General features: G+C 69.6%; 104 protein-coding genes, 1 tRNA gene, 1 other RNA gene and 1 pseudogene (2 of these 107 running past the window's edge). 42 read left to right on the forward strand and 65 right to left on the reverse strand.

Going from position 1 to position 113305, the window contains the following annotated elements; translation table 11 throughout:
* The 13 genes from ACXYX3_RS15585 to ACXYX3_RS15645 form a co-directional block, all read right to left on the reverse strand.
* Nucleotides 1-284 carry the 5' end (the start) of a cell division protein FtsQ/DivIB gene (locus ACXYX3_RS15585; protein WP_458608129.1) on the reverse strand. It extends 592 nt beyond the left edge of the window, so only the first 284 of its 876 coding nucleotides appear in the window; its start codon is at nt 282-284; the stop codon falls past the left edge of the window.
* Nucleotides 281-1693 carry a UDP-N-acetylmuramate--L-alanine ligase gene (gene murC, locus ACXYX3_RS15590; protein ID WP_458608130.1) on the reverse strand — a complete coding sequence of 471 codons (1413 nt, stop codon included), beginning with the start codon at nt 1691-1693 and terminating at the stop codon, nt 281-283. The genes ACXYX3_RS15585 and murC overlap by 4 nt, the downstream gene beginning before the upstream one ends.
* Entirely contained in the window at nt 1690-2754 is a 1065-nt protein-coding gene (gene murG, locus ACXYX3_RS15595; RefSeq protein ID WP_458612104.1) for an undecaprenyldiphospho-muramoylpentapeptide beta-N-acetylglucosaminyltransferase, read from the reverse strand. The genes murC and murG overlap by 4 nt, the downstream gene beginning before the upstream one ends.
* 56 nt (nt 2755-2810) lie before the next feature.
* Complete coding sequence (ftsW, locus tag ACXYX3_RS15600; RefSeq protein WP_458608131.1) at nt 2811-4361, reverse strand: putative lipid II flippase FtsW; 1551 nt, start codon at nt 4359-4361, stop codon at nt 2811-2813.
* Between the two features lie 10 nt (nt 4362-4371).
* A complete protein-coding gene (murD, locus tag ACXYX3_RS15605; RefSeq protein ID WP_458608132.1) occupies nt 4372-5814 on the reverse strand; it encodes a UDP-N-acetylmuramoyl-L-alanine--D-glutamate ligase in 1443 nt (480 codons plus the stop codon).
* 1 nt (nt 5815) lies between these two features.
* On the reverse strand, nt 5816-6895 hold the full coding sequence (gene mraY, locus ACXYX3_RS15610; protein WP_241207666.1) for a phospho-N-acetylmuramoyl-pentapeptide-transferase: 1080 nt from the start codon (nt 6893-6895) through the stop codon (nt 5816-5818).
* Nucleotides 6892-8376, reverse strand: coding sequence for a UDP-N-acetylmuramoyl-tripeptide--D-alanyl-D-alanine ligase (locus ACXYX3_RS15615; protein ID WP_458608133.1), 1485 nt, complete (start codon nt 8374-8376; stop codon nt 6892-6894). The genes mraY and ACXYX3_RS15615 overlap by 4 nt, the downstream gene beginning before the upstream one ends.
* Nucleotides 8373-9932, reverse strand: a complete 1560-nt coding sequence (locus ACXYX3_RS15620; RefSeq protein ID WP_458608134.1) for a UDP-N-acetylmuramoyl-L-alanyl-D-glutamate--2,6-diaminopimelate ligase — start codon at nt 9930-9932, stop codon at nt 8373-8375. Before ACXYX3_RS15620 ends, ACXYX3_RS15615 begins: the two co-directional genes overlap by 4 nt.
* A 52-nt stretch (nt 9933-9984) precedes the next feature.
* Nucleotides 9985-11928: a peptidoglycan D,D-transpeptidase FtsI family protein gene (locus ACXYX3_RS15625; RefSeq protein ID WP_458608135.1), complete on the reverse strand. Its 1944-nt coding sequence runs from the start codon at nt 11926-11928 to the stop codon at nt 9985-9987.
* Complete coding sequence (gene ftsL, locus ACXYX3_RS15630) at nt 11925-12908, reverse strand: cell division protein FtsL (protein WP_458608136.1); 984 nt, start codon at nt 12906-12908, stop codon at nt 11925-11927. The genes ACXYX3_RS15625 and ftsL overlap by 4 nt, the downstream gene beginning before the upstream one ends.
* Nucleotides 12905-14011, reverse strand: a complete 1107-nt coding sequence (gene rsmH / locus ACXYX3_RS15635) for a 16S rRNA (cytosine(1402)-N(4))-methyltransferase RsmH (protein WP_241207661.1) — start codon at nt 14009-14011, stop codon at nt 12905-12907. The genes ftsL and rsmH overlap by 4 nt, the downstream gene beginning before the upstream one ends.
* Nucleotides 13986-14420, reverse strand: coding sequence for a division/cell wall cluster transcriptional repressor MraZ (locus tag ACXYX3_RS15640; RefSeq protein ID WP_241207660.1), 435 nt, complete (start codon nt 14418-14420; stop codon nt 13986-13988). The genes rsmH and ACXYX3_RS15640 overlap by 26 nt, the downstream gene beginning before the upstream one ends.
* Before the next feature lie 292 nt (nt 14421-14712).
* Nucleotides 14713-15129, reverse strand: coding sequence for a DUF3040 domain-containing protein (locus ACXYX3_RS15645; RefSeq protein ID WP_241207659.1), 417 nt, complete (start codon nt 15127-15129; stop codon nt 14713-14715).
* Between the two features lie 228 nt (nt 15130-15357).
* On the opposite strand from ACXYX3_RS15645, the gene ACXYX3_RS15650 reads away from it, so the two are divergent.
* The 4 genes from ACXYX3_RS15650 to ACXYX3_RS15665 all read left to right on the forward strand — a co-directional run bounded on the left by ACXYX3_RS15650 (nt 15358) and on the right by ACXYX3_RS15665 (nt 19373).
* A complete protein-coding gene (locus tag ACXYX3_RS15650; RefSeq protein WP_241207658.1) occupies nt 15358-15945 on the forward strand; it encodes a GNAT family N-acetyltransferase in 588 nt (195 codons plus the stop codon).
* A gap of 79 nt (nt 15946-16024) precedes the next feature.
* Nucleotides 16025-16672: an LppM family (lipo)protein gene (locus ACXYX3_RS15655; RefSeq protein ID WP_458608137.1), complete on the forward strand. Its 648-nt coding sequence runs from the start codon at nt 16025-16027 to the stop codon at nt 16670-16672.
* 38 nt (nt 16673-16710) lie between these two features.
* Nucleotides 16711-17811, forward strand: coding sequence for a bifunctional (2E,6E)-farnesyl/geranyl diphosphate synthase (gene idsA2, locus ACXYX3_RS15660; RefSeq protein ID WP_241207656.1), 1101 nt, complete (start codon nt 16711-16713; stop codon nt 17809-17811).
* A gap of 2 nt (nt 17812-17813) precedes the next feature.
* Entirely contained in the window at nt 17814-19373 is a 1560-nt protein-coding gene (locus tag ACXYX3_RS15665; RefSeq protein ID WP_458608138.1) for an alpha-(1->6)-mannopyranosyltransferase A, read from the forward strand.
* Here ACXYX3_RS15665 and ACXYX3_RS15670 read toward each other — a convergent pair.
* Nucleotides 19294-19698, reverse strand: a complete 405-nt coding sequence (locus tag ACXYX3_RS15670) for an Rv2175c family DNA-binding protein (protein WP_241207654.1) — start codon at nt 19696-19698, stop codon at nt 19294-19296. The two genes, ACXYX3_RS15665 and ACXYX3_RS15670, sit on opposite strands and share 80 nt — an antisense overlap.
* Before the next feature lie 72 nt (nt 19699-19770).
* Here ACXYX3_RS15670 and ACXYX3_RS15675 point away from each other — a divergent pair, with 72 nt between their 5' ends.
* Nucleotides 19771-20979 carry a protein kinase domain-containing protein gene (locus tag ACXYX3_RS15675; RefSeq protein ID WP_241207653.1) on the forward strand — a complete coding sequence of 403 codons (1209 nt, stop codon included), beginning with the start codon at nt 19771-19773 and terminating at the stop codon, nt 20977-20979.
* Here ACXYX3_RS15675 and ACXYX3_RS15680 read toward each other — a convergent pair.
* Genes ACXYX3_RS15680 through ACXYX3_RS15690 form a run of 3 tightly spaced genes read right to left on the reverse strand, consistent with a single transcriptional unit; the run spans nt 20976 to nt 23745 of the window.
* Nucleotides 20976-22364 (reverse strand): class II 3-deoxy-7-phosphoheptulonate synthase, encoded by a 1389-nt coding sequence (locus ACXYX3_RS15680; protein WP_458608139.1) that lies wholly within the window; start codon nt 22362-22364, stop codon nt 20976-20978. The two genes, ACXYX3_RS15675 and ACXYX3_RS15680, sit on opposite strands and share 4 nt — an antisense overlap.
* Before the next feature lie 20 nt (nt 22365-22384).
* Nucleotides 22385-22873 carry a polyadenylate-specific 3'-exoribonuclease AS gene (locus ACXYX3_RS15685; RefSeq protein WP_241207651.1) on the reverse strand — a complete coding sequence of 163 codons (489 nt, stop codon included), beginning with the start codon at nt 22871-22873 and terminating at the stop codon, nt 22385-22387.
* A complete protein-coding gene (locus tag ACXYX3_RS15690; protein WP_458608140.1) occupies nt 22873-23745 on the reverse strand; it encodes a hypothetical protein in 873 nt (290 codons plus the stop codon). Before ACXYX3_RS15690 ends, ACXYX3_RS15685 begins: the two co-directional genes overlap by 1 nt.
* A 96-nt stretch (nt 23746-23841) precedes the next feature.
* Here ACXYX3_RS15690 and ACXYX3_RS15695 point away from each other — a divergent pair, with 96 nt between their 5' ends.
* Nucleotides 23842-25107, forward strand: coding sequence for a glycosyltransferase 87 family protein (locus ACXYX3_RS15695; RefSeq protein ID WP_458608141.1), 1266 nt, complete (start codon nt 23842-23844; stop codon nt 25105-25107).
* A 12-nt stretch (nt 25108-25119) separates the two neighbouring features.
* Here the strand turns inward: ACXYX3_RS15695 and ACXYX3_RS15700 are convergent, their stop codons facing one another.
* The 6 genes from ACXYX3_RS15700 to ACXYX3_RS15725 form a co-directional block, all read right to left on the reverse strand.
* Nucleotides 25120-26034 (reverse strand): hypothetical protein, encoded by a 915-nt coding sequence (locus tag ACXYX3_RS15700; protein ID WP_458608142.1) that lies wholly within the window; start codon nt 26032-26034, stop codon nt 25120-25122.
* A 116-nt stretch (nt 26035-26150) separates the two neighbouring features.
* Nucleotides 26151-26876 (reverse strand): lysophospholipid acyltransferase family protein, encoded by a 726-nt coding sequence (locus ACXYX3_RS15705; RefSeq protein WP_458608143.1) that lies wholly within the window; start codon nt 26874-26876, stop codon nt 26151-26153.
* A 77-nt stretch (nt 26877-26953) separates the two neighbouring features.
* On the reverse strand, nt 26954-27322 hold the full coding sequence (locus ACXYX3_RS15710; protein WP_458608144.1) for a hypothetical protein: 369 nt from the start codon (nt 27320-27322) through the stop codon (nt 26954-26956).
* A complete protein-coding gene (locus ACXYX3_RS15715) occupies nt 27319-28596 on the reverse strand; it encodes an ArsA family ATPase (protein ID WP_458612105.1) in 1278 nt (425 codons plus the stop codon). Before ACXYX3_RS15715 ends, ACXYX3_RS15710 begins: the two co-directional genes overlap by 4 nt.
* Complete coding sequence (locus ACXYX3_RS15720) at nt 28589-29026, reverse strand: SRPBCC family protein (protein WP_241207645.1); 438 nt, start codon at nt 29024-29026, stop codon at nt 28589-28591. Before ACXYX3_RS15720 ends, ACXYX3_RS15715 begins: the two co-directional genes overlap by 8 nt.
* Nucleotides 29027-29125: 99 nt before the next feature.
* Nucleotides 29126-29515: a polyketide cyclase / dehydrase and lipid transport gene (locus tag ACXYX3_RS15725; RefSeq protein WP_241207644.1), complete on the reverse strand. Its 390-nt coding sequence runs from the start codon at nt 29513-29515 to the stop codon at nt 29126-29128.
* Between the two features lie 94 nt (nt 29516-29609).
* On the opposite strand from ACXYX3_RS15725, the gene ACXYX3_RS15730 reads away from it, so the two are divergent.
* Entirely contained in the window at nt 29610-31409 is a 1800-nt protein-coding gene (locus ACXYX3_RS15730; protein WP_458608145.1) for an AMP-dependent synthetase/ligase, read from the forward strand.
* Here ACXYX3_RS15730 and ACXYX3_RS15735 read toward each other — a convergent pair.
* From ACXYX3_RS15735 to ACXYX3_RS15750, 4 genes are all read right to left on the reverse strand, one after another.
* Nucleotides 31406-32551 (reverse strand): glycosyltransferase family 4 protein, encoded by a 1146-nt coding sequence (locus ACXYX3_RS15735; RefSeq protein WP_458608146.1) that lies wholly within the window; start codon nt 32549-32551, stop codon nt 31406-31408. The genes ACXYX3_RS15730 and ACXYX3_RS15735 overlap by 4 nt on opposite strands.
* Nucleotides 32548-33366: a peptidase gene (locus ACXYX3_RS15740; RefSeq protein ID WP_458608147.1), complete on the reverse strand. Its 819-nt coding sequence runs from the start codon at nt 33364-33366 to the stop codon at nt 32548-32550. The genes ACXYX3_RS15735 and ACXYX3_RS15740 overlap by 4 nt, the downstream gene beginning before the upstream one ends.
* Nucleotides 33335-34477, reverse strand: a complete 1143-nt coding sequence (gene ripC / locus ACXYX3_RS15745) for a peptidoglycan hydrolase RipC (RefSeq protein ID WP_458608148.1) — start codon at nt 34475-34477, stop codon at nt 33335-33337. Before ripC ends, ACXYX3_RS15740 begins: the two co-directional genes overlap by 32 nt.
* Before the next feature lie 152 nt (nt 34478-34629).
* Nucleotides 34630-34899: a hypothetical protein gene (locus ACXYX3_RS15750; RefSeq protein ID WP_458608149.1), complete on the reverse strand. Its 270-nt coding sequence runs from the start codon at nt 34897-34899 to the stop codon at nt 34630-34632.
* A 115-nt stretch (nt 34900-35014) separates the two neighbouring features.
* Between ACXYX3_RS15750 and ACXYX3_RS15755 the strand changes: the two are divergent.
* Nucleotides 35015-36817 (forward strand): annotated as a pseudogene (locus tag ACXYX3_RS15755) (DEDD exonuclease domain-containing protein); the annotation flags it as partial.
* Here the strand turns inward: ACXYX3_RS15755 and trpD are convergent.
* Nucleotides 36755-37837 (reverse strand): anthranilate phosphoribosyltransferase, encoded by a 1083-nt coding sequence (trpD, locus tag ACXYX3_RS15760; protein WP_458608150.1) that lies wholly within the window; start codon nt 37835-37837, stop codon nt 36755-36757. The pseudogene ACXYX3_RS15755 and the gene trpD overlap by 63 nt on opposite strands.
* Nucleotides 37838-37905: 68 nt before the next feature.
* Between trpD and ctaE the strand changes: the two genes are divergently transcribed.
* From ctaE to qcrB, 4 genes are read left to right on the forward strand one after another with little or no spacing between them, the layout of a single operon-like run.
* Nucleotides 37906-38517 (forward strand): aa3-type cytochrome oxidase subunit III, encoded by a 612-nt coding sequence (ctaE, locus tag ACXYX3_RS15765; protein WP_241205789.1) that lies wholly within the window; start codon nt 37906-37908, stop codon nt 38515-38517.
* A 47-nt stretch (nt 38518-38564) separates the two neighbouring features.
* Nucleotides 38565-39377 (forward strand): cytochrome bc1 complex diheme cytochrome c subunit, encoded by an 813-nt coding sequence (gene qcrC, locus ACXYX3_RS15770; RefSeq protein WP_458608151.1) that lies wholly within the window; start codon nt 38565-38567, stop codon nt 39375-39377.
* On the forward strand, nt 39374-40582 hold the full coding sequence (qcrA, locus tag ACXYX3_RS15775) for a cytochrome bc1 complex Rieske iron-sulfur subunit (protein ID WP_458608152.1): 1209 nt from the start codon (nt 39374-39376) through the stop codon (nt 40580-40582). The genes qcrC and qcrA overlap by 4 nt, the downstream gene beginning before the upstream one ends.
* A complete protein-coding gene (gene qcrB, locus ACXYX3_RS15780) occupies nt 40579-42276 on the forward strand; it encodes a cytochrome bc1 complex cytochrome b subunit (protein WP_458608153.1) in 1698 nt (565 codons plus the stop codon). The genes qcrA and qcrB overlap by 4 nt, the downstream gene beginning before the upstream one ends.
* Nucleotides 42277-42331: 55 nt before the next feature.
* Here the strand turns inward: qcrB and ACXYX3_RS15785 are convergent, their stop codons facing one another.
* The 4 genes from ACXYX3_RS15785 to ctaC all read right to left on the reverse strand — a co-directional run bounded on the left by ACXYX3_RS15785 (nt 42332) and on the right by ctaC (nt 45516).
* The gene (locus ACXYX3_RS15785; protein ID WP_458608154.1) at nt 42332-42955 is read right to left on the reverse strand and encodes a DUF2561 family protein; all 624 of its coding nucleotides are present in this window, start codon (nt 42953-42955) and stop codon (nt 42332-42334) included.
* A gap of 5 nt (nt 42956-42960) precedes the next feature.
* Entirely contained in the window at nt 42961-43827 is an 867-nt protein-coding gene (locus tag ACXYX3_RS15790; protein WP_241205794.1) for an MmpS family transport accessory protein, read from the reverse strand.
* A gap of 178 nt (nt 43828-44005) precedes the next feature.
* Nucleotides 44006-44425: a cytochrome c oxidase subunit 4 gene (locus tag ACXYX3_RS15795; RefSeq protein ID WP_221359466.1), complete on the reverse strand. Its 420-nt coding sequence runs from the start codon at nt 44423-44425 to the stop codon at nt 44006-44008.
* Nucleotides 44426-44433: 8 nt separating this feature from the next.
* Nucleotides 44434-45516 carry an aa3-type cytochrome oxidase subunit II gene (gene ctaC, locus ACXYX3_RS15800; RefSeq protein ID WP_458612106.1) on the reverse strand — a complete coding sequence of 361 codons (1083 nt, stop codon included), beginning with the start codon at nt 45514-45516 and terminating at the stop codon, nt 44434-44436.
* Between the two features lie 89 nt (nt 45517-45605).
* Here ctaC and asnB point away from each other — a divergent pair, with 89 nt between their 5' ends.
* Nucleotides 45606-47537 carry an asparagine synthase (glutamine-hydrolyzing) gene (gene asnB, locus ACXYX3_RS15805; RefSeq protein WP_458608155.1) on the forward strand — a complete coding sequence of 644 codons (1932 nt, stop codon included), beginning with the start codon at nt 45606-45608 and terminating at the stop codon, nt 47535-47537.
* Here the strand turns inward: asnB and ACXYX3_RS15810 are convergent.
* A complete protein-coding gene (locus ACXYX3_RS15810) occupies nt 47534-48508 on the reverse strand; it encodes a carbohydrate kinase family protein (protein WP_241205795.1) in 975 nt (324 codons plus the stop codon). The genes asnB and ACXYX3_RS15810 overlap by 4 nt on opposite strands.
* Nucleotides 48509-48684: 176 nt before the next feature.
* Between ACXYX3_RS15810 and ACXYX3_RS15815 the strand changes: the two genes are divergently transcribed.
* The gene (locus tag ACXYX3_RS15815) at nt 48685-49341 is read left to right on the forward strand and encodes an Rv0361 family membrane protein (protein ID WP_241205796.1); all 657 of its coding nucleotides are present in this window, start codon (nt 48685-48687) and stop codon (nt 49339-49341) included.
* A gap of 1 nt (nt 49342) precedes the next feature.
* Here the strand turns inward: ACXYX3_RS15815 and ACXYX3_RS15820 are convergent, their stop codons facing one another.
* Together ACXYX3_RS15820 and ACXYX3_RS15825 are read right to left on the reverse strand one after the other, a co-directional pair.
* Nucleotides 49343-49720: a HesB/IscA family protein gene (locus tag ACXYX3_RS15820; protein WP_241205797.1), complete on the reverse strand. Its 378-nt coding sequence runs from the start codon at nt 49718-49720 to the stop codon at nt 49343-49345.
* Nucleotides 49721-49810: 90 nt separating this feature from the next.
* Nucleotides 49811-50896: a glycerate kinase family protein gene (locus ACXYX3_RS15825; RefSeq protein WP_458608156.1), complete on the reverse strand. Its 1086-nt coding sequence runs from the start codon at nt 50894-50896 to the stop codon at nt 49811-49813.
* An 80-nt stretch (nt 50897-50976) separates the two neighbouring features.
* Here ACXYX3_RS15825 and ACXYX3_RS15830 point away from each other — a divergent pair, with 80 nt between their 5' ends.
* Genes ACXYX3_RS15830 through ACXYX3_RS15840 form a run of 3 tightly spaced genes read left to right on the forward strand, consistent with a single transcriptional unit; the run spans nt 50977 to nt 53434 of the window.
* Nucleotides 50977-51648, forward strand: coding sequence for a DUF3043 domain-containing protein (locus tag ACXYX3_RS15830; protein ID WP_241205799.1), 672 nt, complete (start codon nt 50977-50979; stop codon nt 51646-51648).
* A gap of 8 nt (nt 51649-51656) precedes the next feature.
* A complete protein-coding gene (cobT, locus tag ACXYX3_RS15835; RefSeq protein WP_458608157.1) occupies nt 51657-52700 on the forward strand; it encodes a nicotinate-nucleotide--dimethylbenzimidazole phosphoribosyltransferase in 1044 nt (347 codons plus the stop codon).
* Nucleotides 52701-52702: 2 nt separating this feature from the next.
* A complete protein-coding gene (locus ACXYX3_RS15840) occupies nt 52703-53434 on the forward strand; it encodes an adenosylcobinamide-GDP ribazoletransferase (RefSeq protein ID WP_458608158.1) in 732 nt (243 codons plus the stop codon).
* Here the strand turns inward: ACXYX3_RS15840 and ACXYX3_RS15845 are convergent.
* Entirely contained in the window at nt 53431-54534 is a 1104-nt protein-coding gene (locus ACXYX3_RS15845; protein WP_458608159.1) for a branched-chain amino acid aminotransferase, read from the reverse strand. The genes ACXYX3_RS15840 and ACXYX3_RS15845 overlap by 4 nt on opposite strands.
* 32 nt (nt 54535-54566) lie before the next feature.
* Nucleotides 54567-55676: a glycine cleavage system aminomethyltransferase GcvT gene (gene gcvT / locus ACXYX3_RS15850; RefSeq protein ID WP_458608160.1), complete on the reverse strand. Its 1110-nt coding sequence runs from the start codon at nt 55674-55676 to the stop codon at nt 54567-54569.
* Between the two features lie 28 nt (nt 55677-55704).
* Between gcvT and ACXYX3_RS15855 the strand changes: the two genes are divergently transcribed.
* Complete coding sequence (locus ACXYX3_RS15855) at nt 55705-57225, forward strand: leucyl aminopeptidase (RefSeq protein WP_241205804.1); 1521 nt, start codon at nt 55705-55707, stop codon at nt 57223-57225.
* A gap of 5 nt (nt 57226-57230) precedes the next feature.
* Here ACXYX3_RS15855 and ACXYX3_RS15860 read toward each other — a convergent pair whose 3' ends face one another.
* Together ACXYX3_RS15860 and ACXYX3_RS15865 are read right to left on the reverse strand one after the other, a co-directional pair.
* On the reverse strand, nt 57231-58586 hold the full coding sequence (locus ACXYX3_RS15860; RefSeq protein ID WP_458612107.1) for an SDR family oxidoreductase: 1356 nt from the start codon (nt 58584-58586) through the stop codon (nt 57231-57233).
* Nucleotides 58579-58929, reverse strand: a complete 351-nt coding sequence (locus ACXYX3_RS15865) for an oxidoreductase (protein WP_241205805.1) — start codon at nt 58927-58929, stop codon at nt 58579-58581. Before ACXYX3_RS15865 ends, ACXYX3_RS15860 begins: the two co-directional genes overlap by 8 nt.
* Before the next feature lie 166 nt (nt 58930-59095).
* Between ACXYX3_RS15865 and sucB the strand changes: the two genes are divergently transcribed.
* The 6 genes from sucB to ACXYX3_RS15895 all read left to right on the forward strand — a co-directional run bounded on the left by sucB (nt 59096) and on the right by ACXYX3_RS15895 (nt 66138).
* Nucleotides 59096-60886: a 2-oxoglutarate dehydrogenase, E2 component, dihydrolipoamide succinyltransferase gene (gene sucB / locus ACXYX3_RS15870; RefSeq protein WP_458608161.1), complete on the forward strand. Its 1791-nt coding sequence runs from the start codon at nt 59096-59098 to the stop codon at nt 60884-60886.
* A 12-nt stretch (nt 60887-60898) separates the two neighbouring features.
* The gene (locus ACXYX3_RS15875) at nt 60899-61810 is read left to right on the forward strand and encodes a TIGR01777 family oxidoreductase (RefSeq protein WP_458608162.1); all 912 of its coding nucleotides are present in this window, start codon (nt 60899-60901) and stop codon (nt 61808-61810) included.
* A gap of 10 nt (nt 61811-61820) precedes the next feature.
* A complete protein-coding gene (gene lipB, locus ACXYX3_RS15880) occupies nt 61821-62507 on the forward strand; it encodes a lipoyl(octanoyl) transferase LipB (protein WP_458608163.1) in 687 nt (228 codons plus the stop codon).
* Nucleotides 62504-63448, forward strand: coding sequence for a lipoyl synthase (lipA, locus tag ACXYX3_RS15885; RefSeq protein WP_241205809.1), 945 nt, complete (start codon nt 62504-62506; stop codon nt 63446-63448). The genes lipB and lipA overlap by 4 nt, the downstream gene beginning before the upstream one ends.
* A gap of 13 nt (nt 63449-63461) precedes the next feature.
* Complete coding sequence (locus ACXYX3_RS15890) at nt 63462-64217, forward strand: DUF4191 domain-containing protein (protein ID WP_458608164.1); 756 nt, start codon at nt 63462-63464, stop codon at nt 64215-64217.
* A gap of 82 nt (nt 64218-64299) precedes the next feature.
* The gene (locus ACXYX3_RS15895; protein ID WP_458608165.1) at nt 64300-66138 is read left to right on the forward strand and encodes an amidohydrolase; all 1839 of its coding nucleotides are present in this window, start codon (nt 64300-64302) and stop codon (nt 66136-66138) included.
* On the opposite strand, the gene ACXYX3_RS15900 is transcribed toward ACXYX3_RS15895, so the two are convergent.
* Entirely contained in the window at nt 66135-66599 is a 465-nt protein-coding gene (locus ACXYX3_RS15900) for an RDD family protein (RefSeq protein ID WP_458608166.1), read from the reverse strand. The genes ACXYX3_RS15895 and ACXYX3_RS15900 overlap by 4 nt on opposite strands.
* 147 nt (nt 66600-66746) lie before the next feature.
* Here ACXYX3_RS15900 and glnA (ACXYX3_RS15905) point away from each other — a divergent pair, with 147 nt between their 5' ends.
* Complete coding sequence (glnA, locus tag ACXYX3_RS15905) at nt 66747-68183, forward strand: type I glutamate--ammonia ligase (protein ID WP_241205813.1); 1437 nt, start codon at nt 66747-66749, stop codon at nt 68181-68183.
* Nucleotides 68184-68238: 55 nt separating this feature from the next.
* Here the strand turns inward: glnA (ACXYX3_RS15905) and ACXYX3_RS15910 are convergent, their stop codons facing one another.
* Nucleotides 68239-69087, reverse strand: a complete 849-nt coding sequence (locus ACXYX3_RS15910; protein WP_458608167.1) for a carbon-nitrogen hydrolase family protein — start codon at nt 69085-69087, stop codon at nt 68239-68241.
* Between the two features lie 66 nt (nt 69088-69153).
* Here ACXYX3_RS15910 and ACXYX3_RS15915 point away from each other — a divergent pair, with 66 nt between their 5' ends.
* The 4 genes from ACXYX3_RS15915 (at nt 69154) to ACXYX3_RS15930 (ending at nt 75514) form a co-directional block, all read left to right on the forward strand.
* Nucleotides 69154-70137: an NAD-dependent epimerase/dehydratase family protein gene (locus ACXYX3_RS15915; protein ID WP_458608168.1), complete on the forward strand. Its 984-nt coding sequence runs from the start codon at nt 69154-69156 to the stop codon at nt 70135-70137.
* A 95-nt stretch (nt 70138-70232) separates the two neighbouring features.
* Nucleotides 70233-72386: an MDR family MFS transporter gene (locus tag ACXYX3_RS15920; RefSeq protein ID WP_458612108.1), complete on the forward strand. Its 2154-nt coding sequence runs from the start codon at nt 70233-70235 to the stop codon at nt 72384-72386.
* 9 nt (nt 72387-72395) lie between these two features.
* Entirely contained in the window at nt 72396-72845 is a 450-nt protein-coding gene (locus ACXYX3_RS15925; RefSeq protein WP_458608169.1) for a DoxX family protein, read from the forward strand.
* A gap of 161 nt (nt 72846-73006) precedes the next feature.
* Nucleotides 73007-75514, forward strand: coding sequence for an Ig-like domain-containing protein (locus tag ACXYX3_RS15930; RefSeq protein WP_458608170.1), 2508 nt, complete (start codon nt 73007-73009; stop codon nt 75512-75514).
* On the opposite strand, the gene ACXYX3_RS15935 is transcribed toward ACXYX3_RS15930, so the two are convergent.
* From ACXYX3_RS15935 to ACXYX3_RS15970, 8 genes are all read right to left on the reverse strand, one after another.
* Complete coding sequence (locus ACXYX3_RS15935) at nt 75503-76363, reverse strand: TIGR03619 family F420-dependent LLM class oxidoreductase (RefSeq protein ID WP_241205818.1); 861 nt, start codon at nt 76361-76363, stop codon at nt 75503-75505. The genes ACXYX3_RS15930 and ACXYX3_RS15935 overlap by 12 nt on opposite strands.
* Nucleotides 76364-76371: 8 nt before the next feature.
* The gene (locus ACXYX3_RS15940) at nt 76372-77001 is read right to left on the reverse strand and encodes a PaaI family thioesterase (protein WP_241205819.1); all 630 of its coding nucleotides are present in this window, start codon (nt 76999-77001) and stop codon (nt 76372-76374) included.
* A gap of 58 nt (nt 77002-77059) precedes the next feature.
* Nucleotides 77060-80044: a bifunctional [glutamine synthetase] adenylyltransferase/[glutamine synthetase]-adenylyl-L-tyrosine phosphorylase gene (locus tag ACXYX3_RS15945; RefSeq protein ID WP_458608171.1), complete on the reverse strand. Its 2985-nt coding sequence runs from the start codon at nt 80042-80044 to the stop codon at nt 77060-77062.
* Between the two features lie 30 nt (nt 80045-80074).
* Complete coding sequence (glnA, locus tag ACXYX3_RS15950) at nt 80075-81415, reverse strand: type I glutamate--ammonia ligase (protein ID WP_241205821.1); 1341 nt, start codon at nt 81413-81415, stop codon at nt 80075-80077.
* Nucleotides 81416-81460: 45 nt separating this feature from the next.
* Nucleotides 81461-82930, reverse strand: a complete 1470-nt coding sequence (locus ACXYX3_RS15955; RefSeq protein WP_458608172.1) for an alpha/beta hydrolase — start codon at nt 82928-82930, stop codon at nt 81461-81463.
* 83 nt (nt 82931-83013) lie between these two features.
* A complete protein-coding gene (locus ACXYX3_RS15960; protein ID WP_458608173.1) occupies nt 83014-83463 on the reverse strand; it encodes a GNAT family N-acetyltransferase in 450 nt (149 codons plus the stop codon).
* Nucleotides 83457-84992: an alpha/beta hydrolase gene (locus ACXYX3_RS15965; protein WP_458608174.1), complete on the reverse strand. Its 1536-nt coding sequence runs from the start codon at nt 84990-84992 to the stop codon at nt 83457-83459. The genes ACXYX3_RS15960 and ACXYX3_RS15965 overlap by 7 nt, the downstream gene beginning before the upstream one ends.
* Nucleotides 84993-85048: 56 nt before the next feature.
* Entirely contained in the window at nt 85049-86455 is a 1407-nt protein-coding gene (locus ACXYX3_RS15970; protein WP_458608175.1) for a WS/DGAT/MGAT family O-acyltransferase, read from the reverse strand.
* A gap of 157 nt (nt 86456-86612) precedes the next feature.
* Between ACXYX3_RS15970 and panB the strand changes: the two genes are divergently transcribed.
* Nucleotides 86613-87455 carry a 3-methyl-2-oxobutanoate hydroxymethyltransferase gene (gene panB / locus ACXYX3_RS15975; RefSeq protein WP_241205826.1) on the forward strand — a complete coding sequence of 281 codons (843 nt, stop codon included), beginning with the start codon at nt 86613-86615 and terminating at the stop codon, nt 87453-87455.
* Here the strand turns inward: panB and ACXYX3_RS15980 are convergent, their stop codons facing one another.
* Nucleotides 87456-88235, reverse strand: coding sequence for an enoyl-CoA hydratase/isomerase family protein (locus tag ACXYX3_RS15980; RefSeq protein WP_458608176.1), 780 nt, complete (start codon nt 88233-88235; stop codon nt 87456-87458).
* Between the two features lie 25 nt (nt 88236-88260).
* A complete protein-coding gene (locus ACXYX3_RS15985) occupies nt 88261-90042 on the reverse strand; it encodes a fatty acyl-AMP ligase (RefSeq protein WP_458608177.1) in 1782 nt (593 codons plus the stop codon).
* 152 nt (nt 90043-90194) lie between these two features.
* Here ACXYX3_RS15985 and ACXYX3_RS15990 point away from each other — a divergent pair, with 152 nt between their 5' ends.
* Nucleotides 90195-91676: a CYTH and CHAD domain-containing protein gene (locus tag ACXYX3_RS15990; protein ID WP_458608178.1), complete on the forward strand. Its 1482-nt coding sequence runs from the start codon at nt 90195-90197 to the stop codon at nt 91674-91676.
* A gap of 8 nt (nt 91677-91684) precedes the next feature.
* Here the strand turns inward: ACXYX3_RS15990 and rnpB are convergent.
* The 4 genes from rnpB to ACXYX3_RS16010 all read right to left on the reverse strand — a co-directional run bounded on the left by rnpB (nt 91685) and on the right by ACXYX3_RS16010 (nt 95145).
* Nucleotides 91685-92115: RNase P RNA component class A (gene rnpB / locus ACXYX3_RS15995), an RNA gene on the reverse strand.
* A 62-nt stretch (nt 92116-92177) separates the two neighbouring features.
* Entirely contained in the window at nt 92178-93476 is a 1299-nt protein-coding gene (locus ACXYX3_RS16000; protein ID WP_458608179.1) for a 13E12 repeat family protein, read from the reverse strand.
* 125 nt (nt 93477-93601) lie between these two features.
* Nucleotides 93602-94231: a class I SAM-dependent methyltransferase gene (locus ACXYX3_RS16005; RefSeq protein ID WP_458608180.1), complete on the reverse strand. Its 630-nt coding sequence runs from the start codon at nt 94229-94231 to the stop codon at nt 93602-93604.
* Complete coding sequence (locus ACXYX3_RS16010; RefSeq protein ID WP_458608181.1) at nt 94228-95145, reverse strand: NAD(P)/FAD-dependent oxidoreductase; 918 nt, start codon at nt 95143-95145, stop codon at nt 94228-94230. Before ACXYX3_RS16010 ends, ACXYX3_RS16005 begins: the two co-directional genes overlap by 4 nt.
* Nucleotides 95146-95192: 47 nt before the next feature.
* Here ACXYX3_RS16010 and ACXYX3_RS16015 point away from each other — a divergent pair, with 47 nt between their 5' ends.
* Nucleotides 95193-95777 carry a helix-turn-helix domain-containing protein gene (locus ACXYX3_RS16015; RefSeq protein ID WP_458608182.1) on the forward strand — a complete coding sequence of 195 codons (585 nt, stop codon included), beginning with the start codon at nt 95193-95195 and terminating at the stop codon, nt 95775-95777.
* On the opposite strand, the gene ACXYX3_RS16020 is transcribed toward ACXYX3_RS16015, so the two are convergent.
* From ACXYX3_RS16020 to ACXYX3_RS16030, 3 genes are read right to left on the reverse strand one after another with little or no spacing between them, the layout of a single operon-like run.
* On the reverse strand, nt 95768-96829 hold the full coding sequence (locus ACXYX3_RS16020) for a bifunctional RNase H/acid phosphatase (RefSeq protein ID WP_458608183.1): 1062 nt from the start codon (nt 96827-96829) through the stop codon (nt 95768-95770). The two genes, ACXYX3_RS16015 and ACXYX3_RS16020, sit on opposite strands and share 10 nt — an antisense overlap.
* Nucleotides 96826-97563 (reverse strand): zinc ribbon domain-containing protein, encoded by a 738-nt coding sequence (locus ACXYX3_RS16025; protein ID WP_458608184.1) that lies wholly within the window; start codon nt 97561-97563, stop codon nt 96826-96828. The genes ACXYX3_RS16020 and ACXYX3_RS16025 overlap by 4 nt, the downstream gene beginning before the upstream one ends.
* Entirely contained in the window at nt 97553-98683 is a 1131-nt protein-coding gene (locus ACXYX3_RS16030) for a Nif3-like dinuclear metal center hexameric protein (RefSeq protein ID WP_458608185.1), read from the reverse strand. The genes ACXYX3_RS16025 and ACXYX3_RS16030 overlap by 11 nt, the downstream gene beginning before the upstream one ends.
* A gap of 70 nt (nt 98684-98753) precedes the next feature.
* On the opposite strand from ACXYX3_RS16030, the gene ACXYX3_RS16035 reads away from it, so the two are divergent.
* From ACXYX3_RS16035 to ACXYX3_RS16045, 3 genes are read left to right on the forward strand one after another with little or no spacing between them, the layout of a single operon-like run.
* Complete coding sequence (locus ACXYX3_RS16035; protein WP_458608186.1) at nt 98754-99449, forward strand: HAD-IA family hydrolase; 696 nt, start codon at nt 98754-98756, stop codon at nt 99447-99449.
* The gene (locus ACXYX3_RS16040) at nt 99442-99936 is read left to right on the forward strand and encodes a low molecular weight protein-tyrosine-phosphatase (protein ID WP_458608187.1); all 495 of its coding nucleotides are present in this window, start codon (nt 99442-99444) and stop codon (nt 99934-99936) included. Before ACXYX3_RS16035 ends, ACXYX3_RS16040 begins: the two co-directional genes overlap by 8 nt.
* A 3-nt stretch (nt 99937-99939) precedes the next feature.
* Nucleotides 99940-100746 carry an SURF1 family cytochrome oxidase biogenesis protein gene (locus ACXYX3_RS16045; protein WP_458608188.1) on the forward strand — a complete coding sequence of 269 codons (807 nt, stop codon included), beginning with the start codon at nt 99940-99942 and terminating at the stop codon, nt 100744-100746.
* On the opposite strand, the gene ACXYX3_RS16050 is transcribed toward ACXYX3_RS16045, so the two are convergent.
* Nucleotides 100700-101668 carry a cobalamin biosynthesis protein gene (locus tag ACXYX3_RS16050; RefSeq protein ID WP_458608189.1) on the reverse strand — a complete coding sequence of 323 codons (969 nt, stop codon included), beginning with the start codon at nt 101666-101668 and terminating at the stop codon, nt 100700-100702. The two genes, ACXYX3_RS16045 and ACXYX3_RS16050, sit on opposite strands and share 47 nt — an antisense overlap.
* A gap of 36 nt (nt 101669-101704) precedes the next feature.
* On the opposite strand from ACXYX3_RS16050, the gene ACXYX3_RS16055 reads away from it, so the two are divergent.
* Nucleotides 101705-103414, forward strand: coding sequence for an amidohydrolase (locus ACXYX3_RS16055; RefSeq protein WP_458608190.1), 1710 nt, complete (start codon nt 101705-101707; stop codon nt 103412-103414).
* Between the two features lie 2 nt (nt 103415-103416).
* Here the strand turns inward: ACXYX3_RS16055 and ACXYX3_RS16060 are convergent, their stop codons facing one another.
* Complete coding sequence (locus tag ACXYX3_RS16060) at nt 103417-104313, reverse strand: SDR family oxidoreductase (RefSeq protein WP_458608191.1); 897 nt, start codon at nt 104311-104313, stop codon at nt 103417-103419.
* Between the two features lie 100 nt (nt 104314-104413).
* The gene (locus ACXYX3_RS16065) at nt 104414-104569 is read right to left on the reverse strand and encodes a hypothetical protein (protein ID WP_458608192.1); all 156 of its coding nucleotides are present in this window, start codon (nt 104567-104569) and stop codon (nt 104414-104416) included.
* Here ACXYX3_RS16065 and ACXYX3_RS16070 point away from each other — a divergent pair.
* Nucleotides 104495-105022 carry a TetR/AcrR family transcriptional regulator gene (locus ACXYX3_RS16070; protein ID WP_458612109.1) on the forward strand — a complete coding sequence of 176 codons (528 nt, stop codon included), beginning with the start codon at nt 104495-104497 and terminating at the stop codon, nt 105020-105022. The genes ACXYX3_RS16065 and ACXYX3_RS16070 overlap by 75 nt on opposite strands.
* Here ACXYX3_RS16070 and ACXYX3_RS16075 read toward each other — a convergent pair.
* The 4 genes from ACXYX3_RS16075 to ACXYX3_RS16090 all read right to left on the reverse strand — a co-directional run bounded on the left by ACXYX3_RS16075 (nt 104982) and on the right by ACXYX3_RS16090 (nt 106710).
* Nucleotides 104982-105053: transfer RNA gene (locus ACXYX3_RS16075), tRNA-Val, on the reverse strand. The genes ACXYX3_RS16070 and ACXYX3_RS16075 overlap by 41 nt on opposite strands.
* A gap of 48 nt (nt 105054-105101) precedes the next feature.
* On the reverse strand, nt 105102-105563 hold the full coding sequence (locus ACXYX3_RS16080; protein ID WP_458608193.1) for a peroxiredoxin: 462 nt from the start codon (nt 105561-105563) through the stop codon (nt 105102-105104).
* A gap of 28 nt (nt 105564-105591) precedes the next feature.
* Complete coding sequence (locus tag ACXYX3_RS16085; RefSeq protein ID WP_458608194.1) at nt 105592-106017, reverse strand: DUF3052 domain-containing protein; 426 nt, start codon at nt 106015-106017, stop codon at nt 105592-105594.
* 114 nt (nt 106018-106131) lie between these two features.
* Nucleotides 106132-106710, reverse strand: a complete 579-nt coding sequence (locus ACXYX3_RS16090; protein WP_458608195.1) for a hypothetical protein — start codon at nt 106708-106710, stop codon at nt 106132-106134.
* Between the two features lie 176 nt (nt 106711-106886).
* Between ACXYX3_RS16090 and aceE the strand changes: the two genes are divergently transcribed.
* The 5 genes from aceE to kasA all read left to right on the forward strand — a co-directional run.
* Nucleotides 106887-109676: a pyruvate dehydrogenase (acetyl-transferring), homodimeric type gene (gene aceE / locus ACXYX3_RS16095; RefSeq protein WP_458608196.1), complete on the forward strand. Its 2790-nt coding sequence runs from the start codon at nt 106887-106889 to the stop codon at nt 109674-109676.
* A gap of 40 nt (nt 109677-109716) precedes the next feature.
* Complete coding sequence (locus ACXYX3_RS16100; protein ID WP_458608197.1) at nt 109717-111006, forward strand: PucR family transcriptional regulator; 1290 nt, start codon at nt 109717-109719, stop codon at nt 111004-111006.
* Nucleotides 111007-111149: 143 nt separating this feature from the next.
* On the forward strand, nt 111150-112073 hold the full coding sequence (locus ACXYX3_RS16105; protein WP_458612110.1) for an ACP S-malonyltransferase: 924 nt from the start codon (nt 111150-111152) through the stop codon (nt 112071-112073).
* Between the two features lie 63 nt (nt 112074-112136).
* Nucleotides 112137-112433 (forward strand): meromycolate extension acyl carrier protein AcpM, encoded by a 297-nt coding sequence (gene acpM, locus ACXYX3_RS16110; RefSeq protein WP_043410381.1) that lies wholly within the window; start codon nt 112137-112139, stop codon nt 112431-112433.
* Nucleotides 112430-113305, forward strand: the 5' portion of a protein-coding gene (gene kasA, locus ACXYX3_RS16115; RefSeq protein WP_241205848.1) for a 3-oxoacyl-ACP synthase KasA. It continues 375 nt past the right edge of the window; 876 of the gene's 1251 nt are visible here — the first part of the coding sequence; its start codon is at nt 112430-112432; its stop codon lies beyond the right edge, outside the window. Before acpM ends, kasA begins: the two co-directional genes overlap by 4 nt.

Consider the following 113305-nt stretch of genomic DNA (forward strand, 5'->3'; position numbering starts at 1 on the left):
AGCAGCAGGCCGATGCCGACGACCACGACGGCCGTCACCGCGGTCCACAGCAGCACCTTCAGCCCGCGCACCGTGCCCCGACCCAGCGTCGCCGTATCGGCCGAGCGCGCGACGAGCGTGCGCCGTTTCGCCTCGCGGCGGGCCGTCTCGATGGCGGTGGCCCGCGCCTGCGCAGCGCGCCTCTCTTCCCGCTCGCGCCGGGCGCGCCGCCGAGGCCCCTCGACGTCGACGGGTTCGGGCGTGTCCGGCTCGGTATCGGGCTCGCCGTCGGTCGGCTCGGTCATCGCAGCTGGGCCAGGATCTCGTTACCCAACAACGTGACATCGCCCGCACCCATGGTCACCACGACGTCTCCGGGCTGCGCCGCCGCCGCCACGGTTGCCGCGACGGTGGAGAAATCGGGCAGGTATCGCACCGGTACGCGGACGTGTTCGGCGACCGTCGCGCCGCTGACACCGGCCAGCGGTTGCTCCCGTGCGGCATAGACGTCGAGCACGAACACCTCGTCGGCCAAGCTCAACGCTTCGCCGAACTCGCGTGCGAATGTGGCTGTGCGCGAATACAAGTGCGGCTGGAACACCACCACTGAGCGGCCACCGGTCTCGTCCACCAGCGCGCGCACCGCGGTCAGCGCGGCCGTGACCTTGGTCGGATGGTGGGCGTAGTCGTCGAAGACGCGCACCCCGGCCGCGGTACCCACCAACTCGAAACGCCTACGCACGCCTTCGAATTCTGCGAGCGCGTCGAGGACATCGTCGGGTGAGGCGCCCACTTGTGTGGCGGCCAGCAGTGCGGCCAGCGCGTTGAGCGCCATGTGCCGTCCGGGGACGGACAGCCGCATGGTGCGCGGGCTGCTCTCCCCCGCCAGCGCCACCGTGGCCACCGCGCCGGTGCCGCGCTGCCGCCAGTCCAGCAGTGCACCGGCCAGGCCGTCGTGAGTTCCAGACCCGTAGCGCAGCACTCGGATGCCCAGTGCCGCAGTGCGTTCGGCGAAAGCCGCCGCACCGGGATCGTCGGTGCACACCACCACGGCTCCCCCGGGGCGCAACCGCTCGGCGAATGCGTCGAACACCGCGACGTAGGCCTCTTCGGACCCGAAGAAGTCCAGGTGATCGGCCTCGATGTTGGTGACCACCGCGACGTCGGGCCGGTACTGCACCAGCGAGCCGTCGCTCTCATCGGCCTCGGCCACGAAATAGGCGCCGCTGCCGTGGTGGGCGTTGGTGCCGGGCTCACCGAGGTCACCGCCGACGGCGAACGACGGGTCGAATCCACAGTGCTGCAACGCCACGATGAGCATCGAGGTCGTCGTGGTCTTGCCGGCCGTGCCGGTCACCATCAGCGTCGTGTCCTCGGCCATCAACTCGGCCAGTACGGCCGGCCGCAGGATGACCGGAATCCCGCGCCGGCGTGCCTCGACCAACTCCGGGTTGGTCTTCGGGATCGCGGCGTGCGTGGTGACCACCGCGGTCGGTCCGCCGGGCAGCATGTCCAGCGCCGACGCGTCGTGACCGATGCGGACCTGCGCGCCGCGCGCCCTCAGCGCGTGCACCGCCCGCGACTCCTTGGCGTCCGACCCGGACACCTGGCCGCCGCGGTCGAGCAGAATGCGCGCGATACCCGACATTCCGGCGCCGCCGATGCCGACCATGTGCACCCGCTGCAGCTCGGCGGGCAATGCCGCGGTGCTCATCCTCGAACCCGCCCGCTGTGCGCCAGAGCCACCTCGAGCGCCACCTCGGCCACCCGACGCGCCGCGTCGGGATGTCCGGCCAGCTTCGCCGCGGCCGTCATCGCGGCCAGGCGGGCCCGGTCGGTCAGCAGCCCGGCGACCGTGGTGGCGACGAGGTCGGGGGTGAGGTCGCGATCCTCGACCAGCAGTCCCCCGCCGGCGGTCACGACCGGCAGCGCGTTGAGCCGCTGCTCGCCGTTGCCGATCGGCAACGGTACGTACACCGCGGGCAGGCCGACGGCGCTCACTTCCGCCACCGTCATCGCACCGGAGCGGCAGATCGCCAGATCGGCGGCCGCATAGGCCAGATCCATGCGGTCCAGGTACGGCACCGCCAGGTACGGCGGATCGCCGGGCGCCGGGGTCCGCAGATGCACCGTGTTCTTGGGCCCGTGTGCGTGCAGCACCGCGATGCCCTGCCGCGCAAGGGCTTCCGCGGCCCCCGCCACCGCGCGGTTCAACGACTGGGCGCCCTGGGAGCCGCCGAAGACCAGCAGCACCGTGTCGTCGTCGGCGAAGCCGAAGAACGCGCGTGCCTCCGCCCGCAGGGCGGCACGGTCCAGCGCCGTGATCGTGTCGCGGACCGGCACGCCGACGACCTCGACCGGACCCAACCCCGGGTCGGGCACCGCGGCGAGGACACGGGCGGCCGAACGGACCCCCACCCGGTTCGCCCAGCCGGCGCTGGCGTTGGCCTCGTGCACGACGACCGGGACGCGCCGGCCCGGACGTACGCTGCGCGCCGCCAGGTAGGCCGGGACCGCGACGTAGCCGCCGAAGCCGATGACGACGTCGGCCGCGACATCGTCGAAGATCGCCCGCGTCTGCCGGACCGCCTGGCGCACCCGCAGCGGCAGCCTCGCCAGATCCGCCGATGGTTTACGGGGCAACGGAACGGGGGTGATCAGCTCCAGGCGGTAGCCACGCTCGGGCACCAGCCGGGTCTCCAAGCCGCGGGCCGTGCCCAACGCGGTGATCCGCACGCTCGCATCGAGCGCGGTGAGCGCATCGGCAACGGCCATCGCGGGTTCGACGTGACCGGCGGTGCCGCCGCCGGCGAGAACCACGGAGATACCGCTCACCCGTGACGTTGACCTTCCAGTGTGCGAGCCCGTCGGCCCTGATTGCGCTGGCCAGCACCATAACCGACGGGTGGGGTGGCCGAGCGCACCGGGCGCTTGGCCGATCGCGACCGCGCAGCTTTCGCGGGCGTGGAGCCGGGCTTGGTGGCCTGCCGGGCGCTGCGGCCCGAGCGGGTCTTCAGGCGGTCACGCAGCGCCTCGGTGCGGGTGGGCACGTAGGGGGCGGGCAGCGGCAGACGCAAGAGCCGGTTGACCCGGTCGTCGCGGCCGGCGCGCAGCGCGGCGACGGCCTGCGGTTCGTGGCGCGCGGCGTTGGCCATGATGCCGATCATCAACAGCGTCGTGGCCGTGGACGTGCCTCCGGCGGAGATCAGGGGCAGCTGCAGCCCGGTGACCGGAAGCAGGCCGACGACGTAGCCCACGTTGATGAAGACCTGCGAGAGCACCCACAGCGTGGCCGTCGCGGTGAGCAGCCGCAGGAACGGATCCGCGGACCGTCGCGCGATACGCATGCCGGTGTACGCGAACAGGCCGAACAGGCACAGCAACCCGGCCGCGCCGATGAAGCCGAGTTCCTCGCCGACGATGGCGAAGATGAAGTCGTTGTGGGCGTTGGGCAGGTAGTTCCACTTCGCGGTGCCTTGGCCCAGACCGTCGCCGAACACGCCGCCGTTGGCCAGCGCGAAGCGGGCCTGGCGGGACTGGTAGCCCATGCCCTGCGCATCGGCGCCCGGGTTGAGCCAGGCCTGCACGCGCGCCGACCGGTAGCCGGCCGTCATGGCCAGCACCGCACCCGACACGACGACCGCGCCCAGCGAGGTGAGGAACACCCGCAGCGGAAGGCCGGCGTACCAGAGCAGACCGAGCAGGATCACACCCATCGACATCGTCTGCCCGAGATCCGGCTGGGAAACCACCAGGGCCAGCGCGATCACCGCGACCGGCACCAGCGGCACCAGCATCTCTTTGAGCGAGGCCTGCTCCATGCGGCGTGCCGCCAGCAGGTGCGCACCCCACACCGCCAACGCGATCTTGGCCAGCTCCGACGGCTGCATGGAGAATCCGGCGACGACGAACCAGCCGCGCGACCCGTTGGCCTCTTTGCCGATGCCGGGGATGAGCACCAGGACGAGCAGCACGATCGTGAACAGGAAGCTGCTGAATGCGAAGCGGCGCATCACCGCCACCGGCGTGCGCATCGCGATGTAGAACGCGAGCAGGCCGATCGCCGTCCACAGCACCTGCTTGCCGAAGACCGCCCACGGCGAGCCGTCCATGTCGTAGGAGTAGACACCCGAGGCCGACAGCACCATCGTCAAGCCCATCGTGATGAGCAGCGCGGTCACGGCGATGATCAGGTGGAACGACGTCATCGGCCGGTCCAGCCAGGCTCCGACGCGGGTGCGCGGTGCGGTCGCGGCACCGCCGGAGTCATGCGAGGACGACGTGGACGACTTTCCCGCGGTCAGCGCAGGCAGGGCGGTCCCCGCATCGTCGGCCGCGGGGTTGGCGCGCCGGTGGCGCAGCCGGGCGAGGATCGCGCTCATCGGTGACCCGCTACCGAAGCGCTGCGCGTACGGCCGCGGCGAACGTGTCGCCCCGGTGCCCGTAGCTGCGGAACTGGTCGAAGGAGGCGCCTGCCGGTGCGAGCAGCACCGTGTCGCCGGGTCCGGCGAGACCGCGCGCAGCGTCCACGACGGCCGCCATGACGGCGTCGGCCACCGGACCGTCACCCGCCCGAGCGTGAGTCACACCTGTCACAGCTTTCTCAACCACCCCAGAATCCTCCCCCGTCAGCACCTCGACGACGGGGACATCCGGCGCGTGTCGTGCCAGCGCCTGCGCCACGACCGCCCGGTCGCGGCCCAGCAGAACGACCCCGACCAGGCGGTTCGCCACCGCGACCAGCAGCTCGTCGACCGAGGCGCCTTTGAGTAGACCGCCGGCGACCCAGACCACCCGGGGGAAGGCGCTGATCGACGCGCGGGCGGCGTGCGGATTGGTGGCCTTGGAATCGTCGACGTAGGTCACCCCGTCGGCCACGGCCACCACCTCGGCGCGGTGCCGGCCCACCGCGAACGTCTCGAGCGCCTGCGCCACCGCGGCGGCGGGCACCTCGACCGCCCGTGCGAGCGCCGCGGCCGCCAACGCGTTCAGCACACCCACCGGGCCGGCCACCGGGACCCGCGCGGCCTCGGCCAGCACCAGACCCTCGGCGAACGCGTTGTCGACCAGATGACCGTCGGCCACCCCCAGCTCACCGGGGCCCGGCTCACCGAGCCGGAAGCCGACCCGGGTCGGCGCGGCGCAGTCGGCCAGCAGCGCCGCCGCGATCGCATCGTCCACACCGCCCACGGCGATCGGCCCGGTCAGCGCCCGCGCCTTGTCCTGGGCGTAGGCCTCGAGCGAGCCGTGCCAGTCCACGTGGTCCTCCGCCACGTTGAGCACTGCGCCCGCATCCGGGTGCACCGACGGCGCCCAGTGCAGCTGGAAGCTGGACAGCTCGACGGCCAGCACGTCGACCGGCTGGTCCAACACCGCCAGTACCGGCTCGCCGATGTTGCCGCACAGCGCCGAGCGCCGGCCCGCCGCGCACAGCATCGCGTGCAGCATCGACGTCGTCGTGGTCTTGCCGTTGGTGCCGGTCACGACCAGCCACGTCTTGGGCGGCCCGTAGTGCCCGGCCCGGTCCAGCCGCCAGGCGAGCTCGACGTCGCCCCACACCGGGACGCCGGCCGCCGCGGCCGCCGCGGGCACCGCGCCCTCCGGCGGGATGCCGGGGCTGACGACGACGAGATCGAACTCCGCGATGGTCGCGGCGGCGCCGGCAGGGTCGACGACCGCGCCACCCTGCTGCGCGTAGGCCGTCAGGGCCGACGGGCTGTCGTCGGTGAGGGTGGCGCGCGCGCCCAGCGGCGTCAGCGCCGCCAGCACCGCGCGGCCGGTGATGCCGGCGCCCACGACCAGCACCGCGGCGCCGGGTGCGATGACGTCGCTCACCTCACGCCCCGACGGTCGTCAGCCACTCGCTGTAGAACAGCGCCACCCCGAGCCCGCACGCGATCGCGGTCAGCAGCCAGAACCGGATGATCACCGTGGTCTCCGCCCAGCCCACCAACTCGAAGTGATGATGGAACGGCGCCATCCGGAACACCCGGCGGCCCGTGGTGCGGAACGCCATGATCTGCACCACCACCGAGGTGACCTCGGCGACGAACAGCGCGCCCAGCACCACCGCGAGCATCTCGGTGCGGCTGGTCACCGACAGGCCGGCGATGATGCCGCCCAGAGCCAGCGACCCGGTGTCGCCCATGAAGATCTTGGCCGGGGCGGCGTTCCACCACAGGAAGCCGATGCACGCCCCGGCGGTGGCCGCGGCGATGATCGCCAGATCCAGCGGGTCGCGCACGTTGTAGCAGCCCAGGCCCGGGCTGGTGGCGCAGGCGTTGCGGAACTGCCAGAACGTGATCAGCACGTAGGCGGCACACACCATCGCCATCGCGCCGGCGGCCAACCCGTCCAGGCCATCGGTGAAGTTCACCGCGTTCGACCAGGCGCTCACGACCACCACGCAGAACAGCACGAAGATTGCCGGAGCCAGCGTGACCGTGGCGATTTCCCGCACGTAGGACAGCTCGGCGCTGCCGGGGGTCAGGCCGTCGGCGTTGCGGAACTGCAGCGCGAGCACACCGAACAGCACGGCGGCGACCAGGATGCCGACGGTCTTGGCCGTCTTGTTCAGCCCGAGGTTGCGGGCGCGGCGCAACTTGATCAGATCGTCGACGAACCCGACGACGCCCAGCGCGGTGGCCAGGCCGAGCACGAGCAGCCCTGACGCCGACGGCCCCTTGCCGTCGATCACCACGCCGACCAGATGCGTGCCGAAGTAGCTGGCCCAGATGCCGGCGACGATCGCGACACCGCCCATCGACGGCGTGCCCCGCTTCTTGGCGTGGCTGGGCGGACCGTCCTCGCGGATCTCGTGACCGAAACCCTGCCGGGTGAACAGCCGGATCAGCACCGGGGTGAGCAGGATCGACACGAAGAGCGCGATCCCGACCGCGATCAGGATCTGCCTCATCGGCCGTCCTCGGCGATCAGCGCATCGGCCACAGCGTCCAGCCCGGCGGCTCGGGACGCCTTGACCAGCACCACGTCGCCGGGCTGCAACTCCGCGCGCAGCACATCGAGCGCGGCCTCGGCATCGGCGACGGGCGTGGCCTCCGAGCCCCAGGAGCCCTCCATCACCGCGCCGTTGAACATGGCGCTCATAGGCCTCCCGGTTCCGACGACGATGAGTCGAGAGACATCTAAGCGCACGGCCAACCGCCCGATGCGGTCGTGCTCGGTAATCGAGTCCTCGCCGAGCTCGCCCATCTCACCGAGCACCGCCCACGTGCGGCCTTCGCGACCCATCCACGCCAGCGCCTTGAGGCCGGCGCTCATCGAGTCGGGGTTGGCGTTGTAGGCGTCGTTGATGATCGTCACGCCGTCGCTGCGGGTGGTGACCGCCATCCGCTGCGCCGACACGGGTCCGGCGCCTGCCAGCGCGTCGGCGATCTGGGTCAACGTTGCCCCGCACTCCAGCGCCACCGCGGCCGCGCACAGCGCATTCGAGACCTGGTGGTCACCGTGCACCGCCAGCGAGACGCCGACCTGCCCGTCGACGGTGTGCAGCGTGAACTCCGGGCGCGCGAGCGCGTCGAGGCTGACATCGTCGGCCCACACGTCGACGGTGGTGTCGGAGGAGTCGGCGCGCCCGACCCGCACGACGCGCGCCTGCGTCACCTCGGCCATCTTCGCAACGATCGAGTCGTCGGCATTGAGGATCACCACACCGGAGGACGGAACAGATTGCGGCAGTTCGGATTTCGTCGCCGCGATCGCCTCCCGCGAGCCGAACTCGCCGAGATGGGCGGTGCCCACGTTGAGCACCACCGCGATCGACGGGCGCGCGATCCGCGCGAGCGCGGCGATGTTGCCGCGGTGGCGCGCCGACATCTCGAGAACGAGGAAGTCGGTGTCGGCGGTCGCCCGCAACACCGTCCAGGGATGACCCAGTTCGTTGTTGAACGATCCGGGCGGAGCGATCACCTGACCCAGCGGGGCGAGGACGGCGGCGATCAGATCCTTGGTCGACGTCTTACCCGACGATCCGGTGATCCCGATGATCGTCAGGCCATCGGCGGCCAGCTCGGCGGCCACCGCGGCCGCCAACCTGGCGAGCGCGGCCAGCACCGCCGCGCCCGACCCGTCGGCATCGTGTTCGAGCACGCTGGCCGCACCGTCCTCGGCGGTGACCGGGTCGACGACGACCGCGGGCACTCCTACCGGGCGCGCGGCGAGCACGCCGACCGCACCGGCGTCGAGCGCCGCCGCGGCGAAGTCGTGGCCGTCGGAGCGTGCCCCCGGCAGCGCGAGGAACAGGCTGCCCGGACCGACGGCGCGGGAGTCGAATTCGACGGTCCCGGTGACGCGCAGCGTGGCCGCCTCCTCGGCACCGACGTCGGCGAGCCGGCCGCCCACGATGTCGGCGATCTGGGCCAGCGACAGCTCGATCATCGGTCCTGTCCGCCCGCGGTCAGCGCATCGAGTGCGGCGGCGAGCTCCGCGCGGTCGTCGAACGGCCGGGTGACACCCCGGCTGGTCTGGCCCGTCTCGTGGCCCTTGCCCGCGATCAGCACCACATCACCCTCCCGCGCCCACGCCACCGCGTGATCGATCGCCGCCCGGCGCTCGCCGATCTCGATCACCTCGGCGCGCCCACCCGCGGTGCCGGCCACGATCGCGGCCCTGATGTCCGAGGGCTCCTCGTCGCGAGGATTGTCGTCGGTGACCACCACGAGGTCGGCCAACCCAGCCGCGACCTCTCCCATCGGGAAACGCTTGCCCGCATCGCGGTCACCGCCCGCTCCGAACACAACGGCGAGCCGGCCGGCGCACTGGCTGCGCAGCGTCTCGAGCACCGCCTGCAGCGCCCCCGGCTTGTGGGCGTAGTCGACGACGGCCAAGAACGGCTGCCCGCGGTCCACCCTCTCCAGCCGTCCCGGCACCGTCGCCGCCCGCAGGCCGGGCACCGCCTGCTCGGGCGACACCCCCACCGCGTCGAGCAGTGCCAGCGCCAGCGCGGCGTTGGCGATGTTGTAGCGACCCGGCAGGCCGATCTCGACACCGTGGTGCACCCCGGCCGGGTCGACGACGACGAAATCCTGGACGCCAGCGGGTCCATCGACGGGCTCGGCCCGGATCTGCTCCACAGTCCAGTCGGCGGTGCCGGCCGGCGTCGCCTGCAGGGCGACCGTGACCGCGGTGTCGGCGCGCCGCGCCATCGCACGACCCCACTCGTCGTCGACGCAGATCACCGCCTCGGCGGCATGCGTCGGCGACGCGGGATCGAACAGTTTGGCCTTGGCCTCGAAGTACTCCTCCATCGTGGAGTGGAAGTCGAGGTGGTCGCGGGACAGGTTGGTGAAGCCGCCGACGGCGAACGACGTGCCGTCCACCCGGCCGAGAGTCAGCGCGTGGCTGGACACCTCCATCACCACGGTGTCGACTCCGCGCTCGAGCATGACCGCGAACAGCGCCTGCAGATCGGGCGCTTCGGGGGTGGTCAACCCGCCGGCCTCGTCGCGGCCGTCGATGCGGACCCCGACGGTGCCGATCAGCCCGGCCACCCGCCCGGCCGCCCGCAGACCGGCCTCGATCAGATAGGTGGTGGTGGTCTTGCCCGACGTACCGGTGACCCCGATGACGCGCAATCGCGTCGACGGATTCCCGTAGACGGCAGCCGCCGCCGCACCCAGCACCGTGCGCGGGTGCGCGTGCAGCAGCACCGGCACACCGATGTCGCCGGCGGCCGAGAGCTCGGCCAGCCCGTCGTGATCGGTCAGCACCGCGACCGCACCGCGCGACACCGCGTCGGCCGCGTAGCGAGCTCCGTGAGAGCGTGCGCCCGGCAGTGCGGCGAACAGATCACCCGGGCGGGCGTCCTGGCCCCGCAGCGTCACTCCCGTCAGGTGCAGCTGCGGCAGCGGGTCGACCTCGGCGTGCACCGCGGAGATGAGACGAGCCATTTCCCCGAGCGGTAGGCCTGCGGGATGGTTGGGGCGCAGATTCATGGCCATGTCACAGTACCCAGCCCCGCACCCGGCCCGTGGCCGCCTGCGAGCGTCACCCCGCCTGGAGGGTGAGCGGCGCCCCGGGGTCCTTGGACAGCGGCACGTTCTCCCGCTGCAGCAGCCACGACGCGATGTTGTGGAACAGCGGCGCCGCCGAGGAACCGGGCGACCCGTCAGCGGCCCGGTGCGGCGCATCCATCATCACGCCCACCACGTAGCGCGGGTCGTCGGCCGGCGCCATGCCCGCGAACGTGATCCAGTAGACGTCGTCGTAATAGCAGCCGCAGGCGGGATTGATCTGCTGCGCGGTGCCCGTCTTGCCGGCGATCTGATATCCCTCGACCGCCGCGGCGGGTCCGGTGCCCTGCTGAATCCCCATCGGGTCGCGCTGCACGATCGCACGGAACATGTTGCGCACCGTGCGCGCGGTCTCCGGCGAGACCACCCGGACACCCTCGGGCCGCGGTTCGTCGGTGCGGGTGCCGTCGGGGGCGATCGTCGCTTTCAGGATGCGCGGCGGAATCCGCACACCGTCGTTGGCGATCGCCTGGTAGATGCCCGACATCTGCAGCAGGGTCATCGAAAGGCCCTGTCCGATCGGGAGATTGGAGAAGGTGCTGCCCGACCATTGGTCGATGGGCGGAACCAGCCCCGCGCTCTCACCGGGCAGTCCGACACCGGTGCGCTGACCGAGGCCGAACTTGCGCAACATCTCGGCGTACTTCTGCGGCCCGACGCGCTGGGCCAGCATGAGCGTCCCGACGTTCGACGACTTCCCGAACACGCCGGTGGTGGTGTACGGCATGGTGCCGTGGTTCCATGCGTCGCGGACGGTGACGCCGCCCATGTCGATCGAACCGGGAACCTGCAGGACCTCGTCCGGGGTGGACAGATGGTTCTCGATCACCGATGCCGCGGTGATGATCTTGTTGACCGACCCCGGTTCGAACGGCGACGACACCGACAGATTGCCCAGCTCCCGGGTGGATTGCTTGCTGATGTCCTGGCCGGGGTTGAAGGTGTTGTCGTTCGACATCGCCAGCACCTCACCGGTTTTGGCGTCGAGCACCACCGCGGAGACGTTCTTCGCGCCAGAGGCGTCCTTGGCCATCTGGACCTGCTGCTGGACGTAGAACTGGATGTCGTCGTCGAGGGTCAGCATGACCGTCGACCCGTTCACCGCGTCGTGCCGATTGCGGAGGCTGCCCGGAATCATGACGCCGTCGGAGCCACGGTCGTAGGTGACCGAGCCGTCGGTTCCGGCGAGCACCGAGTCCAGGGAATCCTCCAGGCCCAGCAGGCCGTGGCCGTCCCAGTCGATGCCACCGACGACGTTGGCCGCCAGCGACCCACCCGGGTATTGGCGCAGATCCTGACGTTCGGCGCCGACCTCGGGGAAGTCGGTGGTGATCGCGTCGGCGATCGCGGGATCGACCGCACGGGCCAGATACACGAACGTCTCGTTGCTGCGCAGCTTCTTGAGCACCGTGGCGCTGTCGGGTTTGTTGCCCAGCCGGGACGCGACCCCGTCGGCGATCTGCCGCAGGCGCGCATCCGGCGTCGGGACGGTCACGGCCGAGCCGCCACCGTCCTCGCTCTCGGCCGCCTTGCTCTTGTCGTAAGCCTCTTGCAACTGCTTGCGCACCCGCTGCGGCTGGAACGTCAGCGCGCGGGCCTCGATGGTGAACGCCAGCTTGTCGCTGTTGCGGTCCACGATCGAGCCGCGCACCGCGGCGTCGACGTCGGTGACCTTGAGCTGGCCCGCGGCCTCGGCGCGCAGCCCGTCGGCCCGCGGCACCTGCAGCGTGAACAGCTGGGCGGCGGCGAGCACGAGCAGCAGGAAGATCACCGCGTTGCCGGTGCGGTGCCGGAAGACGAAGGACGCGCTGCGCAGCCCGCTGGTCGTGACTGGCCGGCGCACCCGGCGCGACCGCGCCGAGCGTTCGGCACTCCCCGCGCGCGGGGTTCGGCGCGCGGGCTGCGCCTTGCGACTCATGCCGGCGGGCCCGGCACCGGTGCGGCGGGCTCGACGGGCACGGGGGCGGGCAGTGCGGCGGGCGCCGGACCGGGCAAGGGACCGGGCAAGGGACCAGGCATCGGACCGGGCAGGGCACCGCCGACCGTGTGCGGCACCTCGACACCGGGCGCCTGAGCAGGCAGCGGCGCCTGGCCGGGCAGCAGCGGCGCAGTGAGGGGCATGGTCTGCGACGGTAGCCGGACCGGGACCTCAGACGGCGTTACGACGCGCGGAGCGGGCGGCGCGGGCGGAGCAGGCTCGGGCAGCGGCGCGTTCAGTGGGGGCGGCGGCACGCCCTCGGCGGGCTTCGGGGTGCCGACCACGACCCAGTTGCCCGAGGCGTCCTGCACCAGATGGGCGGTGTCGCGGGACGGGATCATCCCGAGATTGCGGGCCGCCTCGGCCAGCGCAGGCGCCGCCTGCGCCTGCAGCACATCGCGTTCCAGGGCCTCCTTCTGTTGCAGCAGCGCCTGGTTGACCTGGCGCGCGTGCCCCAGCTGATACGACCGCTCGGCCGCGTCGGTCGACAGCCACAGCGTGACTCCCAAGCCCAGCCCGAGGCAGCCGATGACCAGCACCACGAACGGTACCCGCGCGACGAGGCGACGCGGATTGAGATCGATCGACGCGAGGCGGACCAACAGACGCTGCCGCAGTGGCGGCCGCACGACCTTGGGCGCCTTGGCCTTACGCGCCTTCGCCCGAGCCTTCGCCTGGCTCGCGGTCTTCGGCCGGGCCGGGGTGTCGGTGAGCCGCTGGATCGGCGTCGTGCGGGGCGCAGGCCGGCTCCGGTCGCCGGCACGGGCCCGCGGCGACGCGTCGACGGGCGCACGCCCGGCGTCGCGGACCGGACGGCGGCCCGCCTTCTTCGCCGTGCCCGCTGCAGCGCGGGACGAGGCGCGAGCCTTGGTGTTCTTGCCTGCCTTCGGGCCCGCCTTGGGCGTTCTCTGGGTCTTCATCGGTGCTGCCCCCCAACTTTCTCCAACGCGCGCAACCGAACCGGAGCGCTTCTGGGATTTCGGTCGATCTCCTGCGCACTCGCGCGTTCGGCGCCTCGGGTCAGTGCGATGAATTCGGGTCCGTGGCCGGGTAATTCGACCGGCAGACCGGCAGGCGTCCGCGACGCCGTCGCTGCGGCGAACTCCTGCTTCACGATGCGGTCTTCCAGCGACTGGTAGGCCATCACCGCGATGCGTCCGCCGGACCGCAACGCGCGCAAGGCCTTCGGGATCGCCAGCCGCAGTGCGTCGAGCTCTGCGTTGACCGCGATGCGCAGCGCCTGGAAGGTGCGCTTGCCGGGGTGTCCGCCGGTGCGCCGGGCCGGCGCCGGGATCGCCTGGTAGAGCAGCTCGACCAGTTCACCGGTCGAGGTGAAGGGAGTGACCGCGCGGCGGCGCACGATGTGGGCGGCGATGCGTCCGGCGAATTTCTCCTCGCCGTACTCGCGCAGAATGCGCGCGATCTGTTTCTCCTCGTAAGTGTTGAGAATGTCCGCTGCCGTCAGCGGGGCGTCGGAGTCCATCCGCATGTCCAGCGGGGCGTCGGTGGCGTAGGAGAACCCGCGCTCTGGTTGGTCGAGCTGCATGGAGGACACGCCGAGGTCGAACAGGAACGCATCGATGTCGGTCAGCTCGAATCCGTCGTAGCGGGTGTGGATCGCGGTGAACCGGTCGCCGAACGGCGCCAGTCGGTCGCCGGCGATCCGCAGAGCCTGGGGGTCGCGGTCCAGCCCGACGACGCGCAGTGCCGGGAAATCGGTCAGGAAGCGTTCGGTATGCCCTCCGGCACCCAGGGTGGCGTCGACCAGGGTCGCGCCGGCGCCGTCGTCGCCGTGCCGGGTCAGCGCGGGCGCGAGGAGCTCGACGCAGCGGTTGAGCAGAACCGGAACGTGCGGCTGGTCGGTCATCGCAGCACCCTCAGCGATCGGGGCGGCCCCTGCGGCGAGGTCCCTGTCCGAGAGCACGGACCTGACGTCGGGGAAGTACGTCAGGGCCGGTTCGGGCAGAGGCCGCGCCGCACGGGCCTGCGGGGCCAGGTCAAATGATGTCGCCGAGTGCTTCATCGCTGGCCGCGGAGAAGTTCTCTTCGTGAAGCTCCTGGTAGTCCTGCCATGCCTGGGCGTCCCAGATCTCGAGGAATTCGATCGAGCCGATGACCACGCACTCCTTGCTGAGGTTCGCGTAGCGGCGGTGCTCGGCGGACAGCGTGATCCGGCCCTGGGTGTCCGGATACTGCTCGTCGGTGCTGGCGGCCAGGTTGCGCAGGTAAGCGCGTGCCTGCGGGTTGCCCCGCTTCGCCCGGCCGGAGATCTCGGTGACCATTTCCTCGAACTCCGCCCGCGGATAGACAGCCAGGCTGTGATCTTGACTCTTGGTGACCATCAACCCTCCTGCCAGTGCGTCGCGGAACTTGGCGGGCAACGTGAGTCGCCCCTTGTCATCGAGCTTGGGCGTGTAGGTGCCGAAGAACATCTCGCCACCTCGCTCAGACCTCGCCCTGGCGGAACCCCGGTCGCTCCGTTGTCCGCCACTTTACCCCACAATCCCCCACTTTGCGCCTAAGCACGGGTGGCATTCCGTGTCCGTCCCCACTCGGCGCAGGTCAGAGTCCGTGAAGAGAAGCCCGAAGGGCTCCGCACTCACCCCCGCCGACGAAGGAAATCGCAGCTCAAAGCCACCACGCACGCTCGACGGGGCATGGTGGGGGGTGGTGGGGCAAAAAAGAGGGGCAGCCCTGGCGGGCTGCCCCTGAGTGCGCGAAACGCTATTCGTCGAAGCGGCGGCGGAACCGGTCTTCCATGCGACTGGTGAACGAGCCACCACCACCCTTGGCACGCTTGCCTCGATTGGCCGGGCCACCGGAGCCACCGCCGGACGCCGGCCGCTCACCCGGCGCACCCATCCGGGGACCGGTGATCGCGAAGACGACACCGCCGAACATCACGATGAAGCCGATCACCGACAGGATCGGGAAGCTGCCGATCATGGTCGCCTTGAACGCCACACCCGAGACCAGCATCGCGAGGCCCACCACGAACAGTGCGGCGCCTTGCAACCGGCGCCGCGTCGAGGGCGCCCTCAGAGTCCCGCCGCGAACGCTGGACGCGAACTTGGGATCCTCGGCATAGAGCGCGCTCTCGATCTGATCGAGCATGCGCTGCTCATGATCGGAGAGTGGCATTCGTCCCTCCCTCTTGCCGTGGGGGCGTCTCAGTCGTTCAAACATCAGGGTGTGCCCGTATGGACGGGCACGCAACGTCAATGATACGAGCAGAATCTGAGCCGTACCACCTACTTCGGTCCCCGATTCTATGACGAGGCGCTGTCGTCGGATGCCGCGCGTCACTTTGGCTCCGATCCGTCCGATAATGGTGGCGGCCATCGGGTCACCACAGGGAAGGGCACATACTTGGCGACGCATCTGATCGAGCTGTCGCCCACCGACATGCAGCGCCGCCTTCGTGACGCACTGTCCATCTACGTCGACGCGATGCACTACCCCCGCGGCACCGAAGAACACCGTGCCTCGATGTGGGTCGAGCACACCCGCAGGCGCGGATGGAAGGCGGTGGCCGCGGTCCAGACGAGCGACGATCCCGGCGAGGCGGAACTGACCGACGCGCCGATGCTCGGCATCGCCTACGGCTACTGCGGTGCGCCCGACCAGTGGTGGCAACAGCAGGTGGTCGCGGGACTGCGCCGCAGCGGCGCCGACGCCGCGCGCATCTCAGCACTGATGACCAGCTATTTCGAGCTCACCGAACTGCACATCCTGCCGCCGGCGCAGGGCCGCGGACTGGGCGAGGCCCTCATCCGTGCCCTACTGCAGGGCCGCGACGAGAACCACGTGCTGCTCTCGACGCCCGAGATCAACGGCGAGGCCAACCGCGCCTGGCGCCTCTACCGCCGGCTCGGCTTCGCCGACGTCATCCGCGGCTACCACTTCTCCGGAGATCCGCGGGCGTTCGCGATCCTCGGACGCGCGCTGCCGCTGTAGTCGCTCGCGCGGGTACGCGGTCTGGCACGATGACCCGGTGCGCAACCGCCACCGGACCTCCAGGCGTGTCCTCGGAATCATGCTCGTGCTCCTGGTGCTGGCACCGTCGCTGATCGGCTGCGTCCGGGTGCGCGCTTCGCTGACGGTCTCCCCCGACGACCGGGTCTCCGGCCAGATCGTGGCCGCGGCCAAACCGCGCGACGAGAGCGACAGGGGCCCGCAGCTGCTCAACAACCTGCCCTTCGCGCAGAAGGTCGCGGTCTCCGACTACAGCCGCGACGACTACGTCGGCTCCCAGGCCGTGTTCTCGGACCTGACCTTCGCCGAGCTGCCCCAGCTGGCCGGCATGAACCGCGACGCCGCCGGCGTCGACATCTCGCTGCGCCGGGCCGGCGACCTCGTCATCCTCGAAGGCCGCGCGGACCTGACGTCGCTCAGCGATCCGGAAGCCGACGTGTCGCTGTCGGTGTCTTTCCCCGGCGAGGTCACCTCCACCAACGGCGACCGGGTGTCCTCGGAGGTGGTCGAGTGGAAATTGCGGCCCGGGGTCGTCAGCACGATGAACGCCCAGGCCCGCTACACGGATCCCAGTGCGCGTTCGTTCACCGGCGCAGCGATCTGGCTCGGCGTCGCGTCCGTGATCGTCGCCGGCATCATCGGCGCGCTCGCCTACAACAACCGGGACCGCTCGCCAAAACCCGGGCAGCTCGAAGAACCTCTACGCTGAGCACGCAGACGAACGGAAGAAAGGGGCGCCCGCTGAGCGTGGATGCCAACCCCACCCGAAACGCCACTGCGGCCCCGTCGGCCGTCGAGCTGGCCGCGGCCGTCACCGAACAGCTTCGCGGCTACCTGCAGCAGCGCCGCCGCGATGCGGCCTACATCGGCACCGACTACGCGGTCTTGACCGAAGCCCTCGAGGAATTCGTCCTGCGCGGCGGTAAGCGACTGCGCCCCGCATTCGCGTACTGGGGGTGGCGCGCCGTCGCAGGTACCGAGCCCGACGCCGCGGTACTACGCCTGTTCGCGGCACTGGAACTGCTGCATGCGTGCGCCCTGGTGCACGACGACGTGATCGACGCCTCGGCGACGCGGCGCGGTCTGCCCACCGTGCACCGCATCTTCTCCGACCGGCACCGCGAGCAACGCTGGCACGGCTCCCCCGACCAGTTCGGGCTGTCGGCGGCCATCCTGCTCGGCGATCTGTCCCTGGTGTGGGCCGACGACATCGTCACCACGGCGCCCATCGGAGCCGACGCGCAAGCCCGGGTGCAGCGGGTGTGGGCGGCGATCAGGACCGAGGTGCTCGGCGGCCAGTACCTCGACATCGTCAACGAGGCCAGCGGCGCCGACACGGTGGCCGCGGCCCTGACCGTCAACACCTACAAGACGGCCTCCTACACCATCTCGCGTCCGCTGCAGTTCGGCGCCGCAGCCGCCGGGGACCGCCCCGAGATCCAGGACGCCTTCCACGAGGTGGGCACCGGCCTCGGGATCGCGTTCCAGCTGCGCGACGACGTGCTCGGCGTGTTCGGCGACCCGGCCGTCACCGGGAAGCCGTCCGGGGACGATTTGCGTTCCGGTAAGCGCACCGTGCTGCTCGCCGAGGCGATCGCGCTGGCCGAACAGCGGGACCCGGTCGCGGCCAAACTGCTCCGCACCTCCATCGGCACCGATCTGTCCGACGACGCGGTCACCGAGCTGCGTGCGCTCATCGAATCCGTGGGGGCACTGGCAGCAGTCGAGAATCGCATCGAGACCCTGACCGCGACCGCGATCGCCACCCTCGACTCGGCGCCCATCGACGCGCAGGCGCGGGCCGGCTTGACCGAGCTCGCCAGATTGGCCGCGAACCGCACCGCGTAGGCATGACGACACCCGCGCTCTCCTCCGCACCGCCACTGTCGCGGTTCCGCGCCTTCGCGGGGTCTGCGGCGGCCAAACCGGCCTGGGTCGGCGCGCTGGGGGCTGTGCTGGTTGCCGCCGGCGGCCTCGGTGCCGGCAGCACCCGCCTGCACGACCCGGTCCTCGAGTCGATGCATCTGTCGTGGCTGAGATTCGGCCACGGCCTGGTGCTCTCGTCGCTGCTGCTGTGGAGCGGTGTGGTGCTGATGCTGGTGGCCTGGCTGTGGCTCGGCCGGCACGTGATCGCCCGCACCGCAACGCACTACACCATGGTGGTCACCACCGGCTTCTGGCTCGCCCCGCTTCTGCTGAGCGTGCCGCTGTTCAGCCGCGACACCTACTCCTACCTCGCGCAGGGCGCCCTGCTGCGCGACGGATTCGACCCCTACCTGGTCGGCCCGATCGAGAACCCGAACTCGCTGCTGGACAACGTGAGTCCCATCTGGACCACCACGACGGCGCCGTACGGGCCGGCGTTCATCCTGATCGCCAAGTTCGTGACCATGGCCGTCGGGAACGACGTCATCGCCGGCACCATGCTGTTGCGGCTGTGCATGTTGCCGGGGCTGGCCCTGCTGATCTGGGCGGTCCCGCGGGTGGCGCGGCACGTCGGAGCGAACACCGCAGCCGCCCTGTGGATCTGCGTGCTCAACCCGCTGGTGATCATCCAGCTGATGGGCGGGGTCCACAACGAAATGCTCATGGTGGGCCTGATGATGGCCGGCATCGCGCTGTGCTTCGGTGACCGGTGCGTGGCCGGCGTGACGCTGATCGGGGTCGCCGTCGCGGTCAAAGCCACGGCGGGCCTGGCTCTTCCGTTCATGGTGTGGGTGTGGGCGCGCTCGCTGCAGCGGCGTCGCGGCTACTCCCGGGGCAAGGCGTTCCTGATCGCCGCCGCGTCCGCCGTGGTGGTGTTCGCGGCCGTGTTCGCCGTGCTCTCGCTGGCCGCGGGCGTGGGTCTGGGATGGCTGACCGCGCTGGCGGGTTCGGTGAAGATCATCAACTGGCTGACCGTGCCCACCGCGATCGCGAACCTCACCAATGCGGTGATCGGCCTCGTGATCCCCGTCAACTTCTATGCGGTGCTGGACATCCTGCGCATCATCGGGATCGGGATCATCGCCGTCTCGGCACCGGTGCTCTGGTGGCGGTACCGGCGCACCGACCGCGACGCCCTGATGGGCATCGCCACGCTGATGGTGATCGTGGTCCTGTTCGTGCCCGCCGCGCTGCCGTGGTACTACACGTGGCCGCTCGCGGTGATGGCCGCGCTCGCCCAGTCGCCGCGGGCCATCGCGCTCATCGCGGCCTTCTCGACGTGGATCACGGTGATCTGGCGGCCCGACGGAGCCCACGGCATGTACTCGTGGTTCCACGTGGCGCTCGCGACCTCCTGCGCGGCGGCCGCGTGGTACTGGTTACACCGGGCCCCTGCCACGGAGCTCAGTACGCCATCGCCTGCGCGCGGCGAACCACCTCTCGAGCCTGATGCGAATGCAACGCGTCCACCGGGCGCGCATTAGCCAACCCCTCGGTCGAGCCGTCGCGCCGGATCGTCAATGACGGATCCGGGGTGAACAGCCAGCGCACGATCTCGGTTTCGTGGTAGCCGCCGTCGTGCAGCACGACCAGCAGCCCCGGCAGCGGCTTGACCACGTGCCCCTTGTCGTCGAAGAAGACCTTGGGGATCACCACGTCGCGGCCGCGGCGCACGGCCACCAGGTGGCCCTCCCGGAGATGCTGATGGACCTTGCTCACCGGAACCTTCAACAGCCGCGCGACAGTGGGCAGGTCGTAGACGTCCTCGTCGGGAGCCAACACGTCCTCGGCAGTCGGAATGCTGCTCATCGCACAGAGTCTAGGCCCATCGCGGCGCAGGGCGATGCCGCTTGGCGGGCCGGCGGTGTCCCGCCTCGTACCATGAGTCCGATGGAGACCTTCCAGCCGACCGGCGGGCTGACCGGCGCAGTGCTGGACGGCCGCTACCGAGTCGGTCCGCTGATCGCCACCGGCGGAATGTCCGCGGTGTACCGCGGCGTCGATGTGCGGCTGGACCGCCCGGTCGCGCTGAAGGTCATGGACAGCCGCTACGCCGGCGACGAACAGTTCCTCACCCGGTTCCAGCGTGAAGCGCGGGCCGTCGCACGGCTCAAGGACCCCGGGTTGGTCGCTGTCTACGACCAGGGCGGCGGCGCCCGCAGCGGCGAACCCCCGTACCTGGCGATGGAACTCGTCGACGGCGGCACCCTGCGCGAATTACTCCGCGAGCGCGGTCCGATGCCGCCGCACGCAGTGGCCGCGGTGCTACGCCCCGTGCTCTCGGGCCTCGCCGCCGCCCATCGCGCCGGGCTCGTGCACCGCGACGTCAAACCGGAGAACGTGCTCATCAGTGACGACGGAGAGGTCAAGATCGCCGACTTCGGCCTGGTGCGGGCACTGGCCGAGGCCAAGATCACCGCGACGAGTGTGATTCTCGGCACCGCCGCATATCTGGCGCCCGAGCAGGTGGCGTCAGGGGACACCGACGCGCGTGGCGACGTGTACGCCGTCGGCGTGCTCGTGTTCGAACTGCTCACCGGCGCCACGCCGTTCACGGGAGACACTCCGCTCGCGGTGGCCTATCAGCGGCTGGACCACGATGTGCCACCGCCCAGCAGCCGGATCGCCGGTGTGCCACGGCAATTCGACGAACTCGTGGCGTGCGCGACGGCACGTGACCCGGCGGGCCGGTTCGCCGATGCAGCCGAGATGGGCGAAGAGCTCGACACGATCGCCACCCGACTGGGGCTACCCCGCTTCACCGTGCCGGCACCGCGCAACTCTGCGATGCACCAGTCGGCGTCCGTCGTCGACACCCCCACCACGAACCTCGCCGGTCCGCGGCACACCCGCGTGATGGAACGCGTCGACGCACCCGAACCCGAACCCACCGAGCTGGACCCCGACGACGATGACGAATACCGGCCGCCGACAGGGCGATTCGCCGGGATCGACCTCGAGGAGTTCTATTGGGCCCGCCAGCGCGCGCGACGCGTGCTGGCATTCTGGGTCATCGCCGTGCTGACACTGGCCGGGCTGGCCGCTGCGGGCGCGTGGACGCTCGGCACCAACCTGCCCAACCTGCTCTAGTCGCGCAGCATCTCCGCGACCAAGAACGCCAACTCGAGCGACTGCTGCGTGTTCAGCCGAGGATCGCAGGCCGTCTCGTAGCGACCCGCCAGGTCGGTGTCCGAGATGTCCTGCGCCCCACCGAGACACTCGGTGACATTCTCGCCGGTGATCTCGACGTGGATGCCACCGGGGTGGGTGCCCAGCGCGTGGTGCACCTCGAAGAAGCCCTGCACCTCGTCGACGATGCGATCGAAGTGGCGCGTCTTGTAGCCCGTGGACGACTCATGGGTGTTGCCGTGCATCGGGTCGCACTGCCAGATCACCTGGTGCCCCGACGCCTGCACCTTCTCGATGATCGCCGGCAGCACGTCGCGGACCTTGTGGTTGCCCATGCGGCTGACCAGCGTCAGCCGGCCCGCCTCGTTGTGGGGGTCCAGCCGCTCGACGTACTCCACGGCCAGTTCCGGCGACGTCGTCGGCCCGATCTTGATCCCGATCGGATTGGCGATCACCTCGGCGAATGCGACGTGCGCGCCGTCGAGCTGGCGGGTCCGCTCCCCGATCCACAGGTAGTGCGCGGACAGGTCGTACAGCTTGGGGCCCGTCGGCGATTCCGTGTCCATCCGCAGCATCGCGCGCTCGTAATCCAACACCAGCGCCTCGTGGCTGGCGTAGATCTCTGCGGTGTCGAGGTTGCGGTCGTCGACCCGGCAGGCCGTCATGAACCGCAATCCGCGGTCGATCTCCCCGGCCAGCGCCTCGTAGCGCGCCCCGGCGGGCGAGGTCCGGACGAACTCACGGTTCCACTCGTGCACGTGGTGCAGCGAGGCCATCCCCGACGACGTCAGCGCCCGCACCAGGTTCATCGCGGCACTGGCGTTGGCGTAGGCACGCACCAGACGCGACGGATCATGCTGGCGGACCAGGGCATCGGGGGCGAAGCCGTTGACCATGTCGCCGCGGTAGGACTTCAGACCCAGCGCGTCGGTGTCCGACGAACGCGGTTTGGCGTACTGCCCGGCGATGCGGGCGACCTTCACCACCGGCATGCTCGCGCCGTAGGTCAGCACCACCGCCATCTGCAGCAACGTGCGGATGTTGGCGCGAATGTGCGGTTCGGTGTTGTCGACGAACGTCTCGGCGCAGTCGCCGCCCTGCAGCAGGAACGCCTTGCCGCGCGCCACGTCGGCCAGCTGGGCCTTGAGCTTCTCGACCTCCGTCGGCACAGTGACCGGCGGCACGCTCTCCAGCACGGTGCGCATCGCGGCGGCCTGGCCGGCGTCCCAGCTCGGCTGCTGCAACGCCTCACGGGCCAGCGCCGCGTCCAGGCGCGCACGGAGATCCTCGGGCAGCGGAGGCAGCGCAGGCAGCTGGTCGATGGGTACGTCGACGGTCCAGTTCACCCGTCCATGGTAACGGCGGGTCAAAACCGCTTTTCGTCGGTGATCAGCCGGTACCGGACCAGGTTGTGCTTGGCGTCGACCAGCGCGTCGTGGGCGTCGCGCGGCCGGGGCGGCATGCGGGGGCAGCCGTGATCCTCCCAGTACTGGCGCAGCTCACGGGTGAACCGCGGCATTGCCGGCGGCAGGTCCGTCATCGGACCCCACAGCTGGCACAGCACCACATGGTCGTAGGCGCCCACCCAGGCCCACAGCTCGATCGGTTCGTCGCCGTCGACGCCGAAGAAGTCCTCCAGTTCCGAGCGGATCTGCCGTCGCGACCGCCACAGCTTCGACGCAGGCGACGGCAGCTTCGGCAGCACGTTCTTGCGCACCCAGCGGCCCGCGCGCTCGGGGTCGAACTCGGTGGAGATGGCGTAGTACTCGCGACCGTCCTCCGCGGCCACACCGATGGAGATCAGCTCGATCGTGCGCCCGTTGTCGATGAACTCGGTGTCGTAGAAGTAGCGCACTAGGCGACGTCCCTGCTGGGCGCCGGCGCCGCGTGGATCTCGCGGTCGAGCTCCTGATCGACGAGCTTGTCGTCGGGGAACTTCGGCATGCCCGAGATCGCATCCTGGAGCCAGAGCTTGGCCTGGATGACCGGCCGGCGCAGCCAGCGTTCCCGCTCGAGGGCGCGGTGCATCTTGCGCGGACGGTTGGTGTACCGCCACCGCGCCCAGGGTGCGTGCGGACGAGAGAGCCGTATCGCGCCGATGACCAGCAGCGGGGTGATGAACATGCCGATCAACCCGGTCCACACCTTCCCTTTCAGCAGCACGATCACCGCCAGCGCCAACGTGAGCACCGCCGTGCCGATCACCAGTACGCGTGCCGCCACGGAGTCGTCGTCGCGCCAGATCGTGACGTCGAAGAACGACAGCGGATTGAAGCCGAGGATCAGCAGACCCGCCACCGCCACGGCGACGAACACCGCGTCCACCGACGCCCGGCCGTCCTCGGACCAGTACACATCGGACAGGTGAAGGATCAGCGCGAACTCGTCGAGCACCAGCGCCGCACCGATCCCGAAGACGATCGAGGCCGCGGTGAACTCGGGTACTCCCCCGTCGACCGCCAGCGCGACCATCGCGACCCCGGAGACCATCACCAGGATCACCCCGATCACCACGTGGTGGATGTGCAGCCCGCCGCCGCCGGAGATGTTGCGCGGCTGCCACCATTTGCGGGGCGCGTCGCTGTCGGCGTGCCTGCGGATGTACCGCACGATCGTGCGGGTCACGAAGAACGTCAGGATGAACGCGACCAGGCAGCACACCAGCGGCAACCGGGAGTACGGGATGCCGTCGGGTAACCCGAAGTCGAAGTCCAGGGACGCATGCACGAGGAGAACGTACGCCAAAAGTCCCGTCGACCTGCCCGTGTCGCGGCCCGGTCTGGCGCGGATGCCGCGACGGGCACCGATACTCTGGTCCGCGTTATGAGGACGTTGCGGGCGAGGTGGGTGCCGACGCTGGCCTGGCGGCTGTTCTGCCTGCTGGCGGCGATGGCGCTGATCGGCGTGGCGTGGCAGCTGCTGGGCCATGTCCCCTACCGGATCGACATCGACGTCTACCGCATGGGTGGACGGGCCTGGCTGGACGGCCGGCCGCTCTACGCCGACGGCGCGATGTTCCACACCCGCGGCGGCATCGACCTGCCGTTCACCTATCCGCCGCTGGCCGCCGTGGTGTTCTCACCGTTTGCGCTGCTGAGCCTGGAGGCAGCCAGCATCGCGATCACGGTCACCACGCTGATCCTGCTGCTGGTGTCCACGGTGATCCTGCTGACTCGTCTGCAGGTGTGGCCGAGGACGCAGATCACCGGCGAGCCGGCATGGCTGCGCCGCTGCTGGCTGGCCGCGGCGATCGTGGCGCCCGCGGTGGTCTACCTGGAGCCGATCCGCGCGAACTTCGACTTCGGCCAGATCAACGTCGTGCTCATGACGCTGGTGATCGCCGACTGCGTGCCGCGGCGCACGCCGTGGCCGCGAGGTCTGCTGCTGGGCCTGGCGATTGCTTTGAAGCTCACCCCGGCGGTGTTCCTGCTGTACTTCCTGCTGCGCCGTGACACGCGCGCACTTCTCGTGACCGTGGCCTCGGCGGCCGGGGCGACGCTGCTGGGCTTCGCGTTCGCGTGGCGGGATTCGTGGGAGTACTGGACCGAGACGGTGCGCAACACCGACCGGATCGGTACCGCGACGCTGAACACCAACCAGAACATTGCCGGCGCGCTGGCCCGGCTGGGCCTCGGCGACGACGTGCGCTTCGTGCTGTGGACGGTGCTGTGCTTCGCGGTGCTGGCGTTGACGGTGTGGGCGGTGCGCCGGGCGCTGCGCGCCGAGCAGCCGGTCCTGGCGCTGATGTGCGTGGCGATGTTCGGGCTGGCCGTGTCGCCGGTGTCGTGGTCACACCACTGGGTGTGGACGCTTCCGGTGATGGTGACGACGGCGGTGCTCGCGGTGCGGCTGCGGCACGCCGGTCTGGCGGCGGTGTTCCTGGTCGGGCTGCCGCTCATGGTGTGGACGCCGATCACGCTGCTCCCCGAGCACCGCGAGACCACCGCGTCGCTGTGGCGGCAGGTGGCCGGCGCGTCCTATCTGTGGTGGGCGCTGGCCACTATCGTCGTCGCAGGCACGGTCACCGCGCGGGCAGCACGCTACCGGAACACTGCCGGGGTACCCGCCGTCGACGCGGTCCAGGCGTAGATCCGCACTCCCTCAAGCGGCGTCCCTGAAGCGCCCAAACCGACGATTGGGCGCGAAAGCGCGAGTGGCCCACGCCATTGTGTCGATCTCAGCGCCGCCGCGGCGCAGATAGGCCTCGTACACACGCGCGATCACCTCGCGCGGCGCATCCTCGTTGACGACGGTGACCACCTCCCAGTCGAGCCCGGCGAGCATCGGAAGTCGCCGCCTGTCTTTGAGGTACTGGGAGCGCTCCGTCTGATGTTGGGCGCCGTCGTATTCGACGGCAAGCCCCAGGTTGCGCCAGCCCATGTCCAACACCGCGGTTAAGCCGTCGGCGGTGCACACCTCGATCTGCGTCTCCGGGCGGGGGAAGCCGTTGTCGACGAGCAGGAGCCGCAGCCAGCTCTCCCGAAGCGACTCCGCACCGGCGTCGACCAGCGGCAGCAATTCCCGTAGCTGGCGGACCCCGCGCACCGGACCGTAGTGGTCGATGAGGCGCTGCACGTCAGCCGCCGCGAACGGCGCAGCGCGCATCAACGCGTCGATTCTGCCCAGGGCCAGTGCGCACGGTTGATGTCGGCCGAGGTCGAAAGCCGTGCGTGCCGCGGTCGTGACAGGCAGACCCGCCACAACAGTGAGCTCGTCAGGACGGTAGCGGTCCATGCGGATCACCAGCCCGGGCTGCCGACGTCGTTCCGACACCAGCAGCTCGATCGGCTCGCGCGCATCGACCCACCGCGCACCGTGCAATGCTGACGCGGCGGCGCCCGCGATGACGCCGAGCCGATCCGACGTCAACCAGGCGCCGAGGATGCGGTCGTCGAGTGCGGGGACCGCGTGCTTGGGCATGTAGACGCCCCGGAACATCTGCGTGTACCAGCGCCGCAGCTCGTGGCGGGGGACGCCGTCACCGAGTGCTTCGCGGCCGAGAAAGACCTCTGTCATGACGGCATCGTGGCCCTGCCCTCCGACAAGGCCCGCCCGCCGCCGTCGAACACGACGAAATGGCGTCGATCACTCGCACTTTCCCGCCCGAACGTCGGTTTGGGCGAAATATGCGCTCAGCCGGCGGCGGCCTCCGGGAGCCGGGTCGGCGGCTTGGCGGCCGCCTCACCTTTTCCCTCTTTGATGTCGGCGGCGTAGAGGTCGACGTACTCCTGACCGGACAGCTGCATCAGCTCGTACATGACCTCGTCGATCACCGCACGCTCGATGAAGCGGTTCCCGGCCAGACCCTCGAAGCGCGAGAAGTCCATCGGGGCGCCGAACCGGACCGTCACCCGGCCGAAGCGCCACATCTTGCTGCCCGGCGGGTTGACGACGTCGGTGCCGATCATCGCGACCGGGATCACCGGCACCTGCGTCTCGAGAGCGAGCCGGGCCAGACCCGTCTTGCCCTTGTACAGCCGGCCGTCCGGCGAGCGCGTGCCTTCCGGATACATGCCGAGCAGTTTGCCCTGGCTCACGATGCGCTGGGCGGTGGTCAGCGCACTCTGCGCGCTGTCGGCGTCCGTGCGGTCGATCGGCACCTGCCCGGCCACGGTGTAGAACCACCGGGTGAACCACCCTTTGAGCCCCGTACCGGTGAAGTACTCGGCCTTGGCGAGGAACGTGATGCGCCGGTTCACCACCAGGGGCAGATAGAAACTGTCCGCCACTGCCAGATGGTTACTGGCGAGGATCACCGCGCCGTTGGCCGGAACATGCTCCAAGCCTTCGACTTTGGGCCGGCCGAGCAGGGTCAGCAACGGTCCCATGAAGACGAACTTGAACAGCCAGTACCACATGGACCCTCCAGTTCACCCGACCGAGACGCTCTGCGCCAACCTTACCCACGCCATGTGCCGCCGACCACAGGTGACGCCTACTCCTCGACCGTGACGGGGATGTGCTGGTAGCGCCCGGGCGGCGCCGGCTCGTCCGGCGGCTCCGCGGGAGCCGGCGCGGCCGGGCCCACAGTGCCCGGGTCGGCCTGATCGTTGACGATCGCGCGTACCACGCTGAGCAGCGCGACGCTGTGCTCGGCGACCACCGACAGCAGCGGATGCTGTTCCCCGGAGACCAGCGCCGCGAGCGCGCAGACCGGGCACCACACCTGCTGGCACCGACCGGGACTGTCCGACGCGCTGGCCGCCCGCGCGGCCGCCAGCTTGATCGCGGGCTCCAACCGGTCGAGGATCGACTGCGCGAGAGCCCGCAGTTCCGGGCCCGGGTCAGGGTGAGTGCCGCTCATGCTGGCCACACCTCCGGATTGGGTCGGAAACGCACCGTCAGCTCAGTGCCGCGGAGCTGGGCGTCGACGACGATGCATCTTCTCAGCACCGAGGCCAGACGCACCCGGCGCCGCATTCCACCGACGCCGATGATCAGGTCGTCGTCGACCCTACCCAACGACAGCGCCGACGAGTCGACCTGAGGCAGATCCACCCGCAACCGGTACACCGCGTCGACGCCAGTGCCGGACTCCCGGTCGACGATCGGCCGCAGCGGGCCCGGTGGGGGCGACCCATCGCGCCGGCGGGCGTTGTCGAGCAGCTCGCCGAGCGCCTTGGGTCCGATCGGTTCCCCGGCCAGGTGGGGCACCAGGACCAGCGCGACGTCGCCGATCACCCGGTCCAGCTCGTCGAGCACCGCCCGCTGCTCGCCGATGCGTTCGGCGTACCAGTCGAACGCGGGGTGATCGGGAAGATTGTGATATTCGAACGAATCATCCTGCACCAGAACCTGATTGACGATCAGCTCGGCGACCTGGACCCCCATCAGAGCCAGCGAGCCCAGCGTGCGGGCCGCCTCGGCGGCCACCACCCGCTCCGGCGTCATCACCAGATGCGCACTGACCCGCGCCGAATCGGTGAGCATCGTGCCCAGGCGCTCGGTGCTCGCCCCGATACGCTCCAGCAGCCCCACCACGGCCACCGACCGGGGATCGTCGAACGTGGACAACCGACGGTGCCGGGGCCAGGCCCGCTCGAGGTAGAGGCCGAAGGTGGCGGGCAGGGTGAGCATGCGCATCGCATCGGCGGTCGAAGCGCAATCGACGACGACGAGATCCCAGCGCCCCGATTCGGCCAACTCGGCCACTTCGTGCAGACCGAGCACCTCCTGAACGCCCGGCAGGGCCGAAAGCTCCTCGGGCGCAAGATCGCTGACATCCGACTCGGGGAAACGCCCGGCGAGCAGACCCGCCGTCTCGCGCCAGTGCGCCGCCAGCAGCGCCAGTGTGTCCAACGCGAGCGCATCGAGCAGGCCGCCGCCGCCGTCGGCGGTGTCGAGATCGGCCAGCACGCGGGTCGGCGCCCGCTCCCCCGTCGGTGTGATCGCCACGCCGAGCACGTCGCCGGTGGAGTGCGCCTGATCGGTCGACACGATCAGCACGCGCAGCCCGGACCGCGCTGCGCGCACAGCTGTCGCGGTCGCCAGCGTCGACTTCCCGACACCACCCTTGCCGACGAACAGACTGATCCGGGTGACCCCGGAGGCCTGGGTGGCGTCCGTGCGCTCAGTCAGCCTCGACTCGTTTCTTCAGGTCTTTCAACGCGGTATCGGTCAGTCGGCGCTCGGCCTTGCGCTTGAGCAGCCCGATCATCGGGATCATCAGATCCACGGAGAGCTCATAGGTGACGTCGGTCCCGGATCCCTTCGGCGCCAACCGGTATGCCCCCTCCAACGATTTGAGCAACGTGCTCGACACCAGCGTCCACGTGACCGACGCATGATCGGCCGGCCACCGATAGGCGAGCACCATGGCGTCCTTGAGCACCGCGGCGTCGAGCACCAATCGCGCCACCAGCGGATAACCCTCGTCGTCGGCCTCGAGGACCTCTGCCTCCTTGTACTCGGCCACCCAGTCGGGATAGGAGTTGATGTCGGCGATGACGTCCATCACCGTCGAGGGGTCGGCGTCGATGTAGATCGTCTGAGCCGTCTTGTCCGCCACTGAAGTCTTCTCCAGTCCTTCCGGTGCTGAGCCGGGCAGCACATCCCCCGCTGTTGGCGGCGAATCTACCCTCCCGGTGCCTGGTATAGCCGCTATCTCTCAGGCCAACCGCGACACGCCGACAGGGCGGCCCGACTCCAGTGCCTGTTTCACTTCGAACGCCATCGCCTTGCCGGCCACGCGGCGGCGATGGTTCATCTTCGCCAAGTTCATCTTCGCCAGCTCCCAGGCCGCAGCGCCCGACGGCTCGGCGTGCATGAAGTAGTGCAGCACCACGCCGTCGAGCACCTTTTCCAGCCAGATCTCCATGGTGCCCGTCAGCGCGCCCGTCACCGTCCAGCGCTGACCCAGCTCGCCGCGGTCCTCGACCACGGTGAGGCGGAGATCGGGCCACCAGCGGCCCCAGCTCGCCGGGTCCGCGACCGCGGCACCCACCGCCGCGGGATCCGCCGCGACGAAGGTCTCGTCCGCGATCTGGATGCTGTTCATGACTGCCTACCTTCACACATGCTCGGGTCCCGGCCCAGGCCGGCCGACTACTCTGTACACGGCATAGCGACGTGTCAAGCGAGAGGCATACATCGTGCGCGAGTACAGCGAACCGGCAACGTTCACCATCGGCGAACACGACAACGTGGCCGCACCCGTCTACACGCACGAGGCCGCCGACCCCGACCACGTGATCTTCCAGCGCCTGGTCGACGGCCGGTGGACGGATGTGACGTGTCGGCAGGCGGCCGAGCAGATCCGTTCGGCCGCACGGGGTTTGATCGCCGAAGGGGTGCAGCCCGGCGACCGGGTGGCGGTGCTGTCGGCCACCCGCTACGAATGGGTGATCCTCGACTACGCGATCCTCTCGGTCGGCGCGGTGACCGTACCCATCTACGAGACGTCGTCGGCCGACCAGGTGCGCTGGGTGCTCGAGGACTCCGCAGCGGTGCTGGCGTTCGTGGAGACGGACGCGCACACGCAGATGGTCAAGGAGCTCCACGACAGCCTGCCCGACCTTCGCAAGGTCTTCACGATCGACGCCACCCCGGCCGCGCTCGACGAACTGGCCACCGCCGGCGCGGCCACCGATGCCGCCGAGGTCGACCGCCGGCGCGACGCCATCGCCTCCAGCGACCCCGCCACGCTGATCTACACCTCGGGCACCACCGGCCGGCCCAAAGGCTGTCAGCTCACCCACGCCAACCTGCTCTCCGAGACGTGCGGCGCAACCCATTGTTTCCCCAGCCTGCTGCGCAAGGGCGGACGGCTGCTGGTGTTCCTCCCGCTGGCCCATGTGCTGGCCCGGGCCCTGTCGATGACGGCCTTCGCCAACGGCGTCACCATCGGCTACACCAGCGACATCAAGAACCTGGTGCCGATGTTCGGCCAGTTCAAGCCGACCGTGATCGTGTCGGTCCCCCGGGTGTTCGAAAAGGTCTACAACACCGCCGAATTGAACGCCAGCGACAGCGGCAAGGGCGCGATCTTCACCCGCGCCGCCGAGACCGCGATCGAATGGAGCAAGGCGCAGGACACCGGCGGCGCCGGCCTGCTGCTGCGCGCCAAGCACGCACTGTTCGACCGGCTGGTCTACGGCAAGCTGCGAGCGGCCATGGGCGGGGACTGCACGGCCTCGATCTCCGGTGGCGCACCCCTGGGCGCCCGGCTGGGCCACTTCTACCGCGGCATCGGCCTGACCATCTACGAGGGCTACGGCCTGACCGAGACCAGCGCGGCCATCACCGCCAACCGGATCGGCCAGCTGAAGGTCGGTACCGTCGGAAAGTTGTTGCCCGGCAACAGCATGACGATCGCCGAGGACGGCGAGCTGCTGGTGCGCGGCGGGGTCGTGTTCGACGGCTACTGGCGCAACGAGACCGCGACCGACGAGGCGATCGTCGACGGCTGGTTCCACACCGGCGATCTCGGCAGCGTCGACACTGACGGTTTCCTGTCGATCGTGGGACGCAAGAAGGAGATCATCGTGACCGCGGGTGGCAAGAACGTCGCGCCCGCGGTGCTCGAGGATCAGCTCCGTGCACATCCGCTGATCAGTCAGGCGATGGCCGTCGGCGACGCGAAGCCGTTCATCGCGGCACTGATCGCGATCGACCCCGAGGCATTCGAGGGGTGGAAGCAGCATCACGGTAAGCCGGCAGGGGCGTCGGTGGGCGAGCTGGCCGACGACCCGGACCTGACCGCCGAGATCGACGCGGCGGTGAAGAACGCCAACACTGCGGTGTCGAAGGCCGAGGCGATCCGCAAGTTCCGAATCCTGCCGGTGGACTTCACCGTCGAAACCGGTGAGCTCACCCCGACGCTGAAGGTGAAGCGCAAGGTCGTCGCCGACAAGTTCGCGGCGGAGATCGAAGGGCTCTACACCAAGGATTAGAGCAGCCGCGCCAACCGCGCGGCCTGCATCTGCCACTGCCAGTTCTCGACCGCCCAGGTGCGTCCGGCCGCGCCCATCGCCGCGGCCCGGGTGCGGTCGGCGAGGAGGTCACCGACTGCTGCGGCGATCGCGCCGACGTCCCAACCGTCGACGATCAGCCCGGTCTCGCCGTCGACGACCGTCTCCGGCGCCCCGCCCGAGCGGCCGGCCACCACCGGCACACCGGTGGCCGAGGCCTCCAGGTACACGATGCCCAACCCCTCCACGTCCAGCCCGCCGCCGCGCGTGCGGCACGGCATCGCGAACACGTCGGCCATCGCATGGTGGTCGGGCAGTTCCTCCCCCGGCACCCCGCCCGTGAAAACCACGTGCTCGGCCACCCCGAAGCTGTGCGCCAGCCGCTGCAGCGAGGTGCGGTAGGGCCCGCCGCCGACGATCACCAGCGCAGCCCCGGGCACCCGATCCCGGATGGTCGGCAGCGCCCGGATCAGCATGTCCTGGCCCTTGCGCGGCACCAGACGCGACACGCACACCACCACGGGCCGATCGCCGAGGTGATATCGCGCGCGCAATTCTGCGCGGGCCACCTCGTTGGGGGCGAAGCGGTCGATGTCGACCCCGGGCGGCACATGTTCGAGTGCGGCGTTGCGTCCGAAAGCCGAGGCGAACCTGCGCCGGGTGTAGGCGCTGATGTAGGTCACCACGTCGGTGTCGTTTCCGATGCGGCGCAACGCCGTTCGGGCCACCGGCAGCATCGACCAGCCGACCTCGTGACCATGCGTGCTGGCGATGACCCGACGAGCGCCTGCCGCGCGTGCCAGCGGCGCCAGCAGCGCCAGCGGCGCCGCCGCGCCGAACCAGACGGTGTCGATGTCGTGCTCGGCGATCAACCGCCGCATCCGCCACGCCACGCTGGGCTCGGGCAACATCAGCGTCGTCGGATGGCGCACGACCCGGTAGCCCGACGCCGCCGCCACCGCGTCATAGTCTTCGGCGCCCTTCCACGTCGGGGCGTAGACCGTCAGCGCGTCGACGGAAGTCCCGCGTGATCCGACCAGATGGTCGACCAACGCCTCGAGGTAGGACTGGATACCGCCGCGGCGCGGCGGGTAGTCGTTGGTGACGAGCAGGACCCCGCTCATGCGGGCAGGTCGATCCCGAGCACAGTGCGCACGGCCGTGGCGGCGTCCGGATGGCCGGGAGCGCATGCCGCGACGTAGAGCTCCCGCAGCCGGTGCGGGCCGTAGGTCTGCGCGACGAAGGTGGCGAAGGACCAGGCGCGGTCGTAGGCCTGCGACCGGGTGGGGCCGGGCGTGCTCAGCTCCTCGTCGGTGGGCAGCCGCGAAGGCATCTCGACGCGGCCAGGCGGGGCGGGGCGGCCCACGTAGTCGGCGACCCCCTCGGTCAGCCACACCGGCGCATCAGCAACAGTGGCGGCGCGCGCAGCGTAGTGAAAAAGCTCGTGGCGCAACACGATTCGCAGATCGCCGGCATCCATCGTGCCGGCCGCCGGGGAGAACGTGATGCGTTCGGCAGTCGTGGTCGCGGCGGTGTCGGCCCCTGCACCGGCCAGCGCGGAGAACTGCTCGGGCGATCCGGCCACCACGATCGGAATGTCTTCGGGCCATTGCGGACCCCAGAACGCCGTGACGGCCTGCTCGGCCCCCGGCAACTCGGCAGCGACACGGTCGAGCAGCGGTGCGGCGCTGCCGCCGAGGTCGATCAGCTGGGCTCTGCGACCGCCCGGCGTGATGACGGTGCGCAGCGCCGCAGTGCTCGCCGGGGGCGCGGTGAGGACCGCTGTCGGGGTTGCCGCGAGCGCGGGCGGTCCGGGCGGTGCGGGGTAGGCACCGCCGATCACCAGGACGGCGCACAGCGCTTCGGCGCCCAGCAGCGCCGCGAGGCGGTGCCGGGAGCGGGCCCGATCAGTAGCGGCGGACGTTGTAGATCGGGGCATTGTCCACCGGGGCGACTCGCACCGGCGTGCCGTAGGTGGACGCGTGCACCATCATTCCGTCACCGATGTAGATGCCGACGTGAGATGCATCGGAGTAGTAGGTGACCAGGTCGCCGGGCTGCATCTGATCGCGGGACACCGGCTGCCCGCCCGCGGCCAGCGCCTGGCTGGAGTGCGGCAGGGAGATGCCGGCCTGCTGGAAGGACCACATCACCAGCCCCGAGCAGTCGAAGGCACCCGGCCCGGCGGCGCCCCAGGAGTAGGGCGATCCGATCCGGCTCAGCGCCGCCTGGATCACGGTGGTCGCGACGGGGGATCCGGGCGGGGCGATGTCGCCGGGCGGGATCGCTCCTGGCAACGGGGGCGCAGGCGGCGCGGCGAGCACGGCCGGGTCCTGACCGGGGGCCGGCGGCAGAGGGGCCGCCGGAGCCGGCGGGACGGGCGGGGCGGGCGGCATGGCGGCCAACGCCTCCCGCTGAGGCGGGGTCAGAGTGTCGTACTGGGACTTGACGACGGCGATCTGCACCTGCAGTTGGCTCTGCTTGGACTGCAGGTCAGCGCGCACCGCGGCGGCCTGTTCCGCGGCGGTCTTGGCCTCCGACGCCGACACCGCGGACGCCTTCTCCGCGGCCTCCGCCTGCTTACCCACCTCGAGATAGCGCGACATCTGCGCCGACATCTCATGCGCCATCACCCGCTGGATCGACAGCTGGTCGATCAAGCCCTGTGGCGAGGATGCGGTCAGCATGGCCTGGAAGCCCGACGGCCGCCCACCCATGTACTGGGCGGCGGCCAGATCGTTCACCTTGCGCTGGAAGTCGGCGAGCTCGGCCTTCGCGGAGTCCACGGCCGCAACATCGTTGGCGTGCTTGACTTCTGCCGCCTGCTGGATCTCCAGCTTCTTGTTCAGGTCGAGTTGCGCGGAGTGCATGGCCTCCGTCGTCTGCTCGGCCTGGCGCGACAGCTCGTTGAGCTTGGCCAGCGCATCGCTGGCCGGGTCGGCGTGCCCGGCTCCGGCGGCCAGGGCGCCGACGACGGCCACCGAGGCCAAGGCACTGATTGCGGGTCGCCAGAAACGGCTGATGCTCCGATGCGCGCGGTCGAGCGTCAAGATTTATGCGTCCTTCAACTGCCGTAACGAGCTGTCTTGAACTCTCTTAGGTCTCAGATAGGTTACGAAACGGCATCGGCCTTGTCCAACAGGAGACGCAAATTTAACAGGTGCTCCTGTGAAGGATGGGACGACGGTGACGCCGGGTGTCGTCAGGCAACGCCGGGCGTGCCCCGCCGATGTAACGGGACGAGCCTCAACCGCGGCGCCAGGCCCACGTCGGCCAGCACTTCCAACGCACGCTGCTCGTCCACCAGCAAATTTTCGGGAATTCCGAGGAGCACGCTGACGACGCAGTCCTGGCAGCCCGGACCGCGCACCGCGCAGTCGTCACAATCGATGGTGACCGTCCCGGAATCGGCGCCGGAATCGCCGCAACCCTCGTCCTGTCGTGCCTGGTCATGTGGCTCGTGATGACGCATGCCCTGTCCTCTCGTCGCAGTCGAGGGCACGGTATCGACAGCGACCGACAAGTCGGCGCGCTCGAACGCGCGTGCCTGACGGCGACTTGTCGGCCCGTCGTCCTACGGTCGGCGCATGGGTCAGCTGAGCTTCGCCGATGTCGATCCGGCGGCTGACCTGACGCTGCGGGAGACCACCTTCGTCGTCGTCGACCTGGAGACCACGGGAGGGCGGTCCAGCGGCGAGCGACACGACCAGATCACCGAGATCGGCGCGGTGAAGGTGCGCGGGGGCGAGATTCTCGGCGAGTTCGCGACGCTGGTCGACCCGGGCCGGGCCATCCCGCCCCAGATCGTGGCGCTGACCGGCATCACGACCGCGATGGTCTACGACGCGCCGCGTATCGAGGAGGTCCTGCCGGCGTTCCTCGAGTTCGCACGCGGGGCGGTGCTGGTCGCCCACAACGCGGGCTTCGACGTCGGGTTCCTGCGCGCCGCCGCCGAACGCAACCACATCCCGTGGCCCAAGCCGCCGGTGCTGTGCACGGTGCGGCTGGCACGCCGGGTGCTGACCCGCGACGAGGCGCCCAGCGTGCGTCTCTCGGCGCTGGCGCAGCTGTTCGGGGCGGCCACAGCGCCCAACCACCGGGCGTTGGCCGATGCGCGGGCCACGGTCGACGTGCTGCACGGCCTGATCGAGCGCGTCGGCAATCAGGGCGTACAGACCTACACCGAGCTGCGGTCCTACCTGCCCGATGTGACCCCGGCCCAACGCCGCAACCGCCGCCTGGCCACGACAGTGCCGCACGCCCCCGGGGTGTACCTGTTCCGCGGCCCCTCGGACGAGGTGCTCTACGTGGGCACCGCGAAGGACCTGCGGCGCCGGGTGAACCAGTACTTCACCGGGGCGGACCCGCGCACCCGGATGAAGGAGATGGCGTCGTTGGCCACCGGCGTCGACCACGTCGAGTGCGCTCATGATCTGGAGGCCGGTGTGCGCGAGCTGCGCCTACTGGCTGCGCACGCACCCCCGTACAACCGCCGCTCCAAGTTCCCGCACCGCTGGTGGTGGGTCTCTCTCACCGACGAGACGTTCCCGCGCTTCTCCGCGGTACGCAGCCCGCGCAGCGACATCGCGCTCGGTCCGTTCCGCGCCCGGGCCGATGCGCTCGACGCCGCCGCGCTGATCGCCCGGTTCACCGGAATCCGGACCTGCACCAAGCGGCTCTCCCGCAGCGCAGTGCACGGGCCGGCGTGTCCGGACGTCGAGGTCTCCCCCTGCCCTGCCGTGCGCGGAATCAGTGCGCAGGACTACGCCGTCGCGGTCGACGCCGCGCACGCGCTGATCGACGGCCGCAGCGCAGAGGCGCTGCGCGCGATCCTCGCCCACATCGACGATCTGGCGCAGCGACACCGCTACGAGACGGCGGCCCGGATGCGGGACCGGGCGTCAGCGGCGATCGACGTGCTGTGGCGCGGTCAGCGGCTGCGCGCGCTGTCGGTGATCGGGGAGCTCGTCGCGGCACGACCTGACGGTGAGCGCGGCTGGCACCTGGCGGTGATCCGGCACGGCCAGCTCGCCGCCGCGGGCGTGGCCCCCCGCGGGGTTCCGCCGATGCCGGTCGTCGACGCGCTGTGCGCGGCCGCCCAGACGGTGCTGCCCAGCGCCGCGCCGCACGGCGGCGCCCTGATCGAGGAGATCGCGCTCATCGCGCGATGGCTGGCCCACCCCGGCGTGCGGATCGTGCGCGCCGGCTCCGAATCCGATGCGGGCTACTGCTCACCGATCGGTGCCGCGGGCCGCTGGGCGGGGTGGGCGGCGTCGGCCCGCTCGGCCCGGGTGGCGGCCGAGCAGCTCGACGAGCAGGTGGCCGCCTCAGAACTCCTGGGTGAACCGAGCCCAACGCGCGAGCAGCTGTTCGGCCGCCCCGGAGTCGATCGCCTCCGTGGCCCGCGCGAGCCCGGACTCCCACGCCGGAACCCACTTGGCGTCGCTGGATAGCCCCGCATGGGACACCAGGGCGCCGGCGGCGTTGAGCAGCACGGCGTCGCGCACCGGACCCGTCGCTCCGCCGAGCACCGCGCGGGCTTCGGCGGCGTTCGACTCGGCGTCACCACCGACCAGCTCCGAGATGTGCGCGCGGGCGAAGCCGAACGCGGCAGGGTCGAACCGCAGCCGGTCCACGGTGCCCGCCTGGACCCGCCAGATGGTGCTCGTGGTCGTCGTCGTCAACTCGTCGAGGCCGTCGTCGCCGTGCACCACCAGCACGCTGGAGCCGCGGGTGGCGAACACCTCCGCCATCACCTCGGCCAATTCTCCCCACGCGCAGCCGATCAGCCCGGCACGCGGTCCCGCCGGGTTGGTCAGCGGTCCGAGCAGGTTGAAGACCGTCGGGACGCCGATCTCGCGCCGTGCCACCCCGGCGTGCCGGTAGGACGGATGGAACTGCGGCGCGAACGCGAATCCGATGCCCACCTCGGCGACACAGCGCGCGACCTCCTCCGGCCCCAGGTCGATACGCACCCCGAGGGCCTCGAGTGTGTCGGCGCCGCCGGACAACGACGTCGCCGCCCGATTGCCGTGCTTGACCACCTTGACCCCCGCAGCGGCCACGACGATCGACGCCATGGTCGACAGGTTCACGGTGTTCGCGCCGTCGCCCCCGGTGCCCACCACGTCGACGGTGTCGGTGCCGATGGCCTCCGTGGGCACGCGGTGCGCGTGCTTGAGCATGATGTCGGCGAGCTCACCCACCTCCGCCGAGGTGGGCCGCTTCATCTTCATCGACACGCCGAAGCCGGCGATCTGCGCGGGCGTGGCGGCGCCGGTCATGATCTCGTCCATCGCCCACGCCGCCTGCCCCGGCAGGAGCGACTGGTTGGTGGTCAGGCGGCCGAGGATCACCGACCATGTCGGAGCGGCCACAGACGGGTCGTGCGCAGCGGGAGCAGGAGTCACGACGCGATTATGACGAATTGCTCGACCCGGGTGGAGTTAGACAACTACAAAGCGTCATACTTGCAGCTGTGACGAGCGCTGTAGGGACTTCGGGAACCGCCATCACGTCGCGAGTGCATTCACTGAACCGTCCGAACATGGTCAGTGTTGGCACGATCGTGTGGCTTTCCAGCGAGTTGATGTTCTTTGCTGGCCTGTTCGCGATGTACTTCACGGCCCGCGCCCAGGCCGGCGGTGTGTGGCCGCCGCCCCCGACCGAGCTGAACCTCGCGCTCGCGGTACCGGTGACACTGGTGCTGATCGCCTCGTCGTTCACCTGCCAGATGGGCGTGTTCGCGGCCGAGCGCGGCGACGTGTTCGGGCTGCGTCGCTGGTACCTGCTGACGTTCGCGATGGGTCTGTTCTTCGTCTGCGGCCAGGGCTACGAGTACTACCACCTGGTGCACGAGGGCACGACGATCCCGGGAAGCGCCTACGGCACCGTCTTCTACCTGGCGACCGGGTTTCACGGCCTGCACGTGATCGGCGGTCTGGTGGCGTTCATCCTGCTGCTGCTGCGCACCCGGATGAGCAAGTTCACCCCGGCGCAGGCCACCGCCGCGATCGTGGTCTCGTACTACTGGCACTTCGTCGACATCGTCTGGATCGCCCTGTTCGCCGTCATCTACTTCGTCCGATGACGAATTCGGCGACACAGCCTGGCAGCCCGCAGAAAAGAAGGGGTTCGATGACAAGCAAGTCCAAGCGCCGGTTGCGCCGGCGCGTCTCGGCGGCACTGCTGCTGCTGATCGGACTGGCAGTGGCCGGTGGTCTGGCGGCCACCTTCACGCCGACGCCGCAGGTCGCGGTGGCCGACGAATCGGCCTCGGCCATGCTGCGCACCGGCGAGCAGCTCTACGACACCGCGTGCATCACCTGCCACGGCGCCAATCTGCAGGGTGTGGCCGACCGCGGCCCGAGCCTCATCGGCGTCGGCGAGGCCGCTGTGTACTTCCAGGTGGCCACCGGCCGGATGCCCGCGATGCGCGGCGAGGCGCAGGCCCAGCGCAAAGAACCGGCGTTCGACGAGGCCCAGATCGACGCGCTGGGGGCCTACATCCAGGCCAACGGCGGCGGCCCCGTCGTGCCGCGCGACGAGAACGGCGCGATCGCCTCGCAGTCGCTGATCGGCAACGACGTGGCCCGCGGCGGCGACCTGTTCCGGCTGAACTGCGCGTCGTGCCACAACTTCACCGGTAAGGGTGGCGCCCTGTCGTCGGGCAAGTACGCACCGGATCTCGGCGAGGCGGCCCAGGTGCCCGCACAGGTCTACACCGCGATGCTGACCGGCCCGCAGAACATGCCGAAGTTCTCCGACCGGCAGCTCTCCCCTGACGAGAAGCGCGACATCGTCGCCTATGTCAGGGAAGCGGCCGAGACGCCGTCGCCGGGCGGTCTCGGACTGGGCGGCTTCGGCCCCACGTCCGAGGGCATGGTCGCGTGGATCGTCGGCATGGTGGCCATCATCGCGGCCGCCCTCTGGATCGGAGCACGAGCATGAGTGAAGGTACGGGCGCGGAGAAAGGTTCCGACACCCCCGGCCAGATGGGTACCCCCGGGCAGCCGACCGACGCTGAACTCGCTGAGATGTCCCAGGAGCAGCTGCTCGAACTCGGCGGCAAGCTCGACGGCGTCGAGATCGTCTACAAAGAGCCGCGCTGGCCCGTCCCGGGCACCAAGGCCGAGAAGCGCGCTGAGCGCACCGTCGCGTACTGGCTTCTGCTGGCCGGTGTTTCGGGCCTGGCGCTGCTGCTGATCTTCCTGTTCTGGCCGTGGGAGTACAAGCCGTTCGGCTCCGAGGGCGAGTGGCTGTACGCGTTGGCGACGCCGCTGTACGGCCTGACGTTCGGCCTGTCGGTGCTGTCCATCGGTGTCGGCGCGGTCCTGTTCCAGAAGAAGTTCATCCCCGAGGAGATCTCGATCCAGGAGCGCCACGACGGCGCCTCCCCCGAGCTGCACCGCCGGACCGTCGCCGCCAACCTCGGCGACGCGCTGGAAGGTTCGACGCTGAAGCGGCGCAAGCTGATCGGACTCTCGCTGGGCATCGGGTTCGGCGCGTTCGGACTCGGTACCGCCATCGCCTTCATCGGCGGTCTGATCAAGAACCCGTGGAAGCCCGTCGTGCCGACGGCCGAGGGCATGAAGGCCGTGCTGTGGACGTCGGGGTGGACGCCCCGCTTCACCGGCGAGACGATCTACCTGGCGCGCGCCACCGGCCGCCCCGGCGAGTCGCCGTTCGTCAAGATGCGCCCCGAGGACATCGACGCCGGCGGTATGGAGACGGTGTTCCCGTGGCGCGAATCCGACGGCGACGGCACCACGGTGGAGTCCGAGCACAAGCTGCACGAGATCAGCATGGGCGTGCGCAATCCGGTCATGCTGATCCGCATCCGGCCCGGCGACATGTCGCGGGTGGTCAAGCGTCAGGGCCAGGAGAGCTTCAACTTCGGCGAGCTGTTCGCGTACACGAAGGTGTGCTCCCACCTGGGCTGCCCGTCGTCGCTGTACGAGCAGCAGACGTACCGAATCCTGTGCCCGTGCCACCAGTCGCAGTTCGACGCGCTGCACTTCGCCCGGCCCATCTTCGGACCCGCTGCCCGCGCGTTGGCGCAGCTACCGATCACCATCGATCAAGAGGGCTACCTTGTAGCCAACGGTGATTTCATCGAACCCGTCGGACCGGCATTCTGGGAGCGCAAGTCATGAGCCCACGACCCAACATGGCCGAGATCGCCGCCAAGCAGGGCGACGCCATCGACTCCCGCTACCACCCGTCGGCTGCGGTACGTCGCCAGCTGAACAAGGTGTTCCCCACCCACTGGTCCTTCCTGCTCGGCGAGATCGCGATGTACAGCTTCATCGTGCTGCTGCTCACCGGTGTGTGGCTGACGCTGTTCTTCGACCCGTCGATGCAAGAGGTCACCTACAACGGCGTCTACCAGCCGTTGCGCGGCGTCGGGATGTCCCGGGCCTACGAGACGGCCCTCGACATCAGCTTCGAGATCCGCGGCGGCCTGTTCGTCCGGCAGGTGCACCACTGGGCGGCGCTGCTGTTCGCCGCGTCGATCATGGTCCACCTGGCCCGCATCTTCTTCACCGGCGCGTTCCGCCGCCCCCGTGAGGCCAACTGGGTGATCGGGTCGCTGCTGCTGATCCTGGCGATGTTCGAAGGCTTCTTCGGGTACTCGCTGCCCGACGACCTGCTCTCGGGCACCGGCATCCGCGCCGCACTGTCGGGCATCACGATGGGCATCCCCGTCATCGGTACCTGGATGCACTGGGCGCTGTTCGGCGGCGACTTCCCCGGCGAGATCCTGATCCCGCGCCTCTACGCGCTGCACATCCTGCTGATCCCCGGGATCATCCTGGCCCTGATCGGCGTGCACCTGGCGCTGGTGTGGTTCCAGAAGCACACCCAGTTCCCCGGCCCCGGGCGGACCGAGACCAATGTCGTCGGCGTGCGCGTCATGCCGGTGTTCGCGGTCAAGTCCGGCGCGTTCTTCGCGGTCACGGTCGGCATCCTCGGCCTGATGGGCGGTCTGCTGCAGATCAACCCGATCTGGGTGCTCGGGCCGTACAAACCGTCGCAGGTGTCTGCGGGTAGCCAGCCCGACTTCTACATGATGTGGACCGACGGCCTGATCCGACTGTGGCCGGCCTGGGAGTTCTACCCGTTCGGCCACACCATCCCGCAGGGCGTGTGGGTGGCGCTGGGCATGGGTGTGGTGTTCATGCTGCTGATCGCCTACCCGTTCCTGGAGAAGAAGTTCTCCGGCGACGACGCGCACCACAACCTGTTGCAGCGTCCGCGTGACGCACCGACGCGCACCGCGATCGGCGCGGCGGCGATCTCGCTGTACATCGTGCTGACGTTCGCCTGCATGAACGACATCATCGCGCTGAAGTTCCACATCTCGCTGAACGCGACGACGTGGATCGGCCGTATCGGCATGGTGGTGCTCCCGGCGATCGTCTACTACATCGCCTACCGCTGGGCGGTGGCGCTGCAGCGCAGCGACCGCGAGGTGCTCGAGCACGGTATCGAGACGGGCATCATCAAGCGCCTGCCGCACGGTGCCTACATCGAGCTGCACCAGCCGCTGGGCCCCGTCGACGAGCACGGCCACGCCATCCCGCTGGAGTACCAGGGTGCGGCTCTGCCGAAGCGGATGAACAAGCTGGGTTCGGCCGGCGCTCCGGGCACGGGTGGCTTCCTCAGCGCGGACCCGGTGTCCGAGCACGAGGCGCTCACCGAGGCGGCCCACGCGGCCGAGCATCGGGCGATCACGGCGCTGCGTGAACGTGTCAGCCACGAGGGCTCCAACGGGCACAACGGCTCCAACGGACACGGATCGTCGAACGGCCACTCCAACGGGTCATCCGACAACGGTCATCACTGACCGGCCCCCGCACGACAACGACATCCGCTCCGGCTCAGGCCGGGGCGGATGTCCTTTATGCGTCGGCGTGGCTCCGCAGCTCACGCAGGAAGTAGATCGGGAGGCCGATCATCGCGGCCGTGACGACGCCGGCGGCACCGTAGAACACCCACGAAGTCACGTCGTTGTCGACGGCCATCAGGTAGGTCGCGGTCCCGATCAGCACGTACGCAACGCCCATCGCGGCGCCGATCGAGGCTGCGCAGCGCAACGTCAGCTGTTCCACGACGGGCGACCCGGACGGGCTGGGTGCAGCCGAGACACTCTGGGCCGGAGCGACCGCGCGGATCTTCTCCGTCGGCGCGTCTGCGACCCGCGGTGGGGCGCTCCCCTGCTCACCGGAGGCTGCCGTCGGAGTCGGCTTCGACTCCCGGGGCCCCGCGTCACCGCGCGCATCTCGGCGGGCCCGCAGCAGCAACGGCACGGCGGCGAGGATCACCGCCGCCGACACCCCGATCACGACGTAGAGGAACCAGGGCGTGCCGGAGTCGCCGGACGCGGTGCGGCCGCTACCGAGGTCGACCAGTGCCACCGTCGCGGCGACACCGGCGCCCAATGCGGCGAGCCATGCGGCCGCGCAGCCGCCCAGCAGGATGCGATCCGTGCGGTCCGGGGTGTAGCGGGCAGCGGGTGTCGTCATGTCGGCTAGCAGTTGGTCTGCGCGGCGTTGCCGGTGTTCGAGGACAACACCGTGCCGTCGCTGGTCGTGATCGAGCAGTTGAGCCGACTGACCAGGAACAGGCTCGACGCCTGCACCGAGCCCACCTCGGACTGCGAGATCGGGGTGACGGTCAACGACCACGGGATGTACACGTTGCGTTGGGTGCGGCTGCGCCCCGAGGCGTCGGTGTAGGTCACCGTGATGATGTCGCCGGGCGCCTTGGTGCCGGTCACGGAGTAGGTGACCTGGCGTGGGCCGGCCCGCGTCGTGGTGGGTGGTGGCGGCGGCGCTTCCGTGGTGGTCGGTGGCGGCGGGGGCGGCGGCGCCTCGGTGGGAGCCGGCTCCGGCGGAGGTTCGGTGACCGTCACCGTCTCCGGCGGGGGCGGCGGCGGTTCCTCGGTGCTCGGTGGCGGCGGGGGCGGGGGCGGCGGGGGTGTCGTGGTGGTGATCTCGTCCTGCACCGGCGGCGGAGCGCTGGTGGTCGTCTCCGGCGTCGCGAGGTTGTCGGTGTCGGTGCGTGTCACCAGGACCGACACCGACACCACCAGCGCGATGGCGGCGATGATCGCGACGACACCGACCACCCAGGGCCATCGCGGCGGATCGGGGGTCTCGCCGGTGTCGGCTGATGCGTCGTAGCTGTCGTAGTCGTAGAGCGACGATTCGGCGGGGAGGTAGGGAGGGCTGACGAACTGTTCGGATTCCGGGGCGGAGTAGGCCCGCGAGTAGTGGTCGGTCGGACCGGTGCCGGGTGCACTCGCGTCGCTGTCCGGGGCGACACCCGAGACGTCCTGGGTCGGTTCGTCGGCCGAGGACCGGTCACCCGGCTCATCGCCTCTAGGCCCGCTCATGTGCGTCAATCCTTCTCAGCCAGCTTCTCGGGCGCCGATCACCGCCGGCGGCGGCTCGCGGTGCGCCGGCAACACTACCCAACTCCGATGTCGTGGAGAGGGGCGGTAAGTCCGTCGCCGGCCAACTCATGCCGGATTGTGACCTTGTCCCGGGCTGCAACGCAGAACGATGCAGCGGCTAGTGCTTCTCGGGTCCGGTGTGGTACTCGAAGACCAGCCCGGAGACCGTGGTGAGCACGAAGCAGACGCCGGCGACGATGAGCCACGGCAGCCACAGGGCCATGCCGACCGCGGTGACCGAGGCCGACAGCGCGATCATGACCGGCCACCAGCTGTGCGGGCTGTAGAAGCCCAGTTCGCCGGCGCCGTCGGCGATCTCGGCGTCTTCGTAGTCCTCGGGGCGGGTGTCCAACCGGCGGGCGACGAAGCGGAAGAACGTGCCGGTGATCAGCGTCAGGCCCGTCGTCAGGGCGAGCGCCGTCGTACCGGCCCATTCCACCCCGCCCTGGGCGAACAGCGCGGTGAGCACTGCGTACACCACCGTCGCCAGCGCGAAGAACGCCGTGAGGAACTCGAACAACCGGGCTTCGATATGCATCTGCTGTCCTACCTGCTCGCCTGGGGCGCCTGCTCACCGCGGCGCGTGTCGAACGGCTTGGTGGTGGTTGCGACCGGCGACTGGTTGATCGCCTGCAGCGCCTCGGCGTTGGTCTTACCGGCGATGCGCTGATCCATGTAGGCCTTGAAATCGTTGGGCTCGACGACACGCAGCTCGAAGTTCATCATCGAGTGGTACGTGCCGCACATCTCGGTGCAGCGGCCCACGAAGGCCCCTGTCTTGTTGATCTCGCTGACCTGGAAGACGTTGTCGGAGTTGTTCGCCTCGGGGTTCGGCAGCACGTCGCGCTTGAACAGGAACTCCGGCACCCAGAACCCGTGGATCACGTCGGCCGAGGCGATCTGGAACTCGATGCGCTTACCCGACGGCACCACCAGGACCGGGATCTCGCTCGACGAGCCGAGGGTCTCGACCTTGTCGAAGTTCAGGTAGGTGCGGTCCTCGGGGTTGAGGCCGCGGATCGCGCCGACGCGCTCCTCACCGTTCTCGTAGGTGCCCTCCGGCTTGGAGGTCATCGCCTCTTTGCGGGCGTTGTCGGCGCCGTCGTAGGTGAAGGTGCCGTCGCTGAAGTCGATCTTCTGGTAGCCGAACTTCCAGTTCCACTGGAACGCCGTGACGTCGACGACGACCTCGGGGTTGGGCTCCTTGTGCAGCATCCGCTCCTGCACCACGACGGTGAAGTAGAAGAGCACCGAGATGATGAGGAACGGGGTGACCGTCAGGGCCAGTTCGAGCGGCATGTTGTAGCCGAACTGGCGGGGCAGTTCCTGGTCGCCCTTCTTCTTGCGGTGGAACACCACGGTCCAGAACAGCAGGACGTAGACGATCGCGCCGACGACCAGCGCGGCGATCATGGAACCGATCCACAGCTCACGGTTGAGGTGCGCTTCGGGGGTGATGCCCTTGGGCCATCCCAGGGCGAGAGCATCGGACCAGCTGCACCCGCTGAGCAGGACCGTCGTCCCTCCCAGGAGCAGGGACAATGCCACCAACTTCAGGCCGCGAGCGGGCACGTTGGCGCCTCCTACCAAGTCGATCGACCGCCGGACGGTCAGACGGCTGCATTGAATACTACGCAGCGTAGACCACGCTTCCCGAGCAGTTCCATGCGACCGGGGCAATGTCATTTCCGGGGCCGCCGATCAGACATACTGGCGCCGTGTGCGGACTGCTGGCGTTGGTGACCGATCCTGCCCATGAGGTCTCCCCCAGCCTCGTCGACGCCGTCTCCGGCGCCAGCCATCTGATGCGTCATCGGGGTCCCGACGAGCCCGGGACCTGGAACGACGACCGCGTGGTGCTCGGCTTCAACCGGCTCTCGATCATCGACATCGCCCACAGCCATCAGCCGTTGCGCTGGGGTCCGGCCGAGGCTCCGCAGCGCTACGCGCTGGTGTTCAACGGTGAGATCTACAACTACCTCGAGCTGAGGGAGGCCCTGGCCGCCGAGCACGGCGCCGTCTTCCACACCGACGGGGACGGCGAGGCCATCGTCGCCGCCTACCACCACTGGGGCGCCGAGGCGCTCACCCGCCTTCGCGGGATGTTCGCGTTCGCGCTGTGGGACACCGTCACCGAGGAACTGTTCTGCGCCCGCGATCCCTTCGGCATCAAACCGCTGTACATGGCCACCGGCCCGGGCGGCACGGCCGTGGGCAGCGAGAAGAAGTGCCTCCTCGACATGGCCGGGCAGCTCGGTGTCGACCTGAGCATCGACGAGCGCGCCGTGCAGCACTACACCGTGCTGCAGTACGTCCCGGAGCCCGAGACGCTGCAGCGCGGTATCCGGCGGCTCGAATCGGGCAGCTACGCACGGGTGCGGCCGGGCGCGGCACCCGAGGTGACCCGCTACTTCACGCCGCGCTTCGCAGCGGTGCCTTTCGTGGCGGGGCGCGAGCAGTCGCGCTACGACGAGATCACCGCGGTGCTCGAGGACTCGGTGGCCAAGCACATGCGCGCCGACGTCACCGTCGGGTCGTTCCTGTCGGGCGGCATCGACTCCACGGCCATCGCCGCGCTGGCGATGCGGCACAACCCGCGGCTGATCACGTTCACCACCGGTTTCGAGCGCGCCGGCTTCTCGGAGGTCGACGTCGCCGTCGCGTCGGCCGAGGCGATCGGTGCCCGGCACGTCACCAAGGTGGTCAGCCAGGCCGAGTTCGTCGACGCGCTGCCCGAGATCGTCTGGTATCTCGACGAACCGGTGGCCGACCCGGCGCTGGTGCCGCTGTTCTTCATCGCCCGGGAGGCCCGCAAGCACGTCAAGGTGGTGCTCTCGGGTGAGGGCGCCGACGAGTTGTTCGGCGGTTACACGATCTACCGGGAGCCGCTGTCGCTGAAGCCGTTCGACTATCTGCCGCGGGGTGTGCGCAGGTCGGTCGGCCGGATGGCCGGCCCACTGCCCGAGGGGATGCGGGGCAAGAGTCTGCTGCACCGCGGCTCGCTGACGCTCGAGGAGCGCTACTACGGCAATGCGCGCAGTTTCTCCGATGCACAGCTGCGCGCGGTGCTGGCGCGGTTCCGGCCCGAGTGGACGCACACCGATGTGACGGCGCCGGTGTATGCGCAGTCCGCCGGCTGGGACCCGGTCGCGCGGATGCAGCACATCGACCTGTTCACCTGGCTGCGCGGCGACATCCTGGTCAAGGCCGACAAGATGACGATGGCGAATTCGCTGGAGCTGCGGGTGCCGTTCCTCGACCCGGAGGTGTTCGCGGTCGCGTCACGCTTGCCCTATGACCAGAAGATCACCCGGTCGACGACCAAGTACGCGCTGCGCAAGGCGCTGGAACCAGTCATCCCCGCCCATGTGCTGCATCGCCCCAAGCTCGGCTTCCCGGTGCCGATCCGTCACTGGCTGCGAGCCGGCGAGCTGCTGGACTGGGCGTACGGGATGATCGCGACGTCGGGTGCCGGGGATCTGATCGATCTGTCGGCGGTGCGCGCGATGCTCGACGAACACCGCACGGGCGCCGCCGATCACAGCCGCCGGCTGTGGACGGTGTTGATCTTCATGCTGTGGCACGCGATCTTCATCGAGCACAGCGTGACGCCGACGATCAGCGAGCCGACCTACCCGGTTCAGCTCTAGGCGAGCGCCGACGCGATCTCGCGGCCGGCGTCGTCGCCGTAGGCATCGGTCAGCCGCGTGATCGCGTCGTCACGATCCCACGTCCACTCCTGCGGGCCGGGCGCCTCCAGCACCAACGTCGCGACCAGCGAGGCGAGCTGCGCGGCTCGCTCCAGGGACAGGCCGGCGTCACGGCCGGTGAGGAAGCCCGCGCGGAACGCATCGCCGATGCCCGTCGGGTCCTCGCGACGACGCTCCGGCACGACGTCGACGTGGACGAACGTGCCGTCCCGGCCCACCAGGTCCACGCCCTTCTCCCCCAGCGTGGTGACCCGCAGCTGGATCTGCTGCATCACCTCGGCCTCCGACCACCCGGACTTCTGCAGCAGCAGATCCCACTCGTAGTCGTTGGTGAACAGGTAGGTGGCGCCGTCGATCAACCGCCGGATCTCGTCACCCGACAGCCGGGCGAGCTGCTGGCTCGGGTCGGCGGCGAACGCCAGGCCCAGCGAGCGGCATTCCTCGGTGTAGAGGAACATCGCCTCGGGATCGTTCGCCCCGATGATCACCAGATCCGGTGTGCCCGTCCGGGTCACGACATCGGCGAGCTTGATGTTGCGGGATTCCGACATGGCGCCGGGATAGAACGACGCGATCTGCGCCATGTCCTCGTCGGTGGTGCAGACGAAGCGCGCCGTGTAGGCGGACTCCGACACCAGCACCGCATCGCAGTTGACGCCGGCTCCGGTCAGCCACTCGCGGTAGTCGTCGAAGTCGGCGCCGACCGCGCCGATCAGCGTCGGCTGCCCGCCGAGCACGCCCATCGCGTAGGCCATGTTTCCGGCGACCCCGCCGCGGTGCATCACCAGATCGTCGACCAGGAAGCTCAGCGACACCTTCTGCAGGTGGTCGGCCAGCAGCTGCTCGGAGAAGCGGCCGGGGAAGCGCATCAGATGATCGGTGGCGATCGATCCGGTCACGGCAATGGTCACGCAGTCACACCCTTCGTGAAGTCGTCAGACACCCTAGCTGGGCCTCGTCGGCAGGCTCTTCGCCCACCGGAGCAGCCTGCGCACGTGCGCTAACCTGCCTATGAGCCCTCAGTGGGCCACTGTAGAGGCAACACAATCCACACACGCAATCCACCGACCTGCCCGGGAGTTCATGTATGACTGGTCCTTACCCGCCCCACTACGGAGCTGGACCAGCAGGACCGCAGGACTACCCCGGGGGTTACGGACAGTCCCAGCCCCAGCCCTATCCGGACGCGGGCTTCGCCGCCGCCTATCCCGGCGCGCTTCCGCCGCCCGTGCCCTATCCCCCGCGCAGACGGCGCTGGCTGGCGATCGTGGCCGCTGTCGTCGCGGTGCTCGTGGTGGCCGGCGTCGTCACCGCCATCGTCCTGACGCGCGGCTCGGGCGACAGCTCTCCCAGCGGCGCACTGACCGAAGCGTCGGCACGGACCGCGATCCAGGATTATCTCGACGCGCTGTCGGGCGGCGACGCCGAGACGGTGGCGCGACACAGCCTGTGCGGATTGTTCGACGCGGTCAAGGAGCGCCGGTCGGATCTCGCGTTGGCGAGCCTGTCCAGCGACGCATTCCGCAAGCAGTACAGCAGCGCTCAGGTGACCTCGATCGACAAGATGGTCCTCTCGTCGCCGACGCAGGCGCAGGTGCTGTTCACGATGAAGGTGACGCCGCAGAGCCGGTCGTCACGAAACCAGCCCGCCGATGCCGACGAGCAAGCGATCGCGCAGCTGGTCTCGGTCGACAACGACGTCCTGGTGTGCTCCTACCTGCCGCGCACGGCAGGCCAGTACTAGGTCAGTTGAAGGAATCGCCGCAGGCGCACGAGCCGGTGGCGTTCGGGTTGTCGATGGTGAACCCCTGCTTCTCGATCGTGTCGACGAAGTCGATGCTCGCACCCTGCACGTACGGTGCGCTCATCCGGTCCACGGTGAGGTTGACCCCGCCGAACTCGACGGTGAGATCGCCGTCGAGGGTGCGGTCGTCGAAGAACAGGTTGTAACGCAGCCCTGCACAGCCGCCCGGCTGCACCGCGATCCGCAGCGCCAGGTCGTCGCGCCCCTCCTGATCGAGCAGTGCCTTCGCCTTGGACGCCGCGGCCTCGGTCAGGATCACGCCGTGTTGGGTGTCGGTGGCCTGTCCTGCCTGCACTGCCGACTCGTCCTGAACAGTCATGAATACTCCTGTGTGGGATGTTCGTGGGTGAGGCCCGAACGCCGTGACCCCACGCGTTCAACGGTACCTTGTCGCGGCGCTATTCCCCATCTACGTCCAGGTTGCCGCGACCGCGGCGGCCAGGCCGGTGAGCTGCTCGGCGGCGTCGTCGATGGCTCGACGCACGGATCCGGCGTGCTCGGCGACCGCGTGCGCGGCGGCGATGCCGGCCTCGCTGCGTTCGGCGTCCGACAGCGTCACCTGACCGGCCATGACCAGCACCGGCACGCCCCGCCGGCCCGCTCCCGCTGCCAGTGCGCTGACCACCTTGCCGTGCAGCGACTGGTCGTCGAAGCGGCCCTCACCGGTGATGACCAGGTCCGCGGCGTCCAGATCCGCGTACAGCCGGGTGTGCGAGGCGATGATCGCCGCTCCGGATTCGCGTCGCGCCCCCAGCGCGAGCAGCGCCGCGCCCAGTCCGCCTGCCGCACCCGCCCCGGGCTCGTCCCGGATCGCTGCGCCCACGGCGTCCTCCAGCTGCCGGGCCCATGCGGCCAGCCGCTGTTCCAGCAGCTCGACGGTGGCGGGGTCGGCACCCTTCTGCGGTCCGAACACCGCCGCGGCACCGCGCGCGCCGAGCAGCGGATGTTCGACGTCACTGGCGGCGACCAGCTCGACATCGGCCAGCAGCTCGCGGGCGGCGGCCAAGCCGCCGAGCGCCTCGATCATGCCGCGGCCGCCGTCGGTGCTGCCGCTGCCACCGAGCCCGACGACGATGCGGCGTGCGCCCGCATCCAGGGCGGCCGCGATGAGCGCCCCGACCCCGCGGGTGTGGGCGTCGACGGCGGTGCGCACCGTGGGCGTTCCGCCGAGCAGGGCGAGGCCGCACGCCTGGGCGCATTCGATGTAGGCGGTCGCCGGGGGGCCGGGGTCGAACACCCAGTCGGCGTCGACGTCGGCGCTCAACGGACCGCTCACCCGTTCGGTGCGCCGCTCGCCCAGCCGGCTGGCCAGGACGTCGACGAAGCCGGGTCCGCCGTCGGACTGCGGCGCCAGGATCAGCCGGTCCTGCGGGCGCGAGCGGGCCCATCCTGTCGCGACGGCGCGAGCCGCCTCGACGGCAGTGAGGCTGTCGCCGAACGAGTCCGGCGCGATCAGGACGGTCCGGGTCATCGCCCGGTTCGTCTCAGCAGACATCTTCGGAAGATTAGGTCGGTGCCGGAGGTGGCGCACGGCGGGCTACGTCATGCCGGCACCCGCGAAGTAACCTGGCACATGTGAAACTGCTGGGCCGCAAGAACGACGACTCCGGGGACGATCGGGTCCCCGCCGACGACGACGTCGTGGACGCCGCGCCGAGCGGCCGGGTGACCACCGCGCCCAAGGGCAGACCGACCCCGAAACGCAACGAGGCGAGCCGCCGCCGCGGACCGGTCGCACCGGCGCCGATGACCAGCGCGGAGGCGCGGCGGCGCCGCAAGGAGCTGCGGGGCCCGAAGCTCTCCCGCGAGGAGCGCAAAGCAGAGAAGATCGAGCGCCGCGCCACGATGTCGCAGCGTCGCGAGAAGATGATGGCCGGCGACGATGCCTACCTGCTGCCGCGCGACAAGGGCCCGGTGCGCCGTTATGTGCGCGACCTGGTCGACTCGCGGCGCAACGTGCTCGGCCTGTTCATGCCTTCGGCCCTGGGTCTGATCCTGGTCATGCTGGCGGTGCCCTCGGTCCAGGTGCAGCAGCTGATCTCCCCGGCGATGCTGGTGCTGGTCCTGATCATGATCGTCGACGGCTTCTTCCTGGGCCGCCGGGCGAACCGGCTGGTCGATCAGAAGTTCCCGGGCAACACCGAATCCGGGTGGAAGCTGGGCTTCTACGCCGCCAGCCGTGCGTCGCAGCTGCGGCGGATGCGCGCACCGCGACCGCAGGTCGAGCGCGGCGCGACAATCGACTGACGCCGTCGGTGTCCTACTTCCCCGAGATCGCCGCGCCTGACCCCGACGCAGCCGCCGCCGCGCGGGCCCGGCAGGCGCAGCTGACCAAACCCGCCGGCGCGCTGGGCCGCCTCGAAGACCTGTCGGTGTGGGTGGCGTCGTGCCAGAACACCTGTCCCCCACGACAGTTCGAGCGTGCCCGAGTGGTGGTGTTCGCCGGCGACCACGGGGTCACCGCGGCGGGAGTGTCGGCCTACCCGGCCGAGGTCACGGCGGCGATGATGGCCAACTTCGCCGCCGGTGGCGCCGCGGTCAACGTGCTCGCCGGCCTCGCCGACGCGGGAGTGCGCGTCGTCGACATCGCGGTCGACACCGAGGAGCCGCTGTCGCCGGATGCCGGCGAGCACAAGGTGCGTCGCTCGAGCGGCAACATCGCGGTCGAGGACGCGCTGAGCCCCGGCGAGGTGGTCGCCGCCATCGAGGTGGGCCGGCGCATCGCCGACGACGAGGTCGACGCGGGTGCGGACCTGCTGATCGCGGGCGACATGGGGATCGGCAACACCACCCCGGCCACCACGTTGGTGGCGGCGCTGATCGGGGCCGAACCGGTGGCAGTGGTGGGACGGGGCACCGGCATCGACGACGAGGGTTGGAAGCGCAAGACCGCCGCGATCCGCGATGCGCTCTACCGCACCAAGCGGCTGTCGGCGGATCCGATTGCGCTGCTTCGCATCTGCGGCGGCGCCGATCTCGCGGCGATGACGGGGTTCTGTGCTCAGGCCGCACTTCGCCGCACCCCGGTGCTGCTCGACGGCGTGGTGGTGACCGCGGCGGCGTTGGCCGCCGAGCGGCTGGCGCCGGGCGCGCGGCTGTGGTGGCAGGCCGGGCACCGGTCCACCGAGCCCGCGCACGGGATGGCGCTCGATGAGCTTTCGCTGACGCCCATCGTCGATCTCGGGATGCGCCTCGGCGAGGGTTCCGGCGCCCTGGTCGCGCTGCCGGTGCTGCGCGCCGCCGTCGCCACGCTCGCGTCGATGGCCACCTTCGAAGAGGCCGGGATCTCCGGGGGCTGACCGTGATCCGTTCCCTGGCGGGCGCTTTCGCGTTCGCGACGGTGCTGCCGGTGCCTGCGTCGCGCACCGCGCTCGTCGGCCGGGGCGTGATCACCGCGCTGCCCGTCGCGGGCGCGGCACTGGGCGGGGTGGCCGCGGCGGTGTTGGCGGCGGGATTCTGGGCGTTCGGCCCGGACGCTCCGCTCGCCGGCGCGCTGGCGGTGACGACGCTGCTGGTGGCGACCCGCGGCCTGCACATCGACGGCCTGGCCGACACCACGGACGCGCTGGGGTGTTACGGCCCGCCGGAGCGTGCGCTGGCCGTGATGCGGGAAGGTACGGCCGGCCCGTTCGGGGTGGCGGCTGTCGCGGCGACGGTGCTCATCCAGACGCTGGCGTTCGCGCAGGCGGGGTGGGCCGGCGTGCTGGTCGCGGTCGTGGCCGGTCGGGTCGCGGCGGTGATGGCGTGCCGGCGCGGCGTGCCTGCGGCGCCGGGGAGCTCGCTGGGGGCTGCGGTCGCAGGAGTGCAGCCGGCCTGGGTGGGCTGGGCGTGGGTGGCCTGCACCGCCGCGGCCGCCGTGCCGGTGTGCGGCACGGCCTGGCAGGGCCCGCTCGTCGTGGTCCTGGCGGTGGCCGCGGCGATGGCGCTGGTCGGCCACTGCGTGCGCCGGTTCGGCGGTATCACCGGCGACGTGCTCGGCGCCGCCGTCGAGGTGACGACGACGATCGCCGCGGTGGGCCTGGCGATCCGCTAGCCCAGCCGCGTCATCCAGCCGTGGGTGTCGGCGAAGGTGCCGCGCTGGATCCCGGTCAGCGTGTCGCGCAGCGCCATCGTGATCTCGCCGGGTTCCCCGTCGGCGATGGTGAACTCGCCGTCGGCGTGCTTGACGTGGGAGACCGGGGTGATGACCGCGGCGGTGCCGCAGGCGAACACCTCGGTGATCTCCCCCGCGGCGGCCTTCTTCTGCCACTCGTCGACGTCGATCTTGCGTTCCTCGACCGCGAACCCGGCGTCAGTCGCCAACTGCAGCAACGAATCCCGCGTGATGCCCGGCAACAGCGAGCCCGACAGCTCGGGGGTGACCAACCGCGCGGTGCCACCGCTGCCGAAGACGAAGAACAGGTTCATCCCACCCATCTCTTCGACGTAACGGCGCTCGATCGCATCGAGCCACACCACCTGATCGCAGCCGTGGTCGGCGGCCTCGGCCTGCGCGAGCAGCGACGCCGCGTAGTTGCCGCCGAACTTGGCCGCACCGGTGCCGCCCGGCGAGGCCCGCACGTATTCGTGGGACAGCCACACGCTGACCGGCTTGATGCCCCGGGGGAAGTACGCGCCGGCGGGTGAGGCGATCACCAGGTAGCGGTACCGGTCGGCCGGGCGCACGCCCAGTCCCGGCTCGGTCGCGATGACGAACGGCCGCAGGTAAAGCGACTCCTCACCGCCGGCCGGCGGCACCCACTGCCCGTCGACCGCGATGAGCTGACGCAGCGACTCGAGGAACACCTCGGCGGGCAGCTCCGGGATCGCGAGCCTGCGCGCGGAGGTCTGCAGCCGCGCCGCGTTGGCCTCCGGGCGGAACGACACGATGGATCCGTCGTTCCAGCGATAGGCCTTCAGACCCTCGAAGATCTCCTGCGCGTAGTGCAGGACGACCGCCGACGGATCGAGCTCGATGGGCCCGTAGGGCAGCACCCGGGCGTCGTGCCACCCCTGCTCGGCCGTGTAGTCGACCGACACCATGTGGTCGGTGAAGTACTTGCCGAACCCGGGGTTGCCGAGGACCTGCGCCCGTACCTCGTCACTCGCCGGATTCGCGGTGCGATCGACGGTGAACGAGAGGCCTTCAGTCATGGCTGCGATTGTATAACCGCCGGGGAAGGGATTTATCGCGTGCGGGTGTCCACGAACGGGGGTTTGACCACCTCGCACTCGACGGCGCGGCCCCGCACGTCCACCGTCACGCGGGCCCCGTCGGCGATGCCGGCAGCGGTGTCGATCAGCGCCAGCGCGATGCCGACTTTCAGTGTGGGAGAGAAGGTTCCGGAGGTGGTGACGCCGACGGGTGTGTCGCCGTCGAGCACGGTCAGCTCGCCGCGCAGCACGCCGCGGCCGACGGCACGCAGGCCGCGCAGCGTGCGCCGCGGCCCCGCCTCCTTCTCGGCGAGCAGCGCCTCACGCCCCCAGAACGCGTCTTTCTTCCACCCGACCGCCCATCCGCAGCGCGCCTGCAGCGGCGAGATGTCGCGCGAGAGTTCGTGGCCGTGCAGCGGATAACCCATTTCGGTACGCAGCGTGTCGCGCGCTCCGAGACCGGCGAGTTCACCGCCGGCGGCCCGCACCTTCTCGACCAGAGCGTCGAACACGACGCCCGCCTGATCCCACGTCGGCAGCAACTCGTAGCCGTGCTCGCCGGTGTAACCGGTGCGGCAGACCCGGACGTCGACGCCGTCGAACACCGCGTCGGCGAACCCCATGTAGTCCATGTCGGTGGGCAGCCCGAGCCCGCCGACCACGTCGGCCGCCCGGGGGCCCTGCACGGCGAGCACGGCCCGTGAGCGGTGCTCGTCGGTGACCGTCACCCCGGCGGGCGCGCGCTCGATGAGCGCGGCGACGACGTCGGCGGTGTTGGCGGCGTTGGGCACCAGGAAGATCTCGTCGTCGGAGACGTAGTAGGCGATGAGGTCGTCGATCACGCCGCCCTCGTCGGTGCAGCACAGCGTGTACTGCGCTTTCCCAGCGCCGATGCGGCCCAGATCGTTGGTGAAGGCGGCGTTGACGAACTCGGCTGCGCCCGGACCGGTGACCAGCGCCTTGCCCAGGTGGCTGACGTCGAACAGGCCGACCGTGGTGCGGGTGGCGGTGTGCTCGGCGACGGTGCCCGAGTAGGACACCGGCATCAGCCAGCCCCCGAATTCGGCGAAGGTGGCCCCGAGCTCGCGGTGCCGGTCTTCGAGCGGGCCGGTCAACGGTGTGTCACTCACGCCGAACCACATTAGTAGGCAGTGGCTAGGGTGAATCCCCGTGAGCACCCCAGTCGGTTACCAGTCCCCCGCCGTCACCGTCGCCAGCGCGCTGCCCAAGCGCAAGGTCGAGTCGTCGGTGTTGATCGTGCCGGTCGCGAGCGTCGGGGATGAGCCGGTGGCCAAGCTCGTCGCCACGCAGCATCTGGACGCACGCGTGGTCGCCGAGATCGAGGCGGCGCTGGCGGCGCTCGGCGCCAAGGGCGGCGCGGAGCAGGTCACCCGGGTGCCGGTGGCGTCGTTGCCGGTGGGCAGCGTGCTGGCGGTCGGATTGGGCAAGAGCCGCGACGAGTACCCGGCCGAGACCATCCGGCGGGCCGCCGGATCGGCCGCGCGGTCGGTCACCGGTGTGGAGTCGGTGCTGACCACGCTGTCGCTGCTGGACACCGAGGCCGCCGTGGAGGGCCTGATCATGGGGTCCTACCGCTTCACGGAGTTCCGCAGCGCCAAGACCGCCCCCAAGGATGCCGGCGTGCGCAAGATCACGGCCCTGACCGCGGACACGAAGTCGGCCACCAAGGACGCCGCGGCGCGCGGCGAGGCCATCGCGACAGCCGTCGCCACGGCCCGCGACTTCGTCAACACTCCGCCGAGCCATCTGTTCCCCGACGAATTCGCCAAGCGGGCAAAGGCTTTGGGCGAAGCAGCCGGTCTTGACGTGGAGGTGCTCGACGACAAGGCGCTGACCAAGGGCGGCTACGGCGGCATCATCGGCGTCGGCAAGGGGTCATCGCGGCTGCCCCGCCTGGTGCGCCTGGCCCACCGCGGCGGCAAGGGCCGCAAGGCGAAGACGGTGGCTCTGGTGGGCAAGGGCATCACGTTCGACACCGGCGGCATCTCGATCAAGCCGGCGGCGAACATGCACCAGATGACCTCGGACATGGGCGGCGCGGCCGCGGTGATCGCGACCGTCGTGCTTGCGGCCCGCCTCGAGCTGCCGATCGACGTGATTGCGACGGTGCCGATGGCCGAGAACATGCCGTCGGGAACCGCGCAGCGCCCGGGTGATGTGCTGACGCAGTACGGCGGCACCACCGTGGAGGTGCTCAACACCGACGCCGAGGGCCGGCTGATCCTGGCCGACGCGATCGTGCGGGCCTGCGAGGACCGGCCCGACTACCTGATCGAGACGTCGACGCTGACCGGTGCACAGATGGTCGCGCTCGGGGCGCGCACGCCCGGGGTGATGGGCAGTGACGAATTCCGCGACCGGGTCGCCGAGATCTCCCAGTCGGTGGGCGAGAACGGCTGGGCGATGCCGCTACCCGAGGAACTCAAGGACGACCTCAAGTCGACCGTGGCCGATCTGGCGAACGTCAGCGCGTCCCGCAACGCCGGCATGCTGGTCGCCGGTACGTATCTGCGCGAGTTCGTCGCCGAGGGCGTGGCCTGGGCGCACATCGACGTCGCGGTGCCCGCCTACAACTCGGGCGGGCCGTGGGGCTACACGCCCAAGGGTGGTACCGGCGTGCCGACGCGCACGATGTTCGCGGTCCTGGAGGACATCGCAGTCAACGGCTGAGCGCGTCAGACGATCTTTCCGCCGCGGGCGGCGCTGCGCATGGCCGCCGGTGCGGCGTGCGCGACCGCGTACACGAGGTGGGCCTCCGGAGTGACCGGACGCACCGCCTTCTTCTGCGTGACCGCGCTGACGATGGCACGGGCCACCTTCTCCGGACCGTAGCGGCGCACCGCGAATCCGCGCCTGACTCGGGCCCGCAGCTTGTCTGCGTCGGCGTGCCTGGACTCGGGTAGCGAGAACCGAGTGGTGTCGACGATGTTGGTGCCGATCACCCCCGGACAGATGGTGGTTACGCCGATGCCGGCCGAATCCAGTTCGGCGCGAAGGCAATCGGAGAACATGAACACCGCCGCCTTCGAGGTGCAGTACGCGTTCATCATGTTGACCGGCGTGTAGGACGCCATCGAGGCGATGTTGACGATGTGCCCGCCCGTCCCCCGCTGGACCATCCGCCGGCCGAACGAGCGGCACCCGTTGACCACGCCGCCGAAGTTGATGTCGAGCACGCGGTCGAATTCCTCGGCGGGGGTGTCGAGGAAGTAGCCGGCATGCCCGACGCCGGCGTTGTTGACCACGACGTCGGGCACCCCGCGCTCGGCGCACACCTCCTCGGCGAAGGATTCGACGGCCGCGGCGTCGGCCACGTCGACGAGGTACCGGTGCGCGGTGGCGCCGACTTCGGCGAGCAGGCGGGCGGTCTCGGTGAGCCCGTCGGCGTCGACGTCGCTGATCACCAGCTCCGCGCCGTCGCGGGCGAACGCCAACGCGGTCTCCCGGCCGATGCCGCTGCCCGCACCGGTGACCGAGACCAGGGTGTCGTCGAACGGACGCCGGCCCTGCCGAACCTCGGCGCGTCGCAATTCTCGGGAGGCGGGAGCGCCGTCGACGTGCTCGACGAGCTGGCGCACGGCGCGGGCGAACAGCTCGGCGTGGGTGTCCGGCGCCGGGTGCCCGATGGCGACCTCGCGTCGCCACAGCCGCGGCACCGTCGCGGTGACGTCGTCGGCGCGGCCGGACGAGACGATCAGCTGGACCGGGACGTCGACACGCCGCGCGGGACCCATCGGGCGCCGTCGCCGGAACCGCCGCCGCGCCGGCTCCGACAGCGTCACCGACGCGACCGCGGTATCGGGCCGTGAGAGGGCCTCCCACACGGCGGGCACGGCGCGTCCGTGCGCGACGACGTGCACCGGCCGCGGGCCGGCGATGGCGGCGGCCAGCCCGGTCGGGTCGGTGTGCACGACGTGCGCGCCGCCGAGTAGCGCTGTCATTCCGTCCCAGAGACGGGGCGAGTCGGGGTGCGCATGCACCGCGACGATGGTCGGCTCGTCGGTGTCCACGCGCCGCACGCTACTAGCGATCCAACTCCTCGCGGGCGGCGCGTTTGCGCTCGATGCGGCGGCGTTCGTCGTAGTCGCGCATGCGCTGCGGGTAGCCCACCTTCTGCACGTCGTAGACGGGGATCTTCAGTCGGTCGGACAGCTTGCGCGCGCCGGCGTAGCCGCCCGCGCGACGCCGGGTCCATTCGCCGTCGGCGGCCACGAGCACCACGGTCACGTCGGTGACCGTCGTCTGGGGTTCCACGAATGCCTCGACGCCGGTGTGCCCGGCCACCCATTGCTGCAGGTAGCGCAGATCAGCTGCCCGGTCAGTGCCCGCACCTGCACCACGACGCCGGCCCCTCAGCGCGTCGAACAGTCCCACCTGGGGTCGCTCCTTCCCACCGCCGAACCCCTCGATTCGATAGTGCCAGAACGGTCGGTGCACGCGTCTGCGACGAAACGTCGCAGCGGACGTGACAGGATGGGGAACCGACACCTCGAGACCGTGAATTCGACCACGAACGACCGTGCAAGGGAGCCACGACACTATGGCCATCTCCGTCCAGATGCCCGCACTCGGAGAGAGCGTTACCGAAGGGACTGTCACCCGCTGGCTCAAGCAGGAGGGCGACACGGTCGAGGAGGACGAGCCGCTGTTGGAGGTGTCGACGGACAAGGTCGACACCGAGATCCCATCCCCCGCGTCCGGGGTGTTGAAGAAGATCGTCGCCCAGGAGGACGACACCGTCGAGGTCGGCGGCGAGCTGGCCGTGATCGGTGACGCCGACGAGTCCGACGACAGCGGCGACGACGACAGCAGTGACGACAGCGCCGAGGAGGAGTCGGCCGAGGAGCCCGCGGCCGAGTCCGACGACGACGCTGACGATGATGCTGAGGAGCCCGAGGACAAGCCGGAGCCCAAGAAGTCGTCGGGCGGATCCGGCAAGTCCACGCCGGTGCTGATGCCCGAGCTCGGCGAGTCGGTGACCGAGGGCACCGTGACCCGCTGGCTGAAGGAGGTCGGCGACAGCGTGGAGGTCGACGAGCCGCTCGTCGAGGTCTCCACCGACAAGGTCGACACCGAGATCCCCTCGCCGGTGGCCGGCACGCTGCTGTCGATCACGGCCGAGGAGGACGACACCGTCGAGGTGGGCGGCGAGCTCGCCAAGATCGGCGACGCCAGTGAGGCCGACAGCGAACCCGAACCCGAGCCGGAACCGGAGCCCGAGCCCGAGCCGGAACCGGAGCCCGAGCCGGAGGACACCAAGCCGACGACCAAGCCGGCCGAAGATTCCGAGCCTGAGTCCAAGCCCGAACCCAAGCCCGAGCCCAAGAAAGAGCCCGAGCCCAAGAAGGAGCCGGCACCGGCCGGCTCGTCGTCCGGCGATTCCGGTCCGTACGTCACCCCGCTGGTGCGCAAGCTGGCCAGTGAGCACAACGTCGACCTGTCCGCGGTGAAGGGCACCGGTGTGGGTGGCCGTATCCGCAAGCAGGACGTGCTGGCCGCCGCCGAGTCGGCGAAGAAGCCGGCCGAGGAGTCGAAGCCGGCACCCGCCGCCGAGGCTCCGGGCAAGACGTCGGCCCCGGTCCCGGCCCCCGAGGGCGCGCTGGCGCACCTGCGCGGAACCACGCAGAAGGCCAACCGCATCCGGCAGATCACCGCCAAGAAGACGCGGGAATCGCTGCAGACCACGGCCCAGCTGACGCAGGTCCACGAGGTCGACATGACCAAGATCGTGGCGTTGCGGGCCAAGGCGAAGGCCGGCTTCAGCGAGCGCGAGGGCGTCAACCTGACCTACCTGCCGTTCATCGCGCGGGCGGTCATCGACGCGCTCAAGCTGCACCCGAACGTCAACGCCAGCTACAACGAGGACTCCAAGGAGATCACCTACTACGACGCCGAGCACCTCGGTTTCGCGGTGGACACCGAGCAGGGTCTGCTCTCGCCGGTGATCAAGAACGCCGGAGATCTGTCCCTGGGCGGGCTGGCCCGCGCCATCGCCGACATCGCCGCGCGGGCCCGCTCGGGTGACCTCAAGCCCGACGAGCTCTCCGGTGGCACGTTCACCATCACCAACATCGGCAGCCAAGGCGCGTTGTTCGACACCCCCATCCTGGTCCCGCCGCAGGCGGCGATGCTCGGCACCGGCGCGATCGTCAAGCGGCCGCGGGTGATCGTCGACGAGTTCGGCAACGAGTCGATCGGTGTGCGCTCGGTGAGCTACCTGCCGCTGACCTACGACCATCGCCTCATCGACGGCGCCGACGCCGGACGTTTCGTCACGACGATCAAACGGCGCCTCGAAGAGGGGGCCTTCGAGGCCGACCTGGGGCTGTAGACGACGGTGTCGATGCCCCCGGATTCGGTCATCGCGATTGCGGGTTCATCCGGTGTGATCGGGACGGCGCTGGTGTATGCGCTGCGCTCCACCGATCGCCGGGTGATCCGCATCGTGCGGCGTGCACCGTCGAACGCCGACGAGGTGTACTGGAACCCTGACACCGGAGAGTTCGACGCGAGCGCCTTGGCGGGCGTGACAGCCGTGGTGAACATGTGCGGCGTGAACGTCGGCGAGAAACGATGGTCCGGCGCGTTCAAGCAGAGCCTGCGCGACAGCAGGATCGGGCCGACCGAAGTGCTCTCGCGTGCGGTCGTCGACGCCGGTGTTCCGGTGCTCGTCAACGCCAGTGCGGTCGGGTATTACGGCGACACCGGTCCCCGCCCGGTCGACGAGACCGCCCCGCCCGGACGGAACTTCCTCGCGCGGCTCACCGTGGACTGGGAGGCGGCGACGAACGTCGCAGCGCACGCTGGAGTGCGTGTGGTGCTGCCTCGCACCGGCCTGGTGATGTCGCCGTCGGGTGGCATGCTCGGCCGGATTCGACCGCTGTTCTCGCTGGGGTTGGGCGCACGGCTGGGCAACGGACGCCAGTACATCTCCTGGATCAGCCTGGAAGACCAGATCCGTGCGCTGCTGTTCGCGATCACCCACGACGACCTGGCGGGGCCGGTGAACTTCACCGGCCCGGCGCCGGTCACCAACGCGGAGTTCACCACGGCACTGGGCCGCACGGTGAACCGGCCGACCCCGTTCGTCGTCCCCGGCTTCGCATTGCGCGCGGTGCTCGGCGAGTTCGCCGACGAGGGGGTGCTCGGCGGTCAGCGGGCGATCCCGGCGGCGCTCGAGCAGGCCGGGTTCCGGTTCCGCCACAACACGATCGGTGAGGCGCTGGCGTTCGCCACCGCGGGCACCCGTGAGTAACGTCGGTTCCATGGGATCGATCCGGTCGAGCAGCGACGGCGTCGTGGTGCGCCGGCTGGGCACGGTTGAATACCAGCACGCGTGGGATCTGCAGCGGGAGATCGTCGCGGCGCGGGTCGCGGGCGCCCCCGACGAACTGCTGCTGCTCCAACATCCCCCGGTGTACACCGCTGGGCGCCGTACGCTGCCCGAGGAGCGCCCCACTGACGGCACGCCCGTCGTCGACACCGACCGCGGCGGCAAGATCACCTGGCACGGGCCCGGGCAGCTCGTCGGCTATCCGATCATCGGTCTCGCGGAGCCGCTGGACGTCGTGAACTTCGTCCGCCGTCTCGAAGAGGCGTTGATCGCCGTGTGTGCCGGCTTCGGCCTGCAGACCGGCCGGGTCGAGGGCCGCTCCGGCGTGTGGCTGGCCGCCGACGGGCCCCGTCCGGAACGCAAGATCGCCGCGATCGGAATCCGGGTGGCCCGCGGGGTCACCCAGCACGGCTTCGCGCTGAACTGCGACTGCGATCTCGGCGCCTACGGCTCGATCGTGCCGTGTGGCATCAGCGACGCCGGCGTGACGTCGCTGAGCGCCGAACTGGGCCGGCACATCACCGTCGACGATGTTCTGGGCCCGGTCGCCGATGCGGTGTGTGACGTGCTCGACGGCCGCCTCCCCGTGGCCGGGCACGCAGTAGCATCGATGCAGTGAGTGTCGATCCCGGTAACCGCAAACTGCTCCGGCTCGAGGTGCGCAACGCGCAGACGCCGATCGAGCGCAAACCGCCGTGGATCAAGACCCGGGCCAAGATGGGTCCTGAGTACACCGAGCTGAAGTCACTCGTGCGCCGCGAAGGCCTGCACACGGTGTGTGAAGAGGCCGGCTGCCCCAACATCTACGAGTGCTGGGAAGACCGCGAAGCGACGTTCCTGATCGGTGGTGAGCAGTGCACCCGCCGATGCGACTTCTGCCAGATCGACACCGGCAAGCCCGCCGAGCTGGACCGCGACGAGCCACGCCGCGTCGCCGAGAGCGTGCAGGCGATGGGGTTGCGCTACTCGACGGTGACCGGGGTGGCGCGCGATGACCTGCCCGACGGCGGCGCGTGGCTCTACGCCGAGACGGTCCGTCAGATCAAGGCGCTCAACCCGAACACCGGGGTGGAACTGCTCATCCCCGACTTCAACGCCGACCCCGAGCAGCTGGCGCAGGTGTTCGAGACGCGGCCGGAAGTGTTGGCGCACAACGTCGAGACGGTGCCGCGCATCTTCAAGCGCATCCGGCCGGCGTTCCGGTACGAGCGCAGCCTGTCGGTGCTGACGATGGCCCGCGCCGACGGCCTGGTCACCAAGAGCAATCTGATCCTCGGCATGGGTGAGACGCCGGAGGAGGTGCGCGCCGCGCTGCGCGACCTGTACGAGGCGGGGTGTGACATCGTCACGATCACCCAGTACCTGCGGCCGTCGGCGCGTCACCATCCCGTCGAACGGTGGGTGCACCCCGACGAGTTCGTCGAGCATCAGCAGTTCGCGACCGAACTCGGCTTCGCCGGTGTGCTGGCCGGACCGCTGGTGCGCTCGTCGTACCGGGCCGGAAAGCTGTACGCGCAGACGATCGCGTCGCGGTCCGCGCAACCGACACCCACCCCATAGATATCCTGAGCCCATGGCGAAATCGCGTAACTCGGCGGAGGTCAAAGCGGCGAAGGCCGAGGCGAAGGCCGCCCGCAAGGCCGCATCGAAGCAGCGCCGCAGTCAGCTGTGGCAGGCGTTTCAGATCCAGCGCAAAGAGGACAAGCGGCTGCTGCCGTACATGATCGGTGCGTTCGTGCTGATCGTGGCCGCGTCGGTGGTCGCCGGCCTCTTCGCGGGCGGCGGTTTCACGATGTTCATGCTCATCCCGCTGGGCATCGTGCTGGGCGCGCTGGTCGCGTTCATCATCTTCGGTCGCCGCGCGCAGAAGTCGGTGTACCGCAAGGCTGAGGGCCAGACCGGCGCGGCGGCGTGGGCGCTGGACAACCTGCGGGGCAAGTGGCGGGTGACTCCCGGGGTCGCCGCGACGGGGCACTTCGACGCGGTGCACCGGGTGATCGGCCGCCCCGGCGTGATCTTCGTGGCCGAGGGCGCACCGAACCGGCTCAAGCCGCTGCTGGCGCAGGAGAAGAAGCGCACGGCCCGCCTGGTCGGCGATGTGCCGATCTACGACGTGATCATCGGCAACGGCGAGGGTGAGGTGCCGCTGTCTAAGCTCGAGCGTCATCTGACCCGGTTGCCGGCCAACATCACGGTCAAGCAGATGGATTCGCTGGAGTCGCGCCTGGCCGCGCTCAGCTCCAAGGTCGGTCCCGCCGCGATGCCGAAGGGGCCGCTGCCGGCACAGGCCAAGATGCGCGGGGTACAGCGCACCGTGCGCCGGCGCTGACGCCTCGCGCGTCACGCTTGCCACACCCTTCTACGGCGGCGACAATTCGCTGCGGGCCGTCGCGCCCAAGGGGGGACGGACCATGTGCACTGCGTGTGAGTGGGCGCCGCATTTCGCCGCGTTCGGCCAGACGAGCTCGGCCTCACGCCACCCCTGGCTGACGCGCCGCTCGGTTCTACGCGCTGCCGCAGTGACGACGGCCGCGGTGGCGACGGCCGGCGCGTGCGGGACGGGGTCCCAGGCGCCGGTCACCACCACCGCTGCGGGCGCGCAGCGCGCTCCCGACACCGTGTTCCACAACGGCCGTGTCTACACCGTGGCCAGTGCGCAGCCGTGGGCCGAGGCGGTCGCCGTCACCGGTGAGGTGATCAGCTACGTCGGCGACAGCGCAGGCGCGACGGCGCTCGCCGGGCCCGACACCAGGGTCGTCGACCTGGCCGGCGGGTTCGTGATGCCGGGCTTCGTCGAGGGCCACATCCACCCGTTCCTGGGCGCGTTCCTGACCACCGGAGTCGATCTGCAGGTGCCGACCGGGCAGGATGCGCTCGACGCGATCGCCGCCTACGCGAAGGAGCACCCCGACGGGCCGGTGCGCGGATTCGGGTGGCGCGTGGACATGTTCGGCCCCGAGGGACCGACGCGCGCCGATCTGGACCGGGTGCTGCCCGACCGGCCGGGCTTCTTCTTCGCCATCGACGGGCACAGCCTGTGGGCCAACAGCAAGGCCCTGGAGATCGCCGGGGTGACGCGCGCGACGCAGGATCCGATCCCCGGGTTCAGCTACTACCAGCGCGACGAGAACGGCGACCCGACCGGTTACGTGCTGGAGGTGACGGCGGTGCTCGGCATCGTCAACGCCATCGAGCCGATCTCGCCCGAGACCATGAAGACGTTGCTGATCGGCTGGCTGCCCAAGGCATCGGCGGCGGGCATCACCACCGTGTTCGACGCGGGGGTGCCCCCGATCGGGGACGACCAGGGCGCGTTGATCGCCCTCTACACCGACGTCGAGAAGCAGGGTGCGCTGCCGTTCCGGGTCGTCGCGTCCTACAGCGTCAAGTCACCGCCGGTGGACAATGCTGTCGCCGAATTGACCGGCATTCGGGACCGCATCGCCACCGACCTGGTCACCGTCGGTGTGGTGAAGGTGATCGGCGACGGAACCCAGGGCGGCTACACCGCCTGGTTGATCGAGCCGTACGCCGACAAGCCCGACTCCACGGGCGGATCGCCGTTCACCGAACAGCAGTGGCGCCAATTGGTCGGCGAGGTCGACGCCGCCGGGTTCGACGTGCACGTCCACGCCTGCGGCGAGCGCACGGTGCGCGTCGCGCTGGACGCCGTCGAGGCGGCGATCGCTGCCAATCCGCCCCGCGACCGCAGGCACACGATCGCGCACCTCGTCTACGTCCAAGACCCCGACAACCAGCGGTTCGGCGAGCTGGGCGTCATCGCGCAGTTCTCCGCGAACTGGCTCTCCGCGGACCCGGACACACTGCAGAACATGGCCGCGCGCTACGGCAAACCCCGGGCTGACCTGATGTACCGCCCCCAGGATGTGCTGCGGTCCGGCGGACGGATCTCGCTGGGCACCGATTGGCCGGCCGCCGGATACTTCTCCACCTACAAGCCGCTCGACTCGATCCAGATCGGGGTGACGCGCCAGCTGATCGGTCAACCGGACGCCCCGGTGCTGGTGCCCGTCGAGCAGAAACTCACGGTCGCCGAGGCGGTCCACGCCAACACGCTCGGGGCGGCCCATCAGCTGCGTCTCGACGACCAGGTGGGCTCATTGGAAGTGGGTAAACGCGCCGATCTGATCGTGCTGGATCGCAACCTGCTGGAGATCGATCCGCATGACATCCACGCGGCGACAGTGACGACGACGATGATGAACGGCACGGTCGTCCACCAGGTCTAGCGCTTCACCACCGCGGTCTTGGTCGCCAGGTCGTGCAGGCCCCGCAGATCGGAGTCGGTGAACAGCGCCGGGATGACCAACGCGATCAGCACGCCGCGTGCCAGCGCGCGTCCGGCGCCGACGTGCATCCGGCCGTCGACCGGCACCACCTCGAGGCCGAGCGCCAACTGTCCGGGCGAGAACCCGAAGAGGCGCACCGAGGCCACCCCCACCACGAACCAGACCACGAGCTGGACCGTCTGCACCTGCAGATCGAACGAACTGAGTGCCACCACCAGAGCCGCAAGACCCAGAGCGATCAGCCAGTCGACGATCAGCGCCGCGATGCGGCGGCCGAAGCGGGCGATCGAGCCCGGGCCGTCCTTGGGCAGGCCCAGCCGTTGGCCCGGGTAGGTGCCGGGCTCGGGCGTCCCCGGCCCGGACAGCCACGAGCCGAGACCGGAACGGGACGTACGCGCCATATCGCCAGGATAGTGTCGCGGCGTGCGGTCCTGGCCACGGCGGCCGGGACCGCACGCGTAACGTCCACGCAACATCCGGTTGACTGCCGCGCAACATCGTGTCCTTAGCGTCAGCCGCGGGCCATCAATGTCAAAGGAGAGCAAAGAGTGGCAGAACAGACCGCCGACGACATCATCAAGCTGATCAAGGACGAGAACGTCGAGTACGTCGACATCCGTTTCTGTGACCTGCCCGGTGTCGTCCAGCACTTCTCGATCCCGGCGTCGGCCTTCGACGAGAGCGTGTTCGAGGACGGTCTCGCCTTCGACGGTTCGTCGGTGCGCGGGTTCCAGTCCATCCACGAGTCGGACATGATGCTGCTGCCCGATCCGGCCACCGCTCGTATCGATCCGTTCCGCGCCGCCAAGACGCTGAACCTCAATTTCTTCGTCCACGATCCGTTCACCCGTGAGGCCTACTCGCGCGATCCGCGCAACGTCGCCCGCAAGGCGGAGAACTACCTGGCCAGCACCGGCATCGCGGACACCTGCTACTTCGGCGCCGAAGCCGAGTTCTACATCTTCGACTCGGTCACCTTCGACTCGAGGATCAACGGCACCTTCTACGAGGTGGATTCGGAATCCGGCTGGTGGAACACCGGTGAGCCGTTCGAAGCCGACGGCAGCGCCAACCGCGGCTACAAGGTCCGCCCCAAGGGTGGCTACTTCCCCGTCGCGCCCTACGACCACTACGTGGACCTGCGCGACGAGATGGCGACCAACCTGCAGAACGCGGGATTCGTCCTCGAGCGCGGCCACCACGAGGTCGGCACCGCCGGCCAGGCCGAGATCAACTACAAGTTCAACACGCTGCTGCACGCGGCCGACGACGTGCTGCTGTTCAAATACATCATCAAGAACACCGCCTGGGCCAACGGCAAGACCGTGACCTTCATGCCCAAGCCGCTGTTCGGTGACAACGGCTCCGGCATGCACGCCCACCAGTCGCTGTGGAAGGACGGCAAACCGCTGTTCCACGACGAGTCCGGGTATGCGGGCCTGTCGGACATGGCACGGCACTACATCGGCGGCATCCTGCACCACGCGCCGTCGCTGCTGGCGTTCACCAACCCGACGGTGAACTCCTACAAGCGTCTGGTCCCGGGCTACGAGGCGCCGATCAACCTGGTGTACAGCCAGCGCAACCGCTCGGCGTGCGTGCGTATCCCGATCACCGGCAACAACCCGAAGGCCAAGCGCCTCGAGTTCCGCTGCCCGGACAGCTCGGGCAACCCGTACCTGGCGTTCGCGGCGATGCTGATGGCCGGCATCGACGGCATCAAGAAGAAGATCGAGCCGCTGTCGCCGGTCGACAAGGACCTCTACGAGCTGCCGCCGGAGGAGGCCGCCAACATCCCGCAGGCGCCGACGTCGCTGGCGGCGGTGATCGACAAGCTGGAAGAGGACCACGAGTACCTCACCGAGGGTGGCGTGTTCACCGAGGATCTGATCGAGACCTGGATCTCCTACAAGCGGGAGAACGAGATCATGCCGATCCAGATCCGGCCTCACCCCTACGAGTTCTCGCTGTACTACGACGTGTAAGTCGTTGCAAGGCAGAAGGATTCGCCCGCTCGGTCGCAGACCGAGCGGGCGTTTCTCATGACGGGCTCCACGAGGCCGGGTCGATCCTGCCGTCGTAGACGGGCAGCTCTATCGGCTGATCGGTCTCGGTGAACGGCGACCACGGTCGCGTCACGCCGGCCGTGCCGAACTTGCGCGTACGCGCAACCTCGTCGAGGTCGATGGTCGCGGCGAGCACGGTCGGCTCGGCGCCCACCGCGGCGGCGAGGATCCGGCCCTGCGGGTCGACCAGCAGGCTGCGCCCCTGCCCCCGCGGGGTCGCGGCGTTCACACTCGCGACGAACACCTGGTTGACGATCGCGTTGGCCTGGACCAGCACCACCTCCTGCGCACGGTCCGCGGTCGGGGTGAGCACGACGTTGAGCAGCAGTTCGGCGCCCATCCAGGACAGCTGCCGCGACACCTCCGGAAACCATGCGTCGTAGCAGACGGTGAGCCCGACGACGGCGTCCTGGACCGGCACGGTGACGAAGCCCCGACCGGGCTCGGTGGTTTCGACGGGCCGCCACGGGAACGCTTTGCGGTACGCGGCGACGAGCTCGCCGGTCGGCGCGAAGACCACCATCGTGTTGTGGATGCGGCCGTCGTCGGACCGTTCCAGGATGCTGCCGGGAACCACCCACACACCGAGCTCGGCGGCGAGCTCGCCGACAGCGCGGCACAGGGGCCCGTCGAGCGGTTCGGCGTGGCGTTGCGTGCTGGCCGGATCCCACGGGTCCCAGTCACCGAGCAGGTGCTGCTCCGGGAACACGAACAGCGACGTGGCCGGGTACTGGCGGGTCAGCAGGCGCAGCTCGCGGCCGAAGCCCTCAGGTGTGTGCGCGGCATCGTGCTGGACCAGGGCCAGGGACAGTTCTCGGGACATGGCATCCATTCTCACCGAACGCTTCCCGCCGGTTTCGCGCGCGGACAAAGCGGCAATCTGCCCGGCATGGCATTGCGCGTCGGCGTCACGGGCCCCACCGGCGAGATCGGCAAGGCGGCCATCGCGGCTCTGGAGGACGATCCCGGCGTCGAGGCCATCGTCGGGATGGCCCGCCGCCCCTTCGATCCGCAGGCGCAGCACTGGACGAAGACCACCTACCGGCAGGGCGACATCCTCGACCGCGAGGCGGTCGACGCTCTGGTGGCCGACGTCGACGTCGTGGTCCACCTGGCCTTCATCATCATGGGTACCCGCACCGAGAGCGCCCGGGTGAACCTGGCAGGCACCCGCAACGTGTTCGAGGCGACCGTGGCCGCCGCCCGCCCGCGCCGTCTCGTCTACACGTCCTCGGTGGCCGCCTACGGCTACCACGCCGACAACCCGGTACCGATCACCGAGGACGTGGCGCCCCGCGGCTCGGCCGAGCACTACTACTCCGAGCAGAAAGCGGCATGCGAAGCCGCGCTGACCGAGATCACGGCAGGCTCCGGTCTCGAGGTCTTCGTGCTGCGGCCGTGCATCGTCGCCGGGCCGAACGCGCCCGCGCTCGCCGACGCCATGCCGTGGAACCACCTCCCCGGGCCGATCCGGCGCATCTCCGGGGCGCTGCCCGTGCTGCGACCGTTCCCCGACCCCGGCACCCCGCTTCAGCTGGTGCACCACGACGACGTGGCAGCGGCCATCGCGCTGGCCGCCACGACGCAGACCGCCCCGCCCGGCGCCTACAACATCGCCGGCGACGGTGTGGTGTCGATGTCGCAGGTCGGCGGCGCCCTGGGTGCGTTCCCGATCAAGGTGCCCCGGGCCGCGGCGGTCGTCACCTCGGAGGTCCTGTCGGTGTTGCCCTTCGTGCCGTCGGCCCTGGAGTGGCTGCACGCGGGGCGTACGTCGGTGGTGATGGACACCGAGAAGGCGAAGGTCGAGCTCGGCTGGCGCCCCCGGTTCACCTCGGAGGAGACGCTCGCCGCGCTCGCCAGCACGCTGGATTGAGCAGGCTCACAGCCGAAACCGGTGTCGATTCGGGCCGCGCGGGGTAAGCCCCCGCGGTGACTGCCGCAGCCGAGAAGGTGAATCCCCCCGAGCAGATGGACCTTCGTTCGCGCAACCTGGTGTTCACCGCGGTGGTCCTCGGCATGTTGCTGGCCGCGCTCGACCAGACGATCGTCGCGACTGCTCTGCCGACCGTCGTCGCCGATCTCGGCGGTGCCGGCCATCAGGCCTGGGTGGTGACCAGTTATCTGCTGGCGTCGACGATCGTCACCGCGGTCGTCGGCAAGCTGGGCGACATCTTCGGACGCAAGAAGGTGTTCCAGGTCGCGGTGCTGCTGTTCCTGATCGGCTCGGTGCTGTGCGGGCTGGCACAGTCGATGGGCATGCTCGTCGCCTCACGGGCGCTGCAGGGTCTCGGCGGCGGTGCGATCACGGTGACCGCGGTCGCCGTCATCGGCGAGGTCATCCCCCTGCGCGAACGCGGCCGCTATCAGGGCGCTCTGGGCGCGGTGTTCGGTGTCACGACGGTCATCGGCCCGCTGCTCGGCGGGTTGTTCACCGATCATCTCACCTGGCGTTGGGCGTTCTGGATCAACGTCCCGGTGGCGGTGGTGGTGCTCGGCATCGCGGCGGTCGCCATCCCCGAACTCGCCCGCACCGCCCGGCCGGTGCTCGACTACGCGGGCATCGTGCTGGTGGGTCTGGGCGCCGCCGGGTTGACCCTGGCGACCAGCTGGGGCGGCACGACCTATCCGTGGGGATCGGTCACCATCATCGGCCTGTTCGTGGTGTCGGTGGCGGTGCTGGTGGCCTTCGTGTTCGTCGAACGCCGCGCCAAGGAACCGGTGCTGCCGATCCGGCTGTTCGGGAATCCGGTGTTCACGGTGTGCTGCGTGCTGTCGTTCGTCGTCGGGTTCGCGATGCTGGGCGCGTTGACGTTCCTGCCGACGTTCATGCAGTTCGTCGACGGCGTGTCCGCGACGGAGTCGGGATTGCGCACGCTGCCGATGGTGCTGGGCCTGCTGGCGACCTCGCTGACCAGCGGTGTGATCGTCGGCCGGACGGGCCGCTACAAGATCTTCCCGATCGCGGGCACGGCGATCATGGCGCTGGGCTTCGTGCTGCTGTCCCGCATGGACGCCGACACCTCGACGCTCCTGGAGTCGCTGTATCTGCTGGTGCTCGGCGCAGGTATCGGGCTGAGCATGCAGGTTCTGGTGCTGGTCGTGCAGAACACGGTCGATTTCACCGACCTGGGCGTCGCGACGTCCGGGGTCACGTTCTTCCGCACCATCGGCAGCTCGTTCGGTGCGGCGATCTTCGGATCGTTGTTCGCCAACTTCCTCGACGACCGGTTGCCCGCGGCGATGGCGAGCAGCGGAGCTCCCGCGGAGGCGGCGACCTCCCCGCAGGCGTTGCACCGACTGCCCGCGGAGGTGGCCGGACCCATCATCGATGCGTACGCGGATTCGCTGAGCCGCGTCTTCCTGTTCGCGGCGCCGTTCGCTGTGGTGGGCCTGGTGCTGGCACTGTTTCTCAAGCAGGTCCCGCTTCGCGACGCCGCGGCGGCCGGGAGCACCGATCTGGGCGAGGGGTTCGGCATGCCGACGACCGCGACCCCCGAGAAGCTGCTCGAGGTCGCGGTCGGCCGGTTGCTGCAGCGCAGTCACGGGGTGGACCTCGACGCGGTGGCCCGCGCGGCGCGCAGCCGCATGGATGTGCCCCGACTCTGGGCGACGATGCAGGTGTACCGGTATGCCGCCGCCACGGGGGCGGCATATCTCACCGACATCGCCGAGGAGCGCCGCGTGCCGCCGCAGATCCTCGAGCCCACGTTCAACCGCCTGGTCGCCGAGGGTTTCGCCACTCGGGTCGGGGACGCGTACTCGCTGACGGCGGCGGGCGCGGCCGAGGTGAACAGTGCGCGCGACGTGATCGCGTCGTGGATCACCGACATGCTGGCCCAGTCACCCGAGTTCGACGGCCGCCCCGATCGGTTGCAGGTGCAGGGCGCGCTGGATCGACTCGCCCGCAGCGTGTTGCTCGAGCGGCAGTCCCCGCGGGCGGAGACGCGTCCGGTGAAGTTGGGGGCACCGCCGCGGCCCCCGCTGTCCGACGTGCAGACCACGCGGATGCGCGCTCTGTCCGCCCCGCCGGTGGCCGAGCCACCCACCCGCCCGTTCCGTTCGCACGCATCGATGACGAGACGTCCCCCCGACCGCCATCCGGACCGCGGTCCGCTCCGCTAGTCTGCGGGTATGACGCAACGCCTCGACGCCCGACTGTCCGCGTACTCCTCCCCCGTCCTGAGCCTCTTCCGAATCGTGACCGGTGTGGTGCTGCTCCTGCACGGCACCATGAAGGTGTTCGGCTGGCCGCTGGGCACGGCGGTGCCCGCGGGCACCTGGCCGTTCTGGTTCGCCGGAATCCTCGAGATCGTCCTCGGCGCCCTGATCACCGTCGGCTTCGTCACCCGCATCGCCGCGTTCATCGCCTCCGGCGAGATGGCGGTGGCCTACTTCTGGCAGCACTGGGCGGTGTTCAGCGGTGAGCCGGCGAGCTTCTGGCCGTTCGATCCCCAAATGGGTGGCAACGGCGGCGAGCTGGCGGTGGTGCTGTGCTTCGGGTTCTTGCTGTTGGCAACGACCGGCGGGGGCGCCTGGGCGGTCGACGGGCGACGGCGGGGCTCGCTGGCCGTACGGCGCTGACGTCGCCTTTGCTCCCGGGGCCGCCGAATCAGCGAACACCGGTGGCGTTCGGGTTTGCAGACACGAGGAAAAGATTCGCTGAACGCCACGCTTTTTGGTTGCTGAGGTCCCTAGGATGACCCGATATTGACCACGTTGGCAATTGTCGGGGGGAATTCACTGTGGGGTCTTCGAAGCACATCGGCAGAATCGGCGCACTGGCGTTCGCGCTCGGTGTCGGCATCGGTATCGGCGCGACTCCGGGGGTCGCGTGGGCGGACGACTCGAGCGACAGCACGCCGTCGGTGAGCTCGAACGCGGACACGACGACGGCATCCGACACCGGTGGCAGGACGCCGGACAAGCCGACCCGGAACAACCGCAAGGCCCAGCGGGCCGTCAGAACCGACGCCGATGCCTCCACCGACGACGCGAAGCCGTCGCGGAAGCGCAAGCAGCGCGCGATCCGTGACGACGCAGGCGCGGAGACCTCGACGGTGCAGCGCACACGCGTGCGCACACCCGAACCGGACGACGATTCCCCGTCGGGAGCCACCACGGTCGCGCCGGCCCCGCAGAAGCTCGTGGCCTCCGTCGCGGAGGTCCCCATGGTGACCGCCGATGTCGTCGCCCCCACGCAGCAGCCCGACACCGAGGAGCGAGCCTCCGCCACCACCCGCGTCCGACTCGTCGAACTGCTGACGTCGGGGCTCACCCCGAAGGACGCCCCGGTCGCGCCGGTGGCCTCCCCGGCGATGTGGCTGCTGGCCGCAGCTGCGCGACGGCAACTGGGTCAGACCGACGCGCCGGTCCTCAATCCCCCGGACGAGACCGGTGTGGTCACCGGAGAGGTCGTCGTCGCCGACGCCGACACCGCCGTGGCCAGTGGTCCGAGCAGGGGCACTGTCGTCGTGTCGGTCAGCGGCGACACCGTGTCCTTCACCTACACCCCGACCAAGCAGGCGCGCCACGCCGCGGCCGCTGTCGGGGCCGACCCCTCGCTCAAGGCCGACAGTTTCGTGCTCACCGTCGTCGACGGCTCCGGCGACATCACCACCGTGCCGATCACCGTCGAGATCGCACCGGCCAACACCCCGCCCACAATCCAGCTGACGAAACCGCGCCTGTCGCCCTTCGGGGGCGCGGAGGTCCGCTCCTCGATTCGGGTCCGTGACGCCGACGGTGACGCCTACACGTTCACGCTGTCCCCGACGGCCAAAGGCGGCACGGTGACCATCGACGAGGACGGGCACATGTCGTATGTGCCCACCGACGAGGCGCGGCACGCCGCGGGTGCCTTTGACGCCACCGAGGCGGACAAGACCGACACCTACACCGTGACGGTCGCCGACGGATACGGCGGCGTGACCGTCGTGACCGTCACGGTGCCGATCAAGCCCGACAACATCGATCCCGAGGTGGTCAAGGTCCGCACCCGGACGTCTCCGTTCAGCTCCACGGTGACCGGCGTGGTGATCGCGAAGGATCCCAACGGCGATCCGCTGACCTACGAGGTCGGCGACACCAACAAGGGCGGCACCGTGGTGATCGACGAGCGGGGCCGGTTCACCTACACACCGACCGCGCAGGCCCGCCACGCCGCATCCGCCGACAACGCCTCGCAGCTGGACAAGCAGGACAGCTTCGTCATCACCGTCACCGACGATCACGGCGGTATCACCAAAACCCTTGTCACCGTTGCGATCAAACCCGCCAACGTAGCGCCCACATCCGCGTCGGTCAAGAACGTGTTCACCAATCCGAACACCGGAGTGGTCACCGGCGCGATCACCGCCGTCGACGCCGACGGCGACTCGTTCACCTACCGATCAGCGGCGACGACCCGCAAGGGCACGGTGTCGATCGCCGAGGACGGCACGTTCGTCTACACGCCCTCGGAAGCGGCCCGGGCACAAGCCAGTCGACCGTTCGCACCGCGCAGCGCCAAGATCGACAGCTTCCGCGTGACCGTCGACGACGGCCACGGCGGCACCACCACGCTGACGGTGCGGGTCGGTATCGCGCCGCTGGGCGGGGACAACCACGCCCCCGTGGACGGCACGTTCAGCGCGGGTTCACCGAACGTGTTCACCGGCAAGGTGACCGGGACGGTGACGGCCACAGATCCGGACCAGGACCCGTTGTCCTACAGCGGAACCGGGCTCACCCCCAAGGGCAGCGTTGTCGTCAACGCCGACGGCACGTTCACCTACACCCCGAGCGCTGCGGCACGTCACCAGGCCGGCGCGGACGACGCCACCGAACAGGACAAGGTGGACACGTTCGTCGTCACCGCAGCCGACGGTTTCGGTGGCACGCTGGCGGTCCCGGTCACGGTGTCGATCAAGCCGTCGGCGAATCGCGCGCCGTCGCAGCTGTCCTACACCGCCACTACCGACGAGGCCACCGGTCTGGTCAGCGGGCAGGTGACCGCCAAGGACGCCGACGGCGATCTGCTCACCTACCGGGGCACCACCGTGACCGAGAAGGGCAGCGTCGTCGTCACCGCTGCCGGCGGATTCACCTACGTGCCCACCGACGCCGCCCGCGCGGCGGCCGGTGCACCGAAGGCGCCACTGTCGGACAAGCGTGATGCGTTCGTGGTCACCGTCGACGACGGCCACGGCGGCACGTCGGACATCACGGTGCGGGTGACGATCGTGCCGACCACGGTGACGTCAGTCCTCTAGCCCCATGTCGATACGGAAGCGGCGCATGCCGTCGATCTTCTGCTCGAGCGTGGCGGCCGGACCGCTGTAGAACATCCACGGCATCGTGATCACGCCGGTGACGCCGCCCGCTTCCGCGCGGGCGTAGTGATCCGGGGTGAACGCGTCGCTCAGCGGTGTGATCGTCTCGAAACCGGCCATGTCCAAACCGTTTTCGGCCCGGATGCGACGCAGGGTGGCGATCCGCTCCAGAGCCTGGTCGGTGGTGATGAGATCGCCGATCCAGCCGTCGTGTCGGGCGGCGCGGCGCAGCGCGATGTCGGACAACCCGCCGACGTAGATGGGGATGGGCGGCGGGGTGGGTTCCATCTCCATGCGCGGCGCGGTGTAGAACTCGCCGGAGAACTCGGTCCAGCCGGGCGCCCACAGCGCCTTCATCAGCTCGAGCATCTCGTCGGTACGTTTGCCCCGCCGCTCGAACTGCTGACCGAGGAGCTCGAATTCCTCACGGCACCAACCCACTCCGATACCCAGCTCGAGCCGGCCGCCGGCCAGCACGGCCGCGGTGCCGATGGCTTTGGCCGCCGAATACGGGTCCCGCATGGCGGGCAGGTAGACGGTGGTCACGAAGCGCAGCCGGGTGGCCAGCGTGGCGATGGCGCCGATCATCACCCACGGGTCCGGCCAGTCGGTGAAGGCCTGCCAGCGGCGGCTGCCGTCCTCGGTGTACGGATAGGGGGTCTGCAAGGTCTCGAGATTCACGACGTGGTCGGGAATGCCGATACCGTCATAGCCGAGTTCGTCTGCGGCACGGGCGACCTCGATCGCCTCCCGGGTGTCCTGGAAGGCGATGGAGACGTAGATCTTCATGCGACCGATCAGCCCGCGTCCCGGGCCCAGGCGGGCAGGATGAACACGCCCTCGGCCTCGACGGTCGCCCCGTCGGCGTCTTTGAGGTAGCCGCGGGCGAAGGTCTTGGCCCCCTCGACGCGCTCGACGAAACCCTCGGCCCGCACCGGCCCGAGCGGTGTACCGCGCAGATAGCGCAGGCTGATGGTGCCCGTGAACTTCGGCAGATTCAGACCCTGGCTCGCCACGTCTCCGAGCAGATGGTCGAGCACGAGCGCGCAGATGCCGCCGTGCACCCAGCCCGGCGGCCCCTCATAGGCCGGACCGAGGGTGAATTCGCTCCAGCAGCTTCCGTCGGGCTCGCGCTCGATCACCATCGGCGGGGCGATCGCGTTGCGCAACCCCACCGCGGGATTGGCCCAGACGACGGCGCGGCCGGTCTCGGCGTGCCGCAGCGTCGACCGCCCGGTGCGGAGGCGCTGTTCGAGCAGTGCATGCGCCTCCTCGAGGTGTTCGAGAGCCAACAGCACCGTGGCGTCGTCGACGTCGGTGTGAATACCCACATCGATGAGTTCGCGCAGCGCATCGGTCAGCGGATCGAATCGCCGCCGTTGCTCGTCGTACTCCTTCGCGCTGATCACATCGAACGTGAAGTCCATCTACGTTTCTTAGCACTGACAGCTGTCAAACGGACGGGCGGGTTGCCCTCGGACCGTGTCAGGGCCCGAACACCTTGCGCACCACGGCTTTCGCACGCCGGGTGACACGCAGATAGTTGTCCAGGAATTCCCCGCCGTCGCCGTCCGGCCAGCCGGCGGCCACCGCGACGGCGTTGAGCAGCTTGCCCGGTCCGGGCAGCTGGTCGGTGGGCTTGCCGCGCACCAGCACCAGCGCGTTGCGGGCCCGGGTCGCGGTCAGCCACGCATGGCGCAGCAGCTCGATGTCGCCTTCGGCGATCAGCTCGGCCGCGCCGATCGCGTTCAGCGTGTCCAGGGTCGAGGTGGTGTGCAGGGCCGGGATCTTGTGCGCGAACCGCAATTGCAGCAGCTGCACGGTCCACTCGATGTCGGCGAGTCCGCCGCGGCCCAGCTTGGTGTTCGTGTTCGGATCGGCTCCGCGCGGCAGTCGCTCGGCGTCCACGCGCGCCTTGATGCGGCGGATCTCCTGCACGGCTTCGGCCGACACGCCACCGGCGGGATATCGGGTCTTGTCGATCATGAGCAGGAAGCGTTCCCCCAGCTCGAGGTCGCCGGCCACCCGATGCGCGCGCAGCAGCGCCTGGATCTCCCACGGCTGCGCCCACTGCGAGTAGTACGTCTCATAGGACGCGAGCGTGCGCACCAGCGGGCCCGAGCGACCCTCGGGGCGCAGGTTGGCGTCGACGTCCAGCGGCGGGTCGGCACCCGGCGTGCCGAGTCGGGCGCGCACCTGCTCGGCGACGGTCACCGACCACTTCACCGCCGCCGATTCCTCCACCCCGGCGTTCGGCTCGCACACGAACATCACGTCGGCATCGGAGCCGTAACCGAGTTCCCGCCCGCCGAGGCGGCCCATCCCGATCACCGCGAGGCGCGCCGGGGGGCCCTGCTCGGGGGTGTTGGCCCGGATCACCGCGTCGAGGGCGGCCTGCAGCACCGCCACCCACATCGACGTCAGCTGCGCGCACACCTCCGTCACGTCGAGCATCCCGAGCAGATCGGCCGAGGCGATGCGGGCCAGTTCGCGACGGCGCAAAGAGCGGGCAGCGGCGATCGCGCGGGCCGGGTCGCTGTGGCGCGCCGCGGAGGCGACCAGCGAGCGCGCCACGCCATCGGTGTCGACGTCGCACAGCTTGGGTCCGTTGGGCCCGTCGGCGTAGAGCTGGATCACCTCGGGCGCACGCATGAGCAGCTCCGGCACGTACGCCGAGGTGCCCAGGACGTGCATCAACCGCTTGGCCACGGCGCCCTCGTCGCGCAGCGTCGCCAGATACCAGCGATGGTCGGCCAGTTGATCGCTGAGCCGGCGATAGTTGAGCAGGCCGGCGTCGGGGTCGGGGGTGTCGGAGAGCCAGTCGAGCAGCGTCGGCAGGAGCACCTGCTGCACCCGGCCCCGTCGGCCACTGCTGCTGGTCAACGCCGCGAGATGGGTCAGTGCGCTCTGCGGGCCTTCGTAACCGAGTGCGGCGAGCTGCCTTTCGGCCGACTCGGTGCTCATGACCTCGGAGATCCCCAGCGAGGTCTCGCCCACCGATTCCAGCAGCGGCTGATAGAACAGCTTCGCGTGCAGGCGCGACACCCGGTGGTTCTGCCGCTTGAGTTCCTCGCGCAGCACGCCGAGCGCGTCGTGGCGGCCGTCGGGCCGGATGTGGGCCGCGCGGGCCAGCCAGCGCATCGCCTCGTCGTCGTCGTCCTCGGGCAGCAGGTGGGTGCGCTTGAGGCGCTGCAACTGCAGACGGTGTTCGAGCAGGCGCAGGAACTCATAGGACGCCGTCATGTTGGCCGCGTCGTCGCGGCCGATGTACCCGCCGTCGCCGAGCGCGGCCAGCGCGTTCACCGTGGAAGCCACGTGCAGCGACTCGTCGAGCCGTCCGTGCACCAATTGCAGGAGTTGCACGGCGAATTCGACGTCGCGCAGACCGCCGGTACCCAGCTTCAGCTCCCGCGAGCGCACGCCGGCGGGGACCAGTTCCACCACACGCCGGCGCATGGCCTGCACATCGGGCACGAAATCCTCACGCTCGCTGGCGGTCCACACCATCGGCATCAGTGCGTCGACGTAGCGGCGGCCGAGGTCGGCGTCGCCGGCGGCGGGCCGCGCTTTGAGAAGTGCCTGGAACTCCCAGGTCTTGGCCCACCGCTCGTAGTAGGCGATGTGGGAGTCCAAGGTGCGCACCAGCGGACCCCGCTTGCCTTCCGGCCGCAGCGCCGCGTCGACTTCGAAGAACGCGTCGGACGCGAGCCGCATCATCTCCCCGGCGATGCGGGTGGCCTGCGCCAGCCGGCTGTGCGAGTCGTCGTCGGTGACGAAGATGACGTCTACGTCGCTGACGTAGTTGAGCTCCTGCGCACCGCACTTGCCCATCGCGATCACCGCGAGCGCCGGCGGCGCCTCGTCTTTCCCGTCCCCGCACACCGACCTCGTGGTCACGGTCAGCGCGGCCTGCAGTGCTGCGTCCGCGAGATCCGACAGGTGCTCGGCGACCACCGTGAACGGCAGCACCGGTTCGTTCTCCACCGTCGGTGCCACATCCAGGGCGGCCAGCACCAGTAGTCGATCCCGGTAGAGCGTGCGCAGCTCGGGCGTGACAGTCGGTGCACCCGTTGCCTTTTCGGTCACCTCACCGAACATGCGCGCCAGATCGTCGATGCTCGGTAACCGCACCCGGCCCGCCAGCAGACGCCAGGACTGCGGATTGGCCACCAGATGATCGCCCAGGGCCAGCGAGGAGCCGATCACGGCGAACAGCCGGCCCCGCAGCGGCTTGTCGGTGAGCAGTGCCGCGTCGAGCTCGGCCCAGTCGCGGCCGAGCGCCTCGGAGAGCCGGACGATCGTGCGCAACGCGCTGTCGGCGTCCGGGGCGCGCGAGAGCGACCACAGCAGCTCGACGTGGGCGTCGGTGTTCCAGCCGAGCTGGTCCAGGTCGGCCTGCGCGGTCTTCTCGACGAGGCCGAGTCGGCCGACTCCGGGCAGCTTGGGACGCTGCGTCGCGGGTTTGGCCATACCGGTGAATCTAGTCCGGCCCGTTCTCCGTTAGAGCGACAGGTAGTTCTTCAGCTCGAACGGTGTGACGTGGCTGCGATAGTTCTCCCATTCGGCGCGCTTGTTGCGCAGGAAGAAGTCGAACACGTGCTCCCCCAGCGCCTCGGCGACCAGTTCGGAGTTCTCCATCTCGGTCAGCGCGACACCGAGGCTGCCGGGGAGCTCCTTGTAACCCATCGCCTTGCGTTCCTCGGGGGTCAGGGTCCAGACGTTGTCCTCGGCCTGTGGGCCCAGCGCGTAGTTCTTCTCGATGCCGCGCAGCCCGGCCGCCAGCAGCACGGCGAACGTCAGATACGGGTTGCACGCCGAATCGGGGCTACGGACCTCGACGCGGCGCGACGACGCCTTGTGCGGCGTGTACATCGGTACCCGCACGAGCGCCGAGCGGTTCGCCGCGCCCCAGGACGCCGCCGTCGGCGCCTCACCGCCGTGCACCAACCGCTTGTAGGAGTTCACCCACTGGTTGGTGACGGCGCTGATCTCCTGTGCGTGCTCGAGAATGCCTGCGATGAAGGACTTTCCGACCTCGGAGAGCTGAAGTGGATCGTCGGGGCTGTGGAAGGCGTTGTTCTCACCCTCGAAGAGGCTCATGTGGGTGTGCATGGCCGAGCCGGGATGTTCGGCGAACGGCTTCGGCATGAACGAGGCTCGCACACCGTCGGCGAGGGCGACCTCTTTGACCACGTAACGGAACGTCATGACGTTGTCGGCCATCGACAGCGCGTCGGCGTAGCGCAGGTCGATCTCCTGCTGTCCGGGCGCGCCCTCGTGGTGGCTGAACTCCACCGAGATGCCCATCTGCTCCAGCGCGTCGATGGCGTGGCGGCGGAAGTTCGGCGCCGAGTCGTGGACCGCCTGGTCGAAGTAGCCGCCGTTGTCCGCGGGTACCGGCGGGGTCCCGTCGTCGGGGCCCGGCTTGAGCAGGAAGAACTCGATCTCGGGATGCACGTAGCAGGAGAAGCCGAGGTCGCTGGCCTTGGACAGCTGGCGGCGCAGCACGTGCCGGGAGTCCGCCCAGGACGGCGATCCGTCGGGCATGGTGATGTCGCAAAACATCCGCGCCGAGTGGTGCTCGCCGGCGCTCGACGTCCACGGCAGCACCTGGAACGTGGACGGGTCGGGCCGGGCCACCATGTCGGCTTCGGACACGCGGGCGAAGCCTTCGATCGACGAGCCGTCGAAGCCGATGCCCTCCTCGAAGGCACCTTCCAACTCGGCAGGCGCGATCGCGACCGACTTCAGGTATCCGAGTACGTCGGTGAACCACAGCCGGACGAAGCGGATATCGCGTTCTTCCAGCGTGCGCAGCACGAATTCCTTCTGCCGATCCATGGTGGGAGCCTAATTTCCGCCTGTTAATTCTGTGTTACAGCGCTGCTAGCACCGCAAACCGGCCGGTGGCGGCTTCAGTGCGGTGAGGTAGTCGACGACGGTCGTGTCGACGCACTGATCGCCGTTGAACACGACGGTGTGCTGACTGCCCTCGAACGTGACCAGCGGGGCGCCCATCTGCCGGGCCAGCTCGACGCCGGCCGCGTACGGGGTGGCGGGGTCCCCTGTGGTGGAGACGACGATGACCTTGCCGGGCCCGGGTGACGTGGCGGGCCCGACCACGGGCGTGGGGGGCACCGGCCACAGCGCGCACGTGTTGCGCGGCGCGAAGCCGGTGAACTGTCCGTAGGACGAGAACGGCGCCACGGCACGGATCCGCCGGTCCGCGTCGGCCCACACGGCCGGGTCGGTCGGATACACGGAGTCGAGGCAGCGGATCGCTGTGAATGCGTCCTGCCTATTGCTGTAGTGGCCGTTGCGATCTCGCTGCTGGTAGTCATCAGCGAGCAGCAGCAGGTCGACGGGGTCGGTGCCGCGGGCGAGGCCGAGCAGACCGCTGGTGATGTATGGCCAGTACCGCGGCGAGTACAGCCCCGACACGGTGCCGGTGAACGCGTCCTGATAGCTCAGCCCGCGCGGATCCGACGTGGCGGCCGGCCGTGCGGCCAGCGGATCGATCAGCTGGTGGTAGCGCGCGACGGCCTGGGCCGGGTCGGTGCCCAGCGGGCAGTCGGCGTCGGTCATGCAGTCGGCGGCGTAGCGGTCGAAGGCCTGCTGGAAGCCGGCCATCTGGTTGACGCTCTCGGTGATCGGATCGAGGCTCGGGTCCACCGCACCGTCGAGCACCATGGCGCGCACCCGGTCGGGGTAGCGACCGGCGTAGAGCGCGCCGAGTTCGGTGCCGTACGAGAAACCGAGGTAGTTGATCTGCGCTTCGCCGAGGGCTTCGCGCACGGCGTCCATGTCGCGCACCGCAACCGCTGTCCCGACGTTGGCCAGGTAGTCGGCCCCCATCGCCGACAGGCATTCACCGGCGAAATCGCGCAGCACGCCTTCGATCTGGGCGACGCCGGCCGGGCTGTAGTCGGTCATCGGCTGCGCCCGGTAGCCATCGAACTGCGCGTCGGTACGGCAGCGCAGCTGCGGGGTCGAGTGCCCGACCCCGCGGGGGTCGATACCGATCAGGTCGAATTGGTTCGTGATGGGAGAGCCGGTCAGCGACGCACCCATGTCGGCGACGGTGTCGACGGCCGAAGCGCCGGGCCCGCCCGGGTTCACCAGCAGCGCGCCGATGCGCCGACCGCTGGCCGGTACCTTGATGACCGCCAATTGAGCTTGTGCGCCATCGGGTTTCGCGTAGTCGACCGGCACCGAGACGGTGGTGCACCGCGCGGTGGGGACGCGGGAGGCGTCCTTGATGACGTCGGCGCACGTCCCCCAAGACACCGCCGGCGCCGGAGCGGCGGCCGCGGTGGGACACAGCGCAGCGCTCAGCACGCACACAGCCGCGATCATCCGTCCCACCCGCCACATGGGAGTACATGCTGTCACGCAATCCCGCGGGTGGCTTCCCCCGGGGCTCAACGGTGACCGGGCTGTTATCCGGCGTCCAGTTCGTAGGTCAGCCAACTGGATTTCTCGGCCCCGATGCCGTCGTACAGGCGTTGGGCGGTGACGTTGTCCGGCGCCGTCTCCCACACCAGTTTCTGCGCCCCGCGTTCGCGGCAGTGCTGCAGGCATCGGTCGATCAGCGCACGCCCGGCACCGGTGCCGCGGGCGTGTTCGGTCACGAAGAGGTCGTTGAGCACGCCGACCCGCGCGGCGTAGAGCGTCTGCCACGTCCAGAACACGGTCGCGAAACCCACTGCGGCGCCGGTGTCGTCGCGGGCGATGAGTTGCAGGCCTTCGCGCGGATCGGCGATCAGGGCGCGCATCATCGCGGTGAGGTCGGCGTCACTCGGGTCCACCCGGTAGAAATCGCAGTATCCGCGCATCAGGGGCATCAGGTCGGTCAGGTCGGCGTCACCGACGCGTGCGATCGTCAGCATCGCGCGCCCGGCGGGGGCACCGTCAGGTCGAGCAGGTACCGGGTGGCGATCTCGTCGACGCAGGCGTTGCCCTGCAGGGCGACGGTGTGCTGGGTGCCCTCGTAGGTGAGCAGGCTTCCGCCCAGTTGCTCGGCCAGGTTCACGCCGGCCTGATAGGGCGTGGCCGGATCGTTGGTCGTGGACACCACCAACACGGGCGGCAGACCGTTGACCTTGATCTCGTGGCGCTGACTGGTCGGCGGCACGGGCCACATCGCGCACGTACCCAGCGGCGCGTAACCGGTGAACTTGCCGTAGCTCATGAAGGGCGCGGCCTCGCGCAGGCGCCGGTCCTGGTCGACGAGCGTCGCCCGATCGGTGATCGCCGGTTTGTCGACGCAGTTCACCGCGACGCGCACGTCGGTCGAGTTGTTGTAGTGGCCTTGGGCGTCGCGACCCATGTACAGGTCGGCCAGCGAGAGCATGGTGTCGCCGCGGCCCTCCTTGATCTCGGTCAGCGCCTGGGTGAGGTGGCGCCACAGGTTCGGCGAGTACAGCGGCAGGATCGTGCCGACCACTGCGTCGGAGTAGCTCAGGCCGCGGGGGTCGGCGGTCGCGGCGGGCTTGTCCACCAGCGGCCACACCAGGGACTGGTAGACGTCGACGGCCTTGGCCGGGTCGGTGCCCAGCGGGCAGTTCGCGTCCTTGGCGCAGTCCGCCGCGTAATCGTCGAATGCCTTCTGGAACGCGGCAGCCTGGCGGATGTCGGCCTCGAGCGGGTCGGCGTTCGGATCGACCGCGCCGTCGAGGACCATCGCGCGCACCTTGTCCGGGTAGGCCTCGGCGTAGCCGGCACCGATGCGGGTGCCATAGGAGTATCCGAGGTAGGTGAGCTTCTCGTCGCCGAGAGCTTGGCGCAGCGCGTCGAGATCCTTGATCACGCTCGCGGTGCCGACGTTGGCGAGGAAGTTCTTGCCCATCTTGTCGACGCAGCGCTGCACGAATTCCTTGGTCAGCTTCTCCATGTGGGCCACGCCCTCGGGGGTGTAGGCCACCACGTTGTCGGCGCGCAGCCGGTCGTTGTCGGCGTCGCTGTTGCACCACACGGCGGGTGAGGAGTTCGCCACCCCACGCGGGTCGAAGCCCACCAGGTCGAACCGCTCACGCAACGGCTCGGGCAGAGTCGCGAGCATGTTGACCGCGGCGTTGACCCCCGATTCGCCGGGCCCGCCCGGGTTGACGATCAGCGAGCCGATCTTCTGGCCGGTGGCCTTGAACCGCACCACGGCGAGCTGGGCGACGTCGCCGTCGGCGCTCTCGGGGTTGTCCCAGTTCACCGGGACCGACAGCAATCCGCACTCGGCGCCGGTGGGGACGCGAGAGCGGTCCGATGGTCCGACGGGCTTGCACGCGTTCCACTGGATCGGCGAACCGGGACGAGGGACCGCGAGCATCGCCCGGCCGTCGACGATCTTGCTGCAGCCGGCAACGAGCAGCATGACCGCCGCGAGGACGAGTCCGGATCGCGCGATCCCGGTCATGAGCTTCATGGCAACACATGCTGCCATGACCGGGCATCTGTGCCGGCGAGGCGCGGTCGGAGCGCCTACTTGGTCGCCCGTTCGACGGCGTTGAGCAGTTCTTTCATGGCCACCGCGAAGTCGTCGGCCATGTCCCACAGGTCCGGCACCAGTTCGGGGCAGCTCACGATGCCGACGTCGAGGTTGCCCGACAGCGACATCACGGTGATGTTCAGTCCGGAGCCGTGGAAGATCGGCCCCAGCGGATACATCGCCTCCACGCCGCAGCCCAGCATGTAGAGCCGGCCCTGAGGCCCGGGGACGTTGGAGACCACCAGGTTGTGCACCGGCCGGGCGCCGCTGAGCCTGCTGCTGGCGTAGACCCGCATCGCCGCGCCGAACACCGCGGGCGCGGCGAACTGCGTCCAGTCCTGCAGCAGGGTGGCTGCGATCGCCGAACTGTGTTGCTTGGCAACGGTGTTGGCTTCCGCGATCGCCTTGAGCCGCTCGACCGGGTCGGCGATGTTGGTCTCCAGCCGCGCGAACATGCCCGACACCTGGTTGCGGCCGGGCCGGTCGGACTTCTCGTGCACCGACACCGGCACCATCGCGACCAGTGAATTGTTCGGCAGCTCGCCACGGTCGAGCAGGAACGTGCGCAGCACACCGGAGACCAGGGCCATCACCACGTCGTTGACCTTGACGCCGAAGTGGTTCTTGACGGTCTTGACGTCGTCGAGGTCCAGGTGCGCGAACGCCACGTTGCGGTGGCCGGTGACGTTGGCGTTGAACGCGGTCTTGGGGGCGACGAACGGCGGGGCCATCGTCATTCCGCTGCGGACCCGCCGGACGGTGTCGATCACGGTGGTCAGCGTGTTGGGCACCGCGTTGACCAGCCCGAGCGGCCGGCTGACGAAACGCACCGCACCGCTGACCGCGATCTCGAGGTCGCTGCCGCCTCCGGGACCGGCGACGGGCTCGGGGGCGGGCGCATCGGGCTCGGTGGTGCACAGCTTCGACATCAGGTTGGCGCCGGTGACGCCGTCGACGGCTGCGTGGTGCACCTTGGTCATCACCGCGATGCGCTCACCGTCCTCGCCGCCCGGGGCCCCGCCGAGGTTCTCGATCACCCACATCTCCCACAGCGGGCGGGTGCGGTCCAGCGGAAGGGAGGCGATGTGTCCGCAGATGTCGGCCAGTTCGCGCGGCCCGCCGGGTGACGGCAAACCCATCCGGTGCAGGTGTCGGTCGACGTCGAAATCCGGATCGTCCACCCACACCGGATGGTCGAGATTGAATCGGTTGTCGGCCAGGCGTTCCCGGAACTCGGGCATCGCGCGGATGCGTTCGGCCAGCAGGTCGCGGAACCGGGCGAACGAATAGCCGCCGGGCATCGTGGAGGTGTCCAGCTCGAGGATCGAGCACACGTGCAACGGCTGCGCCGCGGTCTCGAGATACAGAAAACTGGCGTCGAGCCCGCTGAGCCGTTGCATCCGCCGATCGTAAGCGCGCCGCGAAGAGATGTGAGCAAATCCACTTAACGCGTTGTTCAACTTCTGGTGACGCGGTGGCAGACTTGACGGGTCAGCGGAACCCGGGGACCCGGAGCGGCCTCGAGGATCCGAAACGACCACCCATCTGGAGACATCGATGTCTGAACAGAGTGTGTACGGCGCTGCCACGCAGACCCCCGCGGCGCGGATCAAGATCCGCACTCATCACCTCGCCAAGTGGAAGTCCGAAGGCCACAAGTGGGCGATGCTGACGGCGTACGACTACTCGACCGCCGCGGTGTTCGACCAGGCGGAGATTCCTGTCCTGCTGGTCGGCGACTCTGCGGCCAACGTCGTCTACGGCTATGACACCACCGTCCCGGTCACCATCGACGAGCTGATCCCGCTGGTGCGCGGCGTCGTTCGGGGTGCACCTCATGCGCTGGTCGTGGCCGACCTGCCGTTCGGCAGCTACGAGGGCGGCGCTGCCCAGGCGCTGCAGACGGCCACCCGGTTCCTGAAGGAGACGGGTGCCCATGCGGTGAAGCTGGAGGGCGGCGAGCGGGTGGCCGAGCAGATCGCGGCACTCACCGCGGCGGGCATCCCGGTGATGGCGCACATCGGCTTCACCCCGCAGAGCGTCAACGGCCTCGGCGGGTTCAAGGTGCAGGGCCGCGGTGACGGCGCCGAGCAGACGATCCACGACGCGATCGCCGTGCAGGAGGCCGGTGCGTTCGCGGTGGTGATGGAGATGGTGCCCGCCGAGTTGGCCACCCAGATCACCGGCAAGCTGACCATCCCGACCGTCGGTATCGGCGCCGGCCCGAATTGCGACGGTCAGGTGCTCGTCTGGCAGGACATGGCCGGCATGACCAGCGGCCGCACCGCCAAGTTCGTCAAGAGGTTCGGCGCCGTGGGTGACGAATTGCGCCGCGCTGCAACGCAATATGCCGCCGAGGTGGCGACGGGGGCATTCCCAGCCGAGGAGCACTCCTTCTAGTCAGGCGAAGTCGGGGGCGCGTTTGGCCAGGAACGCGTCGACACCTTCGCGGCCGTCGGCGGAGTCGGCGCGGCCGGCGATCATTCGGCCCTCGAGTTCCATCTGGGCTTCCACGCCGTTGCCGAAGCTGTCGAGCAGCAACGCTTTGACGCCGCCGTTGGCGCCGCCCGACGTGCGCAGCAACCCGGCGGCGAGGTCGTCCACGCGGGCCGTGAGGGCGTCGTCGGCGACGACCTCGGTGACCAGACCCCACTGCAGCGCATCCCGAGCCGAGAGCCTGCGGTTGGTCAGCATCAGTTCCTTGGCGCGCGCCATCCCCACCAGGCGCGGCAGCAGGTAGGTGGCGCCGCCGTCGGGGGTCAATCCGACGCGGGTGTAGGCCATCGTGAACGACGCCGATTCCGCGGCGACAGTGAGGTCCCCGAGGACCGCCAACGAGAATCCCGCGCCCGCCGCGGCACCGTTGACCGCGGTGATCACCACGGCGTCGCAGCGCGCGAACGTCGAGATCGCCCGGTGCAGGTCGTCGGCGACGCCCTTGAGATGGCGGCCGCGGTGCGGCGCGGAGGCGAACTCCTTGAGATCGCCTCCGGCGCTGAAGAAGCGGCCGGCGCCGGTGATGACGACGACTTTGACCGCGGGGTCGTCGCACGCGGCGGCCGCGGCGGCGAGTTCGCCCGCCATCTCGGCGTTGATGCCGTTGGCGGCGTCGGGCCGATTGAGCGTCAGGCGCACCAGCCCTGCGCTGCGCTGCACGTCGATGGTGTGGAAGTCGCTCACACCGGCGACGCTATCGCGCGGCGTTCTACAGGGTGCCGTCGAGGTAGCGAGCGCGGCAGGCGCGGCGCGCCAGCTTGCCGCTGGTGGTCCGCGGGATCACCCCTGCCGCAACGAGTTTGATGTCGGCGAGCGGGATGGCGTGGCGTCGCGAGACGGCAGCGCGGATGGCGTCGACGATGGGCGCGGCATCGGCGCGTCCGGCGCCCGGGGCGCGTTCTGCGACGATCACCACCTCTTCGCGTCCGACACCGGGCACGGAGAACGCGGCGACGAAGCCGGAACGCACGGCCTTGGACGCCTCGGCGACCGTCGCCTCGATGTCCTGCGGGTAGTGATTGCGGCCGTCGACGATCACGAGATCCTTGACGCGCCCGGTGATGTGCAGCTGGCCGTCGATGTAGACGCCGAGGTCACCGGTGCGCAACCACAGAGCGCTCTCGGCGGCGCCTTCGGCGTGGCTGTATTCGGCCAGCCGGGACTGCAGCTTGTTGCGGAACGTCAGCTCGGTCTCGTCGGTACGGTTCCAGTACCCGCGGCCGATGTTGTCGCCGTGCAACCAGATCTCACCGACCCGTCCGTCGGGCAGCTCGGCGTCGGTCTGCGGGTCGACGATCACCGCCCACTGGCTGCGGGCGATCTGCCCGCACGACACACTGACCACGGCGTCGGCATCGTCGGCGCCGACCTGGACGGCGTCTCCCCCGCTTAGCGCCTGCCGGTCGAGGTGCACTGCCTTCGGAGCGGTACCGGACTCGGTGGTGGAGACGAACAGGGTGGCTTCGGCCATTCCATAGGACGGTTTGATCGCAGCGGGGTCGAGTCCGTACGGCGCGAACGCCGCGACGAACGCATCGACCGACGACATGCTGACCGGTTCGGAGCCGTTGATCAGACCGGCCACGTTGCTCAGGTCCAGCGTCTCGTCCGCGGGCGGGCGGCCACGCTGGGCGGCGAGTTCGAACGCGAAGTTGGGCGCGGCGGCGAACGTGGGCTTGTCGGATGCGCCCAGCTCACGGATCCAGCGGTAGGGCCGGCGCACGAAGGCCACCGGCGACATCAAGGTGATGTGGCCGCCGACCAGCGCCGGGAACATGATCATCAACAGCCCCATGTCGTGGAACAGCGGCAACCAGCTGACGCTGCGGGTGTTCCAGTCCAAGCCCACGGACTCGATCATCTGCACCACATTGGTCGCGGCGCCGCGATGGGTGATCTCGACGCCGGCAGGGGTGCGGGTGGATCCGGACGTGTACTGCAGGTAGGCGATGTCGTCGGTGGCGATGCGGGCGGGGGTGAAGTGCTCGCCGACGGCGTCGGGCACGGCGTCGACGGCGAGCATCCTCGGCCGCCGCTCCCGCGGGATCGTCTTGATGAAGTCGCGGACCGCCGGGGCCGCGGCCGTGGTGGTCAGTACGACGGTCGGCTGCGCATCGCCGAGCACGGCCTCGAGGCGTTCGGCGTGCCCGGGCAGTTCAGGTGCGAACAGCGGAACCGCGATGCCGCCGGCCTGGATGGCGGCGAAGAATCCGACCACGTACTCCACGCCCTGCGGCGCGAGGATGGCGATCCGGTCGCCGGTGTCGGTGATCTGCTGGAGCCGCGCGCCGACGGCACGTAATCGGGTTCGCAGGGCCGCCCAACTCAGCTCGACCGTGCAGTCCCGGTCGTAGTCGAGATAGCGGTAGGCGGGCGCCTCGGCCGACTGCTCGGCGTGGCGATCCATGAACGACGTCAGCGTGACTCCGGCAGGAATCTCGATGTTGCCTTCGGCATCGAGATAGTCCTCGAGCCTCATCTCTGGACTCATAAGAGAATTGTAAGAGTGGTTCTCAGGTTCGCGCGCACGTGTCCCGCGAGTCCGATGTCGACTCGATTCCGGTTCGATAACGACGAGCCGATTCGCGGTTCACCTCCGTATGGCAATCTTGTGGCCCCCCTCCCGCCGAAACGAAGGTGTTCATGCCCTCCCGATCGTCCGATTTGTCCAGGTACACCGAGACTGAGCGCAAGTTCGACGTGGACGTCGCGACCGTCAGTCCGTCGTTCGACGGACTCGCGGCGGTGTCTCGTGCCGAGCGGTCGCCGTCACAGTCTCTGGACGCTGTCTACTACGACACATCGGCCCATGATCTGGCCCGCCACCGGATCACGCTGCGCCGCCGCACGGGCGGCACCGACGCGGGATGGCACCTGAAGCTGCCCTCGGGTCAGGACAGTCGCACCGAGGTCCGGCTGCCGCTGGAAGACGGCGCGCCGGCACATCCGCAGGTACCCGACGAGTTGCGCGACGTCGTGCTCGCGATCGTCCGGGACCGCGGACTGGCCCCGGTCGCTCGGATCAGCACCGTGCGCGAGGTCACGATGCTCTACGGCGTCGACGGGGCCCCGGTCGCCGAGTTCTGCGACGACCATGTGACCGCGGGCGCGGTGGGCGGCGACGATCAGCACTGGCGCGAGTGGGAACTCGAACTCGCCGAGGGTGCCGATCGGGGACTGTTCAAGCCGCTGACCCGCCGCCTGCTCGACGCGGGGGCGCGCCCCGCCGGGCACGGCTCGAAGTTGGCGCGGGTGCTCGAAACTCCCGCCGACGAGGCTCCGGCGGTGCCCGACGATCCGGTGCACCGTGCCGTGGCCGAGCAGGTCGCCGAGCTCATCGAGTGGGACCGCGCCGTCCGCGCGGACGTGTACGACTCTGTGCATCAGATGCGGGTGACGACGCGCAAGATCCGCAGCCTGCTGCAGTCGTCGGAGGGCGCGTTCGGCATCGACGACGACTCGTGGGTGCTCGCGGAACTGCGCGAACTGGCGGGCGTGCTCGGAACGGCACGGGACGCAGAGGTGCTGGCCGAACGGTACGAGCAGGCGCTCGACGGACTGCCCGACGACCTGGTGCGGGGCCCGGTGCGCGAGCGATTGGTCGAGGGCGCGAAGAAGCGGTATCAGACCGGCTGGAAGCGCTCGCTGGCGGCGATGCGCACACCTCGGTACTTCCGGTTGCTGGATGCGCTGGAGGAGCTGACGACGGCCGAGCCGCCGCTGGAAGCCGGTGAGGAGCGAGTCGAGGTGACCATCGACTCGGCCTACAAGCGGGTGCGCAAGGCGGCGAAGAAGGCGAGCGACGCCGACGGTGGCGAGCACGCCGATGAGGCACTGCACAAGATCCGCAAGCGGGCCAAGCAGCTCCGCTACACCGCGGCGGCCACCGGGAAGTCCAAGGTGGCCGACCGGGCGAAGGGGATCCAGTCGCTGCTGGGCGATCACCAGGACAGCGTGGTGAGCCGGGCACATCTGAGCCGGCAGGCCGAGCAGGCGCACGCCGCGGGCGAGGACACGTTCACCTACGGGCTGCTGTATCAGCAGGAGCACGACCTGGCGCTGCGCTGTGAGGAGCAGGTGTCCGAGGCCCTCGAGCAGCTGGCGAAAGCTGTGAAGAAAGCCTGAGCCGAGGGCGGATGAGCTGGCCTGTAAGCCGGATTCTGTTCCGGGCCGCCATGACTGGCGGCCCGGCGGCGACCATCCATCTGGGCACACCGTCGCCGGGTACCTCGAGCGGCCTACCCGCAGACTCGGGCGAGCAGCCCTCGAACGTCTGCGCTGCCGCGCCCCCCACGCGACATTCTTGGCCTTGCTTCGGGTGGGGTTTGCCGAGCCACTCCGGTCACCCGGAGCGCTGGTGCGCTCTTACCGCACCGTTTCACCCTTACCACCCCTGGCCCGAAGACCCGGTGGGTGGCGGTCTGCTTTCTGTGGCACTTTCCCGCGAGTCACCTCGGATTGCCGTTAGCAATCACCCTGCTCTGTGAAGTCCGGACTTTCCTCGAACCACCTCAGCCGTACCCCTGTCCGGCAAGTGATGGCCCGCGGCCGCCCGGCCAGCTCATCCGCCCTGACAACGTAGCGCCTGCAGCGCGGATTCCGGTAACGAACGCCCTCGGCGCTCCCTCAGGCCGAGCGTTTCAGTTCGGCGCTCAGTTCGACGATGTCGATGCTGAGTTCTCCTTCGATGACGCTGTAGCGGCGCCGTATCGGTGGTCCGGGTAGTGGTGGTGCGGCCGACTGGTAGGTCGCGCCGGTGGGGGTGGTGTAGTCGGCGGTGTGGCGGCCGTCGGTGTCGTGGGTGGTGACGGTCCAGCCGGGGGCTTCTTTGGCGTAGTTGCAGGCTTCGCACGCGCCGAGCCCGTTGAGCGCTGAGGTGGGTCCGCTGTGGCGGGCGGGGGTGGCGTGGTCGTGGTGGCGGATGGGGGCGTCGCAGTACGGGGTGCGACACGTCTGATCCCGTAGCCCGATGAACGCCGCCAACCCTGTCGGGAAGCTCCGGGCACGCGATTCCATCGCGACCAGCTGCCCCGATGTGGGGTGGCGGTAGAGCCGCCGCAGTGTCGCTTTCGCCGTCTCATCAGCCACGGCATCCGACACCAGATCGCGCACCACCGCCGCGGGCACGGGACCGTACCCGTCGACCCAGCCGGGGCTGTCGTCGTCACCGAAGAGGGTGGTGTCGGCCATGACCAGGTTCACCGCGATCGGGACCGGCGTCTCGGCCGGGCGGGCGGTGACCCGTTGGTAGAGGGTGTCGGTCATGATCTGTCCGCGCGGGCGCCCGTCCCCGCACAGGTCGGCCTCACGCTTCAAGGCGGCATACACCCCGATGCCCTGCGAGAGCGGCATCAGCGCAGTCAGCTGCACCATGCCGTTGGGGGCGGGCCGGGTCGACACCCGCGCAGACGCCGCCGCGCGTTCCTTCCGTTCGACCACCGCGGCAGCATCCAGGCGCGCTGCGATCGCGGCGGCGGCAGCCTCGATCCGGGCATTGCCCAGCCCGACCAAAGCCGCGTGGTCAGAGCATAATTCGGCGTCCAACGTCCGCCGGTCCTCCGCGGTCAGGCAGGCGGATTGTTTGACGATCAGCGTGGCTCGCCACTCGGTCAACACCCCGGATTCGAGGGCGGCCAGGGTGTGGGGCATTTCGTGCACCAAGGCTTGGGCGAACCCGAGGTGCCGACCGCCATGGGCCGGCGAATCACAGCGCGCCAACGCCACTTCGGAAGCCAACCCGCGCCCCCGCTTCGCCGCCGGCATCCCAGCCTCGGCCTCGGCCATTCGGCGTTTCTCCGCCCACAGCGCAGTGGCACGGGCCTGCACCGCCGCCGCGCGAGCCTTCATCCGTTCGCAGCGCGCCACGACCTCGCGCAGCTCAGCCTCCGAGGCTGACTGGTCGATATCGAACACTTGTGCGAACATGCCACCGACGCTACACCTCACCTCCGACAACTCGGCTGCGATGATGACCAGCGATGCATAGAAAAGGATTGATCGCCACCGCCTCGGTGCGCTACCGCACCTCAGCGGACCGGGCGTAGGCGAGCTCAGCCGTCGGTTCGGCGCCGGAGCGCGATGAGATTGTCGATCAGCACCGCCTGCTGGCCGTCCGGCCCGACTGCGTCCCGCTCAACGGGCTCCGCGCGCAGAGTCTCCCAGTCCCGCGGGTTGACCCGGAGCTGGGATAGCACGCCGTCGACGGTCGGGAACTCGTGATCGTGCGGAATGTTCGCCCAGGGCGGCGCGGCGCCGTGGTCGACTATCAGCAGCACCCCACCCGGCGCGACGGCGCGCGCGGCCGCGGCGAAGATGCGGTCTCGGTCCAGTCGCGTCCACGACTGCAGGAATTGCGCCGAGATCAGATCGAATGTCCCCGCCGGGAAGTCGTCGGAGAGGTTCATCTGTTCGAAGGTGGTACGGCCGGCGACACCGCGCCGCGACGCTTCTTCACCGGCGCGGCCCAGCGCAGTCTCCGAGATGTCCACCCCGAGAACGTGCCAGCCGCGCTCGGCGAGCCACAGGACGTCGGCCCCCTCCCCACAACCGAGGTCGAGCGCACGACCCGGGGACAGTGGACCCGCCACCTCCGCGAGCCAGGGATTGACCCGACCGCTCCACACCCGTTCGCGCTCGCCGTAACGCGCTTCCCATTGCGCCTTCTCGTCGTCGCCACTCATCGACCCTCCTCCACAACACTGCGAACAATTGATGCGGCCGCCGCCGAACCCGAGGCCACCGCGGCAGCCACCTGAGGCATCTGTGCGCTCACATCCCCCGCGGCGAACACCCCGGGCACCGAGGTCTGCCACATCGCATCGACTGCAACGGATTCCGCGGAGATCGGACCGGGTGGCGCAAACGCCACACCGAGCTCCCGGGCCAGCCGGTTCCGTTGGTTCAGCGTGCTGGCCACCAGCAATCCGCGCCGATGCAGCGCGGCGCCGTCCTCGAACACCACGGCGTCGAGCTGTCCATCGGCACCCGACACCCGCGAGATCGGGCGCTCGTCGACAGGGATGCCGCACGCAGCCAGCTGCGCGCGGTCGGCATCGGCCAACCCGGAAGGACCGTTGGACACCACCACGATGTCGTCGCTCCACTGACTCAGAAGTGTCGCCATGTGAACCGCACGCTCCCCCTGCGCCAACACGCCGAGCGGCTGATCCCGCACCTCCCAGCCGTGGCAGAACGGGCAGTGGAACACCGACCCGCCCCAGAACTCGTCGAGACCGGTGACATCGGGTGCGTCGTAGCGCATTCCGCCGGCCAGCAGCACCCGCCGCGCCTCCTCGGTACGACCGCCGGCGAGTCCGAGCGTGAAGCCGCCTTCGTGCGGCGTCACCGAGGTCACCTCACCGTCGCGCACCTCGACCGAGGGGTACCGGGTCACCTCGTCACGGCCGGTGGCATACAGCTGCGCCGGCGGCACCCCGTCGAAGCCGAGCAGTCCGCCGATGCCGTGGGCAGCCCGATTGCTCTGCTCCCCGGCGTCCACCACCAGGGCGCGCATGCGCGCCCGGCCCAGCACCAGCGCGGCGCTCAGCCCGGCGGCTCCCCCGCCGATCACCACACAGTCCCATCGCGTCGTCATGCCACCACCTTGCTCGCGCGCACCGCGATCTGCCAAGCTCTTTTGCCATGCAGGCAAAAGACGACGACGGGGTCGATGCCCGGGTGCGACGGCGACTGCGCGACTTGCGCACCCAGCGCGGCATGACGCTCGATGACGTGGCGACCCGGTCCAGCATCGACGTCTCCACGCTGAGCCGCCTCGAGTCGGGTAAGCGACGACTCGCGCTGGATCATCTGCCGCGACTGGCGAATGCGCTGTCGGTGAGCACGGACGAACTGCTGCGCGAACCCGACGTCGAGGACCCGCGGGTCCGCGGCGGTGCCCACACGCGCAACCAGATCACGTTCTGGCCGTTGACCGGTCAGGGTCCGGCCGGCGGACTGCACGCGTACAAGATCAGAGTCAGTGCACGCCGGCGCACGCCGCCCGACGAGCTACCGGTCCACGAGGGCCACGACTGGATGTACGTGTTGTCCGGCCGCATGCGCCTACTGTTGGGCGACCGCGACTTCACCATCAAACCCGGTGAGGCCGTGGAATTCTCGACGTGGACGCCGCACTGGTTCGGCACGATCGACGGACCCGTCGAGGCGATCGCGCTCTTCGGTCTGCACGGCGAGCGCGTGCACCTGCACACCGATCACAAATAGGCGGTCTGGTTCACCAGGCGCACCGACGCCGCACCGTCGGGATAGAACTCCGCGATCGAGAGCGACGCGAGATCCAGGTGCAGCCGGTAGAGCATCGCCGGGCCCGCGTCCAGCGCCACCCGCAGAAGCGTCTTGATCGGTGTCACATGGGAGACGACCAGCACCGTCTGGCCGGCGCGTTCGGCGAGCAGACGCTGCTGGACCCGGGTGATCCTGCGCGCGACGGCGTCGAAGCTCTCCCCACCCGGCGGCGCGACGGCGGTGTCCGTCAGCCACCGCCGGTGCAGGACCGGGTCCCGCTCGGAGGCCTCCCGGAACGTCAGCCCCTCCCACGCACCGAAGTCCGTTTCGATCAGGTCGTCGTCGACCTCGACGTCCAATCCGAGCGCACCCGCGGCTGCCGCAGCCGTGTCCCGCGCCCGTTGCAGCGGGGACGACACCACCGCGTCGATCCGATCCATGCGCGCCAGGTAACCCGCCGCCGCGGTGGCCTGCTGCACTCCGAGCGAGGTCAGATCCGGGTTGCCGCGCCCGGAATAGCGGCGCTCCACCGACAGCGGCGTCTGCCCGTGCCGGAGCAGCAGCAGGCGGGTGGGTGCGCCGGTGGCGCCGGTCCATCCGGCCGGATTCGCGGTCACCGCTTCGGTTTCCGCGGCCGCGTCCATCGCCTGATTGGCCAGCGCATCGGCAGCACTGTTCTGTTCCCGCGGCACCCAGGTGTAGGTGATGCGCTCGAACGCGGCCGCACGCTGTCGCGCCTGTTGGTGCAGCGCAGCCAGATCGGGATGTTTGACCCGCCAGCGTCCCGACATCTGTTCCACGACGAGCTTTGAGTCCATCCGCACCTCGACGTCGGTGGCGCCGGCTCCCTCGGCCGCCTCCAAACCCGCGATGAGGCCCCGGTATTCGGCGACGTTGTTGGTGGCGCGACCGATCGCCGCCTTGGCCTCTGCGAGAACCTCGGTGCGATCCGCCGACCACACGACGGCGCCGTACCCGGCCGGACCGGGGTTACCGCGCGCTCCCCCGTCGGCCTCGACCAGCACCTTCACGCGCCGGCGCCCTTGACTCGCAGCAGGATCGCCGAGCACTCGGGACACCGCAGCACCTCGTCGTCCGGCGCGGCGGCAATGCGCGCCAGCTCGCCCCTGTCGATCTCGAGTCGGCACGCCCCGCATCGCCGGCCCTGCAGCGGCGCGGCGCCCGTACCGCCGCGGGCGCGCTGGCGCTCGTACATCGACACCAACGCCTCGTCGATGGTGGCGACGAGTTCCTCGCGCCGCGACCGTGCCTGGTGCGCGAGCTGGGCGAGATGCGTTCGCGCCTCGTCGCAGTTGCGCTGCGCGTCGGTCATCGCGGTCTGCAGGTCGTCGATGCCGGCCAGCTCCCGATCCTGGTCGGCGGCCAGCTCTTCGCGCCGTTCCATCACCTCCAGCAGAGAGTCCTCCAGGCTGGCCTGGCGGCGCTCGAGAGTGTCGAGTTCATGCTGGATCTCGGTCAGCTGCTTGGCATCCACCGTGCCGCCCTCGAGCAGGCGGCGATCGCGGTCCTCCCGCTGCCGCACCCCGTCGATCTCGGTCTCGAACTTCGCGACCTGGGCGTCGATGTCGGCGAGCGCGAGCTGCACCGCCGCCAGCCGGTCGTTCGCCTCGTGGTGCGCGCTCTGCGCCGCCTCGAGCGCCGACTGCTGAGGAAGGTTCTTCAGCCGGTGGTCGAGCCGGCCGATCTCGGCATCGAGTTCGGCCAACTCGAGCAACGAACGTTGCTGCGCCACATCAGCTTTCATACGTTGTTTCCTCGACATTCCATGGATCGGTGCGCACCGGGGACACGGTGACGGGCACGTTGGCGACGTGCCGGCGCAGCAGCGCGGCCGCTTGACCGCACCACGGGAATTCACTGGCCCAGTGCGCGACGTCGACGAGCGCCACGTCGGACGCCCGCCGATGTTCGTCGGCGGGATGGTGGCGCAGATCTGCGGTCACGTACGCCTGCACGCCTGCACGGGCCACCTCGGCGAGCAGGGAGTCACCGGCCCCGCCGCACAGTGCCACCCGGGACACCATCGCATCCGGGTCGCCGCAGGCGCGCACGCCCCAGGTGGTCTCGGGCAAGCCGCGACGCACCCCGGCGACGAACGCGCGCAACGGTTGCGGTTCGGTCAGCTCGGCGATGCGGCCCAGCCCGGTGCCGTCGGGCGCCGACGCGACGGCGACGACGTCGTACGCCGGCTCCTCGTAGGGATGCGCCGTGCGCAGGGCGGCCAGCACCGCTGCGCGCCGGGATCGCGGGGCCACCATCTCCACACGATCCTCGTCGACCTGTTCGACCGTGCCGACCGCGCCGATGGCCGGTGATGCCCCGTCGAGCGGCAGGAACTGGCCGACCCCGGCCACGCTCCAGCTGCACTGCGCGTAGTCGCCGATCTGACCGGCGCCCCCGTCGAACATCGCCGCACGCACCGCCGCGGCATTCTCCCGCGGGACGTAGACACCCCACTTGTCCAGCGCCGGGGCGGCAGGCTCGGGTGACAGGACATCGGTGACCGTCAGACCCAGGGCCTCGGCGAGGGCGTCGGAGACGCCTGGTGCGGCACTGTCGGCATTGGTGTGAGCGGTGAACAGCGCACGTCCGGTGCGGATCATCGCGTGCAGCAGCGACCCCTTGGCGGTGTCCGCGGCTACAGTGTCGACGCCGCGCAGCAGTAACGGATGATGAGCGAGAAGCAGCCCGCGCTCCGGCACCGTCGCGACCACCTCGGGCGTGGCGTCCACGGCGATCGTGACGGACTCGATCGCTTCGGCCGGATCCCCGCACACCAGACCCACGGAGTCCCAGCTCTGCGCGAGGCGGGGCGGATAGGCCGCGTCGAGTACCTCGATGACGTCGGCGAGACGCACCGTCATCGCATCACCTCCGAACGTGCCACATCACGACAGTAGTGCGCGGGTCCAGCCACTCCGGGCATCAGGGACAATGGACCGCGTGACGGACACGGTGGACAGTGCAGCCGGGGTGACCCGGGTGGGCCGCGGCGATCTGGTGATCTTCGACCTGGACGGCACGCTGACCGATTCCGCCGAGGGCATCGTTTCCAGCTTCCGGCACGCTCTGGCCGCCATCGGCGCCGCCGAACCCGAAGGTGACCTGGTGAGCCGTATCGTCGGTCCGCCGATGCGCCACACGTTGGAGTCGATCGGCCTGGGTGATCGGGCCGCCGAGGCGATGGCCGCCTACCGCGCCGACTACACCACCCGCGGCTGGTCGATGAACCGTCCATTCGCCGGCGTTCCCGATCTGCTGACCGACCTGACGCGTGCGGGTGTACGCCTCGCGGTGGCCACCTCCAAGGCCGAGCCCACCGCGCAGCGCATCCTGGCGCACTTCGAACTCGACGGATTCTTCGAGGTGATCGCCGGCGCCAGCGTCGACGGCAGCCGGGCGGGCAAAGCCGACGTGGTGGCCCATGCGCTGGCCCAGCTGGCGCCGCTGCCCGACCACGTCGTGATGGTGGGTGATCGTTCGCACGACGTCGAGGGCGCCGCCGCCCACGGCATCGGCACGATCGTCGTCGACTGGGGCTACGGCCGCGCGGACTTCACCGCATCGACCAGCCCCGCCCTGGCCCATGTCGCCGACGTCGCCTCGCTGCGTGAGGTGCTGGGTGTCTGACCAACTGCACGTGACCTTCATCTGCTCGGGCAACATCTGCCGCAGCCCGATGGCCGAGAAAATGTTCGCCCACCAGCTGCGCGAGCGTGGGCTGGCCGACGCGGTGCGTGTCACCAGCGCAGGCACCGGGCACTGGCACGAGGGTGAGCCCGCCGATCGCCGGGCCGGGACCACGCTGCGCGAGCACGGGTATCCGAGCGCGCACCGGGCGGCGCAGATGACCGAGGACCATCTCGACGCCGACCTGGTGGTGGCGCTGGGCCGCAACCACCTCCGCATGCTGGCCGAGAGGGGGGTACCGACCGACCGGCTGCGGATGCTGCGCTCCTTCGATCCGCGCTCGGGCAAGCATGCCTTGGACGTCGACGATCCCTACTACGGCACCCAGGACGATTTCGAGGCGGTGTTCGCGGTCATCGAGGCGGCGCTGCCCGGTCTGCACGCCTGGGTCGACGAGCAGCTCGCCGAGCGGCAGGAGGCGGTCTGAGAAGTGCGCCGACTCGCCTTTCTCCTGCGCCCCCAGTGGCTGGCGCTCTATGTGGTGGTGATCGCGTTCGCCTACCTGTGCTTCACGGTGCTCGCACCGTGGCAGCTGCACAAGAACACGAAGACGTCCCGGGAGAACGCGCAGATCTCGGCCTCGCTGAACGCCGACCCCGTCCCGTTGACGACGCTTCTGCCGCAGCAGGATTCGTCGGCGTCGGAGCAGCAGTGGAAGCGCGTGACGGCCACCGGGCGATATCTGCCCGACGGGCAGGTGGTGGCCAGGCTGCGGGTGATCGACAGCGATCCCGCGTTCGAGGTTCTCACGCCCTTCGCCGTCGAGGGCGGACCCACCGTGCTCGTCGATCGCGGTTACGTGAAGCCGGTGAACGGCAACGCGGTCCCCGACATCAGCCCCGCCCCCACCGAGCCGGTCACGATCACGGCCCGGCTCCGGGACGCCGAGCCTGTCGCCGTCGGTAAGGATCCGTTCCGCGACGCCGGTGTGCAGCAGGTGTATTCGATCAATCCCGGCCAGATCTCCGCGTTGGTCGGGGTGCCGCTGGCGGGGTCCTACCTGCAGCTGGTCGAGGACCAGCCGGGTGGTCTGGGCGTGGTGCCGCTGCCGCGCCTGGAGGCCGGGCCGTTCTTGTCCTACGGCATCCAGTGGATCGCGTTCGGCATCATCGCCCCGATCGGGGTGGGCTACTTCGTCTATGCGGAGGTGCAGGCCCGTCGTCGGGAGAAAGGCACGCCCACCGGGCCGGTCACACCTGCGGACAAGCTGGCCGACCGGTACGGCAGGCGACGCTGACGGCGGCTGCTGCGGCCGAGATCTGCACGGCCCGCGACAGCCGCACCGCCCGCCGGAGATCGCCGGCATCGGGCGCCCGGCCGGTGCCCAGGGTGGGGCGTATCTCCAGTTCGTGGGCGTATTGGGTCGGCCCGCCCAGCTGAACTCCGAGGGCGCCGGCGAACGACGCCTCGGCGACACCTGCGTTGGGGCTGGGATGGCGGGCGGCGTCGCGGCGCCACGCCCGGATCGCGCCGCGCGGTGACCCGCCCACCAGCGGTGCGCACGCCACGACGAGCAGACCCGTCACGCGCGCGGCGGCGAGATTCAGCAGATCGTCGAAACGAGCTGCTGCCCAACCGAATCGGCGGTATCGCGGCGACTTGTTGCCCACCATCGCATCCAGGGTGTTCGCCGCCCGGTACAGCAGCACCCCCGGTGCACCTCCGAGGGCAGCCCACAGCAGCGGGCCCACCTGCGCATCGGAGGTGTTCTCCGCGATCGACTCCAGCGCCGCGCGGGTGAGTCCACCCGCGTCGAGCACCGCCGGATCGCGGCCGCACAGCGACGGCAACAGCTCACGCGCTCCCACCAGGTCGCCCCGACCCACCAGGTCGGCCATCCGATCGCCGGTGCGGGCCAGCGAGGTCCCGCCCAACGCGGTGAACGTCGCCGCCGCGACCCATGCGACCTCACCGGCCGCAGAGCCGCGCCGGCTCAACCGCCCCACACCGGTGGCGGCCAGCGTCACGGCCACGAGCAGCGAGCCCGCGTACCCGACGCCTGCAGCGCGGTTGTCCGCATACATCCGGCGCTCGAGCGCTGCGGCTGCACGGCCGAACATCGCGACCGGATGGCCCCGCTGCGGGTCGCCGAACACCGCATCGGCGAGCACGCCCACGGCGACACCCGCGGCGCGGCTCCGGCCAACTGCTGCGAACACCACGGCAGCTTGTCACATCGGTGCCAGACTGTGCCCATGGCCGACGTGATCGTGACCGCAGGAACCGTCATCACGATGGACGAGGCGGTGCCGCGCGCACAGGCCGTCGCCGTGTCCGACGGTCGCATCGTCGCGGTGGGCACTGTCGACGAGTGCCGGGCCGGGCTGCCCGGCGCCGAGGTGATCGACAGCGGCGTCGCGGTGCTGGCTCCGGGTTTCGTTGAACCGCACAGTCATCCGTTGATCAGTGGGATCGCCACCGAGGCCCCGGCCCGCTCCATCGCTCCATGGGTAGCGGAGTCGTGGGCGCAGGTCCAGCAGATCTTCGCCGACGCGCTGGCCCACAGCGACCCCGAGACTCCGCTGTGGTTCGCCGGTTACGACGCACTGCTGCACGGTCATCCGTCACCGAAGGCCGGTGAACTCGACGAGATCTTCGGGGACCGGATCACCGTCGTCACCGACAACTCCGGGCACGGCGTGTATTTCAACTCCGCGCTGATCCGAGCCCACGGCTGGGACACCGATCCGCCCGCCGATCCGGTCGCGGGCCGCTTCGGCCGCAACGCCGACGGGTCACTGAACGGGCAGGGCTTCGAACTGCCCGTCGTGACTGCGGTGACGATGCCGCTGATGCAGCAGATGGGTGACCCGCTGGTGTCGGCCGCGAGCTACTACGCGCTGATGGCGCGCGGCGGTTACACCTCGACATCCGACATGACCTACGACCCGAAGTTCGCCGCGGGATACGAGGCACTTGCGGCCGCCCCCTCGTGCCCGCTGCGCGTCAGCATGTGGGAGATGTCGGTCACCGACACCTATTGGCAGCCAACCACATTCACCGCTGACGAAGAATGGCTGATCAAATCGGGGGTCAAGCTGTGGACGGACGGATCGCCGTGGGTGGGCAACATCGCGATCTCGTTCCCGTACCTCGACACAGAGGCCACCCGCACCGCGGGCATCGATCCCGCGGTGGCCGGCGGGGCGCACTCGATGAACTACAGCCGCGAGCAGCTCGACGCGATCCTGGACAAAGCTGCGCCGGCGGGCTGGCAGATGGCCTTTCACGCCAACGGTGACCTGGCGCTGGACCTCGCGCTGGACGCCTACGAGGGTGCGCTGCGGCGCCACGGCCTACTGGGCACCGATCACCGCTGGCGGCTGGAACATTGCGGGGCAGGTACCGCCGCACACTTCGAGCGCGCGGCGCGGCTCGGGGTGCACGTGTCGTTGGCGCCGTTCCAGTACTACTACTGGGGCGAGCTGCTCGACGGCGCGATGTTCTCGCCCGAGTACGGGGCGCGGTGGGCGGCGTTCGCCGACGCCGTCGGCTCGGGGGCGTGCGTCTCCCTGCACAACGACGGGTCGGTGTCGCCGCCGACGCCGATCGTCAACATCGCCACCACGGTGACCCGGCGCACCCGCAACGGCACGGTGCACTGCCCGGAGCAAGCGATCTCGCTGGATCAGGCGTGGCGCGCCCAGACGATCGACGCCGCGCGTACCCTGCGCCGCGACCATCTCGTCGGGTCGATCAGCCCCGGAAAGCTCGCGGACTTCGTGGAGTTGACGGCGGACCCGTGGGAGGTCGAGCCGGCGGCGCTGATCGACACCGTGCAGGTGACGGGGACCTGGTTGGGTGGGCGTCGGATCGACCTCGACGAGTTCCTCGATGCCGTTCGTGGCGGCGACAACGCCGAGCACGCGCACCTGGCCGAGCGCAAGACGACCGGCTGCTGCTGACGCTACCGGGAACCGTACGCGCCGCCGGCGATGTCGTCGGCCAGCGTCGGTCCCGTCGGCGTCCAGCCGAGAAGTCGTTGCGTCGCAACGCTTGTCCCGGCCATGTCCGCGCTGAAGAAGCCACCGATCCAGCCGAAGTGCTCTGCCACGTCGTCCGTCGGGATGGCTTTGACGGGGAGATCGAATGCCTGCCCGATCGCCTCGGCAATGGCGCGGGTGGGAACGCCCTCTTCGGCCACGGCGTGAAGACGTGCACCGGCAGGCGCTTTCTGCAGGCCGAGCACGACCATCCGCGCCGCGTCGGCGACATGCACAGCGGCCCAACGGTTCGCACCGTCGCCGGGGTAACCCGACACCCCGCGCTCGCGCGCGATCTCACACAGCCGGTTGACGAAGCCGTGGTCTCCTGTGCCGTGCGTGGTGGGCGAGAAGCGCAGTGCCACGGCACGCACCCCGCGATCGGCGAAACCGAGGCACAGGTTCTCACTGCCACCGCGCGGCGAGTCGGGGCCGTGGAAGGGCGAGGCGTCGTCCTCGGTTGCCTGGCGACCCGGCGCCAGGCTCATGAGCCCCGATGCCAGGAAGAAGGCTTTGCCGGTATCGACGAGGGCGTCGCCGATGGTCTGTGTCGCGGCCCGTTCGGTGGCGTTGGTTCCCGCCATGTCCGCCCAGTCGTGTTTGTTGGCGAGGTGGATGACGGCGTCGGCGGCGTGCGCGCCGCTGCGGATCGCGTCGGGGTCGTCGAGGTCACCGCGCATCACGGTCACCCCCTTCGCCTCGAGAGCAGCCGCCGAGGCGTCGGAGCGCGCCAGGCCCGCGACGGTGTGACCGGCTTTCGACAACTCGTCGACGACGGCGCTGCCGATCCAGCCGGAGGCTCCGGTGACGAAAACGTGCATGATGTGGACTCCTCATGGTGATGTCAGTTGCTGACATCCGACGGTACACCCTGAAGTCAGTCACTGTCATCACTAGACTGCTCCCATGGCGAGGTGGGAGTCAGGCACTGCGGAGCGACTGCAGGACGCCGCGCTCGACCTGTTCGCGGCGCGCGGATACGAGCACACGACCGCAGGCGACATCGCCCAGGCCGTCGGGCTCACCGAGCGCACGTTCTTCCGCCACTTCACCGACAAGCGTGAGGTTCTGTTTCACGGGCAGCAGGCGTTGACCGACGCTTTCCTCACAGGATTGAGCGACGCGCCGGACGATGCGTCGGCGACCGACTTGGCAGTCCGCGCGTTGCGGTCGTCCGCAGGGTTTTTCGATGACGAGCGCCGTTCACACTCCCGCCTGCGGCAGTCCGTCATCGACGACAATCCCGCGCTGCAGGAACGCGAAGCGCTCAAGCTCGCCTACCTCGGACGCACCCTGGCCGACGAGCTGCGGGCCCGTGGCGTCGACGGCATGGCGGCAGACGTCGCGGCCCATCTCGCGGTGATGTCATTCGGCATCGCGTTCACACAGTGGATCACCGAGGGCGAACAGCGATCCTTCGGGGATATCGCGATGGACGTGTTGCGCGAAGTGGGCGTGGTGGCTGCCCAACTCGAGCCCGGAGTCGCTGTGGGCGCGGACGGTATCGAACCGCCGACCGCTGGTGTGTAAAACCAGAGCTCTACCACTGAGCTACGCGCCCGAACCCGGGCAGCATATCGGCGACGGCCGGAGAACCTGAAATCCGCGCTCAGTCGCGCACAGCCGCCAACGCAGCACTCCACACCGCCGCATCTCGCGCCTCTCCGGGCTCCTTGCAGTCCGCGTAGCGCACCACCCCGGACCGGTCGACGGCGAACGTGCCGCGGTTCGAGAAACCGGAGGCGTCGTTGAACACGCGATAGGCCTGACTCACCGCGCCGTGCGGCCAGAAATCCGAGAGCACGGGGAAGGTGAATCCGCGCTGGGTCGCCCACACCTTGTGCGTCGGCGACGGCCCCACCGAGATCGCGAGCGTGGCCGTCGCCTCGTTGACGAAATCGTCTGCCTGGTCGCGAATTTCGTCGAGCTCCCGCTGACAGATCCCGGTGAACGCGAGCGGGAAGAACACCAGCAGCACGTTCTTGGCGCCACGGAACGCGCTCAGCGTCACCCGCTGATTGTTCTGGTCGGCAAGCGTGAAGTCCGGCGCGATATCGCCGACCCCGGTCATCGCTACTGTCTGCTCTTCGCGCGAGCGCTCATCGCCTGCCGGCTGCCTTGGATTTCGGTTGCACCAGCCTGCTCGCGATCCAGTCCCCCAGGTTCGCCGATGAGGTCTGCACCAGCCCCGCCGTCGGCGCCGACTCGGCGACCTCGGCGGGCTGGACGTGGCCGGGCTGCCCGGTCTTCGGGGTGACCACCCAGATGACACCGTCGTCGGCCAGCGGGGTGATCGCGTCCATCAGCGCGTCCACCAGATCGCCGTCGTCGTTGCGCCACCAGAGCAACACCACGTCGACCACCTCGTCGGCGTCCTCGTCGAGGAGCTCACCACCGCACTCGTCTTCGATGTCGGCGCGGATGTCGTCGTCGACGTCGGAGTCCCAGCCCAGTTCCTGCACAACCTGATCTTTTTGGATGCCCAGCATGCGGGCGTAGTTCGGGGGGTCACCCGCCGACACCACGGTCAGTCCTCCTTGCGCCTAGTCGGCACGCTGTGCGCTGTGCCACGTTCGTCCACTATCGTCGCACGCCCGGGGGTCACGGCAACCCACCCGGCAGGATCCGCCCCCAAGGTGTCACCGATAGGCCGCATCGCAGCGGTCCAGCGCGGTGGTCTTCGAGTCGTTCAACGCCGCGATCGCATCGTTGAACTCCTCGGCGGGATAGTTCCCCGCAATGGCCGTCGCAACGCCTCGAGCAGCGTCGACCCAGCCGTTCAGCGCATCGCGCAGCTCGGCGGGCAACGTGTCGGTCATGCTCGTGGACACGAGGTCCGCGCTCTGGTTGAGCGCATCGACCGCCGCACCGGCCTTGTCTGCCGCCCCACCCGGATCGGTGTTGAACGCATCGACGTAGGTGTTGACTGCCGCGATCGCGTCGGCGCTGCTGGTGCTCATGGCCTCGCACGACGTCTGCACCGCCTGCGCCGTCATCGACGTCTGACGCTCGGACTCGCGCGCCGACGAACTCGCTGCCGACTCCTGCAGTGACGCCGACACCGACGCGCGGTATTGCGGCGCCTCCCCGGGGGGAGCCGATGCGTCGCCGGTGGTGACGGTGGTGCAGCCGACGACGATCATCGCCAGCACCGCGGCAGAGCCCATCGCGAGGGCCGACAGCCGCAACCGCGCGGCTCGTCGCCCACCGATATGCACGGTCTGCAGACGTTACCGGCCAACCACTGGGCTGGGTGTACTAAATGCAACCGTTCGCGTGCTGCCCTGCGTTTGCGGCAGGATGGTACGAGGATGTAACCCACCGTGCACGGCGCGAAGCGAGCAGACCCACTCGACGGACCGCGTGTGCTCCACCGCCTGACAAGGAGCGGCAGTTGACCACCGAGTTCGTGCGCCAGGATCTGGCCCAAAACTCCAGCAGCACAGGCGAACACGATCGTGTTCGCGTGATCCGGGAGGGCGTCGCGTCCTACCTGCCCGACATCGATCCCGACGAGACCGGTGAATGGCTGGAGTCGTTCGACGATCTGCTCGAACGCTCCGGCCCGTCCCGCGCCCGCTACCTGATGCTGCGGCTGCTCGAACGCGCCGGCGAGCAGCGGGTGGCCATCCCGTCGCTGACATCGACCGACTACGTCAACACCATCCCCACCGAACTGGAACCGTGGTTCCCCGGCGACGAGGACGTCGAGCGCCGCTACCGCGCCTGGATTCGGTGGAACGCCGCGATCATGGTGCACCGCGCGCAGCGGCCGGGCGTCGGCGTCGGCGGCCACATCTCGACCTACGCCTCGTCTGCGGCTCTCTACGAGGTTGGGTTCAACCACTTCTTCCGCGGCAAGGCCCACCCCGGCGGCGGTGATCAGGTCTTCATCCAGGGCCACGCGTCGCCCGGGATCTATGCCCGCGCCTACCTCGAGGGTCGGCTCACCTCCGAGCAGCTCGACGGCTTCCGCCAGGAACACAGCCATCCCGGCGGCGGTCTGCCGTCCTACCCGCACCCGCGGCTGATGCCCGACTTCTGGGAGTTCCCCACGGTGTCGATGGGCATCGGTCCGATGAACGCGATCTACCAGGCCCGCTTCAACCACTACCTGCACGACCGGGGCATCAAGGACACCTCGAACCAGCACGTCTGGGCGTTCCTCGGCGACGGTGAGATGGACGAGCCGGAGAGCCGCGGCCTGATCCAGGTCGCCGCCAACGAGGCGCTGGACAACCTGACGTTCGTGGTGAACTGCAACCTGCAGCGCCTCGACGGACCGGTGCGCGGCAACGGCAAGATCATCCAGGAACTGGAGTCGTTCTTCCGCGGTGCGGGCTGGAACGTCATCAAGGTGGTGTGGGGCCGCGAGTGGGATGCGCTGCTGCACGCCGACCGCGACGGCGCGCTGGTGAACCTGATGAACACCACCCCTGACGGCGACTACCAGACCTACAAGGCCAACGACGGCGGCTACGTGCGCGACCACTTCTTCGGCCGCGATCCGCGCACCAAGGCGCTCGTCGAGCCGATGACCGATCGCGAGATCTGGAACCTCAAGCGCGGCGGCCACGACTACCGCAAGGTGTACGCCGCCTACCACGCGGCGATGGAACACAAGGGCCAGCCGACGGTGATCCTGGCCAAGACCATCAAGGGCTACACGCTGGGTAAGCACTTCGAGGGTCGCAACGCCACGCACCAGATGAAAAAGCTTGCGCTGCAAGACCTCAAGGACTTCCGCGACGCGCAGCGCATCCCGATCTCCGACGAGCAGCTGGAGAACGACCCCTACCTGCCGCCGTACTACCACCCCGGCCCGGAAGCGCCGGAGATCCGGTACATGCTCGACCGGCGCCGCGCCCTCGGCGGGTTCCTGCCCGAACGCCGCACCAAGACCAAGGCGCTCACCCTGCCCGGACGCGACACCTACAAGGCGCTGAAGAAGGGCTCGGGCAAGCAGGAGGTCGCCACCACGATGGCGACGGTGCGTACGTTCAAGGAACTGTTGCGGGACAAGGAGATCGGCAAGCGGATCGTGCCGATCATCCCCGACGAGGCGCGCACGTTCGGCATGGACTCGTGGTTCCCGAGCCTGAAGATCTACAACCGCAACGGCCAGCTCTACACCTCGGTCGACGCGGAGCTGATGCTCGCCTACAAGGAGAGCGAGGCGGGTCAGATCCTGCACGAGGGCATCAACGAGGCGGGCTCGACGGCCTCGTTCACCGCTGTCGGCACGTCGTATGCCACCCACAACGAGCCGATGATCCCGATCTACATCTTCTATTCGATGTTCGGGTTCCAGCGCACCGGCGACGGCCTGTGGGCGGCGGCGGACCAGATGGCGCGCGGCTTCGTGCTGGGCGCGACGGCGGGACGCACGACGCTGGTCGGCGAAGGCCTGCAGCACGCCGACGGGCACTCTCTGCTGCTCGCCGCGACCAACCCCGCCGTCGTGGCCTACGACCCCGCGTTCGCCTACGAGATCGCCTACATCATCGAAAGCGGTCTGCACCGCATGTACGGCGAGAACCCGGAGAACGTCTACTTCTACGTGACGATCTACAACGAGCCCTACGTGCAGCCGGCCGAGCCGGAGAACCTGGACGTCGAGGGGCTGCTGCGCGGGATCTACCGCTACCAGCAGGCCGGCGAGAAGCGCAGCAACCGCGCCCAGATCCTGGTCTCCGGCGTCGGCATGCCGTCAGCGCTGAAGGCGGCCGAGATGCTCGCCGACGAGTGGGACGTCGCCGCGGACGTGTGGTCGGTGACCAGCTGGGGTGAGCTCAATCGCGACGGCGTGGCCATCGAGAAGGAGGCGCTGCGCCACCCCGACCGGTCGGCCGGCACGCCGTATGTGACCCAGGCGCTCGCCGACGCCGAGGGCCCGGTGGTCGCCGTGTCCGATTGGATGCGCGCGGTTCCCGAGCAGATCCGGCCGTGGGTTCCCGGCACCTACATCACGCTGGGCACCGACGGGTTCGGCTTCTCCGACACCCGCCCCGCGGCCCGGCGGTACTACAACACCGACGCCGAGTCGATCGTCGTCGCGGTGCTCGAGGGCCTGGCTCGTGACGGCAACATCGACATGTCGGTGGCGGTCGAGGCGGCGGGCAAGTACGAGATCGACGATGTGATGGCGGCGCCTGAGCAGACGAGCGACCCCGGAGTCGCGTAGAACTGGAGGCTCCCTACAAACGGAGGCGTAGCTTTTAGGGATGGCCGACAACAATCGGTTCATCCCGCCTCGCTCCACGGTCGAGGTGCTGGAGAACGTCCCCGATTCGGTGCTGCGCCGGCTCAGTCAGTACTCGGGCCGGCTCGCCACCGAGGCAGTGCAGGCGCTGGGAGAGCGGCTGCCTTTCTTCGCCGAGCTCGAGGCGTCGCAACGCGCGAGCGTGCAGCTCGTCGTGCAGACCGCGGTGGTGAACTTCGTCGAGTGGATGCGCCATCCGGACAGCGACGTCGGATATACCGCGCAGGCCTTCGAGGTCGTGCCGCAGGATCTGCGCCGTCGCATCGCGTTGCGCCAGTCGGTGGAGATGGTGCGCGTGACGATGGAGTTCTTCGAAGAAGTGGTGCCGCTGCTGGCCCGCAACGAGGAACAGCTCGCCGCGCTGACCGCGGGCATCCTGCGCTACAGCCGCGACCTGGCATTCGCGGCGGCGACGGCGTACGCCGATCAGGCCGAGGCGCGGGGTGCGTGGGACACCCGGATGGAGGCCAACCTCATCGATGCCGTGGTGCGCGGTGACATCGGACCCGACCTGCAGTCCCAGGCGGCGGCACTGAACTGGGACGCGACCGCCGCGGCGACGGTGATCGTGGGCCTGCCGCGCCCTGACCGACTCGATCTGACGGCCGAGGACGTGCACGACGTCGCTGCCCGCAACGGCCGCGCCGCGCTGTGCGACGTGCACGGCACCTGGCTGGTCACGGTGGTGTCCGGGGGGCTGTCGCACACCGACCGGTTCCTGTCGGAGTTGATGACCGTCTTCGCTGACGGACCCGTGGTGGTCGGGCCGATGGCGCCGACGTTGGGCGCCGCGCATCTGAGCGCCACCGAGGCCATCGCCGGGATGAACGCGGTCGCGGGCTGGGCCGGTGCGCCGCGGCCGGTGGCGGCGCGCGAGCTCCTGCCCGAGCGCGCGCTGCTGGGCGATGCGACGGCCGCGACCGCGCTGGAGGCTGAGGTGATGAGGCCGCTGGCCGACGCGGGCCCCACGTTGATGGAGACGCTGGACGCTTACCTGGACTCCGGAGGAGCGATCGAAGCGTGCGCTCGCAAATTGTTCGTTCATCCAAATACGGTCCGCTACCGGCTCAAACGAATCGCCGATTTCACCGGCCGTGACGCCACCGTTCCGCGCGACGCCTATGTGCTGCGCGTCGCCTCGACGGTCGGCCGCTTGAGCCGTCAGAGCCAGTCCAGCTCCTCGTCGCGGCGGGGATCCGAGCCGGTCGAGGGTGTTGCATCGGTCACACCGGACCCCCGTCCCGGCAGGTGACATGTTGCGCTTGGGTCTCTATGACGTCCCATCACATGCGGATTTGTGGGCACCCCACAAAAACCTAAGAAAGAGTTCATAGTCTCTTACACGGCGCAAAACCGTCTTCACAATGTTCTCTTAGAGACGTGCCTGACAAGACTGTGCTCGCATTCCTCGCGCCCGGACAGGGCTCCCAGACTCCCGGCATGCTCGCCGAGTGGCTGGAGCTGCCCGGCGCGTCGGCGCGCATCGCAGCGTGGTCGGAGATCAGCGGGCTCGATCTGGCGCGCCTGGGTACCACCGCCGACGCGCAGGAGATCACCGACACCGCGGTGACCCAGCCACTCGTCGTCGCCGCCACGCTGCTGGCCTTCGAGGAACTGACCCGCCGTGGCGTTCTGACCGATGACGAGGAGATCGTCGCCGCCGGACACTCCGTCGGCGAGATCGCCGCCTACGCCATCGCCGGAGTCATCACCGCCGACGAGGCCGTGTCCCTGGCCGCGACGCGCGGCCGCGAGATGGCCAAGGCGTGTGCCGTGGAGCCCACCGGGATGTCGGCGCTGCTGGGCGGTGACGAAGCCGAGGTGCTCGCCCGCCTCGAGGCTCTCGACCTGGTCCCGGCCAACCGCAACGCCGCCGGACAGATCGTCGCCGCCGGTGCCGTCGCCGCGCTGGAGAAGCTCGCCGAGGATCCGCCGGCCCGCGCCCGGGTCCGCCCGCTGGCCACCGCAGGCGCGTTCCACACCCGCTACATGGAACCCGCGCTCGCCGAGTACACGACCGTGGCGGACCGGATCACCCCGTCGGAGCCGTCGGTCACGCTGCTGTCGAACGCCGACGGTCGGCCGGTCGCCTCCGCGCACGACGCGATGACCAAGCTCGTCGCCCAGATGACGCGCCCCGTGCGCTGGGATCTGTGCACGGCCACGATGCGCGAGCTCGGCGTGACGGCCCTGGTGGAGTTCCCGCCCGCCGGCACCCTGTCGGGCATCGCCAAGCGGGAGCTCAAGGGCACGCCGACCCATCCCGTCAAGACCCCCACCGACCTGGACGGCCTCGCCGAGGCCCTCCGCGCCGTCTGATCGACGGCTGTAACACCGAGTCGTTCCACCCCAGGTAACACCCGATAAATAGAAGGAGCCACAGTGCCCGCCTCTCAGGAAGAAATCATCGCCGGTCTCGCCGAGATCATCGAAGAAGTGACCGGCATCGAGCCGTCCGAGGTCACCCCCGAGAAGAGCTTCGTCGACGACCTGGACATCGACTCGCTGTCGATGGTCGAGATCGCCGTGCAGACCGAGGACAAGTACGGCGTGAAGATCCCCGACGAGGACCTCGCCGGTCTGCGCACCGTCGGTGACGTCGTCGCCTACATCCAGAAGCTCGAGGAAGAGAACCCCGAGGCTGCTGCCGCGCTGCGCGAGAAGTTCGCCGCAGAATGACACGTCCTTCCACTGCTAACGGCGGGTTCCCGAGTGTCGTGGTGACCGCCATCGAGGCCACCACGTCGCTTGCAGGCGACATCGAGAGCACGTGGAAGGGCCTGCTGGCGGGCGAGAGCGGCATCCGCGTCCTCGAGGATGAGTTCGTCACCAAGTGGGACCTTCCGGTGCGTATCGGCGGTCACCTGGTCGACGACGTCGACAGCCACATGACTCGCATCGACATGCGCCGCATGTCCTACGTGCAGCGCATGTCGAAGCTGTTGGCCGGTCGACTCTGGGAGAACGCGGGCAAGCCCGAGGTCGACCCGGACCGGTTCGCCGTGATCATCGGCACCGGTTTGGGTGGCGGCGAGAAGATCGTCGAGACCTACGACGCGATGAACGAGGGCGGGCCCCGCAAGGTGTCCCCGCTCGCCGTTCAGATGATCATGCCCAACGGTGCAGCGGCGGTCGCCGGCCTGGAACTGGGCGCCCGCGCCGGGGTCATCACCCCGGTGTCGGCGTGCTCGTCCGGGTCGGAGGCCATCGCTCACGGGTGGCGCCAGGTCGTCATGGGTGACGCCGACTTCGCCGTCGTGGGCGGCGTGGAAGGCGGCATCGAGGCGCTGCCCATCGCGGCGTTCTCGATGATGCGCGCCATGTCGACCCGCAACGACGATCCGGCCGGCGCCTCGCGCCCGTTCGACAAGAACCGGGACGGCTTCGTCTTCGGTGAAGCGGGCGCGATGATGATCATCGAGACCGAGGAGCATGCCCTGGCCCGTGGCGCCACGCCGCTGGCCCGCCTGATGGGCGCGGGCATCACCTCCGACGCGTTCCACATGGTCGCTCCGGCGGCGGACGGTCAGCGGGCCGGCCAGGCGATGAAG

The sequence above is a fragment of the Mycobacterium sp. Panama NTM2 genome, from assembly GCF_054355555.1.

What these genes read in the sequence shown, in the direction of transcription:
- murC (WP_458608130.1), bottom strand. Translation starts at nt 1,693, where the DNA reads ATGAGCACCGCGGCATTGCCCGCCGAGCTGCAGCGGGTGCACATGGTC.
- murG (WP_458612104.1), bottom strand. Translation starts at nt 2,754, where the DNA reads ATGGCCGTTGCCGATGCGCTCACCGCGCTCGATGCGAGCGTGCGGATC.
- ftsW (WP_458608131.1), bottom strand. Translation starts at nt 4,361, where the DNA reads ATGAGCGCGATCCTCGCCCGGCTGCGCCACCGGCGCGCCAACCCCGCG.
- mraY (WP_241207666.1), bottom strand. Translation starts at nt 6,895, where the DNA reads ATGAGGCAGATCCTGATCGCGGTCGGGATCGCGCTCTTCGTGTCGATC.
- ACXYX3_RS15615 (WP_458608133.1), bottom strand. Translation starts at nt 8,376, where the DNA reads ATGATCGAGCTGTCGCTGGCCCAGATCGCCGACATCGTGGGCGGCCGG.
- ACXYX3_RS15620 (WP_458608134.1), bottom strand. Translation starts at nt 9,932, where the DNA reads ATGAATCTGCGCCCCAACCATCCCGCAGGCCTACCGCTCGGGGAAATG.
- ACXYX3_RS15625 (WP_458608135.1), bottom strand. Translation starts at nt 11,928, where the DNA reads ATGAGTCGCAAGGCGCAGCCCGCGCGCCGAACCCCGCGCGCGGGGAGT.
- ftsL (WP_458608136.1), bottom strand. Translation starts at nt 12,908, where the DNA reads ATGAAGACCCAGAGAACGCCCAAGGCGGGCCCGAAGGCAGGCAAGAAC.
- rsmH (WP_241207661.1), bottom strand. Translation starts at nt 14,011, where the DNA reads ATGAAGCACTCGGCGACATCATTTGACCTGGCCCCGCAGGCCCGTGCG.
- ACXYX3_RS15640 (WP_241207660.1), bottom strand. Translation starts at nt 14,420, where the DNA reads ATGTTCTTCGGCACCTACACGCCCAAGCTCGATGACAAGGGGCGACTC.
- ACXYX3_RS15645 (WP_241207659.1), bottom strand. Translation starts at nt 15,129, where the DNA reads ATGCCACTCTCCGATCATGAGCAGCGCATGCTCGATCAGATCGAGAGC.
- ACXYX3_RS15655 (WP_458608137.1), top strand. Translation starts at nt 16,025, where the DNA reads ATGCTCGTGCTCCTGGTGCTGGCACCGTCGCTGATCGGCTGCGTCCGG.
- ACXYX3_RS15665 (WP_458608138.1), top strand. Translation starts at nt 17,814, where the DNA reads ATGACGACACCCGCGCTCTCCTCCGCACCGCCACTGTCGCGGTTCCGC.
- ACXYX3_RS15670 (WP_241207654.1), bottom strand. Translation starts at nt 19,698, where the DNA reads ATGAGCAGCATTCCGACTGCCGAGGACGTGTTGGCTCCCGACGAGGAC.
- ACXYX3_RS15675 (WP_241207653.1), top strand. Translation starts at nt 19,771, where the DNA reads ATGAGTCCGATGGAGACCTTCCAGCCGACCGGCGGGCTGACCGGCGCA.
- ACXYX3_RS15695 (WP_458608141.1), top strand. Translation starts at nt 23,842, where the DNA reads ATGAGGACGTTGCGGGCGAGGTGGGTGCCGACGCTGGCCTGGCGGCTG.
- ACXYX3_RS15700 (WP_458608142.1), bottom strand. Translation starts at nt 26,034, where the DNA reads ATGACAGAGGTCTTTCTCGGCCGCGAAGCACTCGGTGACGGCGTCCCC.
- ACXYX3_RS15705 (WP_458608143.1), bottom strand. Translation starts at nt 26,876, where the DNA reads ATGTGGTACTGGCTGTTCAAGTTCGTCTTCATGGGACCGTTGCTGACC.
- ACXYX3_RS15710 (WP_458608144.1), bottom strand. Translation starts at nt 27,322, where the DNA reads ATGAGCGGCACTCACCCTGACCCGGGCCCGGAACTGCGGGCTCTCGCG.
- ACXYX3_RS15725 (WP_241207644.1), bottom strand. Translation starts at nt 29,515, where the DNA reads ATGAACAGCATCCAGATCGCGGACGAGACCTTCGTCGCGGCGGATCCC.
- ACXYX3_RS15735 (WP_458608146.1), bottom strand. Translation starts at nt 32,551, where the DNA reads ATGAGCGGGGTCCTGCTCGTCACCAACGACTACCCGCCGCGCCGCGGC.
- ACXYX3_RS15740 (WP_458608147.1), bottom strand. Translation starts at nt 33,366, where the DNA reads ATGCCCCGATCTACAACGTCCGCCGCTACTGATCGGGCCCGCTCCCGG.
- ACXYX3_RS15750 (WP_458608149.1), bottom strand. Translation starts at nt 34,899, where the DNA reads ATGCGTCATCACGAGCCACATGACCAGGCACGACAGGACGAGGGTTGC.
- qcrC (WP_458608151.1), top strand. Translation starts at nt 38,565, where the DNA reads ATGACAAGCAAGTCCAAGCGCCGGTTGCGCCGGCGCGTCTCGGCGGCA.
- qcrA (WP_458608152.1), top strand. Translation starts at nt 39,374, where the DNA reads ATGAGTGAAGGTACGGGCGCGGAGAAAGGTTCCGACACCCCCGGCCAG.
- qcrB (WP_458608153.1), top strand. Translation starts at nt 40,579, where the DNA reads ATGAGCCCACGACCCAACATGGCCGAGATCGCCGCCAAGCAGGGCGAC.
- ACXYX3_RS15785 (WP_458608154.1), bottom strand. Translation starts at nt 42,955, where the DNA reads ATGACGACACCCGCTGCCCGCTACACCCCGGACCGCACGGATCGCATC.
- ACXYX3_RS15790 (WP_241205794.1), bottom strand. Translation starts at nt 43,827, where the DNA reads ATGAGCGGGCCTAGAGGCGATGAGCCGGGTGACCGGTCCTCGGCCGAC.
- ACXYX3_RS15795 (WP_221359466.1), bottom strand. Translation starts at nt 44,425, where the DNA reads ATGCATATCGAAGCCCGGTTGTTCGAGTTCCTCACGGCGTTCTTCGCG.
- ACXYX3_RS15815 (WP_241205796.1), top strand. Translation starts at nt 48,685, where the DNA reads ATGACTGGTCCTTACCCGCCCCACTACGGAGCTGGACCAGCAGGACCG.
- ACXYX3_RS15820 (WP_241205797.1), bottom strand. Translation starts at nt 49,720, where the DNA reads ATGACTGTTCAGGACGAGTCGGCAGTGCAGGCAGGACAGGCCACCGAC.
- ACXYX3_RS15825 (WP_458608156.1), bottom strand. Translation starts at nt 50,896, where the DNA reads ATGTCTGCTGAGACGAACCGGGCGATGACCCGGACCGTCCTGATCGCG.
- ACXYX3_RS15845 (WP_458608159.1), bottom strand. Translation starts at nt 54,534, where the DNA reads ATGACTGAAGGCCTCTCGTTCACCGTCGATCGCACCGCGAATCCGGCG.
- gcvT (WP_458608160.1), bottom strand. Translation starts at nt 55,676, where the DNA reads ATGTGGTTCGGCGTGAGTGACACACCGTTGACCGGCCCGCTCGAAGAC.
- sucB (WP_458608161.1), top strand. Translation starts at nt 59,096, where the DNA reads ATGGCCATCTCCGTCCAGATGCCCGCACTCGGAGAGAGCGTTACCGAA.
- ACXYX3_RS15875 (WP_458608162.1), top strand. Translation starts at nt 60,899, where the DNA reads ATGCCCCCGGATTCGGTCATCGCGATTGCGGGTTCATCCGGTGTGATC.
- lipB (WP_458608163.1), top strand. Translation starts at nt 61,821, where the DNA reads ATGGGATCGATCCGGTCGAGCAGCGACGGCGTCGTGGTGCGCCGGCTG.
- ACXYX3_RS15890 (WP_458608164.1), top strand. Translation starts at nt 63,462, where the DNA reads ATGGCGAAATCGCGTAACTCGGCGGAGGTCAAAGCGGCGAAGGCCGAG.
- ACXYX3_RS15895 (WP_458608165.1), top strand. Translation starts at nt 64,300, where the DNA reads ATGTGCACTGCGTGTGAGTGGGCGCCGCATTTCGCCGCGTTCGGCCAG.
- ACXYX3_RS15900 (WP_458608166.1), bottom strand. Translation starts at nt 66,599, where the DNA reads ATGGCGCGTACGTCCCGTTCCGGTCTCGGCTCGTGGCTGTCCGGGCCG.
- ACXYX3_RS15910 (WP_458608167.1), bottom strand. Translation starts at nt 69,087, where the DNA reads ATGTCCCGAGAACTGTCCCTGGCCCTGGTCCAGCACGATGCCGCGCAC.
- ACXYX3_RS15915 (WP_458608168.1), top strand. Translation starts at nt 69,154, where the DNA reads ATGGCATTGCGCGTCGGCGTCACGGGCCCCACCGGCGAGATCGGCAAG.
- ACXYX3_RS15920 (WP_458612108.1), top strand. Translation starts at nt 70,233, where the DNA reads ATGGACCTTCGTTCGCGCAACCTGGTGTTCACCGCGGTGGTCCTCGGC.
- ACXYX3_RS15925 (WP_458608169.1), top strand. Translation starts at nt 72,396, where the DNA reads ATGACGCAACGCCTCGACGCCCGACTGTCCGCGTACTCCTCCCCCGTC.
- ACXYX3_RS15935 (WP_241205818.1), bottom strand. Translation starts at nt 76,363, where the DNA reads ATGAAGATCTACGTCTCCATCGCCTTCCAGGACACCCGGGAGGCGATC.
- ACXYX3_RS15940 (WP_241205819.1), bottom strand. Translation starts at nt 77,001, where the DNA reads ATGGACTTCACGTTCGATGTGATCAGCGCGAAGGAGTACGACGAGCAA.
- ACXYX3_RS15945 (WP_458608171.1), bottom strand. Translation starts at nt 80,044, where the DNA reads ATGGCCAAACCCGCGACGCAGCGTCCCAAGCTGCCCGGAGTCGGCCGA.
- glnA (WP_241205821.1), bottom strand. Translation starts at nt 81,415, where the DNA reads ATGGATCGGCAGAAGGAATTCGTGCTGCGCACGCTGGAAGAACGCGAT.
- ACXYX3_RS15955 (WP_458608172.1), bottom strand. Translation starts at nt 82,930, where the DNA reads ATGATCGCGGCTGTGTGCGTGCTGAGCGCTGCGCTGTGTCCCACCGCG.
- ACXYX3_RS15960 (WP_458608173.1), bottom strand. Translation starts at nt 83,463, where the DNA reads ATGCTGACGATCGCACGCGTCGGTGACGCCGACCTGACCGACCTGATG.
- ACXYX3_RS15965 (WP_458608174.1), bottom strand. Translation starts at nt 84,992, where the DNA reads ATGAAGCTCATGACCGGGATCGCGCGATCCGGACTCGTCCTCGCGGCG.
- ACXYX3_RS15970 (WP_458608175.1), bottom strand. Translation starts at nt 86,455, where the DNA reads ATGCAACGGCTCAGCGGGCTCGACGCCAGTTTTCTGTATCTCGAGACC.
- panB (WP_241205826.1), top strand. Translation starts at nt 86,613, where the DNA reads ATGTCTGAACAGAGTGTGTACGGCGCTGCCACGCAGACCCCCGCGGCG.
- ACXYX3_RS15985 (WP_458608177.1), bottom strand. Translation starts at nt 90,042, where the DNA reads ATGAGTCCAGAGATGAGGCTCGAGGACTATCTCGATGCCGAAGGCAAC.
- ACXYX3_RS15990 (WP_458608178.1), top strand. Translation starts at nt 90,195, where the DNA reads ATGCCCTCCCGATCGTCCGATTTGTCCAGGTACACCGAGACTGAGCGC.
- ACXYX3_RS16000 (WP_458608179.1), bottom strand. Translation starts at nt 93,476, where the DNA reads ATGTTCGCACAAGTGTTCGATATCGACCAGTCAGCCTCGGAGGCTGAG.
- ACXYX3_RS16005 (WP_458608180.1), bottom strand. Translation starts at nt 94,231, where the DNA reads ATGAGTGGCGACGACGAGAAGGCGCAATGGGAAGCGCGTTACGGCGAG.
- ACXYX3_RS16010 (WP_458608181.1), bottom strand. Translation starts at nt 95,145, where the DNA reads ATGACGACGCGATGGGACTGTGTGGTGATCGGCGGGGGAGCCGCCGGG.
- ACXYX3_RS16015 (WP_458608182.1), top strand. Translation starts at nt 95,193, where the DNA reads ATGCAGGCAAAAGACGACGACGGGGTCGATGCCCGGGTGCGACGGCGA.
- ACXYX3_RS16025 (WP_458608184.1), bottom strand. Translation starts at nt 97,563, where the DNA reads ATGAAAGCTGATGTGGCGCAGCAACGTTCGTTGCTCGAGTTGGCCGAA.
- ACXYX3_RS16030 (WP_458608185.1), bottom strand. Translation starts at nt 98,683, where the DNA reads ATGACGGTGCGTCTCGCCGACGTCATCGAGGTACTCGACGCGGCCTAT.
- ACXYX3_RS16035 (WP_458608186.1), top strand. Translation starts at nt 98,754, where the DNA reads ATGGACCGCGTGACGGACACGGTGGACAGTGCAGCCGGGGTGACCCGG.
- ACXYX3_RS16055 (WP_458608190.1), top strand. Translation starts at nt 101,705, where the DNA reads ATGGCCGACGTGATCGTGACCGCAGGAACCGTCATCACGATGGACGAG.
- ACXYX3_RS16060 (WP_458608191.1), bottom strand. Translation starts at nt 104,313, where the DNA reads ATGCACGTTTTCGTCACCGGAGCCTCCGGCTGGATCGGCAGCGCCGTC.
- ACXYX3_RS16080 (WP_458608193.1), bottom strand. Translation starts at nt 105,563, where the DNA reads ATGACCGGGGTCGGCGATATCGCGCCGGACTTCACGCTTGCCGACCAG.
- ACXYX3_RS16100 (WP_458608197.1), top strand. Translation starts at nt 109,717, where the DNA reads ATGGCCGACAACAATCGGTTCATCCCGCCTCGCTCCACGGTCGAGGTG.